The organism is Photobacterium kishitanii, assembly GCF_000613045.3.
Taxonomy (GTDB): domain Bacteria; phylum Pseudomonadota; class Gammaproteobacteria; order Enterobacterales; family Vibrionaceae; genus Photobacterium; species Photobacterium kishitanii.
Window position 1 is genome coordinate 634,386 of sequence record NZ_LN794353.1, and the last position, 115,343, is coordinate 749,728.

General features: G+C 36.5%; 102 protein-coding genes and 1 tRNA gene (2 of these 103 cut by a window edge). 42 read left to right on the forward strand and 61 right to left on the reverse strand.

Annotation, left to right across the window (positions count from 1 at the left end):
- Window positions 1–595, reverse strand: the 5' portion of a protein-coding gene (locus PPBDW_RS18155; RefSeq protein ID WP_036791176.1) for an ABC transporter substrate-binding protein. 404 nt of this gene lie to the left of the window's left edge; the window shows 595 of its 999 coding nt (coding positions 1–595); its start codon is at window positions 593–595; its stop codon lies beyond the left edge, outside the window.
- Window positions 596–843: 248 nt separating this feature from the next.
- Between PPBDW_RS18155 and yidA the strand changes: the two genes are divergently transcribed.
- Window positions 844–1,653, forward strand: coding sequence for a sugar-phosphatase (gene yidA / locus PPBDW_RS18160; protein ID WP_036791178.1), 810 nt, complete (start codon window positions 844–846; stop codon window positions 1,651–1,653).
- Between the two features lie 64 nt (window positions 1,654–1,717).
- On the opposite strand, the gene PPBDW_RS18165 is transcribed toward yidA, so the two are convergent.
- Window positions 1,718–2,128 (reverse strand): YgiW/YdeI family stress tolerance OB fold protein, encoded by a 411-nt coding sequence (locus tag PPBDW_RS18165; protein WP_036791180.1) that lies wholly within the window; start codon window positions 2,126–2,128, stop codon window positions 1,718–1,720.
- A 157-nt stretch (window positions 2,129–2,285) separates the two neighbouring features.
- On the reverse strand, window positions 2,286–2,891 hold the full coding sequence (locus tag PPBDW_RS18170) for a TetR/AcrR family transcriptional regulator (RefSeq protein WP_036791183.1): 606 nt from the start codon (window positions 2,889–2,891) through the stop codon (window positions 2,286–2,288).
- A gap of 176 nt (window positions 2,892–3,067) precedes the next feature.
- On the opposite strand from PPBDW_RS18170, the gene PPBDW_RS18175 reads away from it, so the two are divergent.
- Window positions 3,068–4,213, forward strand: coding sequence for an efflux RND transporter periplasmic adaptor subunit (locus tag PPBDW_RS18175; protein ID WP_373455684.1), 1,146 nt, complete (start codon window positions 3,068–3,070; stop codon window positions 4,211–4,213).
- A 5-nt stretch (window positions 4,214–4,218) separates the two neighbouring features.
- Window positions 4,219–7,269 carry an efflux RND transporter permease subunit gene (locus tag PPBDW_RS18180; protein WP_036791185.1) on the forward strand — a complete coding sequence of 1,017 codons (3,051 nt, stop codon included), beginning with the start codon at window positions 4,219–4,221 and terminating at the stop codon, window positions 7,267–7,269.
- An 84-nt stretch (window positions 7,270–7,353) separates the two neighbouring features.
- On the opposite strand, the gene PPBDW_RS18185 is transcribed toward PPBDW_RS18180, so the two are convergent.
- Window positions 7,354–7,938: a TetR/AcrR family transcriptional regulator gene (locus PPBDW_RS18185; protein WP_036791188.1), complete on the reverse strand. Its 585-nt coding sequence runs from the start codon at window positions 7,936–7,938 to the stop codon at window positions 7,354–7,356.
- Window positions 7,939–8,063: 125 nt separating this feature from the next.
- Between PPBDW_RS18185 and PPBDW_RS18190 the strand changes: the two genes are divergently transcribed.
- The 6 genes from PPBDW_RS18190 to PPBDW_RS18215 all read left to right on the forward strand — a co-directional run bounded on the left by PPBDW_RS18190 (window position 8,064) and on the right by PPBDW_RS18215 (window position 15,292).
- Window positions 8,064–9,107 (forward strand): alkene reductase, encoded by a 1,044-nt coding sequence (locus PPBDW_RS18190; protein ID WP_036791190.1) that lies wholly within the window; start codon window positions 8,064–8,066, stop codon window positions 9,105–9,107.
- Between the two features lie 166 nt (window positions 9,108–9,273).
- Complete coding sequence (locus tag PPBDW_RS18195; protein ID WP_054262171.1) at window positions 9,274–10,152, forward strand: phospholipase A; 879 nt, start codon at window positions 9,274–9,276, stop codon at window positions 10,150–10,152.
- A gap of 301 nt (window positions 10,153–10,453) precedes the next feature.
- A complete protein-coding gene (locus PPBDW_RS18200; protein WP_230850397.1) occupies window positions 10,454–11,170 on the forward strand; it encodes a PAS and helix-turn-helix domain-containing protein in 717 nt (238 codons plus the stop codon).
- A 100-nt stretch (window positions 11,171–11,270) separates the two neighbouring features.
- Window positions 11,271–12,707, forward strand: a complete 1,437-nt coding sequence (locus PPBDW_RS18205; protein WP_036791193.1) for an amidohydrolase — start codon at window positions 11,271–11,273, stop codon at window positions 12,705–12,707.
- Window positions 12,708–12,940: 233 nt separating this feature from the next.
- Window positions 12,941–14,866 carry a RecQ family ATP-dependent DNA helicase gene (locus PPBDW_RS18210; protein WP_036791196.1) on the forward strand — a complete coding sequence of 642 codons (1,926 nt, stop codon included), beginning with the start codon at window positions 12,941–12,943 and terminating at the stop codon, window positions 14,864–14,866.
- A 126-nt stretch (window positions 14,867–14,992) separates the two neighbouring features.
- Complete coding sequence (locus tag PPBDW_RS18215) at window positions 14,993–15,292, forward strand: DUF406 family protein (protein WP_036791199.1); 300 nt, start codon at window positions 14,993–14,995, stop codon at window positions 15,290–15,292.
- Between the two features lie 104 nt (window positions 15,293–15,396).
- Here PPBDW_RS18215 and PPBDW_RS18220 read toward each other — a convergent pair whose 3' ends face one another.
- The 6 genes from PPBDW_RS18220 to PPBDW_RS18245 form a co-directional block, all read right to left on the reverse strand.
- Window positions 15,397–15,702 carry a DUF1496 domain-containing protein gene (locus PPBDW_RS18220; protein ID WP_036791202.1) on the reverse strand — a complete coding sequence of 102 codons (306 nt, stop codon included), beginning with the start codon at window positions 15,700–15,702 and terminating at the stop codon, window positions 15,397–15,399.
- A 52-nt stretch (window positions 15,703–15,754) separates the two neighbouring features.
- Entirely contained in the window at window positions 15,755–16,159 is a 405-nt protein-coding gene (locus PPBDW_RS18225) for a DUF4332 domain-containing protein (protein ID WP_036791205.1), read from the reverse strand.
- A gap of 200 nt (window positions 16,160–16,359) precedes the next feature.
- A complete protein-coding gene (locus PPBDW_RS18230) occupies window positions 16,360–18,135 on the reverse strand; it encodes a class I poly(R)-hydroxyalkanoic acid synthase (protein ID WP_036791208.1) in 1,776 nt (591 codons plus the stop codon).
- Between the two features lie 117 nt (window positions 18,136–18,252).
- Complete coding sequence (locus PPBDW_RS18235; RefSeq protein WP_036791211.1) at window positions 18,253–18,603, reverse strand: phasin family protein; 351 nt, start codon at window positions 18,601–18,603, stop codon at window positions 18,253–18,255.
- 74 nt (window positions 18,604–18,677) lie between these two features.
- Window positions 18,678–19,883: an acetyl-CoA C-acetyltransferase gene (locus tag PPBDW_RS18240; protein ID WP_036791214.1), complete on the reverse strand. Its 1,206-nt coding sequence runs from the start codon at window positions 19,881–19,883 to the stop codon at window positions 18,678–18,680.
- A 58-nt stretch (window positions 19,884–19,941) separates the two neighbouring features.
- A complete protein-coding gene (locus tag PPBDW_RS18245; protein ID WP_036791217.1) occupies window positions 19,942–20,682 on the reverse strand; it encodes an SDR family oxidoreductase in 741 nt (246 codons plus the stop codon).
- A gap of 670 nt (window positions 20,683–21,352) precedes the next feature.
- Between PPBDW_RS18245 and PPBDW_RS18250 the strand changes: the two genes are divergently transcribed.
- From PPBDW_RS18250 to sstT, 7 genes are all read left to right on the forward strand, one after another.
- Window positions 21,353–22,309 (forward strand): AAA family ATPase, encoded by a 957-nt coding sequence (locus PPBDW_RS18250; RefSeq protein WP_036791220.1) that lies wholly within the window; start codon window positions 21,353–21,355, stop codon window positions 22,307–22,309.
- Window positions 22,306–23,256: a DUF58 domain-containing protein gene (locus PPBDW_RS18255; RefSeq protein WP_036791223.1), complete on the forward strand. Its 951-nt coding sequence runs from the start codon at window positions 22,306–22,308 to the stop codon at window positions 23,254–23,256. Before PPBDW_RS18250 ends, PPBDW_RS18255 begins: the two co-directional genes overlap by 4 nt.
- Window positions 23,256–23,780: a DUF4381 domain-containing protein gene (locus tag PPBDW_RS18260; RefSeq protein WP_036791226.1), complete on the forward strand. Its 525-nt coding sequence runs from the start codon at window positions 23,256–23,258 to the stop codon at window positions 23,778–23,780. Before PPBDW_RS18255 ends, PPBDW_RS18260 begins: the two co-directional genes overlap by 1 nt.
- Window positions 23,773–24,738, forward strand: a complete 966-nt coding sequence (locus PPBDW_RS18265) for a vWA domain-containing protein (protein ID WP_036791231.1) — start codon at window positions 23,773–23,775, stop codon at window positions 24,736–24,738. Before PPBDW_RS18260 ends, PPBDW_RS18265 begins: the two co-directional genes overlap by 8 nt.
- Window positions 24,731–26,578: a VWA domain-containing protein gene (locus tag PPBDW_RS18270; protein ID WP_036791234.1), complete on the forward strand. Its 1,848-nt coding sequence runs from the start codon at window positions 24,731–24,733 to the stop codon at window positions 26,576–26,578. The genes PPBDW_RS18265 and PPBDW_RS18270 overlap by 8 nt, the downstream gene beginning before the upstream one ends.
- A gap of 14 nt (window positions 26,579–26,592) precedes the next feature.
- Window positions 26,593–28,272: a BatD family protein gene (locus PPBDW_RS18275; RefSeq protein ID WP_036791237.1), complete on the forward strand. Its 1,680-nt coding sequence runs from the start codon at window positions 26,593–26,595 to the stop codon at window positions 28,270–28,272.
- A gap of 399 nt (window positions 28,273–28,671) precedes the next feature.
- Window positions 28,672–29,913, forward strand: a complete 1,242-nt coding sequence (gene sstT / locus PPBDW_RS18280; protein ID WP_036791240.1) for a serine/threonine transporter SstT — start codon at window positions 28,672–28,674, stop codon at window positions 29,911–29,913.
- A gap of 82 nt (window positions 29,914–29,995) precedes the next feature.
- Here the strand turns inward: sstT and PPBDW_RS18285 are convergent, their stop codons facing one another.
- The gene (locus tag PPBDW_RS18285; protein ID WP_036791244.1) at window positions 29,996–30,301 is read right to left on the reverse strand and encodes a hypothetical protein; all 306 of its coding nucleotides are present in this window, start codon (window positions 30,299–30,301) and stop codon (window positions 29,996–29,998) included.
- Between the two features lie 308 nt (window positions 30,302–30,609).
- On the opposite strand from PPBDW_RS18285, the gene PPBDW_RS18290 reads away from it, so the two are divergent.
- Both PPBDW_RS18290 and PPBDW_RS18295 read left to right on the forward strand, forming a co-directional pair.
- Complete coding sequence (locus tag PPBDW_RS18290) at window positions 30,610–30,933, forward strand: hypothetical protein (protein ID WP_036791247.1); 324 nt, start codon at window positions 30,610–30,612, stop codon at window positions 30,931–30,933.
- A gap of 29 nt (window positions 30,934–30,962) precedes the next feature.
- Window positions 30,963–32,135 carry a cation:proton antiporter gene (locus tag PPBDW_RS18295; RefSeq protein ID WP_036791250.1) on the forward strand — a complete coding sequence of 391 codons (1,173 nt, stop codon included), beginning with the start codon at window positions 30,963–30,965 and terminating at the stop codon, window positions 32,133–32,135.
- A 77-nt stretch (window positions 32,136–32,212) separates the two neighbouring features.
- Here the strand turns inward: PPBDW_RS18295 and PPBDW_RS18300 are convergent, their stop codons facing one another.
- Window positions 32,213–33,436 carry an HlyD family secretion protein gene (locus PPBDW_RS18300; RefSeq protein WP_036791252.1) on the reverse strand — a complete coding sequence of 408 codons (1,224 nt, stop codon included), beginning with the start codon at window positions 33,434–33,436 and terminating at the stop codon, window positions 32,213–32,215.
- A gap of 1 nt (window position 33,437) precedes the next feature.
- Window positions 33,438–33,776, reverse strand: coding sequence for a hypothetical protein (locus PPBDW_RS18305; RefSeq protein WP_036791254.1), 339 nt, complete (start codon window positions 33,774–33,776; stop codon window positions 33,438–33,440).
- Between the two features lie 205 nt (window positions 33,777–33,981).
- Here PPBDW_RS18305 and PPBDW_RS18310 point away from each other — a divergent pair, with 205 nt between their 5' ends.
- A complete protein-coding gene (locus PPBDW_RS18310) occupies window positions 33,982–34,995 on the forward strand; it encodes an AraC family transcriptional regulator (protein ID WP_036791256.1) in 1,014 nt (337 codons plus the stop codon).
- Window positions 34,996–35,076: 81 nt separating this feature from the next.
- Here PPBDW_RS18310 and PPBDW_RS18315 read toward each other — a convergent pair whose 3' ends face one another.
- Entirely contained in the window at window positions 35,077–35,451 is a 375-nt protein-coding gene (locus PPBDW_RS18315) for a hypothetical protein (RefSeq protein ID WP_230850396.1), read from the reverse strand.
- A 394-nt stretch (window positions 35,452–35,845) separates the two neighbouring features.
- Between PPBDW_RS18315 and PPBDW_RS18320 the strand changes: the two genes are divergently transcribed.
- The gene (locus PPBDW_RS18320) at window positions 35,846–36,889 is read left to right on the forward strand and encodes a GMP reductase (protein ID WP_036791258.1); all 1,044 of its coding nucleotides are present in this window, start codon (window positions 35,846–35,848) and stop codon (window positions 36,887–36,889) included.
- Window positions 36,890–37,445: 556 nt separating this feature from the next.
- Here PPBDW_RS18320 and PPBDW_RS18325 read toward each other — a convergent pair.
- The gene (locus tag PPBDW_RS18325) at window positions 37,446–37,730 is read right to left on the reverse strand and encodes a hypothetical protein (protein ID WP_207860813.1); all 285 of its coding nucleotides are present in this window, start codon (window positions 37,728–37,730) and stop codon (window positions 37,446–37,448) included.
- 458 nt (window positions 37,731–38,188) lie between these two features.
- Between PPBDW_RS18325 and PPBDW_RS18330 the strand changes: the two genes are divergently transcribed.
- Window positions 38,189–39,325 (forward strand): PDDEXK-like family protein, encoded by a 1,137-nt coding sequence (locus PPBDW_RS18330; protein ID WP_082386854.1) that lies wholly within the window; start codon window positions 38,189–38,191, stop codon window positions 39,323–39,325.
- A gap of 344 nt (window positions 39,326–39,669) precedes the next feature.
- Here PPBDW_RS18330 and PPBDW_RS18335 read toward each other — a convergent pair whose 3' ends face one another.
- The 7 genes from PPBDW_RS18335 to PPBDW_RS18360 form a co-directional block, all read right to left on the reverse strand.
- The gene (locus PPBDW_RS18335; RefSeq protein WP_036791260.1) at window positions 39,670–40,275 is read right to left on the reverse strand and encodes a deoxynucleoside kinase; all 606 of its coding nucleotides are present in this window, start codon (window positions 40,273–40,275) and stop codon (window positions 39,670–39,672) included.
- A gap of 91 nt (window positions 40,276–40,366) precedes the next feature.
- Window positions 40,367–41,287, reverse strand: coding sequence for a viperin family antiviral radical SAM protein (locus PPBDW_RS18340; RefSeq protein WP_036791263.1), 921 nt, complete (start codon window positions 41,285–41,287; stop codon window positions 40,367–40,369).
- Between the two features lie 8 nt (window positions 41,288–41,295).
- Window positions 41,296–41,643: a ParE family toxin-like protein gene (locus PPBDW_RS22940; RefSeq protein ID WP_036791265.1), complete on the reverse strand. Its 348-nt coding sequence runs from the start codon at window positions 41,641–41,643 to the stop codon at window positions 41,296–41,298.
- A 67-nt stretch (window positions 41,644–41,710) separates the two neighbouring features.
- The gene (locus tag PPBDW_RS18345; RefSeq protein ID WP_036791267.1) at window positions 41,711–42,289 is read right to left on the reverse strand and encodes a hypothetical protein; all 579 of its coding nucleotides are present in this window, start codon (window positions 42,287–42,289) and stop codon (window positions 41,711–41,713) included.
- Complete coding sequence (locus PPBDW_RS18350; RefSeq protein WP_036791270.1) at window positions 42,286–43,209, reverse strand: hypothetical protein; 924 nt, start codon at window positions 43,207–43,209, stop codon at window positions 42,286–42,288. The genes PPBDW_RS18345 and PPBDW_RS18350 overlap by 4 nt, the downstream gene beginning before the upstream one ends.
- On the reverse strand, window positions 43,199–45,919 hold the full coding sequence (locus PPBDW_RS18355; RefSeq protein ID WP_036791273.1) for a CHAT domain-containing protein: 2,721 nt from the start codon (window positions 45,917–45,919) through the stop codon (window positions 43,199–43,201). The genes PPBDW_RS18350 and PPBDW_RS18355 overlap by 11 nt, the downstream gene beginning before the upstream one ends.
- Window positions 45,920–46,437: 518 nt before the next feature.
- Complete coding sequence (locus tag PPBDW_RS18360; RefSeq protein ID WP_036791275.1) at window positions 46,438–46,974, reverse strand: carboxymuconolactone decarboxylase family protein; 537 nt, start codon at window positions 46,972–46,974, stop codon at window positions 46,438–46,440.
- Between the two features lie 334 nt (window positions 46,975–47,308).
- Here PPBDW_RS18360 and PPBDW_RS18365 point away from each other — a divergent pair, with 334 nt between their 5' ends.
- Complete coding sequence (locus PPBDW_RS18365; RefSeq protein WP_036791278.1) at window positions 47,309–47,689, forward strand: hypothetical protein; 381 nt, start codon at window positions 47,309–47,311, stop codon at window positions 47,687–47,689.
- A gap of 344 nt (window positions 47,690–48,033) precedes the next feature.
- Here the strand turns inward: PPBDW_RS18365 and PPBDW_RS18370 are convergent, their stop codons facing one another.
- Window positions 48,034–49,413, reverse strand: coding sequence for a D-alanyl-D-alanine carboxypeptidase family protein (locus PPBDW_RS18370; protein WP_036791280.1), 1,380 nt, complete (start codon window positions 49,411–49,413; stop codon window positions 48,034–48,036).
- Window positions 49,414–50,371: 958 nt separating this feature from the next.
- On the opposite strand from PPBDW_RS18370, the gene PPBDW_RS18375 reads away from it, so the two are divergent.
- The 5 genes from PPBDW_RS18375 to PPBDW_RS18395 all read left to right on the forward strand — a co-directional run bounded on the left by PPBDW_RS18375 (window position 50,372) and on the right by PPBDW_RS18395 (window position 56,331).
- Window positions 50,372–50,710 carry a hypothetical protein gene (locus PPBDW_RS18375; RefSeq protein WP_036792925.1) on the forward strand — a complete coding sequence of 113 codons (339 nt, stop codon included), beginning with the start codon at window positions 50,372–50,374 and terminating at the stop codon, window positions 50,708–50,710.
- Window positions 50,711–51,227: 517 nt separating this feature from the next.
- Window positions 51,228–52,157 (forward strand): DMT family transporter, encoded by a 930-nt coding sequence (locus tag PPBDW_RS18380; RefSeq protein WP_054262173.1) that lies wholly within the window; start codon window positions 51,228–51,230, stop codon window positions 52,155–52,157.
- A 162-nt stretch (window positions 52,158–52,319) separates the two neighbouring features.
- Window positions 52,320–53,042, forward strand: a complete 723-nt coding sequence (locus PPBDW_RS18385; protein WP_036791283.1) for a DUF4956 domain-containing protein — start codon at window positions 52,320–52,322, stop codon at window positions 53,040–53,042.
- A gap of 2 nt (window positions 53,043–53,044) precedes the next feature.
- On the forward strand, window positions 53,045–55,660 hold the full coding sequence (locus tag PPBDW_RS18390; protein ID WP_054262174.1) for a CotH kinase family protein: 2,616 nt from the start codon (window positions 53,045–53,047) through the stop codon (window positions 55,658–55,660).
- Window positions 55,657–56,331, forward strand: a complete 675-nt coding sequence (locus tag PPBDW_RS18395; protein WP_036791285.1) for a polyphosphate polymerase domain-containing protein — start codon at window positions 55,657–55,659, stop codon at window positions 56,329–56,331. Before PPBDW_RS18390 ends, PPBDW_RS18395 begins: the two co-directional genes overlap by 4 nt.
- Window positions 56,332–56,375: 44 nt before the next feature.
- On the opposite strand, the gene PPBDW_RS18400 is transcribed toward PPBDW_RS18395, so the two are convergent.
- From PPBDW_RS18400 to PPBDW_RS18445, 10 genes are all read right to left on the reverse strand, one after another.
- Window positions 56,376–57,974 carry an MOSC domain-containing protein gene (locus PPBDW_RS18400; RefSeq protein WP_036791288.1) on the reverse strand — a complete coding sequence of 533 codons (1,599 nt, stop codon included), beginning with the start codon at window positions 57,972–57,974 and terminating at the stop codon, window positions 56,376–56,378.
- A 105-nt stretch (window positions 57,975–58,079) separates the two neighbouring features.
- Window positions 58,080–58,331 carry a DUF2999 family protein gene (locus tag PPBDW_RS18405; protein ID WP_036791291.1) on the reverse strand — a complete coding sequence of 84 codons (252 nt, stop codon included), beginning with the start codon at window positions 58,329–58,331 and terminating at the stop codon, window positions 58,080–58,082.
- Window positions 58,332–58,473: 142 nt separating this feature from the next.
- Window positions 58,474–61,731: a M66 family metalloprotease gene (locus tag PPBDW_RS18410; protein WP_036791294.1), complete on the reverse strand. Its 3,258-nt coding sequence runs from the start codon at window positions 61,729–61,731 to the stop codon at window positions 58,474–58,476.
- A gap of 236 nt (window positions 61,732–61,967) precedes the next feature.
- Entirely contained in the window at window positions 61,968–62,264 is a 297-nt protein-coding gene (locus PPBDW_RS18415) for a hypothetical protein (RefSeq protein ID WP_036791297.1), read from the reverse strand.
- A 230-nt stretch (window positions 62,265–62,494) separates the two neighbouring features.
- Complete coding sequence (locus PPBDW_RS18420) at window positions 62,495–65,431, reverse strand: phage tail-collar fiber domain-containing protein (protein WP_036791300.1); 2,937 nt, start codon at window positions 65,429–65,431, stop codon at window positions 62,495–62,497.
- Window positions 65,432–65,754: 323 nt separating this feature from the next.
- Complete coding sequence (locus PPBDW_RS18425) at window positions 65,755–68,499, reverse strand: hypothetical protein (protein WP_036791306.1); 2,745 nt, start codon at window positions 68,497–68,499, stop codon at window positions 65,755–65,757.
- Window positions 68,500–68,521: 22 nt separating this feature from the next.
- Window positions 68,522–68,761, reverse strand: coding sequence for an Rz1-like lysis system protein LysC (gene lysC, locus PPBDW_RS18430; protein ID WP_036791308.1), 240 nt, complete (start codon window positions 68,759–68,761; stop codon window positions 68,522–68,524).
- A complete protein-coding gene (locus PPBDW_RS18435) occupies window positions 68,730–69,047 on the reverse strand; it encodes a hypothetical protein (protein ID WP_036791310.1) in 318 nt (105 codons plus the stop codon). The genes lysC and PPBDW_RS18435 overlap by 32 nt, the downstream gene beginning before the upstream one ends.
- 11 nt (window positions 69,048–69,058) lie before the next feature.
- On the reverse strand, window positions 69,059–69,628 hold the full coding sequence (locus PPBDW_RS18440) for a lysozyme (RefSeq protein WP_036791313.1): 570 nt from the start codon (window positions 69,626–69,628) through the stop codon (window positions 69,059–69,061).
- Window positions 69,621–69,824 (reverse strand): hypothetical protein, encoded by a 204-nt coding sequence (locus PPBDW_RS18445; protein ID WP_036791315.1) that lies wholly within the window; start codon window positions 69,822–69,824, stop codon window positions 69,621–69,623. The genes PPBDW_RS18440 and PPBDW_RS18445 overlap by 8 nt, the downstream gene beginning before the upstream one ends.
- A gap of 458 nt (window positions 69,825–70,282) precedes the next feature.
- Here PPBDW_RS18445 and PPBDW_RS18450 point away from each other — a divergent pair, with 458 nt between their 5' ends.
- Complete coding sequence (locus PPBDW_RS18450) at window positions 70,283–70,531, forward strand: Ogr/Delta-like zinc finger protein (protein WP_036792931.1); 249 nt, start codon at window positions 70,283–70,285, stop codon at window positions 70,529–70,531.
- A 409-nt stretch (window positions 70,532–70,940) separates the two neighbouring features.
- Window positions 70,941–71,579 carry a helix-turn-helix domain-containing protein gene (locus tag PPBDW_RS18455; RefSeq protein ID WP_054262175.1) on the forward strand — a complete coding sequence of 213 codons (639 nt, stop codon included), beginning with the start codon at window positions 70,941–70,943 and terminating at the stop codon, window positions 71,577–71,579.
- An 88-nt stretch (window positions 71,580–71,667) separates the two neighbouring features.
- On the opposite strand, the gene PPBDW_RS18460 is transcribed toward PPBDW_RS18455, so the two are convergent.
- Window positions 71,668–73,590: a BCCT family transporter gene (locus PPBDW_RS18460; RefSeq protein ID WP_036791318.1), complete on the reverse strand. Its 1,923-nt coding sequence runs from the start codon at window positions 73,588–73,590 to the stop codon at window positions 71,668–71,670.
- Between the two features lie 603 nt (window positions 73,591–74,193).
- On the opposite strand from PPBDW_RS18460, the gene PPBDW_RS18465 reads away from it, so the two are divergent.
- Window positions 74,194–74,595, forward strand: a complete 402-nt coding sequence (locus tag PPBDW_RS18465; RefSeq protein ID WP_036791321.1) for an H-NS family histone-like protein — start codon at window positions 74,194–74,196, stop codon at window positions 74,593–74,595.
- A 108-nt stretch (window positions 74,596–74,703) separates the two neighbouring features.
- Here PPBDW_RS18465 and PPBDW_RS18470 read toward each other — a convergent pair whose 3' ends face one another.
- From PPBDW_RS18470 to rpoS, 3 genes are all read right to left on the reverse strand, one after another.
- Window positions 74,704–75,273 (reverse strand): hypothetical protein, encoded by a 570-nt coding sequence (locus PPBDW_RS18470; protein WP_036791324.1) that lies wholly within the window; start codon window positions 75,271–75,273, stop codon window positions 74,704–74,706.
- A gap of 370 nt (window positions 75,274–75,643) precedes the next feature.
- Window positions 75,644–76,150: a hypothetical protein gene (locus tag PPBDW_RS18475; RefSeq protein ID WP_036791329.1), complete on the reverse strand. Its 507-nt coding sequence runs from the start codon at window positions 76,148–76,150 to the stop codon at window positions 75,644–75,646.
- A gap of 182 nt (window positions 76,151–76,332) precedes the next feature.
- Window positions 76,333–77,187, reverse strand: coding sequence for an RNA polymerase sigma factor RpoS (gene rpoS / locus PPBDW_RS18480; RefSeq protein WP_054262176.1), 855 nt, complete (start codon window positions 77,185–77,187; stop codon window positions 76,333–76,335).
- Window positions 77,188–77,421: 234 nt separating this feature from the next.
- Between rpoS and PPBDW_RS18485 the strand changes: the two genes are divergently transcribed.
- A complete protein-coding gene (locus tag PPBDW_RS18485) occupies window positions 77,422–77,814 on the forward strand; it encodes a hypothetical protein (protein WP_054262177.1) in 393 nt (130 codons plus the stop codon).
- Entirely contained in the window at window positions 77,814–77,966 is a 153-nt protein-coding gene (locus PPBDW_RS18490; RefSeq protein ID WP_155521668.1) for a hypothetical protein, read from the forward strand. Before PPBDW_RS18485 ends, PPBDW_RS18490 begins: the two co-directional genes overlap by 1 nt.
- A gap of 36 nt (window positions 77,967–78,002) precedes the next feature.
- On the opposite strand, the gene PPBDW_RS18495 is transcribed toward PPBDW_RS18490, so the two are convergent.
- Window positions 78,003–78,914, reverse strand: a complete 912-nt coding sequence (locus PPBDW_RS18495; protein WP_054262178.1) for a LysR family transcriptional regulator — start codon at window positions 78,912–78,914, stop codon at window positions 78,003–78,005.
- A gap of 161 nt (window positions 78,915–79,075) precedes the next feature.
- On the opposite strand from PPBDW_RS18495, the gene PPBDW_RS18500 reads away from it, so the two are divergent.
- A complete protein-coding gene (locus PPBDW_RS18500; RefSeq protein WP_036791330.1) occupies window positions 79,076–79,630 on the forward strand; it encodes a YbhB/YbcL family Raf kinase inhibitor-like protein in 555 nt (184 codons plus the stop codon).
- 368 nt (window positions 79,631–79,998) lie between these two features.
- On the opposite strand, the gene PPBDW_RS18505 is transcribed toward PPBDW_RS18500, so the two are convergent.
- The 7 genes from PPBDW_RS18505 to PPBDW_RS18535 all read right to left on the reverse strand — a co-directional run bounded on the left by PPBDW_RS18505 (window position 79,999) and on the right by PPBDW_RS18535 (window position 89,231).
- Window positions 79,999–80,214: a hypothetical protein gene (locus PPBDW_RS18505; RefSeq protein ID WP_036791335.1), complete on the reverse strand. Its 216-nt coding sequence runs from the start codon at window positions 80,212–80,214 to the stop codon at window positions 79,999–80,001.
- 315 nt (window positions 80,215–80,529) lie between these two features.
- A complete protein-coding gene (gene cspE, locus PPBDW_RS18510) occupies window positions 80,530–80,742 on the reverse strand; it encodes a transcription antiterminator/RNA stability regulator CspE (RefSeq protein ID WP_036791338.1) in 213 nt (70 codons plus the stop codon).
- Window positions 80,743–81,064: 322 nt separating this feature from the next.
- Entirely contained in the window at window positions 81,065–82,468 is a 1,404-nt protein-coding gene (locus tag PPBDW_RS18515) for a radical SAM protein (RefSeq protein WP_054262179.1), read from the reverse strand.
- A gap of 507 nt (window positions 82,469–82,975) precedes the next feature.
- Window positions 82,976–83,066 (reverse strand) — tRNA-Ser (locus PPBDW_RS18520).
- A gap of 229 nt (window positions 83,067–83,295) precedes the next feature.
- Entirely contained in the window at window positions 83,296–84,816 is a 1,521-nt protein-coding gene (locus tag PPBDW_RS18525) for a DHA2 family efflux MFS transporter permease subunit (protein ID WP_054262180.1), read from the reverse strand.
- Window positions 84,816–85,862 carry an HlyD family secretion protein gene (locus PPBDW_RS18530; protein ID WP_054262181.1) on the reverse strand — a complete coding sequence of 349 codons (1,047 nt, stop codon included), beginning with the start codon at window positions 85,860–85,862 and terminating at the stop codon, window positions 84,816–84,818. Before PPBDW_RS18530 ends, PPBDW_RS18525 begins: the two co-directional genes overlap by 1 nt.
- A 531-nt stretch (window positions 85,863–86,393) precedes the next feature.
- The gene (locus PPBDW_RS18535) at window positions 86,394–89,231 is read right to left on the reverse strand and encodes an FAD-binding and (Fe-S)-binding domain-containing protein (protein ID WP_036791341.1); all 2,838 of its coding nucleotides are present in this window, start codon (window positions 89,229–89,231) and stop codon (window positions 86,394–86,396) included.
- A 132-nt stretch (window positions 89,232–89,363) separates the two neighbouring features.
- Here PPBDW_RS18535 and PPBDW_RS18540 point away from each other — a divergent pair, with 132 nt between their 5' ends.
- Window positions 89,364–90,269, forward strand: coding sequence for a LysR family transcriptional regulator (locus PPBDW_RS18540; protein WP_036791344.1), 906 nt, complete (start codon window positions 89,364–89,366; stop codon window positions 90,267–90,269).
- Between the two features lie 12 nt (window positions 90,270–90,281).
- Here PPBDW_RS18540 and PPBDW_RS18545 read toward each other — a convergent pair whose 3' ends face one another.
- Window positions 90,282–90,764: a GreA/GreB family elongation factor gene (locus PPBDW_RS18545; protein WP_036791346.1), complete on the reverse strand. Its 483-nt coding sequence runs from the start codon at window positions 90,762–90,764 to the stop codon at window positions 90,282–90,284.
- A 208-nt stretch (window positions 90,765–90,972) separates the two neighbouring features.
- On the opposite strand from PPBDW_RS18545, the gene PPBDW_RS18550 reads away from it, so the two are divergent.
- The 5 genes from PPBDW_RS18550 to PPBDW_RS18570 all read left to right on the forward strand — a co-directional run bounded on the left by PPBDW_RS18550 (window position 90,973) and on the right by PPBDW_RS18570 (window position 95,201).
- On the forward strand, window positions 90,973–91,470 hold the full coding sequence (locus PPBDW_RS18550) for a hypothetical protein (protein WP_107186953.1): 498 nt from the start codon (window positions 90,973–90,975) through the stop codon (window positions 91,468–91,470).
- 950 nt (window positions 91,471–92,420) lie between these two features.
- Window positions 92,421–92,891, forward strand: coding sequence for an SRPBCC family protein (locus PPBDW_RS18555; protein ID WP_045042962.1), 471 nt, complete (start codon window positions 92,421–92,423; stop codon window positions 92,889–92,891).
- A gap of 157 nt (window positions 92,892–93,048) precedes the next feature.
- Window positions 93,049–93,588, forward strand: a complete 540-nt coding sequence (locus PPBDW_RS18560; RefSeq protein WP_036791352.1) for a GNAT family N-acetyltransferase — start codon at window positions 93,049–93,051, stop codon at window positions 93,586–93,588.
- A gap of 124 nt (window positions 93,589–93,712) precedes the next feature.
- Window positions 93,713–94,018: a DUF1289 domain-containing protein gene (locus PPBDW_RS18565; RefSeq protein WP_045043003.1), complete on the forward strand. Its 306-nt coding sequence runs from the start codon at window positions 93,713–93,715 to the stop codon at window positions 94,016–94,018.
- Window positions 94,019–94,160: 142 nt separating this feature from the next.
- Window positions 94,161–95,201 carry a hypothetical protein gene (locus PPBDW_RS18570; protein WP_036791358.1) on the forward strand — a complete coding sequence of 347 codons (1,041 nt, stop codon included), beginning with the start codon at window positions 94,161–94,163 and terminating at the stop codon, window positions 95,199–95,201.
- Window positions 95,202–95,289: 88 nt separating this feature from the next.
- Here PPBDW_RS18570 and PPBDW_RS18575 read toward each other — a convergent pair whose 3' ends face one another.
- Window positions 95,290–95,625, reverse strand: coding sequence for a hypothetical protein (locus tag PPBDW_RS18575; protein ID WP_036791360.1), 336 nt, complete (start codon window positions 95,623–95,625; stop codon window positions 95,290–95,292).
- A gap of 386 nt (window positions 95,626–96,011) precedes the next feature.
- Here PPBDW_RS18575 and PPBDW_RS18580 point away from each other — a divergent pair, with 386 nt between their 5' ends.
- On the forward strand, window positions 96,012–96,497 hold the full coding sequence (locus PPBDW_RS18580) for a CreA family protein (protein WP_036791363.1): 486 nt from the start codon (window positions 96,012–96,014) through the stop codon (window positions 96,495–96,497).
- A 493-nt stretch (window positions 96,498–96,990) separates the two neighbouring features.
- Window positions 96,991–98,559, forward strand: a complete 1,569-nt coding sequence (locus PPBDW_RS18585; protein ID WP_036791365.1) for a DUF4832 domain-containing protein — start codon at window positions 96,991–96,993, stop codon at window positions 98,557–98,559.
- A 56-nt stretch (window positions 98,560–98,615) separates the two neighbouring features.
- On the opposite strand, the gene PPBDW_RS18590 is transcribed toward PPBDW_RS18585, so the two are convergent.
- Entirely contained in the window at window positions 98,616–99,515 is a 900-nt protein-coding gene (locus tag PPBDW_RS18590; RefSeq protein ID WP_054262182.1) for a glucosamine inositolphosphorylceramide transferase family protein, read from the reverse strand.
- A gap of 283 nt (window positions 99,516–99,798) precedes the next feature.
- Here PPBDW_RS18590 and PPBDW_RS18595 point away from each other — a divergent pair, with 283 nt between their 5' ends.
- Window positions 99,799–101,325, forward strand: a complete 1,527-nt coding sequence (locus PPBDW_RS18595; protein WP_036791368.1) for a DUF4832 domain-containing protein — start codon at window positions 99,799–99,801, stop codon at window positions 101,323–101,325.
- Between the two features lie 271 nt (window positions 101,326–101,596).
- On the opposite strand, the gene PPBDW_RS18600 is transcribed toward PPBDW_RS18595, so the two are convergent.
- The 13 genes from PPBDW_RS18600 to mog form a co-directional block, all read right to left on the reverse strand.
- Window positions 101,597–102,016 (reverse strand): hypothetical protein, encoded by a 420-nt coding sequence (locus tag PPBDW_RS18600; RefSeq protein ID WP_036791370.1) that lies wholly within the window; start codon window positions 102,014–102,016, stop codon window positions 101,597–101,599.
- Window positions 102,017–102,021: 5 nt separating this feature from the next.
- Window positions 102,022–103,134 carry a glycosyltransferase family 4 protein gene (locus tag PPBDW_RS18605; RefSeq protein ID WP_036791372.1) on the reverse strand — a complete coding sequence of 371 codons (1,113 nt, stop codon included), beginning with the start codon at window positions 103,132–103,134 and terminating at the stop codon, window positions 102,022–102,024.
- A 60-nt stretch (window positions 103,135–103,194) separates the two neighbouring features.
- Window positions 103,195–104,400: a glycosyltransferase family 4 protein gene (locus tag PPBDW_RS18610; protein ID WP_036792944.1), complete on the reverse strand. Its 1,206-nt coding sequence runs from the start codon at window positions 104,398–104,400 to the stop codon at window positions 103,195–103,197.
- A 14-nt stretch (window positions 104,401–104,414) separates the two neighbouring features.
- Window positions 104,415–105,638, reverse strand: coding sequence for a glycosyltransferase (locus PPBDW_RS18615; RefSeq protein WP_036791374.1), 1,224 nt, complete (start codon window positions 105,636–105,638; stop codon window positions 104,415–104,417).
- Window positions 105,639–105,641: 3 nt separating this feature from the next.
- On the reverse strand, window positions 105,642–106,142 hold the full coding sequence (locus tag PPBDW_RS18620) for a serine O-acetyltransferase (protein WP_052671708.1): 501 nt from the start codon (window positions 106,140–106,142) through the stop codon (window positions 105,642–105,644).
- Window positions 106,130–107,521: a hypothetical protein gene (locus PPBDW_RS18625; protein WP_036791377.1), complete on the reverse strand. Its 1,392-nt coding sequence runs from the start codon at window positions 107,519–107,521 to the stop codon at window positions 106,130–106,132. The genes PPBDW_RS18620 and PPBDW_RS18625 overlap by 13 nt, the downstream gene beginning before the upstream one ends.
- Window positions 107,522–108,730, reverse strand: coding sequence for a lipopolysaccharide biosynthesis protein (locus PPBDW_RS18630; protein ID WP_036791380.1), 1,209 nt, complete (start codon window positions 108,728–108,730; stop codon window positions 107,522–107,524).
- The gene (locus PPBDW_RS18635) at window positions 108,727–110,823 is read right to left on the reverse strand and encodes a GumC family protein (protein ID WP_036791383.1); all 2,097 of its coding nucleotides are present in this window, start codon (window positions 110,821–110,823) and stop codon (window positions 108,727–108,729) included. The genes PPBDW_RS18630 and PPBDW_RS18635 overlap by 4 nt, the downstream gene beginning before the upstream one ends.
- A gap of 16 nt (window positions 110,824–110,839) precedes the next feature.
- Window positions 110,840–111,379, reverse strand: coding sequence for a polysaccharide biosynthesis/export family protein (locus PPBDW_RS18640; RefSeq protein ID WP_036791386.1), 540 nt, complete (start codon window positions 111,377–111,379; stop codon window positions 110,840–110,842).
- 1 nt (window position 111,380) lies between these two features.
- Entirely contained in the window at window positions 111,381–112,688 is a 1,308-nt protein-coding gene (locus tag PPBDW_RS18645; protein WP_036791389.1) for a hypothetical protein, read from the reverse strand.
- A 3-nt stretch (window positions 112,689–112,691) separates the two neighbouring features.
- On the reverse strand, window positions 112,692–114,104 hold the full coding sequence (locus tag PPBDW_RS18650; RefSeq protein WP_036791392.1) for an undecaprenyl-phosphate glucose phosphotransferase: 1,413 nt from the start codon (window positions 114,102–114,104) through the stop codon (window positions 112,692–112,694).
- A gap of 604 nt (window positions 114,105–114,708) precedes the next feature.
- Window positions 114,709–114,987: a hypothetical protein gene (locus PPBDW_RS18655; protein WP_036791394.1), complete on the reverse strand. Its 279-nt coding sequence runs from the start codon at window positions 114,985–114,987 to the stop codon at window positions 114,709–114,711.
- Window positions 114,988–115,300: 313 nt separating this feature from the next.
- Window positions 115,301–115,343: the 3' portion of a molybdopterin adenylyltransferase gene (gene mog, locus PPBDW_RS18660; RefSeq protein WP_036791397.1), read on the reverse strand. 491 nt of this gene lie beyond the right edge of the window; 43 of the gene's 534 nt are visible here — the last part of the coding sequence; its start codon lies beyond the right edge, outside the window — the gene reads right to left on this strand; its stop codon occupies window positions 115,301–115,303.

Below are 115,343 nucleotides of genomic sequence, written 5' to 3' on the forward strand. Positions count from 1 at the left end.
GTTCATAAGCTTTTGCAATTGAACCCGATAAGCCAGCACCAGAGCCTGGATCAATCAAATCAAATCCAGCTTTAGCTAAATCAAGCGCTTTAAATAAATTGCCAGCCGATATCTGACAATTCCAACCGGCAGGACAACCATAAAATGCAGATTGATCAGGATCCTCAGGGTGGGTAAATAGTTTGGCATTCTTTTTTATGCCTGCAATGGTCGCTAATTCAGGCGTTTTTTCTACCATATATTCTGGCACCCAAAACCCCTCTTCTCCACCATCAGAAAATGTCGGCCCGGCAAATTTTAATCGTCCTTCTTTCACACCACGATCGAGTGCACTCTTTAATGAATTACTCCACATTTCAGGCGCAATATCAGGTTCACCTTTTTCAATCATTGATGTACCTGTCGGCATGGTATCTCCCGGCACTAATTCAGTATCACAACCATAACCATGCTGTAGAATAAAGCTGTCAACATTGGCAATTAAAGTTGCTGAATTCCAATTCATATCTGCAATAGTAACTTTGCCACATTCCTCAGCATTAATTTGTGTTGAAAAACTTGCCATGAATAAAGATGCTAGAGCTAATTTACGCATAAATAACTTCCCTTTATTTATCTACCACTAAACATTGATAATACTTAGTAGTCTAAACAAATAACAGCCACAACACAAAGAATAACAACAAATTAAAAACAATCACGCTACATAAATACATCAATTTGTGTTAATTCAATCCCAAGCAACAGCTCTTTTTCACTAAATATAAATACGACTTTTTATCGTTTTTATTGCTAATTTTGCTTATCATGACGCAAGTATTTTCTTAGTAATGGACAATAACAATGTACAAATTAGTCGCACTCGATATGGATGGCACATTACTGAATTCAGATGGTGCTATCTCAGAGCACAATAAGCAGGCTATTGCAGCGGCGCGAGCTCAAGGAGTATATGTTGTATTAGCATCTGGCCGCCCTATTGAAGGCATGACATGGGCTTTAAAAGAGCTCAATATGAATAGCGATAATGATTTCGTACTGTCATATAACGCTTCTTTGGTACAGCGAGTTGCTAGTCAAGAAGTGGTCAGAAGCCAAACATTAATCGGCAGTGATGCAAAAGCAATTGCAGCAATTGCTCACGATCTTGGCGTTCATGTTCATGCATTCTCTCGCCGCCAAGGACTGATTACTCCACAACATAATTACTATACTGATCACGAAGCTAAAATTAATGGCCTAACTATCACGTTAGCTGACTTTGCAGAGCTTGATGATAACGAAGAAATTATGAAAGTAATGATTATTGATGACGCTGAACGTCTTGAAGCCGCAATAGCACAATTACCACCAGCTCTATATCAACAATATACTATTGTAAGAAGTGCACCATTCTTCCTTGAGTTTATGCACACTAACAGTAACAAAGGTGTTGGTGTTAAGGCGCTAGCTGATTTTTTAAATATTAACCAAGATGAAGTAATAGCGATGGGTGATGCCGGTAATGATCATCATATGATCGAATTTGCAGGTTTAGGTGTTGCGATGGGAAATGCAACGGAAGAAACCAAAGCAATTGCGAACTATATTACTGACACTAATAATAATAGTGGTGTTGCTCAGGTTATTGAAAAATTCATTCTTAATGCTTAACCTCTAAAAATACGCACAAAAAAAGCCAGCAGTGCTGGCTTTTTCTTTTCGGTTATTAATTTAATTATTTAGCAAGAGTAACTGTATCAACATCAATAGTACGTACAGTCCAATCTTTATCTACTTCACCACGAATAATAACTTTAGTGGTTGGTGTTACTGTAATACCATGCCAATCTTTATGATCGATTTCGATTTTAATTTCACCAGTTGCATCTTTAAACATGTAATCTTCTTTACCGATTGAAGATACAATGTGGCCGGTAAGTTCTACTGCGGCATTATCATCAGCATGCGATGCAGCCTTTACTGTATTTAATACAGGAATAGCACTCGGACCATTAAAGCCACCTTGTGCTTGAACAAGTGGGGCAGCTTCAGTTGGACCATTAAAGCCACCTTGTGTTGATTGCGTTGCTGCCATCACTGACATTGATGAAAGCATAATAACTGAAGCTGCAAGTAATTTTTTCATTTGTCTATATTCCACAGGGTTATTTAAATGAGAACATAATCTCTTAGATGCATTAATGATAAATACATGTCTTTTTTGAAGTATAACTCTAAGCGATTAATTACAGCAATAGTATTCTATTCAACAAAGTTAGGATATAAAATCACGATTAAAACACCTAAGGTAATTCTTTAACCTTATACGATGCTAAAAATACCGACACCACCGTTTCTATATGATCTTCAAGTACCTTACCTTCACTATTCGGTAATACATTCATTACTTGCGGCCAAAACAGTAATCCTTGAAATAAACTCATATAAATACTAGTGAGTAACATAAGATTTTTATCAACCAAGCACCCTGCGGCAATAGCTTGCTGAAACCAATCAGTAATAGCTTTAGTACTATATAAATCTTTAATCAGATTCATTGCTAATTCAGGTTGACGTAAAAACTCCACCACAATAGTGCGCGATAGCGGAATACCGTAAGTCGAATACAATATATCTGCTTCACGACGTGTAATTGCAGTTAGCTGTTCAGTCAATGTAACAGTTGGATCAAACTCGTACTTTATATTTTCAGCAACGGATTCCTGAATAATCGTCAATACTGAAACAAATAATACTTCTTTACTTTCAAAGTGACGATATAACGTACGTTTAGAGACCGCAGCTTCGGTTGAAATACGATCCATATTTGCTGCTAAAAATCCGTGCGTTATAAACTCTTCTTTAGCTGCCTCTATGATTGCTAGATGCTTGCGTTCCGTTTGTTTCATCCTTAATCCATTCCTTATCATCACTATCTTTTAGTTAATTTTATGAGCTCAGTCTAACAATCCGCAACAAAAAAGTACACTCAATAGTTTACAATTAGTTTTTTCTCACTAAAATGCAGTCTTAGTTTACTTTAATGGTGACTTAACATGATAAACCATCGTTAATCATCAACCTAATGATAGTGGAGAACACGGTGAAAACTCATTCAGCAATGTCCAATGTGACATCGTTAACAATCAATAAACTGGCTATAGCGGTTAGTTTATCTTTAGCGGTAGTGATGTTGTCAGGATGTGACAGTAAGGAAGAAACAACTGTCACCACGCCTATCATTAGGCCAGCTCTCACTCAAATTGTTATGTCAAAAGCTGACACTAGCTTAAGTTTTAATGGCGTAATTCGCTCAGCAGAACGGGCTGATTTATCATTTCAAGTTAATGGCCGTGTTAGTCATATTTTTGTAAATGAAGGCGACAAAGTACATAAAGGTCAGTTACTCGCGAAATTAGATCCTAAAGATGCCCAAACTGCCTTTACAACAGCACAACTTGAGTTAAATAACACCAAAAAAGACTATTTACGTGGTAAGTCGATTTATGAAAGTTCACAAGCAATTGCTAAGAGTGATCTAGACGAGCTAATGACGCGTTATAACTTAGCGCAAAATCGCCTTGAAAATGCTAAGAATCAACTAGCTTACACTCAATTAATCGCACCATTTGATGGCATCATTGGCCGTAAATTAATTGATAATCACGTTCGAATTCAAGCTAATACGCCAGTCTTAACGTTGCATAATCTTGATGATCTAGAAGTAGTCGTTAACATTCCAGATACCGTGATGCTAACGGGTTTGAAATGTGAAAAAGCTAACGCTGAGATAACCACGATTCCCGGCCATTTATTACCGTTAAGTTTACGTACTTACTCAACTCAGGCCGACCCTATTACACAAACATTCTCGATTGTTTTGGGATTGGATGACTCAAAAGGATTAAATATCCTGCCAGGCATGCCAGTCAGAGTAACCCCGAGTGTTGATGAGTGCCCTGAAGACTATAGAGATAATAAGAACAACCCACTAACTGTACCGTTAACTGCAGTCGTACCTGATAACCAAAACAAACAATTTGTATGGATTGTGAATACCAATAACATCGTCGAAAAACGCTATATCAAAGTTGGCACTATTAATAAAAACTGCATTACGGTTCCCTCAGGTCTAAAAGCTGGCGAACGTGTTGTTATTGCAGGCGTATCAAAACTTAAAACTGGTATGGAAATTCGCCCATATACAGATAACACTCAGGACGGAGCATAAAATTAATGGATATCGCTCGCTATACCATAGCTAAGCGCACCAGTGTGTGGGTGATGATTGCCATCATCCTAATTGGTGGCTATATCAGCTATCTAAAATTAGGCCGTTTTGAAGATCCTGAATTTGTGATCCGCCAAGCGGTGATTATCACGCCTTATGCAGGTGCTACAGCGCAAGAGGTTTCTGACGAAGTCACTGATATTATTGAAGGTGCTGTCCAGTCATTACAGGAACTAAAAGAGGTTAAATCAGTTTCAAAGCAAGGCATGTCTGAAGTAACTGTTGAGATAAAACTTGAGTTCGCAAAAAATCAAGCTGACCTTCAACAAGTATGGGATAAGTTGCGTCGTAAAATTAATGATGCCCAGCGTCAATTACCACCAGGTGCCGGCCCATCGATTGTTAACGATGATTTCTCTGACGTTTATGCGCTATTTTTTGCGGTAACAGGTGACGGATTTAGTGATAAACAATTATCTGACTATGTTGATAGCCTTCGTCGTGAACTTGTACTTGTTCCTGGTGTAGCAAAAACGGCAACACTTGCAGAGCAACAAGAAACTATTTTTGTTGAGTTCACAAGCGAGCGTTTAGCTAAGTTTGGTCTCTCAGTTGATAATGTATTATCAGTATTACAAAAACAAAATATTGTTAATGTTGCTGGCAGCCTAACCTCAAATGGTATGCGTATTCCAGTCATGCCAACACCAAATGTAAATTCATTTGATGACTTAAGAAATCTTCAAGTTGGTATCGGTGATAACCACACCGTATTACGCCTAAAAGATATTGCTAATGTTAAGCGTGGTTACCAAGAGCCAACATCAATGTTGATGCGCTATAACGGTGAGCGTGCGATTGGCTTTGGTATTTCTAATGTTACTGGCGGCAATGTTGTCGACATGGGTGATGCGGTTAAAGCTCGTATTGCTGAATTAGAAAGCCAACGTCCACTGGGTATGGAACTGAATGTTATCTCGATGCAATCAGATTCAGTGCGTGATTCTGTTACTAATTTCATCGATAACCTAATTGCAGCCGTTGTGATTGTATTTATCGTACTGTTGCTATTTATGGGGATTCGTTCAGGGATCATTATCGGTTTTGTATTAATCCTAACCGTAGCAGGTACCTTGTGCATTATGTTGATTGACGATATCGCCATGCAACGTATTTCTTTAGGTGCATTAATCATTGCCCTAGGAATGCTGGTCGATAACGCGATAGTAGTCACTGATGGTATTCTAGTTCGCTTACAAAATAATGAAGATCGTGAAGTTGTTATTCCTGAAGTTGTTAATGCAACTAAATGGCCATTATTAGGTGGTACTGTTGTTGGTATCTGTGCATTTAGTGCTATCGGTCTATCACCTTCCGATATGGGTGAATATGCCGGTTCATTATTCTGGGTAATTCTTTACTCAATGCTATTAAGCTGGTTGTTTGCAGTAACAGTTACCCCGTTATTGTGTCATCAGTTCTTAAAAGTCAAAGTAAAAACGGGTACTGATAAACCAAGCAAAGTCGTTAATGGTTATAAAGGTTTATTAACATGGGTACTTATCCATCGTAAAACGACAGGTTTATTACTGGTTGCGACTCTTTTAGGTGCAGTTTGGGGAGTTAAATTTGTTCCACCAGGGTTTATGCCTGAATCACAGCGCGCTCAATTTGTGGTTGATGTCTACCTACCACAAGGCACTGATATAAAAAATACGGAAACGGTTATTGCTCAAATAGAACAAGACGTTAAACAAAAGTCAGGCATCAGTAATATTTCAAGCTTCATTGGTGGTGGTGGCTTACGCTTTATGCTGACCTATGCACCAGAAGCGCGTAATCCAAGTTATGGTCAATTACTGATCGACATTGATGATTACCGTAACATTGCGCCATTACTGATCGAACTTCAAACTGAGCTTGATCATAAATACCCTGAAGCATCAATCAAAGTATGGAAGTTCATGCTTGGTCGCGGCGGCGGTAAGAAAATTGAAGCTGGCTTTAAAGGCCCTGATAGCAAAGTATTACGTGAACTTGCTGAGCAAGCAAAAGCGATTATGCTAAGCGATCCAAATTTGATAGCGGTACAAGATGACTGGCGTCAACAAGTACCCGTAATCAAGCCAGTATATTCAGCAGAAAAAGCACAGCGTTTTGGTTTAACTAACCAAGAAATAAGCCAAGCGATTGCACAAACATTGAATGGTCGTAACATTGGTGTTTACCGTGAAGGTAATGATTTGATCCCTATCGTCGTACGCGCACCAGATAACGAGCGTACTCATGAGCGTGCGATTGAAAATACTGAAGTTTACAGCCGTATGGTGAATGGTTTAATTCCGGTTAGCCAATTAATAGAATCGGTAAATGTCGCTTGGGAAGACGCAATCTTACGTCGTATTAACCGTATTCCAACGATTCTGGTACAAGCCGATCCAGCGCCTGGTGTGTTCACGGCTGATGCGTTTAATGATCTACGTGGCAAGATTGAAGCAATTGAATTACCGCCAGGTTATGAGTTGACATGGTACGGCGAATATAAAGCCTCAAAAGACGCGAATGTGGGTCTTGCTACCTCTGCCCCTTATGGCTTTGCGGCAATGATTTTAGCAGTGATCTTTATGTTTAACGCTATTCGCCAGCCTTTAGTGATTTGGCTAACAGTGCCATTAGCTTTAGTCGGGGTCACGGTCGGTTTAGTCATTTTCCAAACCCCATTTGAGTTTATGGCGATTCTAGGCTTCTTAAGCTTAATCGGTATGATGGTGAAAAATGCTATCGTATTGGTCGACCAAACTGATGTTGAAATAGCGGAAGGTAAAACACCGTATCAAGCGATTATTGATTCTGCACTTAGTCGTGCTCGACCAGTATTACTTGGTGCCTTCACAACGATTTTAGGTGTTGCACCATTGCTGATAGATCCGTTCTTTAAGAGTATGGCGGTAACGATCATGTTCGGTCTGTTGTTTGCAACAATCTTAACACTCGTCGTAATCCCATTACTCTACGCAGTATTGTTCCGCGTTAAGGTTGAAAAGCCACAGACTTAACCATAACAACTAAAAAAAGAGGGAGTGACATCACTGATGTTCACTCCCTTTTTTATATCTGATGATATTTAACAGCAATAGATATCAGCGCTTTTGCTTAATATATTCAATAAGATCAGCCGCTAAACGTCGCAATACGCCAGGTTCTGGTTGCGTATGAGAAAAAGTACGCAGGCCATAAATTCCCATCACTAAAAATTGTGCTAAGTGCTGGCTATCACACTGGTTACTGATTTCATTCGCCTGTTGTGCAAGTGCAATTTGCTCAGCTAACGTCTGCTGCCATTGTTTCAACATATGACTAATAGTATCAGCCACTTCAATATCTTGTTGCGCAAGCTCACTCAATGCTTTTTGCAATAAACAATCTTTAATCTGCTCACGCTCACACTCATCAACAACTTGCTCAAGATACGTTTCAATCGCAGTTATTACTGAAACCGATTGAGAAAACAAGGCAACAAACTGAGCATAACGTTGATCTCGGTAATGTTCTAACGCAGCTAATAGCAACCCTCGTTTATTGTTAAAAGCACAATAAATTGAACCGGGATGAAGCCCTGTTGCTTGTTTTAAATCTTGCATACTGGTATTGCTATAACCTTTGGCTATAAAAACATCCATTGCCGATAGTAATACTCGATCACGATCAAATTCAGCACTACGCATAATGACTCTCTTCTGCTTTACCTATTGTTAGTTTACTGAATATTGAACAATCATTCAAAAAAACTCTTGAATGATCGTTCAAATAAGTCTAACTTGAACGGGCATTCAAATTAGAGGCAATAATCATGCTCGATACCCTATTTCACCCTTTTGTACTCAACGATACGCTTACGTTAAAAAACCGTATCATTATGGCGCCATTAACACGCTGCATGGCAGATGATGACTTAATCCCTACACAAGCGATGGTTGATTATTATGCACGTCGTGCTGATACAGGGCTTATTATCTCAGAAGCTATTTTAATTCGTGCAGATGGTCAGGGTTATCCACATACTCCTGGCTTATTTACACCAGAGCAAATTAATGGCTGGCGTAATGTTACGGATGCTGTTCATCACAATGGCGGTAAGATTTTTGCACAACTATGGCATACCGGTCGTGTAGCTCACCCATTCTTTTTTGGTGGCGAATATGTTCTCGCACCTTCAGCTATCGCACTTGAAGGCACTTTACCAAGAATGCGCGAGCTAACTTACACAACGCCTAAACCTGCAACTAAAGCTGAGCTTGAACAACTTGTTGCTGATTTTAGTCAAGCAGCAGCGAACGCTATCGATGCTGGTTTTGATGGCGTCGAAATTCATGGCGCAAATGGTTATTTGCTCGATCAATTTCTACACTTCAGCACTAATGTTCGCGATGATGAATTTGGTGGTACGCCAGAGAATATGGCTCGTTTCCCACTGGCAGTGATTGATGCTATTAGTCAACGCATTGGTCGTGATCGCACAGGTTTACGTTTATCTCCTGGCGGTTACTTTAATCTTGAAGGTGACGCACGCGATCGTGCGGTATTTGATTATTTATTACCTGAAGTTGAAAAACGTTGTTTAGCGTATCTGCATGTTGGTATTTTTGATGACAGCATGAACTTTGAATATCTTGATGGTAGCGTATCACATTACATGCGCACCCATTATCAAGGTACTTTAATTGGTGTCGGCTGCTATAGCCCACAAACAGGCAGCGATGCAATTGAAGCTGGCAAATTTGATTTACTCGCGATTGGGCGCCCATTAATCGCCAACCCAGATTATGTTAGCAAAGTACAAGCGAATCAAACATTGGTTCCATACAACGATACTATGCTTGCTCAATTAGTATAATTTATTATATTACGCCTTGATATCGCATTATTAAGGCGTTTATTTCTCTGCATTTAATAATTTAGAGATAAATAACGAAAAATCATTGTTTGCATTTGTATCGATAGACAAAAGCCTAGTTTAGCTTTTATGATAACAATAGCTAAAATAATAATGATAGAAAATAATGACGAATATTCGACAGAAACAATCTAGCCAAAAGATACTATTAGCGAGTTTATTTATCGCAACAAGTGGCTACGCCTCTCACGCATATGCAGATGAATCTACCTCATCTACTATCAACAACTCTCTAAATTACAGCAGTGATAATGCGTTACTTTTAGAGCAGTATAAAGATAACTTTGTTTTACCTTTCTATTACACCCAATCTCCAAATTACAAAGAATATCAATCAGTTATACCAGATGATGGCAAGCTAAGTAAATATAATGTCAATTTTCAAATCAGTTTAAAATACCGCCTTCTTTCAGGTATTTTATATGATAATGACCAACTTTTCTTTGCCTATACCCAGCGCTCAAATTGGCAAGCCTATGCATCATCGGCTTTCTTTAGAGACACAGAGTATGAACCTTCTGTTTTTTGGACCTTCCCCACAGAGACGACATACAGCAACAATTTTCACTACGCGGGGAGTACATTAGGTTTAGTTCATCAGTCTAATGGCCGTGGTGGTGAGCAAGAACGCAGCTGGAACCGAGCTTTTATTGATATGACCTTCAAAAAAGATGCCCTAACATTAAGTATTAAACCTTGGGCACGACTCGATTTTGGAGCCAAAGACTATAACAAAGATATCACTAACTACCTTGGCTATGGCCGTGTCAGTATGAATTGGAATATTGATGGCAAGACAATGATCACCTTCACGGTACGAAATGCACTCGAAAGTGGCTTTTCTCGTGGCTATGAAAAGGTCACTCTGAATTTCCCTATCTATAAACGTCTACGCGGATACCTAATGTTTGAAAGTGGCTATGGCATTTCTATTTCAGACTATAACCATTATGACAATGCCGGTGGTATTGGCTTCTCATTTTAATTAGATGGTTAAACTTATTTTTTATCTCTAGTATATAAGTGCATATAAACAACACACATAATAAACTAGAGATAAAAATAATAACTATTCCTTAATTCGATATTAAAAATACTAAATAGCCTCAAAAAAACACTCGCCTTCTTAGCTTTAATATGAAAGTATTAATATTATATTTTTTCTTTAAATAATTATGTCTTTACTCATAGAATAATATATGTTTTAAATAACCTTACTGTAAAACGGGGGATTTCCCCTACCTATAAACATTACTATTAAAATAAATTATTGATAGAATGAACCTGTGAATATTAATCAATCAACGTACTTATCTGTACTAATTCACATGTTATCTTTATCTCCCTACCCTGCAGGCTTAAAATCGAAAGATGGTATTTTTGAATATGCCAATGATGCTTATCGAGATCTTGTTAATGCCCCGCCAGATATAAAAGGGTTAAAAGATAGTGACTTACCATGTGACACAGCTGCATTTGCCGACGTTTTTGTTGAGCAGGATAAATTATCATTAGCGCAAAATAAAACGATAGTAACCATAGATGTACATAACTACTCTTATGGTATAGATGCATATACGTTTACTAAACAACCCGTTATTATTAATGGTGAACCTTGGGGGATTCAATTTACAGCAAGCAAAGTAAAAGATTGGATAAATATGACCTCTTTTGCAGAGGTACTTGCTGCTGATAAATCAAATTTATCATTTAGTACAACTCGGCCATCAGAACCAAAATTAACACCATCACAAGAAATTGTTTTATTTTGGTTATTACGAGGTCGACAAACGAAACAAATAGCACAGCTAATTCATCGGACACCAAAAGCAGTCGAAAAACAAATCGCAAATTTAGTCACTAAATTTTCTTGCTATGGTATTTCAAGTCGATCAGGACTAATTGAATATGCTCGTGGCAATGGTTGGTTATCATTAATACCAGCCCAACTGTTTAGGACCTCAATGTCTATTATTATTAACAATGATGAACAAATGGATTAAGCTCACAAAAATCACGGTAACTTAGGCAAAGGATTGTTTAGTTACATTACTTTGCCTCTATAATCCCGCCAATTATCTTCCTTCTTATTATTGGCTCACCATGCGCATAAAAATCAGTTTAATAGCAACGTTACTGCTTGCTTCCGGATGCAGTTCATTAGTTATACAAGCTCCTCTTCCTCAAGCTAGTTTAATTATTAAAAATGGTCAAATAATCACCATGAATGGCCAAAAACAGCTAATTGACAATGGTGTAGTTGTTATCAATAACGACACTATTATTGCTGTTGGCGATCAGACGTTATTATCCAAATATCAAGCAACACGCATTATTGATGCCCAAAATGGTATTGTGATGCCAGGGATGATAAATACCCATAACCATTTACCTATGATTGCTTTTCGAGGATTAGGTGAAGAAGGTATTGAAAACCGTTTATTTGCCTATTTCTTTCCTCTTGAAAGCGAAAAACTAAGTCGTGAACTGATTTATCAAGCTACCCGCCTTGGTGCAATTGATTTAGCACAAAGTGGTGTCACTACCTTTGCTGACATGTATTATCACGTAGATGAAATGGCTAAAGCGACCAAAGAAGTCGGTTTGCGTGCCGTCTTAGGCGAAACTGTCATTAAATTCCCAGTTGTTGATGCAAAGCAACCATATGGTGGCCTTGAATACGCCCAGAAATTTATTAGCGACTATAAGAATGATCCTTTAATTACCCCTGCTTTTGCTCCTCATGCCGCCTATACCGTTTCAAAACAAAAACTACAGCAAATCAGTGCACTCTCTCAGCAATTAGACGTCCCTGTATTAATTCATGTCGGCGAATTTGGTAATGAATCAGGACGTATTAATGATAATCCAAAACAGTTAAGCCCTGTTGCTTGGCTTAAAGATATCGGAGTACTTGATAAGCGCATGGTACTTGCACACGCTATTCATGTTGACCAAGCTGACATCGATTTAATCAAGCAATCAGGTGCAGGTGTAGCATATAACCCAATGGCAAACGCTAAGGGCGCTACAGGCATTGCACCTGCATGGGAAATGTATCAACAGCAATTGCCAATGGGTCTAGGTACTGATGGTCCTATGAGTTCCAATCAAGTTGATCTATGGCGTACACTTAGTTATGCAGCCAATATGCAACGCTTAAAGCATAATGATCGAACCATTATGATTCCCGAACAAGTGATTGAACTTGCAACAATCGGTGGTGCTCGTGCATTGCATATGGATGATAAAATTGGCTCACTTGAAATTGGTAAAAAAGCTGATGTCATCATAGTTGAAACCCAATCAGCCAACATGATGCCTAATTACAACCCTTATGCAACCTTGGTATATCAAGCTAATCCAAGTAATGTCAGCACAACCATAGTTAATGGCAATATCGTAATGGAACAACGCCAAATGACACAGGTCAATACTGCTGATGTTACTCATCATATTCGTGCTATCGAAGCTGATATCGCTGAGTTTGCTAAAGAACTGGCGAAAAAAGCTATTACCTCTCCAAGCCTAATGAAATAATCATTAACCCTTTTTAATCGTACTTAGACCCCTTATAAACAGCAGCGATGTATATATAAGGGGTAATCTTATCCCTGTCACTGACTCTGCAATTTTTACTGCAAAAACAAATCAATTTTGTTCAAAATGAGAATAACCGCACCAAAACCAGTTAACTTTGGTTATGGTTTTTATCTTTCCTTAAATCAATACGGTATGATAGCAATCAATCAATGGTTAACGGGTATTAAGACATGTATCATCAAACACTTAAAAAATATTTTGGCTTTGATTCTTTACGCCTCGGGCAAGAAGAAGTGATTACCCGTGTCCTCAATGGTCATTCTGCAGCTGCTATATTCCCAACAGGGTCTGGAAAGTCATTATGTTATCAATTACCCGCGATTGAATTACCTCACCTTACTTTGGTCATTTCACCACTATTAGCATTAATGAAAGATCAATTAGACTTTTTAGCTACTAAAGGTATTCCAGCCGCCTCAATTGATTCCAGCCAAACATGGCAACAGACACAGCAAGTAATGCAGCAAATTCGCCAAGGTGAAATCAAAGTATTAATGATTTCTGTCGAGCGTCTAAAAAACGAACGTTTTCGTCATTTTATTGGTCAAATCCAAATTTCATTATTAGTCGTTGATGAAGCACACTGTATTTCCGAATGGGGGCATAACTTCCGTCCAGATTATCTGAAACTACCACATTACCAACAAGCTTTAAATGTACCACAAGTATTACTGCTCACAGCAACAGCAACCCCTGCGGTTATTCAAGATATGCAGGATAAATTTGCCATCGACAAAGATAATATTATTGTGACTGGCTTTTATCGCAGTAACCTTGATTTAACAGTATTAGCTGCTGATGAAGATGAGAAAATAGACACGCTAAAGCATCAACTCTCACAAGGCAGTAATGAACCCGCGATTGTCTACGTGACCTTGCAGCACACCGCCGAGCAAGTGGCTGATGCCCTCACTCGTAGTCATTTTCCAGCACAAGCCTATCATGCAGGTATGGATGCGGAGCGTCGGCATAGTATTCAACAACAATTTATGAATGGCGACATTAATTGCATCGTCGCTACCATTGCTTTTGGTATGGGGATCGATAAATCCAATATCCGCCAAGTCATTCATTTTGACTTACCTAAATCAATCGAAAATTATAGTCAAGAAATTGGCCGTGCCGGACGAGATGGCGAAGTTTCACAATGTACCGTCATCGCCAATAAGTCTGGACTCAATGTATTAGAGAATTTTGTGTTTGGTGACACTCCAGACCGCAGTGCTATTGCTTATATTTTACGTGAAATACAAGCACAAGAGCAGCAATGGGAAATCATAAGTGGTCGCTTATCTAAAGACAGTAACATTCGGTTATTGCCACTAAAAACATTATTAGTCTATCTTGAAATTCGTCATATTATTGAACCCATGTTTACCTATTTTGCAGATTATCGCTACAAGATGAACATTTCACAGTATGACATTGCGCAACGTTTCCAAGGCGAACGTCGTCAATTTATTGAAACAATTTTTGCTTGCTCACCAAAAGCTCGAGTTTGGCATACTTTGGATATGGATGCGCTATGGCAGGGCTACCAAGTCGATAGAAAACGCGTTGTCGCTGCCATTGATTATTTACACGAACAAGGTTGGATCACCCTTGAAAGTAAACAAATGACTGATGTTTACCGCATTAATCAACATCATTTTGATATTGAAACAGAGACAGAAGCGTTATATCAATTATTTCAACAAAAAGAACATAGCGAAATTAATCGTATCGAAAATATGATCGACTTTTTCGAAAGCGAAAGCTGCCTAAGTCATAAATTAGCAAGTTATTTTGCTGATCATCATGCACCACAACAATGTGGCCACTGTTCAGTCTGTCGTGGTAAAATAATCACCTTACCAGCGTTACCAACACTACCTGAGATTAGTGATCAACAAATTACAATCTGGAGTGATGCCTTTATTCAACGTAACGATACCGCGCCATCAATGGCAGCTATAACTCGATTTCTACATGGCATGAGCACTCCATTAAACAGTAAAATAAAAGCCAAACAACTTGAAGGATTTGGAGTTTTAGAAGCCTATCCTTTCCAACAAACTTTCGCCCATATTTGCCGCTTATACAATAGCAACTGTTGAATAAGTAACCATTAACTACCCTCATTTAACGCTTAAATAGCTAAAAACTGACTTTTCATATTAATCAATAGCGATCTGCCTCACATCGCTTTAAGATGCTTAGACTAACTAATAGGAAGTAAAGTTATGACTACAGAAAGAGAAGAATACCAACCATGTGATGCTTGTGGTGTTTCAGCTGAAATGGGTTTTATGATCAAAGAAAATGATGATATCGCCGATGTACATGTTTTTGCTAATGGTAAAGCAGCGCTAGAATTAGAGCTTGCAAACTACCTAACATTAGCAAAACAAGTTAATGCTAACATTAAAGTAGAAACAACACCTGTTGATGAAACAAGTACAGAATTAACAGCACGTATCCAGTTTGAATGTAGTGCTGAAAAGTTAATTTTCGAACTAAAAAGTCGCTCTCTAGCAAAATAAGTTATCAAAAAACATAAGCTATCACTTTGATAACAAATGAAGCCAGTAGACAGTTTTATTCAATAAATAAGATCTGAGACTGGCTTTATTATTAACTTATAATATTACTTATTTTGAGATAAGGTCGATTTTTGTGTTTGTTGCAGCACGACCCATTTTAAAGCACCATTTAGCTCAATATTCGATATCGGACGACATTCTAATTCAATATTTCTGGTACTGATAATCGCGCCTAACGAATAGGCTTTTCCTGCATATAGGCAATGACGTTGTAGTAAATCACTTAACTGTAATTCTGCAACAGGTTGAATTGTTACCATCTGTTCGGTGCCATATTGCTTAGCATCACTGATAGTCACAAAACCAATAACACCTATCATCACCAGTAATCCATGCTTAAAAAAAAGCATACTCCATCCTTAAACACCACAACGCCATCAATCATTAACACCTATGACAGTATTAATAATCAATTACGCGTGGCAATAATTTTGCTTGTGAAATCCAATCTTCTACTGCTGAAAATGGCGGTAATTGACGAACTAATGCTTTAGCCTCATTAACTTCAACTATTTTAGTATGCAAATTTTCAGCATTACGTTGTGCAAGTTCTGGTACCGTATCAACACCTGCTGATTCTAATAAATCAGCATATTGAGTACTGACCCCTTTAATTCGAGATAAATCTGCACGATTAAGCCATTTTAAAATAAGTTTACCGCTAATTTCTGTTTTTTCAGCCAACATTTTACGGCCACTTGGCTTTGCACCTTGCTCTAATAAATGTGCAACCGTGGTAACACCAATAGCTTCTAGCTTTGACGCGTAAGTTTCACCGATACCTTCAACACTAACGAGTTTTGTCATTACTTTACCCTAGTCTTTTTTAGTTATACCTATTTGAAAAATATAGCCAATAAAAACCAGAACACCGCATGATTTACGAACAAAACACTCAATTAAATTCAAAGATAAACAATAAAATAAAAAAAGTCTTTTAAATCATATTATTAAAAAAAATCAAAAAAAAGCCCAGAATAATCTGGGCTTCAAAAACAGTGACATGATTAAGAAAGAGGCAGTACCTGCTTCACATAATCACCTGGTGCAACATATAGCGGAGCATAAGTTTCGCTACCCATTGCACGTGGCGGCACTTGCTCTGCAGGGCTAAATTCTGTTAGCCATACATTCCAATGTGTCCACCAAGAACCTTCCTGACGTTTTGCACCAGCTAACCAAACTTCAGCATTTTCTTCTTTGCTGTCATTAACCCAGAAGCCATATTTGTTCTTCTGAGGATGGTTTACAATACCTGCAATATGGCCAGACTCGCCTAAGACAAATGTTGATTTCCCACCTAGTTGCTTAGCACCGCGGTAAGTACCTTGCCATAAAGCAATATGATCTTCTTGTGTAGAAATAAAGTATGTTGGTACTTTAATCTTACTCAAATCAATGTACACACCACCAACTTTATAGCCTTTACTGTCAACTAGCTTGTTGTCTAAGTAGAACTGACGCAGCAAGGTGTTATGACATTTAGCCGCAACGTTAGTGCTATCACCATTCCAGTAAAGTAAATCAAAATCAATTGGACTATTACCTTTCAGATAATTATTAACGTAATAGTTCCAGTACAAACTATTTTCACGTAATAAACTGAAAGTCACGCTCAATGAACGTCCATCCATAAAACCATTTTCAATATTTTGAGCTTCAATTGCCGAAATAATTGGATCATTGATGTAAGCACCAATTTCACCAGGCTGAGAGAAGTCTAATAATGTGGTAAAGAATGTCGCTGACTTAATACGATTACGCATACGCTTCGCAGCATAATATGCTAACGTCGTTGCTAACAGCGTACCACCAATACAATAGCCAACTGTATTGATTTGTTTTTGGCCGGTAATATCTTCAACCGCATCAACCGCTTTAACAACACCATCTAAAACATAATTATCAAAATCAATGTCTTTTAATGATGCATCAGGATTACGCCATGACATCATAAATACTGTATGACCTTGCTCAACTAGCCAACGTACCATTGAATTGTGCTCACGCAAATCCAGAATGTAGTATTTATTAATAAATGGAGGCACAATCAAAAGCGGCGTTTTATTAACAGCTTCAGTCAATGGTTTATACTGAATTAGCTCAAATAATTCATTTTTAAAAACCACTTCACCTTCAGTGTTCGCAATGTTAAGACCAAGTTCAAATGCACCACTATTAGTCATTCGAATTTTTAGTACATCAGCACTGCTTTGCAAATCTTCTTGTAGCAACTCCATCCCTTTAATCAAGTTTTCACCGTTAGTTTCAACAGTCAATTTAGCTAACTCGGGGTTAGTTGTTACAAAATTAGTTGGTGACATCGCATTGATAGCTTGACGTGAAAAAAAGCCTAAACGTTCTTTTGCTTTTTCATCCACCCCTTCGATTGAATCAATTGTGTCACGCATTGTGTTACTGAATAGCAAATATGATTGCTTAATATAATTATAAAAAGCTTCATTTTCCCACGCAGGATCACTAAAACGTTTGTCATCTTTTGCTGGCTTAATAAAGGCGCTTTCTGCTGTCGTATTACCGATTGCAACATTCTGCCAAATCTTTACTTGATTTTCCCACCAATCCATTTGGACTTTAGCTAAAGCGCCAGGCTGAGCAGCCGCTTTCTCTAAAAATTCAGTGGCATCTTCCAAGTTAATATCATTAAGCGCTTTAGTTACTGGGGTATTCATGGCTGCCTTGCCGGAGTCTAACTCCTTCCACCATAACTGGTTCATATCTTGGAGCTTGGCAAAGTAGTCCGAAAAGAAGTGATTGTTCATAACAAAAACCCTGTACTTGGACTAAGTAATCAGCCATATAATCATCTTATATGGCTGATTGATATAAGTATTAGATAATCACACCGCACACTAAAATGTAGTGCAATCTACCGTAACTTAAATAGCAGGTGTTGCTTGCTTAACGTTATCAGCAACAAGCTCTTCAACTTCAGTTTTGAAGCTTTGTGCTACAGAAGAAAACTTATTGCTATCTTCTAGAAGCTGTTGAGAAAGCTTAGTTAATGTTTCAAGTTGCTGACTATTAAATGCTGTTAGTGACTGAATGTCTTTCACTTCGCTTACTGCTTTAAGTTGCTTTAAGCCAAGATCACTGTAAGCGCGAACAGCTGACAATTGAAGCTCAGTTAGTTGCTCAACATTTTTAGCGAATACTTTGTTGAATTTTGCGTATGGTGCTAGTGTTTTTTCTGTTTGCTCAGAAAAAGATTTAAACATTTCCGTATACATAGAACATTCCTCATTGATAGTAATAACGTGTAATAACATTGTCCGTATTACACTGATTGTATTAGTTTATTTACTTAAACACGTTTTAAAATAACAGCTGTACCCATACCGCCACCAACACATAATGTTGCCATGCCATATTTGTCATCACGACGGCACATTTCATGCAGCAAGCTAACAAGAATACGGCTACCAGATGCACCTAGAGGGTGACCCAGTGCAATTGCACCACCATTTACGTTCGCACGTTCAACTAAATCTTCCACTTTAGTTCCGGTTGCTTTAGCTACTTCATGGAAGACACCTAATGCTTGACCAGCAAAAGCTTCATTAAATTCAAGAAGATTAATATCTTCAATTGAAAGATTTGCTTTTTCTAATGCTTTAAGTACCGCAGGAACAGGACCTAAACCCATGATCTCTGGGGCAACACCCGCTTGCGCGTAGCTTTCAACTTCTGCTAACGGTGTCAAATTGTATTTAGCAACAGCTGCTTCAGAAGCAACAATAATTGCACTTGCGCCGTCATTAATACCTGAAGCATTACCCGCAGTAACAGAACCGTCACGATTGAAAGCAGGGCGTAACTTAGCAAGCTCTTCAATAGATGCATTTGCTTTCGGGTATTCGTCTGTATCAACAATAACGGTTTCGCGACGACTAACAACTTCTACAGGGCAAATTTCAGCAACGAAGCGTCCTTGTTCAATTGCAGCAACTGCTTTTTGCTGACTAGCAAGTGCAAAATTATCTTGCTGCTCACGTGTCAAACCTACTTTAGCTACCACGTTTTCAGCCGTTACACCCATATGGTAGTTATTGAAAACATCAGTTAAACCGTCAGCAACTAAAAGGTCCGTTAACTCAAGGTTACCCATCTTCTGGCCATCACGGATCTTTGATGATGCACAAAATGGAATTTGTGACATATTTTCAGCACCAGCAGCAACGATAAGATCTGCATCACCCGCTTTAATATGAGCAGCAGCATCCATTAATGCTTTCATGCCACTACCACAAACCATGTTCAGTGAGTAAGCCGGAACCTCATTTGGAAGGCCTGCATAAATAGCAGCTTGACGTCCCGGTCCCATGCCTTGACCAGCACCAACCACATTTCCTAAAATGACTTCATCAATCGCATCAACTGGTACGTTGATTTGCGCTAATGCACCTTTAATTGCAACCGCACCAAGTTGTGCTGCAGAAACTGATTTTAACGCACCATTAAAACTACCGATTGGAGTACGTTTTGCGGCAACAATGTATACCTTAGCCATATTTTGAATCCTTTCTATATGTAATTTATTATTATGTCTTTTGTTATAAGGTGCACAATTAGTGCATGTATAGGCCGCCATTTACTGATAGTGTTTCACCAGTAATATATGCCGCAGCATCACTTGCTAAAAAGACAACTGCTGCCGCAACTTCTTGAGGTTGCGCTAAGCGTTTCATAGGGATTTCTGCTTTAATTGACTCTAATACTTCAGGCTTAATTGCTTCAACCATTGCTGTACCGGTATAACCAGGAGCAATTGCATTCACAGTAACACCTGAACGTGCGCCTTCAGCAGCTAACGCTTTAGTAAAACCAATCATGCCAGCTTTAGCTGCAGAGTAATTCGTTTGTCCAAATTGTCCTTTAAGACCATTAACAGAAGTAATGTTAATAATGCGTGCATTACCACGTTGGCACATTGAATCAAACAAAGGTTGAGTAACATTGAATAGACTGTTGAGATTCGTATTAATCACATCATTCCACTGCTCAGCGGTCATACGTTTGAACGTAGTGTCCTTAGTAATACCAGCGTTATTGACCAAAACATCAATATGACCTTCTTGTTCTAATAATGCTGTCAATGACTCTTTACAAAATGCAGTGTCTACGACATCTAGTGGCAACAATTTCACTGATTCAGCTGAGTAGTTATTTTCCTTAAACCACTCTTGAGCAGCTTGCTCACTATTAGGACTATAAGTGGCTACAACACGAAAGCCAGCGTCAACTAAAGCCTGAGTAATTGAAGAACCGATACCACCTTTAGCGCCAGTCACTAATGCTACTTTTTTCATTTCCAAGGCTCCTTCCTTTTGATCTTGCCGTATTTATTTAAATAAATTATCAATTTAGTATTTTGCTATGCGTTTGTTACATTTAATAAGTAATCACTCAATATAATACCTGTTAGTCACAAACACATTGCATATGCCGAACATAACAACACAGATGCATATTTATGGCAAGCAAAGGAATTAACATTTTTAAAACTATTCATCATCATTATTAATAATAGAATCAATAAAATAGAAATGAGAACAATTAATTAACATAATCTTTTATTGTAATAACCATAAAAAATAACAATAAGACCTTTAATAACAATAAATTACTTGCAATAGATAGCGACTACTCAAATACCAATTGTTATTTATTTGTTGCAAAAACAATGCAGGAGATAACAAGATTAGAAGAAAGTGGTCGGATGACAGCTAAAAATAAAAACTATCATCTCATCTTGAAAATGTTGCAAAAACGTCACTAAATTATAAATTATGGCCAGCAGATTGAATCTCAAAATATCGCCCAAACATTAGTAGTTAGACTATTTCAAATATCGAAACATAAATTTCATACTCACATTTGATCCCTTTGGATAATTAAGTGTGAACTTAATCAAATTTTAGTAGTCCGAAAAAAAACTGTTTCATCTTCAGTATTTTGAATATCAAAGGAAATATCCGTATGTTAGCGAGTACATTTCAACGTCTAAATGATTATCTTCAAAGTCAGGTTATTGGCCAGCCGAATTTAGTAAAACAGCTCTTAATTGCTTTACTTGCTGATGGTCATATTCTTGTTGAGGGTCCACCTGGATTAGCAAAGACTCGTGCTGTAAAAGTGCTGGCTGATTGTATTGAAGGGGATTTTCATCGAATTCAATTTACGCCCGATCTGTTACCGTCAGATTTAACCGGTACTGATATTTTCCGTCCAGAAACAGCTGAATTTACATTTCAACCAGGACCTATCTTCAATTCATTAGTCCTTGCTGATGAAATTAACCGTGCGCCAGCAAAAGTACAGGCCGCAATGTTAGAAGCAATGGCTGAAAAACAAATTACCGCGGGTCGAAACACCTACCCATTGCCTGAATTATTTTTAGTGATGGCAACACAAAACCCAATTGAACAAGAAGGTACTTATCCATTACCTGAAGCTCAGTTAGATCGCTTTTTACTACAACTAAATGTTGATTATCCAAATGCTGAAAGTGAACTTGAAATTCTGCGCCTTAATCGCGGCGAAGCGCTTGGTGTAGAAAAAGCAGAGCAAATTCGTATTAGTCAAAATGATATTTTTGCGGCACGAAAAGAAATATTAAATATTCATATGGCTGATGATGTTGAACATTATATTATCCGTTTAGTGATGGCGACCCGAGAACCACACCGCTTTGGTGAACAGTTGCAATCATGGTTACAAATGGGCGTCAGTCCACGTGCAACCTTAGCGCTTGATCGTTGCGCACGCGCCCATGCATGGCTAAGTGGACGTGATTTTGTAACCCCTGAAGATGTTCAAATTATGGCTTATCCAGTACTACGTCACCGTTTACTATTAAGCTATGAAGCACAAGCTGAAGGGATTGCTGCAGATCGAGTTATTGACACTCTCATTTCACAGGTTGCCAGCTTATGAAGCCAACACACATCAACGTAGCGCTGCCACCCCATAGCGATGGCGTCAATGTGTGTCTAGCAGAGCTACTGCAATATAAAAATCAGGCAGTAAGATGGTTAGCTCCTGCAAAAAGCATCTGGTCACAGCTTAATGGACATCATCAAAGCCGCCATAAAGGTCGTGGCATGAATTTTTCTGAGGTGCGCCCTTATCAAGCAGGGGATGATATTCGCTCCATTGATTGGCGGGTTACTGCACGTACAGGTAAAACACATACCAAGCTGTTCACCGAAGAACGTGAACAACCGATCATGTTATTTATCGATCTCAGCGCCAGCATGCAATTTGGCTCTCAGCTAATGCTTAAATCAGTACAAGCAGCACATTTTGCCAGTTTATTAAGTTGGTTAGCTATCGATGAACAAGATCGTGTTGGTGCAGTTATTTATAACGGCATTAATACTATTGAATGTAAACCCACTGCACGCCAGCGAGGACCGTTGCATATTATTAATGCCTTAATTTCAGCTCAACAAAATGCCTTACAAGCAATAGATAATGTTAATAGTGAAGGCTTCTCAACGGCGCTAAAACGATTACATTACCTATGCCCCAAAGGCAGTGAAATTATTGTTATCAGTGATTTTTATCATTTGAAAACCACAGATAAACGTCGTCTAAGCCAACTTCGTCAACATAATCGAATTCAATTTGTCCAAATTTCTGATCCACTAGAACAAGGACAAACACAATTTCGCGGCTATGAACATGTGACAGATAGCCACCAATCAGCGTGGCTTGATTTTTCGGCAAAGAAAACGCGTGATTCATTAAGCGAACAATATCAAACACATCAGAATTTTATTAGTGAAATGGCAACCTCACTCGCTATACCATTGCATACCCTCTCAGCAGCGCAACCATTGTTGCAGCAGCTTGGAGCGCACTCTCAAGGGATAAGGTAATGACTCAACCTACAGCACCGGCATTACCCCTCGCGGATATTCATCTTCACACAGCACCGAGCTATTGGCCGCTTGCGTGGGGATGGTGGGTGGTGATTATCGTTAGCCTTATTGTCATTTTCATTGCCGGGTATCAACTTCGCCAACGCAATCAGCACTTAGCAGCAAAGCAAGAAGCGATAACGTTATTAAAAACCTTTCAACCAGAAGGAGGGTTAACTGCGATGAATACCTTATTGAAGCAAGCAGCATTGAGCTATTTTCCGCGCTCAACGGTTGCTCCTTTAACTGGTGTGCAATGGCTAACGTTTCTTGATCTGCATTTACCTACTAAACACCGTGGTTTTGTTGATCAACAGCAATTATGGCAACAAGGACTTTTCTCCTCAATGCCATTAACAGCACAGCAATTTAGTGATTGTCAGCAACAAGCATTGTTGTGGCTACAGCATGCTCTACCAGCTAAAGCCAAGAGCAATGAAAGTAATGCTAGTATGATCACCAAGGAGTCATCCAATGTTTGAGTTTGTGTGGCTATGGGCCTGGGCTTTATTGCCATTAGCGTGGCTAGTTTATCGATTCAGTAAGCCTGTCGCGCAACCTGCTGCAATCCATCTGCCGCAATTACCGCAAGGTGTAGGGAAACAACAACCGAGTTCGATTATTCGAAAAGTACTAATGACATTAGTATGGGTAAGCTTGGTATGTGCTGTTGCACGCCCAGTATGGTATGGCGATCCGATTGAAATAAAACCAGAGCACCGTGACATGTTATTAGCCGTTGATCTGTCTGGATCCATGGCGATCCCAGATATGGTTACTAAAGATGGTCAAAGTATTGATCGTCTTACGGCAGTAAAACATGTGTTATCTGATTTTATTGCTAAACGCAAAGGCGATCGATTAGGGCTAGTGGTCTTTGCAGATCATGGTTATTTACAAACACCATTAACCTTTGATCGCAAAACTGTTGAGCAACAACTTAATCGTACTGTACTTGGTTTAATTGGCCAAAGTACTGCTATTGGTGAAGGGCTAGGTGTTGCAACCAAAACCTTTATTGATAGTAAAGCACCACAGCGCGTGATTATTTTACTCAGTGATGGTGGTAATACTTCAGGGGTTATTGGTCCTATTGAAGCGGCAAAACTGGCCGAAGAAAGTGGCGTTAAGATTTATACCGTTGGTATTGGTGCTGATAAAATGATTCAAAAAGGCTTCTTCGGTGATCGAGTGGTTAATCCATCTTCAGATCTTGATGAAAAGACGTTAAGCAAAATAGCATCAATGACAGGTGGTGAATATTTCCGTGCTCGAAATCCACAGCAACTTGCAAAAATTTACGATGTTATTAATAAACTTCAACCAGTGAACAATGCTCAACAAACTTGGCGTCCACGTGATGAGCTATTCCGTTACCCACTAGCATTTGCATTGCTCCTATCTGTTGTTATCGCTTTCATGAGGAAACGTCATGGCTGATTTTACCTTTATGCACCCACTGTGGTTTGCAGCGTTAATTCCCTTGATCATTGTTCTGCCATGGTTAAAAGGCAAAGCACAGCATTCAGGCTTAATTGCGCCTCACCTCGCAGAAAAACTAGGCCTGACTCAACAACAACCCAAAAGATGGCCAATAGGTTTATTAGCATTAGGATGGCTCATTGCCGTTGTTGCAATGGCGGGTCCTAGTTGGCAGAAAGTCAAACTACCAGCCTATAACCTCAGTGGGGCCCGCGTATTAGTCATGAATATGTCGCAATCAATGTACGCGACTGACATAAAACCTAATCGTTTAACTCAAGAAAGATTTAAAGCATTAGATATGTTACCAGGCTGGAAAGAAGGTAGCACTGGACTGGTTGCTTTCGCAGGAGATGGCTACGAAGTAAGCCCATTAACGACAGATAGCAGCACATTACGCAATTTAATTCCAAGTCTGTCACCTGAAGTAATGCCTATTGCGGGTAATAATGCCGCTAAAGGGATCGCAGAAGCGATACGATTACTCAAGCAAGCTGGTCACAATACCGGTGACATTATATTAATGACTGACGGTATGACCAAAACGGTTGCTCAACAAGCATTAGCAGAACTCAAGGGAACACATTATCGAGTCTCTATTCTTGCAATGGGAACCGTTGAGGGCGCACCAATTCAGCTTCCTAGCGGCAATTTATTACTAGAAAATGGCGCACCAGTAATGAGTAAAATTGATATTGGTACTTTAATGTCAATTACTGATAGTACCGGTGGCGTATTACAGATGGCACAAGCGACCGATAATGATGTTAATGCAATTGTAAACTTCACGGCCAAGCCATTAGCGAGTGGTAAAAAAGGCCACGAAAAAGAACTGCAAGAACGTTTAAATGGCGGCTTCTGGTTAATTCTTCCATTGTTATTATTAGCTCTACTCGGCTTTCGTCGTGGCATTGTTTTAGCGGCAATGTTTGTTTTATTGCCTATCGATCATGCACAAGCAAGTCCATGGACCAATACTAACCGTCAAGCCTATGAGATCTTTACTGATGGCAACTATAAACAAGCCGCACAAGATTTCACGTCACCGCAATGGAAAGGCATTGCTGAATATAAAGCTAAGCAATATGACCAGGCGATAGAAACACTTAAACCGTTGCAAGATCCAACCTCACAATACAATTTAGGTAATGCCTACGCACAAAAAGGTGAATATAAACAAGCAGCTGCAACTTATGAGAAAGTTTTACAACAGCAGCCTGATTTTGCTGATGCTAAAAAGAACTTAGCTATTGTTGAGCAAGCTGAAAAGCAACGTCAACAACAAGAAGAACAAAAGAAACAAGCTAATAAAGACCAGCAGCAGCAACAAGGTCAGCAAGGCAATAAAGACCAGCAGCAACAACAAGGTCAGCAAGGCAATAAAGACCAGCAGCAACAACAAGGTCAGCAAGGCAATAAAGACCAGCAGCAACAACAAGGTCAGCAAGGCAATAAAGACCAACAACAACAGACAAATCAGCAGCAACAACAATTAGGAAACGAAAACAAACAACAATCAATGACTGAAGCTGAGAAAAAACAGCAAGCAGAACACAATGCACAGCAAGCATTAAGCCAACCAGGGAAAGAAGTTAAACAAGGCGAGAACCAGCCATCGGCAGTCACGATGCAGCAAGGAAAACCAAGTGCGGATCAGCAACAAGTGCTTTCAGTCAGTAATCCGATTTTGAAAAAACTTGAGCAAGTACCAGACGATACCGCAGGGTTAATTCGAGCCCAATTAATGTTGCAAGCCCAGCAAAGAGCCGAGCAACAACAAAGTAATAAATCATGGTAATAGAGAAAATGAAAATGTCAGTAAATCAAACAAATTGGGCTAAAAAGTGCCTCTCTCCATGGTTATTACTTCTAGCCATGCTCGTTACATTAGTGCCATTACAAGCAATGGCCGCACAAGCAGAAGCGACGGTGTCTAAAAATGTCGTGGCTGTAAATCAAGTGTTTCAGTTATCTGTTTCAGTAGATACTGCAATCAACCCCGACAGCGTTGATTTTAGTGTTTTGAGCCCTGACTTTGCTTATGGTCAACCAAGTGTAAGCAGTTCAACGTCATTAATTAACGGGACGATGTCACGCAGCACGACTTGGACAATTGCTGTTGCTGCTAAAAATGTTGGCACAGCAACAATTCCCGCATTTAAAATTGGCAGCTCGCAAACAACACCAATTACCATTACCGTTCTAAAAAACAATCAAAAAGATAATTCAGCGGATACTGATCAAGCCAATATTCGCATAACTGCCGAAGTTGATAAGAACAGCGTCTATGTGGGTGAGAGCATTAATTATCGAGTTAAGATCTTCATTGGTGAACAACTATCTCAAGCATCGTTGAGTGCACCTTCAGGTGAAGGCTTCGCGGTATCGCAAGTTGGTCAAGATGCTCAAAATAATATCGTTCAAAATGGACGCCGTTATTTAGTCATCACCCGTAACTATCAACTTACTGCAGAAAAAGCCGGTAAGCTAATCATCCACGGCTCAACATTTAATGGTAGTGCTGTGCGTGGTGCCAATGGTTTCAGTTCAGGTATTACTGTACCTGTTAACAAAGATGCTAGAAATATCACTTTGAATATCAAGCCCAAACCTACAGATTACAAAGGGCTATGGCTACCGACACCAGATTTACAGTTACATCAAATATGGCAACCACAAGTTTCTAACCAAAATGATGTCACAACCAAAGTTGGTGAGCCAATAACTCGTACAGTTACATTACGTATTAAAGATATTGCTCAAAGTAATATGCCAAATATCAACCTTACCTACCCCGATACTGTACGAATTTACAATGAAAAACCTGAGTACAGTACCGAAAATGGCTACAGCGTGATGACGTTAAAACAAGTCATTATTCCTCGTCAGGCAGGTAAAGTCGCATTACCACCACTAACGATTAATTGGTGGAATACCACCACAGCTAAGCAGCAACAGAGTAAAATTGACGGCTTAACCTTAAATGTGGTCGCAGATCCAACGGCTAATAGTCAATTTTCTCCACCAGCAGTAACAGCTACGCCATCAACAACGGCAGCAATAAATCCAATAAAAACGGTCACATCTGCAGGTATGTGGCCATGGGCAACACTGGTGTTTGCAATATTATGGTTAATCACTCTAGCGTTATTACTTAAAAAACGTCAGCAAACCATTCCTGCACCAGCAATAATCACAACTGGAAAAGCAGATGTCGTTTCAGCACTTGAGATGGCAATTAATGATAATGACCCAATTAAAGTACAAACCTATTATCAGCAATGGCGTCAACAACAGCATTTGATGCTCAGTACTCAACCACAGTTATTACAGCAACTTGATGATGAAGTAAAAGCAATGATGGCTGCTCATTATTCACCACTGGATAACCCGTGGAATAACCAAACATTGTTAGCATTATTAACCCAAGCTAAACAACTAACGGTAATAAAACATACATCTACAGCCTTATCCAGCCTAGACCCTAAGTAACACTACAAAATCATAAGAGGCTATAACAATAGCCTCCTTAAACGCCTAATATCGGTTACTACTCGGAGTAGTAATCAATTGATATTAGGCGTTTTTCATTTTGTAACCGAATGTAAATAAACATAACATTCATTGCTACCCCTATAAATAATGTAACTAACAAACTTTTAACAGTTAAATATCCAGCATTAATTCATATTTTTTATTTACGTGACATATAGCAATAGAAACACTCATATTGATATTTAAATGTGACCAAAACGTAATAAATTTTGTTAAAAAACAGCAATAACTATGGTTATTAAAAGAAGGCTGGCTATTTGAAACAGATCCTGTTAAAAAATGTTTCTGTTACAAAATATAAAACTCTAACACAACAATAAAAATGCAGGATGAACTATGAGTCAATCACAACCTTTTCTTGCCAGAGTCGCTAATGGCAGTTTAGTAATACAAATATTGGTGGGGATTATTGCCGGCGTGGCATTAGCGGTTATTTCTCCATCATCAGCACTCAGCGTTAGCTTTTTAGGTGGACTATTTGTTGCCGCATTAAAAGCTGTCGCACCGATATTGGTGTTTATATTGGTAGCATCATCGATTGCTAATCAAAAAAAAGGCACCCATACCAATATGAAGCCAATTATTTTCCTGTATTTATTAGGAACATTATTAGCTGCTTTTACCGCCGTAGCAATGAGCTTTCTTTTTCCTACCACTTTAACGCTTGTTACTAACACGACCTCTATTGCACCACCAGAAGGCATTGCGCAGGTAATTAACTCTCTGTTTTTTAAGATAGTTGACAACCCAATCAATGCTTTAATGACCGGTAACTTTATTGGTATTTTAGCTTGGGCGATTGCACTTGGCTTTTCACTCCATCAAGCAAGTGATGCCACTAAGCAAGTTTTCCAAGATATGTCTGACGGCGTAACCTTAATTGTACGTTTTATTATCCGTCTTGCGCCTATTGGTATTTTTGGACTTGTAGCACATACTTTTGCTCAAACAGGTTTTAATGCATTATTAGGCTATGCGCATCTACTCGCTGTATTATTAGGCTCAATGGCAATTATTGCATTAGTCGTTAACCCGATTATCGTATTTGCCAAGATCAAATCTAATCCTTACCCGCTTGTATTTCGTTGCATACGTGAAAGTGGTATTACCGCCTTTTTCACCCGCAGTTCGGCAGCAAATATTCCGGTGAATATGAAACTATGTAAAGATCTTGATTTACATGAAGATACTTATTCTGTTTCGATTCCTTTAGGTGCAACAATAAATATGGGTGGTGCTGCAATTACCATCACAGTCTTAACGTTGGCAGCAGTACATACATTAGGTATTGAAGTTGATCTCGCAACAGCAGTATTACTCAGTGTGGTTGCTGCGGTATCAGCATGTGGAGCATCAGGTGTTGCCGGCGGCTCACTACTTTTAATTCCATTAGCAGCAAGCTTATTCGGTATTCCAAATGAAGTCGCAATGCAAGTTGTTGCGGTAGGCTTTATTATTGGTGTAATTCAAGATTCAGCAGAAACAGCACTAAATAGCTCAACAGACGTAGTATTTACTGCTGCGGCATGTCTTGCTGCCGAACGTAAACAAGCAAAAGTACTCCTACAAAAATCATAAGTACATTGCTAACAATATAACAACACAACATAAAAATGCGGCTATCATATGATAGCCGCATTACTATCTAACACAGTACCCATTAATAACTATTAGTTGCTTTACGAATAGCGTTATTTGAACGATGAATCAGACTATTAACAGCCTTTTTCTTCTTGTTTTTTACTGCTCGCCCAACACTTTTCTCAGCATATGTGCCCTCTTTAATCTCCGTTATGTTTCTTTGGGTATTGTTATATTTTTTCTGAGTACCATTAATAGTATGTTCAATATGAGAAAGCTGTTTATTTACTTTATGAAGTTGCTTGATTGCACCATCTGCATGCACAGCCGTCGAGGTTGCGAATAACACGGCCAAAGGGATAAAACGAAGTTTTTTTTGTAGCATTACTGATGCCTCTCAACTTAATATTCATTCTTATTGTGCAAATCTTACCGACAAAGACACCGATTTCAGACTAAAATGTAATAATAAAAACCCCAAAGGCTATTATTATTACATTTTTATACAGAATCTGGTCGTTATTCGAATAAATGAAGCAAATATCGAAACTTCAATATTGATGAAAAGATCTAATGACGATGATTGAATTATTTAGTTGGTAACCATATGTCTTCGCCCGATAAAATCGTTTGATATAGACAAACGTTACCCCTAACGTCCTATCCTCAACATCGATAAAAGAGGGCTTCGTCATGGCGACCATCACAGCGCATCATACTGGTTATACCATCGCAAAATCAGCCGTAACAAAAGCAAGTAAACAACTTTCAGCCGCTGGCTATTTTACTGATATTTACTGTATGGATCGTCGATTTAGATTAGTGATCACTAACGACAAACAATTACCTTATGAATATGCCATCCATTTTATTCCCAGCGTTGATGGTGATGAAACCCACCTTGAAGTGTTTATCAAAAATGATCAACAACGCTATTTTGTCGATGATTTTTCAGAACCAGAGCTCATCGCTGATATTATCAATCACTACCAACATTACAGCCGCAGCGAGTTTTAATGCCACAATAATAAAACTATAGGGGTCATATGCTTGAACACCTAACCAGCATAATCACTGAACTCTGTAGTATTATTATTGTTACTGCTATTTTTAGCAGCTTATTCCTTTATACTCGCCAACCCATTATTCTTGCTTATATTTTTACTGGTATCGTCATTGGTCCTTACGGGCTCCAGCTTGTCACTAATGCCACCAGCATTAGTCAAATGGGGCATCTTGGCGTCATTCTGTTACTGTTTATTTTAGGGCTAAACCTCCAACCTCAGCGACTACTGCATCTATTTAAACAAAGTGCCGTGATCACTATTGTTAGCTGTTTATTATTTTTTATTTGTGGGTTCTTATTTGCTTTATTAATCAACCTTTCAGTCACTGATGCGTTAATTACTGCTGCGGCTATGATGTTTTCTAGTACTGTCATTGGCCTTAAGTTAATCCCAACCACAACCCTACATCACTTACGTATGGGTGAAGTAATGACGAGCATTTTACTGATGCAAGACATTATCGCGATCAGTGTGTTACTACTGCTTAATATCGATGCTGATCATAATCTCACTCTCAGTCTTAGCTTATTGGTCATTAAAATAGTCGTTATTATTGTTAGTGCTTACTTCGCCGTAAAATACATTATGTTACCGTTACTAAAACGGTTCGATATTATTCAAGAATATAGTTTTATTGCGACATTAGCATGGTGCTTTTTTTGGGCGGTCTTGAGCCATAGTGTCGGCCTATCATATGAAACAGGCGCATTTATCGCTGGTATCTCTCTTGCTGTAAGCCCAGTATCACAAGCCATTGCTGTTCATCTCAAACCACTACGCGAATTTTTCTTGATCTTATTTTTCTTTGCTATTGGTGCGAAAATCAATTTATGGGACAGCGATATTTATACTGCTTTAGGGGTTATTTTTGGCATCTGCCTAATTCGAATAAAAGCATGGGGATTTAAAATTGCTCTAATATTAGCCCATGAAAACCACATCGAAAGTGTCGAGCTACGCGCTCGCTTAAGTCAAGCCAGTGAATTTTCATTATTATTAGTCTACGCGGCAACCGCTCAAGGCTTACTGTCAGATCAAGGAAAAACTTTCATAGAAACAGTGACGATAACGACTTTTGTTATTTCAACCTATTGGATTGTACGCCGTTATCCAACGCCAATTTCAATGGTCAATAATCTTCGTAAAGATTAATTTCAATAAAAAGACCTGCCGCTGAATAAACAACGACAGGTGAACCGAAAACAACCATTATTATTATTTATAGATATCTACATTGACCAAACATAGAAAACTTGTGCCTTCATTCGAATGATAATGCCTCGAATAACATCTAAAAAACCAAGGAAGCTAATCGGTTTTTCAGCACTCACCCACGCTAAGCCTACCGAGCCAACAGGAATATCATAACCTTCAGTCTCATAAAGTTTTAAACGTACAAAATGATGTTTGTTCGCAATATTAGCCCCTGTCATCTGATGAACATTGGTTTCACGACCAATCAAATTACCTTGTGACTCTCCTGTCGCTTCGACAATACCTTCAACTTCAGCCGCAAACACTTTACCTGGATAAACTGCTGACGAAAATTCTGCCATTTGTCCCGATTTTACATTGCGAATCGCTTGGTGGTTAACACGCATCAATACATATTTTTCATCGGTATACATTTGAATACGTGGAATTGAACCGACAAACTGTCCTTCACGCATAATGAAATTCGTCACAAACCCATCTGCGGGTGCGTAAACCTTAGTATTATCTAAATCCCATTGCGCTTTAGCGACATTCTCTTGAGCGGTAACTATATCAACTTCACGACTATTTAAGCTTAATTGTGCTTTTTCTATCCCTAATCGGGCTTTTTTAACCGCTATATGCGCTTTTTCAATTTGCGAGTTCAACATCACTTGTTGTGATTTAGCAACAGCAACTGCTGTACGTTGCTCATCTAACATACTTGCTGTTACCGTGTGCTTAACGACACTATTTTGTTTTACATAACGGGCCAGCATCGTATTTTTTAAACGATAATCAGCATCAGCAACCGACAACTGTTTAGTCGCTATATCAATATCTTTCACCGCCGCTGTTTCTGAAGCTTGTGCCATGGCGATATTTTGTTCAGCCATATCTCGGGCTACTTTAGCTGAATCTAAACTTGCCAGTGCTTTGTTAAGAGCAATAGTGTACGGTTCTGCTTCTAATTCATAGATTAACTGGCCTTGAGTAACCTGACTATTCGGCTCAACATAAATTGCTTTTACTCGGCCATTTATTGTCGTTGATGCTGGTCGTAACTGTACATGTGGTGACTGTACTAATGAACCGCCTGATAAATCCATTGGGGCGTAAGTTATTAGCCCAAACCACACAAACACCAACCAACTGCCCCCACCAATATACGCAAAAGATTGAGTAAATTTATTCCATGGCATACCCACCAAACGCAGCAAATAAATAAACAGAGCCCAAACCGCTAAACCTTCTAACATACTATTTATCCTCTGTATTGACGGATTCTGTTGGCATCGTCGGCATACGATCACCTTGCCAAATATCACGAATACGACGCAGTGCTTGCTCACCATCAACAAACGCAATAATGACCGCAATAACCCATACCCAATGCCATACAAAGCCAATCCAAGTCAGCGCGGTTATTAGCCCTATTTGATGATGTTCTTTTGTTGAAGCTTTATGGATCGGTAATTCATGTATTTTCCAAAAACCAATTCCAACCGCAGCGATAGTGGCAATTAAGACCACCCCAGCAAACACACTTAACGCCGTATCAATATTAGTATCGACAAATGGCATACTCAGTAGACTCATTCATACTCTCCGGTTCAAAATTAGCAATTAAAAAACCATCACTCATGCAGCGATGAATGCAAACCATCATGGACAGTGATCACACTAATTACGCAAAAAGAGTCTATTTAAATCGGAAAAAAGCTATATTTGATACAATCTATCCAATATCAGCAGTGGCTATGATTGATATTCACCAAGGATCAACCAAATTATAGGGATACTAATGATCAATATTGCCTTTATTCGCACAGCTTTCCTAAAACCATTAGAGCTTGGCTTACAGAAAAAATATGGGATCAACTTGGCTGAGTTAGGTATTCCGACACAACTTCTTAAAGAACCAACCTCATTAATTCCTTTTAACGATTACTTGCACTGGCTAGAACGCATTGAAACATTAACCGCAGATCCCGCTTATATGATCAAAATAGCAGCAGATCTTACTTTTGAAAATATTGGTGCAATTGGTAATTGGTACGTCACTTGTCCTGATCTCGCATTAGCTTTTCGGCGCATCAATCACGGAATTTCATGTTTACAGAGCGGAGCGTCTTATCATGGTGAGCAATCGGGAAAAATCGTAAAATGGGTATATAACAACAGCTATGCACATGGTCGTGCAGCGAGCTTTGATAGCTTAAAAGTTGCTATTTTATTTACTCAAGTCACGCGTAATTATATGGGCGATAATTATACGCCTTTAAAAATAGAGTTATCTGGTGTAGAAATTGTCGATCCCGCCATTCAGCAGTTTTTTGGTTGTCCTATCACATGGCAAGCATCAGCGACCAAAGTATGGCTGAACCTATCGATATTAGAGCATGGCAATCAACGCCCATTACCGATAATCAAACCCATTTTAGTTTCAAATTTACAACTTGATGATTTGCTCAACATGCCACAGCCACAAGATATCGCTAAAGTTATGTTTGAGGTTATTAACTATTCACGCTATTACGGCTTTCCAAATCTTAATTTTGTTGCTGAAAAAATAGGATTATCCAAACAGCAATTACAACGGCGACTGCACGATAATGGTTGGACATTTATGGGGACGACTAACTATATTTTATGTAATTTAGCCATAAAATATATGCTTTCAGGCATGAGTATCAACAATATTGCAGCAGCACTTGGCTACAGTAATGTACAAAGTTTTAATAAAGCATTTAAGCGCAATCGCGGTTTAACACCAGCTCAATACCAACAAAAATTATTAGAACGCAGCCTGAGTTAAACACCATATAACAAAAAAACCATAAAAAAACGCTAAATAACATCGGTTATTTAGCGTTAATTTATTGTCACACAACCAAATTTAAGCCATTGCGTGAACCAATTTTTTAGATGTAGGTTGTTCAGAGGCGTGGTCCATTTCAGTATTAGAAAAACGTTCTTTAATTGTCGATACCAGCACAATAGGCCCCATCATCGTCACCTTAAGCGGTGTACTACTTAAACCAAATTGTAGATCTAGCTGGTCTGATGTTGAGTAATTATAGCGACAATCAAATCTATCACTCGCAATATGCAGCAAATCAAAATCTTTACGATGGCATGAAATATACGCACACCAATACATGGCATCGATAATTTCATTTTGGCGCATAGCGCGGATTACAAAACGCCAGCTCCCCTCTTCGCCATAAAAATCAACAGGAAAGTGATTTTTTTTCTTTCGTCTCTTCAGCAAGTCAAACCTTCCACAGCTCATTTAATGCTTTAAGTTATCCCCAAAATTCAATCATAGCCCTTAAAAAAAGAGATACCAACTGCAATTTGAATTATTTCAAACTTATCAATAGCGTAAATTATGCGGGTATTAGGGAAGGTTTAAAATTAAAATATGATAAAAAATAAGGGATTAATAATAAAAAAGTGATAATTATGAATAAAATCATTCTTATTGAGATATATTTATTTACATTTTAGGGGTTGTGTTTAAAAAATCTCTGCCTATAATGCTGAAAACCGGAGCGTCTGCCAACGCTCCGGTTTTTTTGTGCCTGCTCAAAAGGTAAAAAAGTTACCTGCCAGTAACTTTTTTAACTAGAGCTGCATTCGATCTGATTTAAGGAATAAATATCATGCGTATCGAACAAGACTTAAAATTAGGCTTTAAAGATGTATTATTTCGTCCAAAACGCTCAACATTGAAAAGTCGCTCTCAAGTTGATTTAACCCGTGATTTTACATTCAAACATAGTGGTCGTCAATGGTCAGGCGTGCCAATTATTGCTGCTAATATGGATTCCGTTGGTAGCTTTGATATGGCAATCGCATTATCACAACACAAAGTGATGACAGCTATTCACAAGCACTACACTGTTGAGCAGTGGGCTGAGTTCATTAATACTAACGATGCATCAGTATTAAACAACGTGATGGTCTCTACAGGAACGTCTGATGCAGACTTCCAAAAGACCAAAGACATCATGGCGCTGACCAACGATATTATCTTTATCTGTATCGATATCGCTAATGGTTACTCTGAACACCTTGTTGAATACGTTGAGCGTGTACGTGCTGAATTCCCAGACAAAGTAATCAGTGCTGGTAACGTGGTTACTGGTGATATGGTTGAAGAACTTATCCTTGCTGGCGCAGACATTGTTAAAGTTGGTATCGGCCCAGGTTCTGTATGTACTACTCGAGTTAAAACTGGCGTAGGTTACCCTCAGCTTTCAGCTATCATTGAATGTGCTGATGCTGCTCACGGCCTTGGTGGTCGTATCATCGGTGACGGTGGCTGTTCATGTGCTGGCGATGTAGCAAAAGCTTTCGGTGGCGGCGCTGACTTCGTCATGCTTGGCGGTATGCTTGCAGGTCACACTGAAAGCAACGGCGAAGTTATTGAGCAAGATGGCAAGCAGTTCATGAAGTTCTATGGCATGTCTAGCCAAAGCGCAATGGACAAACACTCCGGTGGGGTTGCAACATACCGCGCAGCTGAAGGTAAAACAGTACTACTTCCTTTCCGTGGTTCAGTTGAACACACCATTCAAGATATCATGGGCGGCGTACGTTCTACTTGTACTTATGTTGGCGCAGCACAGCTTAAAGAGCTAACTAAGCGTGCGACATTTATCCGCGTACAAGAGCAAGAAAACAACGTCTACGGTAAAGAATAAACTCGATATAATTGGTCGTTTGTTGTTGATACAACCATAAGTTATATCTATAGCTGTTAGCACTATACTAAAAGCTATCTAAAGCCAGAGAAAGATAATGATCTTGCTCTGGCTTTTTTACATTCTGCTTTTAGCCTAGCTCACATTGGGGTTAGCCACGATTTATTTTTAGTTGAACGATAACTCATCTGTTATCACATAAGTCCTTTCAATCACTAATGAGAAATTATGGGGCTCTATATTTTAGCCATTTAAATATCAGCACGATAATATCAAAACTTTCAGACTAACCGTTGAAATTTAAGCTATATCCTAATTTACCAGCTACTGTAATCATGACTGAAAATCTTTTTGTTAGACCTTGACCATTCAAGTATATCAACCACAACGTTTGAATTGTATAAGCCACCATTTATGAACGATATCACAATGATCGTGATATCGTAACAAACTAGAAATTAGACAGGAGCGTGTTAGAAAATATGTATTATTTATAAGCGATATATTAGAAAAGTATTGCTAATACTTGATGGTCTTGTTCGAGGAAAATTACTGCTTAATACTCTTTTACACACTTAAAACGAATTTCAGTTTTAGGGAAGTTACCAAAAATATATGGTGGCTTTGCATCAATGGTTTCTAAAACTTTAACAATTTTTTGTGTTTTTTGACATTGGCCGTATGCCTCTTTCATAGCTTCAGCTTTAAGCGTACCCATACCAGAAAAACCTGTAGCAGCCTGGCGAGAAACCATATAAGTTTCGCCTCCCATTGGGATTATACCCGAGTTTTGAGCACAACCTGCCATAAGAATAGCCAGAGGAAAAATTGTATACTTCACGATGTGAAAACTCCTTTTACTGTTAACTGGTATATTAATAATCATTCTTATTTAATGTGCTTGCATAACTAAATTTTGGCGCAATCATACTTTAATTAAATATATAGAATCATGACGCGAGTAACAATTTGTTACTATAAAAGAACAATTTCTATAGAAACTATTTGAGTTGATGATTTCTTAATCAATAAGATATAAATCTCTTGAGATCACCAACTAACATATAGACAAAAGTGAGTTTGATTACTTCCCTTAAAATTATCAGTCAGTATTAACTAAATTGTTGTTATGTAATCACTACAACACCACAGATAAGTGTCAGTTTTGATACAAAAACACTTATTCTTATCATTAAGTTACAAGATTTAAGACGTTTTTTATCCATCATGATTTTGTGAGTGATCCAAACCGCTGTTTCTAGTAAGTTAATTCAATTACATATCAATTGATGCCAAATTATGAACGAACAATTCTTTGAGCACTTGAAGTTATTGAGAAATAAATATAGGGAAAAGCCACAATATAACTTATTCAGCGTTTTAAGATCGGATTCAGATGAAGTGCGTTTACACTCTCGTTTTTTAGCCGATCTTCTTAACCCGAAAGGAGCACATAATTACGGAGATACTTTCCTCAATGAATTATTACAGCAACTTTCTATTTCACTAACTAGTGACTTACAAGTAGATTATGAATACAAAAATATTGATATCTTAATTCGCTCACAAGATACAGCAATCATCATTGAGAATAAGATTTATGCCGGTGATCAAGATGAGCAACTACAGCGTTATCATCAAGCAATAGCTGATGAGGGCTATACCAATATTCATCTATTTTATCTCACACTTAATGGCAAAGATGCATCTGAACTCAGTATAGGGAAGCTGCAAAGTGAAGTGACTAATTTAAGCTACGCTGATGATATATGCCCTTGGATACGCCGTTGTACTGAAATAGCCGTTCGTGATGCTCCTCTTCGAGAAGCATTGATACAATACACTATTATTATCAACAACTTGAATCATCGAGTAGACAATATGGAACATATTAATCAACTTAAAAAACTACTATTGGCAGGGGATAATTTATATTCCATTACAGAAATAAACCAAGCTTATGAAGAAATTGTTATTGATTCTCAAGTCGCAATGTGGAAATTACTTGGAAAAAAAATGACTGAGCGATTTGGGGATCTTTCTAATGACTCAATTTCCAAACATCATGATATAAAAAGTCGTGTGAAAAAATATGTACAAGTTAAGCGTAATTCAAAATATATCATTCAGGAAACCCCTCTAAAAAACTATCCTTCTTTTTACCTCTTTGTTGAACAAGATCATCGCCTTTACTTTGGAATTTACTTTAAAGATTCAGCAGATAGCATAAAAGGAAAGGAACTTCCCAAACATGATCATTGTTATACTGACTTTAAAAGAGAAGATAATACATTTTGGACTTATCCTAAAAAAATTATTAACTTCAGAAACCTAACAGCAAATGACGTAAAGTTTTTATCAACACCTTCAGCATTAGAAGATATGGTAGATCAGATTATTGAAGAGATGACGACGATGCTTACTGTATACAATTAACATGTACTAAATTATTACTAATACAATCCATTGTTTTATAGAAACTACCTAAAGCCTGAGCAAGATAATAATCTTGCTCTGGCTTTTTAATTAGATTAATAATATCTCTAATATGTATGCCACCTAGCCCTCTTTTCTATTATATTTTCAACCAATCAATACTAAAGTAATTAAAAGTATTGATACAAATATTAATTAGGGCTCTCAAAATATTGATATATCTCTTAATATTTTTAAATAGATAATGAGTTAGATCAACACTAACTCATTACCGAACAAAAGCTGCTTATAAATCAATAAATTTCACTAATTATTCCTCTATCTATAATATAAATACACTCGCTTTAAATACTTATTCCAGAGAGAATACGATCAATTCGCTCTTTCATTAGCTTATAATTATCTTCCACAGACCGACCATACTTATCTGATGTGTCAATTTCTACAACAGGAATATTAAACCACTGAAAAATCTTTTTATAAGCAGTTTCTACACAATTATTTTGTGTTATTTCATCGCCGTACCACTGAACAATACCACCTCTGCTCTCTATCCTATTATTTATAGTTTCAGCATCAGCCTTTACAAAGACAATTACGTCTGGAAGAAGAATATTTTGAGTGATTTTAAGAGTATCAAATAATTGCTTGACAACATCCTCCCCAAGCATGATTACCTGGTATGCCAACGTTGAAAATATATATCGATCTAATATGACATCTCTTGATTCTAATACCTTTGAAACCTCATGACTTTTCAAAAAATTATTTAATAAAAAAAAGAGCAAAGCACTCTCTTTTGATTGATAGGAATCAATGACCTTTCTCAATTCTAGTGCTTCATTCACTATTGCTGAATGAACAACGGAATTTATTTCTTTCGTATAGAGCGAGCTTAATGTTGTTTTTCCGCAGGCATCTAGCCCTTCAAAAACGATAAATGTATTCATTTTTTATTTCTTCTTGATAAGAACATATAATTTTTTAGTAGTAATGGCATTTCTTGTTACTGCCTTAAAAGTATATTTTATGCTTGTACCCTTATATCGTTACAATATCGATACTCTCTTTTAGATACCTTGAAGCAAAAGTTCTAGGGTTAAACTCTATTTGAGAAAGAGCTTTTTCTACACCACATAAATTAATGTTCTCACTGTACTCATATCCAACTTTATTAGCTTTATTTTGGTAAAAACAGCCTTGTGGATTAATCATCAAATATGATTCAGTCATCGCAGAGTTCGATTCGGTAAAGACAGGCAACCCCAACCCACTATGCCTTTTAACAAAACGGTCAAACTGTTCCTTAGAAACAAGTAGTTCGTCATCACCATATGGCATTACATGTAATACTTTCCATTTATTGGGTTTCAGTTCATCAATTAGTTCAGCGAAATTTTCGTCTACATTGAGATTATTCACTACCGTATTGATCTTTGTTTTGATACCCTTTTGGGACTGAGCCAGCATTACTAACGCTTGTTTTAGATCATCTGAGCCAAATGAATTTCCCTTTCTGTCTGTTCTTCCAATTTGATGCCGAGTTTTTAGGTTTTGACTGTCAAAGCTAATTCCAATCATATCTAAGCTATTTTTAGGTAAAACTAATTTACCACTAATTAAATAATGCCCGTTCGTTATGGTCGAGGTTTTAAAACCTCTTTGTTTTGCCAACATTAGAGCTGTAATAAAGGTATTTCCAAGCATCATTGGCTCACCGCCAGCAAAATTAATGCGAACACTTTCGTATCCAATATCCTTTTTTAAGGTTGGAGTTCCTTTGATGAAATAGTCAGCTAATTTATCTAATAGCTTAATAATATCTTGCTCAGAGCGATGGAGTTCATTTGGTCGTCCCCATTTAGCGAAACAATATTTGCAACTGTAATTACAAACTTCTGTCATATGCCAATTAATAACGAGTTCCTTAACGCACGCATTTTCGGTGTTAATTAATTTCATTACTCCCCCTAACAACCAACAGTTAACGAGCTAAATTTCTGCTTGAAATTTTGCTCATAATTTTGACGGTTGAATAGCTGAAAAACAAAATTTGTAGCGGTGCGCACTAAGATAAGTCGATGATTTCGACCTATGCGAAAACGGACAAGAGAGTTATTACATTTGACTTTTCGACCGCCTAAACACGGAAATGATCTACCAGATCCAATCTTATTTATCAAGTTTATAGTTTGACTCTGTTGATTGATAGATAGATTTTGCCAAACTCGAGAATTAATCCGACACATAAGTGATGGAGTCGCGTTTCCCAATTTTTGCTCATCAATATAGAGAGTAAAATTTATAGCTTTTGACATATTGGAGCACCTTTTTTGTTAGAAGTACCCCTATACGCTGATGAGATTATTTTTTTTCGCTTTTTATTTATGAAGGCAGTAATACAATACTTCCAACAGATTTTGCATTACTTAAAATAGACTCAAAATCATCATCTAACCATTCGCATTCCCCCTCTACAAAAGTGAATAGCACGGCTCCTTCCTCTAGCTGAAAGTCCCAGGAGTCATTTAAACCCATGATCCCATCCCCCCCAATATACGAATAAAGAATACTAATCTCAGTATCGCTTTTAAAGTTAATAGGGGTAGCCTTATCTATATCTACTATTTGTTGCTCTCCCCACATGACATCAATTGATATTCCTTGAACTGAATTAGATATTCCGCTCAATATGGCACTAAATGGTGCATAATTAGGACTAACAATACTAATTAATGGGGCTTTAATGCTTTTTTTCGTAAAAGATCTTACCCTTTTATATTTAAGTACTATAGTTGGCCACTTTGAAGCCAAACGACAAAATGCATTTATATTTTCTCGACGCCTTACAGCATCTGCCCAAATAGTTTCAGCATCTGAATGAAGCAATAGATTCTCCCAGTTTTCATCTGCAGTCTCTATACCTTGTACCATTTCATCAAGCGATAACTTATCAAGCGTCATGATATCTGCTCCAGTAACGTTGATGGTTTAGACTTCAATTTTCTCAGTTTTTGCTCGTAATCCAAACGATATGTATCGTTCTTATTTATCTCATACACATCAAGCACAGCCGTTTTTGCAATGGCTTTAAACAATGCTCGTGTAATCGAATCTTTGTCATCAGTCTCAGCAAATATTTCATATAATCGACTAATTATGTGTTTAATTGTCTGTCTAACTTGATGCTTAGTTTGATGGGTTTCTGAATGCCCAGCGACATATTGAGGACGATTAAGGCCTTTCACAAAATATTTATTTTCATAGAACTCCACAGAATCTAAATGTTTAGCAACATTAAGAAACAGGTATAAATATCTAAAAGAAGCATCGACTTTATAACGGGTTTTTTGAGGAGATGACACCTCATTTTCTATTTCTACTAAGTCGCATTCTAATGAAGATAACTCCCGTAACAGCTTTTTATTAGCTAGCAACCAATAGCTAATCAAATCTGGAGCGACATGTTGATTTAGTTTTTTCAGATTTTTTGCCAATTTTTGCACATTAGTATCGACACTTTCTACTTTAGATTCAGACTGTTCATGAACACTGTTCGATAATGCCTGCTTATGAGAAGAATCCCCAACATAGACATTTCCAGCTGTTTTATAATTAACCCAGAATGGTAGCTGACTAAACAATTTGATATCTTTTGGGATACCGTTAGGCAACTCATCAACACTAAAATAGCTTAACAAAAATAAGTCTATGATCTTGGAAACTGCATATGCTTGACTCTGAAATGCCAAAGATATGGTTTTTTCATCAAAATTTTCTAGTGCCTGTTCAATAACCAGCTCTATAATTTGTCGATTTTTATCAACATACTTTTGACGTCCCACATGAGACCAATCGGTAATAGGTAAATCATTATCTTCCATTTTTCACAAACCCTAAGTGCAAATTCATTTTTAAAATCAAAGTATTCAACTTCTGTTTTTGAGAGAATGACAATTCTACTTTAGGGATATAAATATTTTCCTTTTCACTAATACCGCAAAAACGCATACCTGACCAGGCTGAAGGATGCTTGAATGAATCCTCCAGAACACTCATATCGTTCTTAGATGTATTAACATTATTCGCAAGTACAGGCCCCATGAGCGCTTCCAATGCTTGTCCTTTGGTATAATTACAACCAAGTGTTCTTAGATACTCTTTTTCACCAATATCAGTGATTTTACGTAACTCGTCATCTGCACCACTTTCAACCCACCAACGTTGAGCTTTAAGTAGGGCTTCAGATGGACCTAAACCATTTGCAATAAGCTTATCGTATTTAGCTTTAATGTGTGCCGTAACTAACTCTGGAACAGCCCATAATGTACCAATTGCAGTTTTAGCACCAAATTCAAGCATCCTCATATCCATACCAAAAGCTTCATTAACTTGACTAGGTAAAAAATGTAGAGGGATACTTGAGCCACTCTGACATGCCCATAACTCGATGCGCTCAGCTCCTCTTACGCCAAGACGCATATCAATATCTCGAATAATAAAATCTCTGAATAATAAGGAAGGCCTATCAGGATGTTTATGTTCACAATGACCATAGAAGCTAAAAACGCAAGAATGGTTTAATTGATTAACAACATTATCCATTGATTGGGTAAAATCAACTTTAAGGTTTTCGTGTACTGCTAGTTTTTCAAATAAAGTGTCACCGCCACATATACTAGTACACAGCTTTTTTTCATCTGAATATTTAACTTGTTCATATAAATACATTAGTGAAGGCAACCAATTTATCTCACTAACCAATTGATACAATTTTTCACCAACTTTACCGGTTGCGACCCAAGGTATATGCGAAGCAAAAAATGAAGGTAGTAGTGAAACTTTACTTAAATGACTCGGTAGTATATTTTTCCAATCAATAAAATCTAAATCCCATTCGGTAACGGCTTCTTTATCGTTAGCCACAAACGATGCAACATTATTAATAATATTTTGAGGTAGGTTAAATGAATAACCGTTAACAATAATTTCGCCATTTTGTAGATAGGCTACTATAATCAGAGCATCACCATAAAGATCTTCAATGTCTATCTTAACTAACACTTGCTCAGATTGAGTATGGATGGCTTCTTTTAAGTCATCTGCGGTAATTTGGTGAGTGCGCAGCCTCGCTCTACAGTAGTCAGGATCCAATTTGTCTATATATTCCCCCAACGTTTTAAAATCACTTGATAATAAATTAGCTTGTGCTTTTAAATAATTAATAGGATCTTTGTCTTTACTCGCGAGTTCGACAGTTTTGGCATATTGCGAGTATTCAAAAACATCTTGCTCTTCTGCACTAAATTTTTTTGTATTTTTAGAATTTATGGTTACAAATAAATCAGATAGCCATTTGTTTAAGTGTTTTTTCTCCACCTTACTGCTTATAAGCGCAAGTTCATTCAAAGCATAATAGCTACTGCCTAACTTTTTCTGCATACCCAATAACACTTGAGAGGTAGAATTTTGAGGATGAAGCCAGCAGGAACTTGCACTTTCACAAAAACGCATTCCACTTGTATTTTCTATGATTAAAAATGCCGATAAATAGTTTTCTTTTTTTACTAATATACGAGCTAAACCAGAACTGGCTTGCTGGATCAGCACGCCGACTCTATCTGATTCTTGATCCGTCTCAGTTGATTGCCTATTTACCATTAAAGAGTCAATTTTTGCTGATAGTTTTTTAATATTGACGATAGTTCTATTTTTATCTGTCTCTTTTACAAGTTGCTGAATTTCAACGATTGGATTTGATAGATCTTTAAATGGATTCAGCCTCAAAGCATCTAAAGGATCAATACCAAACTTTGGTGCAATTTCCAAAATTGAGTTACAAAGTTCTTTATGTTCTTTGCTTTTGGAAAAGTGATTTAACCGAGCAAAAGTAAGAGGTAATATTTGATGAGATTTCAAAGACATTGTGCCCTCTAAACCTAAATGTGGGACATTTGACTGAGCCCACTCAATAGCCTCTATGAAGCAATGAAAAGCTTTAGCTTGAGCATCGCAAGCTTCATAATGTTTGCCTAGATCTAATAAAGTAGCGGATAAATTATAATAAACAACAGATAGCTCATTAAAACGAAGGAAAATCGGTATATTCTTTTCTAGAATTTTTAACGCAGCTTCGTGAAACTGCTGAGATTTTTTAAGGCTTTCCTGTTTACTAAGGTGCCATAAATGCTCATTGGCCGCTCTTCGATATGTAGCCCCTAACTGCGACAAACTCGATGCATGTTTATCTGGAAATTGTTGCCGAGATTTACTTTCGATCGCACGAGAATAGAATGAAACAGCTTTATTCAGATTCGAGTGAGGAGCACCAGGTAGGTGCGAAAAATGAGTAAAATAAAATGTACCTAGCTCATGGCATGCAGAAGCCTTCATATATTCATTTTTAGACGTTAAAGCTAAACCTTTTTCAAAGCAACGTAACGCTTTTTGTAACGCTTCCTTATCATGAGTAGAATACGTCAGTCTTATACCTTCAGAATTATATTTTCGGTAATTTGGTTTTAGTTTTTTACTCATCACATCATTTTGCAATCTCATATAATTAGCAAAACACTTTTGACCTTTAATATCCATCCAATATACACCTTATTTGAAGTTGGTTAGCTGCTTCTATGGACTAAATTGCATGGTATAACAGCGCTTGTTCAACATAGTGAGTCAACAAACCATTGTCAATTACATGCTGTTTTAGCAAGGAAAAAACCTTCTACCAATAGAAGAGCCATTCCTAAGAAATATTGAGCAATTAATATTCTCAAATTGTATGCGTAAAGCACACTTGGGTGTTAACAATCTCCGATAAGTAAGAAACTTCATAAAAAAAGTTCAGTGATAGCAGTTCACTACATGTTTGATAGTAATTCCAATCATTACAAGAATACTTATTAATTGAAGTTAAATATTAACGCTATATAAATAGTTTCGGCTTCAATACAAAGAAATTAATTAAACGCGGGAATATAGATTTAAAATAGGTAAAGATACTATTTGAATGCGTAATTAATGCTATCCCATTTCAAGCGAATAATAATCAGTATCTTGACCTATCTTATTTAGGTATTTATACAAAAATATATCAATGGTGATTTCTATTATTTTTTTTCAACTTTATTATCGTTTATTTTGTCTAATTCACATTCTGTCTCTAATTTCTGAGCATCTTTTTCATCAGAATTATCTTTATCTTCACCGTCATCTGAGTCATATTTTGATTCTTCATCATCAGACTCATTCTCTGATTGATACTTTAACTCTGTTTCATACTCGTCATCTTTATCTGATTTATCTTTAGACTTCTTTTTTAGTAGTCCGCGATCCTCAAATACTGACTTTGCCTCAAAAATAGCGTCTATTGAACGTGACAACCCACAACTGAAAGAAATCTGAAGCATCGTTTCTAAAATTTCATCACAACTACAATCTGCATCAATTGCTTCATTAATGCTTCGTTTAAGTACTTTATGGCATGAGCCTAGTGTAGTTAAACTCGCAATATTGATTAAACACGTTGTTTTTTTATCTAGAATTTCTCGTCGCTTAATACTGTGTGTAGATGTATCTATACAGGTTGCAATATCAGGTGATATCTTCGCAATTTTAGCAATGATCTTATCGAAGCTGTTAGACATGATGTTTACTCGTTGATTTGAAAGTTTATACCAACAAAATAGACTTAATTGGTAGTATAACAATCTCCATTCGCTCAATATAAAAATGACAAAAGTAGAAACTACTCAAACAAATTATTATCAATAACAGCTAAATTTATAAGATAAATTGATTTTTACTCAATCTAACTAAATGCTCACCATACCATCATAAACAATGACGCTAATTTCAAAACAAACCACAGCGCCTAAATGATAATTTGACTAATTAAGTGAACAAGAAATAGGATGTAAAGACACATGACAATAATGTTCAGTTATATACTGTATACCTTAATGAGTAAGAGTAATCCTAATGTCTAATGTCGTTCAATTCTCTATGTTCAGTGGTAATAAGAAGCCTAATACTACTCCACCCAGCCCTAAAGCTTTAAGGGAACAGGCAGCATTGAAACAAGAGAATCACTGCTACTTTTGCGGCACACGTAAAGACGCCAAAGAACTGAACTGGCTTAATAAAGTTGGTTTTAAACAAAAGACTTATGTTGTCTGCGGCAGTTGTAGTTCTGAAGCTAAGTCACGTTCAATGGATGAACTACGAATAATCCTTGCGCTGAAGGCTATGGATTTCAGGACCATTAAGATTCAGCAGTACCTTGAGCTAAGAGAAAAAGGCGTTCAGATAGACGGAGTACGTGCATACAAATTCCACTTTGAAACTATTGAGCGATTATGAGCTAAATACTTTTTTCGTAAGACCTTTGGATAAATGTCGCTGCTAAGGTTTCATACTGCACTGTGCAATGATAGATTTTATGCTCGTAATTGTTAAATAGTTTACATGGCTGATCGAGCGTGAAAGATGATTTTAGTAATGTTTTGAACATCGTTATATCCAAATAAAAGCCAATACCTTATTCACTTTCGACTAAAAGTATTGGCTTTATTCGTATGATGGCTGTTGCGATTGGAGCGTGCTATCCGTTAGGGACAAATAAAAAGACAACTATCACGACGTTGTTTTTATTTACTTCGCGGTGTTTGTTGTATAGCCCAAAAGCACAACCTCATTTTTAAAGTTTACAGACTGTAAGATGCTAACAAGTTATGAAAATACAGTGAGATACTTGCCCAGGTTCGAGTGAGCCAGCCACCTTGTTGAACACTGTTGAGCGCGACAAGTGGCTCAGATTGAATAACTTTGTCTTTATAAGTGACGGTAATTTCGCCTAATTTCTCGCCCTTATCAACCGGTGCTTTGATATCACGGTCAATTTGAAGCTTAGTTAGCAGATCTTTCTCATCAACACTGGAAGGAAGAACCAAGGTTAGTGGCTTCTCAAGGCCTAAAGAGACATTATCTTGCTGCCCTCCCCAAACGTTTTGTTCAGAAAGTTTGCTGTTTGCTGAATATAAGGTGTCTTGCTTGAAGAAATGAAAGCCGTAATTGAATAGTGCCTTACTTTGAGCGGCAACCTCATTCAGTGATTTTGTGCCTAGAACAACTCCAACCAACTTCATTGGATTATTTGGTATCTCAGCAGAGCTTACCAATGAGTATCCCGCAGCTTCTGTACTACCTGTTTTCATGCCTGTCGCATATTGGTAAGTGAACAATAAGCGATTGAAATTTGGTTGGCGGATATGATTGTATTCAAAATACTTTTGACTGAAAAAATGAAAATATTGAGGGTAGTCGTTCATGATATGCTGTCCGAGCAGCCCAAGATCATAAGCGGTTGAGAAATGTGCTGGCGCTGGCAAGCCCATGACAGTTGTGAAGTGGGTATTGTGCATACCGAGCTTAACGGCGGTCGCGTTCATCATCGAAACGAATGAAGATTGAGAACCAGCTATGTAATTTGCCAGAGTGACAGCGGCATCGTTCCCCGATTCAACAATCATACCTGAGATAAGATCTTTCACTGAAACATAAGAGCCTGGCTTTAAGAACATTCTTGAACCACCTGTTCGCCATGCGACTTCTGGCACTTGTACTTTTGAGTCTAGTGAAATTACACCGTCGGCCAGTTTTTGCTCAACAATGTACATTAGCATTAACTTGGTGGTGCTGGCTGGTGCCATACGCATGTTGGCATCGTTAGCGGCAATAATCTGTCCTGTATTGGCATCCATTAAAATGAAAGCGCGTGCTTCAACTTGAGGTGAGAATATTCCTGCCTGAGTCCATTTTTGCACCAGTGTTTCTGGAATCCCATTATAGCCACCAGCTGCTACTGGTGCAGAAGGCACTTGTATATTTTCTGGAATATTGGTTTTTACGTCGATAGCACCGAAGCTATTGAGTGGAGCTTGAGCTTCTTTGTATTGCGTTGCTGCGAAGTAATCACTATCAGGCATAGTGTTCGTTGCATCGTTACTAAGTGTGGCAAATACTGTACTAGAGGTAAATAATGCAGCGATAGTTGCTGCTAAAGAAAGCTGTTTGATTATTGTCATAAGAGTATTTAATTTACAGTTACTTACTAAAAGTGCGATATAAAAAAGCAACTAGATAGGATACTGACTTCGCTGAGTAATTAATGCCCTGCCGAGTCTATCCATCACTACCACAAAAATGGTGAGTGCTTTTCCGTTCTTGTTCAGCGTTACAATGACTTGGGTTACAGGTCGTATTTCTATAATGACGTCCCGATCATTACGCGCATGTGACCTGAATCCCGTTGATAGCTATAACCAAATGATGGTGCTTAAGTCCTACTTTCTCAGCGGGTCATTAGAACCTCATATTGGTTATAGCCTCTCATATATTGTCTGTTTCCATCTTACCAGCAGATCCATTATGGAAACCTGAACAATAATGATGTTTATACTGCAAAAAATTTGGCAAGTAATTCTTTTTGACGATCGCTTAAGTTTTGTGGGAAATGACATAGTGATATAGGACACCCATAACTTTCCCTTTATAAAACATATAATTATTGCGATATTTTTCATTATACCTACAGTGAATACCCACGAAGGCGATAGCGAGCGGTAGCAAACAGAACATTAGACAGCAAAATATTTGATAACTAAAAGCGCCCTCTGAAAAATAAATCATTCCACTAACAACAGGCTATTTAGTATAAAAATTGCCGCTTATTGTTTTACATTATTACTTAAATCGGTGCCGTTACTCTATTTCAGGATCGACAAAACCCACCCCCTAGTGCTTATTCGGTATTGTTAATTTATATAATTAATAGCTAATTGGGATGTACAAGGATATGGCTGTCCTATGTTTTTTAACTACATCATTATTGATCTAACAAGTTTTGGAGCAAAAACGTATTTCACATTGGCCCAATGAATGTCCGCAAATGGCACAGAATTCCCGCCTTTAGCAGCTAAATCTCTACTACATTCAGCCCCTGATAGTGATAGAATCTGTGCATTAAAATTACCGAGAAACTTTATGTTTATCCATCACGTTAACGGCATCGACTGGCTGGTGATCACCGCTTTTGAAGAACTAAAAACTCTATTTGTCGAAGATGCTGGTGCAATCCCCATTTGCTTCTCTACTGCCAGCGAATTGAGCCTGATAGATCAAGCTAAACGCACTTATGGATATTTGCCAACACTTAGCGGCGTAATCACCGATACAGGCATATTTCAAAGTCAGAATAACGAAGAAGATTTGAGCCCACAGCTTGCTTGCGTAGTTGAAGGGCGTGGTCGAGTGTTTATCTATCACGGCGGCTTTGTGGCTTTTGTGGATGATGAGCAAACTTTTATTACTCGAATGGACTGAAAATTATTCAGTAAGTTAAAATCGGCGAACGGTATCCCTCGCAAGGAATGAAACATAAAAGAGTTAACCAAGTCGCTAACTCTCTTATAGGCAGCAACGCAATACGGGCGGTTCCCTATCGTTTCTAAAATGTATGGGAATATTTTGTGCCATATCGATTGGTTTTTAAGTTATAAATTTGCACACAGATAAATCATAAAACAGCAGTTAAAATCGAGATATTTTTATTGTCATGTTGAGAAAGTAGGACTATTGTAACCACATCGAATAACATTACGTTCTACTCTTTTAAGGTTGTAGAATCTGATTTATAGATTAATGACCGCGCGCTTAATAGCAGCACCGTCAGAGATCTTATTCGATATTAACGAAGGTCGCTCTAAGCGGCCTTTGTTACATCTGTATTATGCTAGTCTCCAAATAACACATCAGAAAAAACAGGTATGGAATACGTTTATTTACATCTCTATTCATAGTCGTTTTGGAAGCTCCATGAATAAAAATTTGGGTCCTATAAATGCCATATATATTACTTATTGCCGCGACTATTTTTTGGGGTGGCAATTATGTTGCCGGAAAATTATTAGTACACTCTATAAATCCTATCTTTCTAACTGAACTTAGGTGGTCATTAACAGCTATCTTGCTCTTTTTCTTATATCATAAAAGAATTAAATCCAACTTTTTGTTAATAAAAGAAAATATAAAAATAATAACAATTTTATCAGTGCTAGGTCAGGTGCTGTTTCCTGTTACACTCTATATTGGATTACAATATACTTCATCACTAAATGCGGCGATATATATGGCAGCAACGCCAGCTATTATTATTTTAATAAATGCATCAGTATTTAAAGAAAAAATAAATACCGAAAAAATTATCGGCATTATATTAAGTACTATTGGTGTTCTATTTATAATCACCAAAGGCGAATTTAATTTAATAAAAGCATTTCATAACATGAATCATGGTGATTTATGGGCTATAGGCTCAGCGCTTAGTTGGGCTTGTTATTGTGTACTCTTACGATTTAAATCTAAAAAATTAGATGCTCAGGCTTTTGTGACTACTTCAGCCGTTATCAGCGCTGTAATTATACTTCCGATACTTTATCTTACTCATGGCTTCCCGAGTTATGAAAACTTTAGTGATCTTAGCAAGACTCTTAATTTCAATCTCATTGCAGGTGTTACCTATTTAGTCATATTTCCATCTTGGCTTGCTTTTGTTTTTTGGAATAAAGGCACCAATGAGTTAGGATCTTCCCGATCAGGTATATTCACTCATTTAATACCTTTCTTTGGTGGAGTGTTAGCTATTATTTTCCTCAATACAGAAATCCATAATTACCAGCTAATAAGTGCTGTACTTATTTCTATTGGTGTTTTCATCTGTTCAAAAGAAAAAAAGCTCAAGATTAAAAAGACTCATTTATCTAAAATTTAAATACTTAACTTAATGATATTTACCACCATAAATAACAATACTTCGAGGCTGCCAACTGACAGCCTTTTTTCATCTCTAAATAACAATTTACATTAACAAATAGACGTCATATCAATCACAGCTGTTCTACACTGAAGGTAAAGGGAATAAAAAGGATAGGTTATGGACGCCATAGATCCGGTATTACTTACTTTGCTACCTCAGGATATTAAAAATCTCTTTTTCCCTTATGCGAGCGTACAACTATGGGCATTATTGCTCAATTTGTTATTAGGATTTGTACTGGCATCGATTATTGGTATGCACTTTCGCCATTATTCTTCTGCGTTTTGTAACCGCCAAGATTTTTCACGTTTATTTCCACTGTTAATGCTAACCGTTATTTTAATTATAACGGTTGTTAAAGCCTCGCTTGCATTAGCGTTAGGGCTAGTCGGCGCCCTGTCTATTGTGCGTTTTAGAACACCAATTAAAGAACCAGAAGAATTAATTTATCTCTTTCTAAATATTGGTATCGCTGTCGCTTTAGGTGCAGGACAAACATTAGCGGCGGTATTAGCCTGCGCAGTAACTTTAGTATTAGTCACTTGGACCAAACGTCATAATGTCGCTATCTATCAAGAACAGGGACTATTTTTATCCATTAATCATCACAGCGAGCATGAAATTACAATCTCGGTTAATGAACTAAAAAACTTACTTGCCAAGCATAGTGAACGCTTAGAATTACGGCGTTTTGATTGCGATAAACATAATTTTAGCGCCACTTTTTTTATTACTGCGATAGAAGCTGAACAATTAGACAACACCCTTGAATTATTAAAAAACCGCTTTCCAATGATTAAGATCTCATTACTTGAACAACATAATATTGCTGGAGTATAACGTTGAGACTCACTCCGAATAAACGTGGTTTAACCTCAACCGAGCGCATCACTATTGCCGCTGTTAGCCTAATGATCCTCATTCTGGTATTCCCTTCTGTTAGCTACCTTAAAAATCAATTAATCCATTCTGGCTATGTGGCATTAACCACCACCACCACAACTAAAATCCACCAGCTGACAATGGATCTATTACATGCTCCTGTTCGCTGGCTTTATGCTAATCACCAATTACCCGTTATTGTGGTTGATATTGATTATCCTAATTGGAAAAAATTAGCCGATAATCGCCAACAAGCGATTAAACAAGGTATGATCCCTGCGATAAGAGCAACTGTTCCCGCCAAGCTATCGTTTAACAACCAAACCTTTAACGCCGATATTCGGCTACAGGGTGATCTCCTTGATCATGTCAGCAGTCATCAGCGTTGGTCGTTAAAAATCGATCTCAAAAAACAACATTCCTTGCTTAACTCACAGCGCTTTGCCCTTATTAGTCCTCATGTCAGGATCCATCATGGACCAGTACTTTTTGCACAAACCCTACAACTAGCTAAATTTGCTATTATTTCTCCCCACTACACACCCGTAAAGGTGATCGTCAATGGTGATAACTGGGGAGTGATGTATCATGAGCAAGGATTTGGCCAAGATTTACTCGCAATACATAATCGCACCGAAGGCATGATCCTACGGCTCGATCTCAATCAACAACAGATCGACAATAAGGAAGTTAAACGTCAATTAACCCCACGAGTCATACAACAAAAACGCATTAGCCGTAAATTTGAGCTCAATTATCAACGCCAATTAGCATTGGCACTACTGAGTGATTTTATTAATGGTAACCGCACAGCGAGTGATGTATTTGACAGCCAACTCCTCGGTCAATATCTGGCAACGGTTGATGTTTGGGGAGCGTGGCATGCACTCTCATGGAATAACTGGCGCTGGTATTATAATCCGCATACCGCAAAATTAGAGCCCATTCAAAGTGATGTTGCTATCTCGCCGAGTCGCCATCAGATGTTAATGCGTCCACCTAGCGAACAGCTACTAATAAGCAAAAAAATGCTCGAAGATGAAGAAGTAAAACACCACTATCAACTCGCACTCAACCAATTAGCGACCTTAATAGAATCTGGGCAACTGCAACAACACCTCAATACCGTTCAACAGACACAACGGGAAATGCTTGATGGTAGTGCACCGCTAACGCCATGGTTTGATACCTCACTGTTAACCACTCAACTTACATGCTTACAGCAGCAATATCGCAGTCGTGAATGTCATGCTATTGGACGATTAGATACCGCACTCCATCTTAATATGACCACCATGCAGGCGACGCCATTATGGGAATTATCAAGCTTTTATGGCGAACAACATCAGTTAACAATTACTAACCCCACCCAAACACCGCTGTATATTCAAAATCTTGCTGGCTTTAGTGCTAAAAATCACCCCGTTGCTATAGAAGAAGCGAATGACCAACTCCCCCTTGAACTACAACCAGGAGAAAAACTGACCTTGTATCTTGCTGACGATGTTGACTCCGTTGAGGTTAGCGCAACCACTCCAGCAACCGCCTTACCCAAGGTTAGATTCATTCATGATCAAACGGCTACCCACTTTTTACCGCGGCCTTTAAAGCAGCCCAACCTTTCAGGCTACCCGTTTATTGAAATAGGTGATCACTACTGGAAAATCCCTGCGGGTCGCTGGCAGATCAATGACCGCTTACATACTCCCGCCAATTGGCACCTCATCATCGATAAAGGTACGCAGTTAGTTTTTGGTCCTCAAGCTGGAATAATGGTCTTTGGTAAATTAACAATTAACGGTACCCCTCAAGCCCCCGTGGAACTAACAGCCCAAAAGCACCATCAACCATGGGCTGGTTTAGTGGTCTTTGCTTCCACTCCGACAACCCCCATCAGCTTAAATCATGTCAATATTGCCTATACGGGTAGTCCCAAACAAGGGTTGTGGCGCCCACGAGGAGCGATTAGTTTCATTAACGCCACTGTCTATCTCAGCCATGTTGAAATACAGCATAACAAGACTGAAGATGCGTTAAATATTATTAATAGTGATATTGAAATTAATGACTTAGCACTACACCATAGTTTATCAGATGGGTTTGATTGCGATTTCTGTAAAGGGATCATTAACAACAGCCGCTTTGATCATATTGGCGCTCGCTCGGGCGGTGATGGCATTGATGTCAGTGGCTCCCAATTAGCCCTCTCCAAACTTACGTTTAGCCATATTCGTGATAAAGCCATTTCTGTCGGCGAACGGAGTCAGATCACAGCCTTTGATATTGAGTTTAATGAGGTTAATGTCGGATTAGCAGGTAAAGATGGTTCACAGATCAACGCAACTGATATTCGCGCTCGTAACGTCGCCCACTATGGCTTAATGAGTTATCGCAAAAAAAATCTGTTTGGCGGTGCCACAGTCAAGGTCAACCACTGGCTGTGTGTTGATTGCCAACACAAAATAATTGCCGCAAAAGGTAATCAGTTAATTATCGATGGTCAGCTCGTTCCCCCACAAAAACTCAACGTCAATCAGCTTTACAACACAATCATGAAACCGGATAAACCCCAATGAATTCACGCTTTGAAGTTAAAATACCGATTCCATTAAGTCGATTACAACATATCGAGAATTGGTTAACGTTACATCCATCGCTGTTTCGACGCCAGTATGATACACGTTATATCAATAGCTTATATCTCGATAGTCCATATTTGGATCGCTATCAAGAGAACCTAAGTGGTATCAGTTGCCGTAAAAAAACCCGTATTCGCTGGTATCATCAGCTTGCCACTCCTACCCATGCGGTACTTGAGCACAAATACCGCCGTGGTGGTAAAGGCTGGAAAAAGCAATATCCATTAACCCTTAATTGGCAAACTAATAACCATTGCTGGTCAGCGATACTACGTGAATACTTTACAACTTTACCTTCAGAGGCTCAAGCGACAATAGGGAATGAGCAAAGTCCGATAGTGATCATTCGCTATCAGCGCGATTATTTTATCTCTAGTGATGGCAAATTACGGATCACTTTTGATCGCCAGATGGAGTGTTATGACCAACGTTATTTTGATGTCGCTAATTTTAATCATGGCGTCAGTTTAGGTGAATATGTTTTACTCGAAATCAAAACCGATGCTGACAATGAAAGTGCGTTATCAAGCTTAGTCGGATCTTGTCCACTGCGCCCCTCACGCCATTCAAAATACGTTAATGGTATTCGCCAATTAATATGGTCATAACCGATAAATATTGGCTTTGATAATAACCTTAATCATCACCATCTTTAATCTAATTGAATATTCAACACACCACTTTTACAGCGTGATACACAAGGAGTCATATAGGTTTTTCGCTCTCGCGCTGATAAGATCGTATCTCGATGGTCAACATCACCGCTATATTGTACTTTGCAACGACCACAAGTGCCGGTTTCACAGGCAGAATCAAGCGTTAAGCCCTGCTTTCTTATCGCATCTAGCACTGATTGTTTGGCGGTAACATTAATCTCAACCTTAGCGCCAGAAAGAGTAATAATGGCACTAAAAGCGCTATCATCTACATGTTCAACTGGGCTAAAGTTTTCAAAGTGAACATTATTTAAACTCCAATGGCTGGCATTATCCCGAACCAGTTGCACGAACGCAGGACTACCACAGCTATAAACATGTGAACCGCGCTGATGGATATTTAACAGTTGTGCCAAATCAAGTCGCTGTGTGGGAGTATAAAGGTGAATATTAGCCGCATACGCCGATAACTCATTCTTAAACGGGTAATCATCGATATTATCAACACAATAATGCAACTCAAACTGTTCTTGATGAGCAATCGCTTCATGGATCATAGGTATAAACGGCGTGATCCCTATCCCTGCGGCAACAAACAGTTGGTGTTTATCACGTGCCATTTCAAAAAAATTCGCAGGCTCATAAACCGACAATACATCACCAACATTTACCTGTTGATGCATATATTGCGATCCACCTTGGCTATCTCGCGCTTGCTGCACCGCTATCTGATAGACCCCCTCGACAGCCGAATCACACAGAGAATAAGACCGCTTTAAGCCATTAGGTAATTTAAGCGTTATATGTGCGCCGGCACTAAACGAAGGTAAAGCGCCAAGATCGGTTCGACTTAAATAAAAGCGTTTAATGGTGGCAGACTCAGCCACGATTTTAACCACCCGCATTTCCAATTTAATTAGACTTTCAAGCCGAGAATTCCAGTCTTCAACGTCATTACTTTCTAAGCGATGCTGAAAAACACCTCTAACTTCTGCGCCCAATTCAGGTAATTGAGCTAATGCGGTTGTAGCCGCTAAATTATCGGTTTCGATATAGAGATAATGCTGTACGGTAGCAATCGTCCATTGAGGATAAGGACGTTCAATGACCCGTATTTCATCATTAACGTTAATGTCACCTTCTTGCAGCACATGGTAAAACCAGCCCGTTTTACTGTTATCTTGTGAATAACGTGAGATTGTTGGTTCTTTAAAACGGTGATTCAACTTAAAACAAGGCTGCCTTGGTTGCGCGACTTCTAACACGACTGAGCCGACAGCGATCTTATCTCCGATGCAGATATTATGCTCATTCATACCAGCAACAACTAAATTTTCACCATAACCACCGCAGACAAACAAAGACGCTGATTTAGGAAAGAGCTGTTGTAGCTGCGCATAATAATGACAATCAAACTGCAATACTGCTCGCTCTACACCGCCATGGAATGTTTCGGCTTGCTCATCGCCAACAAATCCTAATGCCGTTACGCTAACCTTATTCGTAGGCTTTTTTTCAATTCCCGTACGGAAAAAGTAATCTTGGTTAGTAACATAACCATAACGTAATTGTTCAACTGTTGAATAAGGGAGCATTGTGGCTTTCCTGATAAATACGATTATAGCGCTTATAAAAAAGGCCGCTAAAACCACTTAACATACGGGTTTTATACGACCTTATATATACAGCTATCAACAAACTTATTTTTGAAGTTGCTCTTTAGCCGCTTCTACCTTTGAAAAATCTAACCCTAGTTCTTCAACGGCTTCTTTAATTAATGCAGGATTTTGCATTACTTGTGCCATTAGCATTTGTAATTTATCTTGCGGTAAACCTAGTTGGCTAATGGTTGCCATTGCTGCAAGAGGATTTTGAGTCAACGTTTGAAAAATACTGTTGATCTGCTCATCGCTAATATTATTCTCTTTCAACAACGCAATAATCGGATTCATCACACTACCTTTTTGTAATCACTAAATGGAATAAGCACCAGTTTAGCATTTGAGCCTACCTTGTTGCACGATCAATAAAAAAGCCGTAAATAACAACGTTAAATACGGCTTTAAAACTGTCACTAATCAGGACTAATTACGGTTAATAATGACCAAGATATTGCCAGTTACCATTACTTGGATCTTGTTCTGATGGCCAAGGGAAGTAACCATAGCCAGTTGTCTTTAAACGATAATAATGCGTTTTACCATCATGGAAATAATAGTCATAAATCTCACCGACATTGCCCCTTTGACCATTGTCGCCCCAGTTGCCGAAATTATCTTGTTTATACCAATCAAGTACTAATTGCTCAAATACCGCTTGGTCAGTGCCCATTTCAAGTACTAATTGATTAACTGAGTTGTCATCAGCTAAGTAAATCCAATCTCGATTTGAAGCTTTATTGGTTGGGAACTCGCCACCTTGAGCAGGGATTCGTTGAATAAAGTATTCATTCATTCCCTCAGCTGTTGGGTTGATAAACACCGCACTGCTTGATGTATCCCAGGTGGTGGTAGTGCGTTGATCCCACGTCAATAACGCTGGCTGCTCAAAATAATTTTTTAGGCGTTCAACATTCGATAAATTTTGACGATTCAATTTAAGTGGATTGAAATCAAAATTGACATAAGATTCAGCCGAACCTAAATATTTCCAATCATTATTACTACGGTGATCGGTTGGAAATGCAGCTGCAGTTACCGTTTTCATTAAGAAGTAATCACGGGTGTTTAGTTCAGTATTTGAATGAACATAGACAACACCCGCACGTTTACGTTTATGGGTTACACCATTATTCAGCTCACCCTTGCCATAACGATCTGCAACCCACTGATCAAACTGATTAATGGTTTCAAAATCGAGCTGGGATAAATCACTTTGCTCAGTAAATAAAGGTTGTGATTCAATCGCTAAATCGTACCCTTGACCTTTACCGATTGTCACCGCTTTAGCCGGGTATTCCGTATTAATAGCAAAAGTACGACTATCAACAACTACTCGACCTAATTCTTCAAAATTGACCGTTGGTTGCTTCTCTGCAATCATTTGATCAAGATAGCCAACAAATGCCCACTGATGGTTAGAATTTCCTGACTCAGGGAAATACCAATAATTTGGGCTTTTTAAAGCAAACAGCTCCACACGCCCATTACGATGGTATTCAAATACATCCCCTACCTCACCCCAACGGTTATTTTCACCCCACGCATAAAAACGATCTTGGCCATAGTGTGCTAATAATTCATTACGGACAATCGTTTCTAAGCTTGTTTGAGGACATTCAACCGTCACTGCCTGCGGGTTACGCTCGCGTGCTAAGTTAAAATGGAGTTTGTTACTTAGACTACCATTTTTACGAGCACCTTCCAGACCAATAAGCTGTTGAGAATTATCACCATAGGTGACCGTCGCCCAGCACTGACCAGCAACGGGTTGTGGTAAATCATAAACATTACCTGAACTACCATATAGAGCGGGATAAATATAACTGGTATTGGTTAGCTGTGGATCATAAAAGCCCACCACAGTCATAACATCAATCCCTTGCTGAACTGGCTTTAACTTGGTTGTGGTTACAACAGCTTCAAATTGCTGAGTAACCGCATTCCAATGGCTATAACCGCTTACTGATGTCGCATCAAGATAATCTTTACTCTCTAAATAGTGTTGAATTCGCTTTGATGAATAACCAGTGAATAATGGATAACTTGACGTTGAAGAATCAAAGCCACCGCCGCCCATTGGATCGGTGCCATAGCCATAGTGGGTTTTATAAGGCGTAACCATGATATCGCCATAGCCATATTCGCCATCAACATTTGACCACCAATTAAGGTTGTCAGCCATGTAACCGCGATACGCATCATAACCCCAACCAGTGGTTGCCCCGTGAGTTGCATTCGCATAGCCACCAGGATAATGACCCATACTCAGCGCATGACCAATTTCATGAGTTACTTCATTACCTGTCGTATCTGCAAGTAATACCATGCCATTACCGCCCGACAAGCCGTGAGTATAATTACCAACCTCACCTTTATCATTTTTATAGCGACCAATAGAATGACCAATAACAATCGCGGGATAATGGTCAGCTTGCCATTGACTTGCACCTGAACTAGCAACGCCATAATTGGCATTCGAAATACCTAGCTGAATCAGTGACTTGGTAATATCTTCTCGCATATCACCACTGTGAATACCTGGTGACGCATAATCACTATATTCTGTTTTTATATCACCATTAGACATTACAACTTTATCTAATTTAATGGGTAAATAATTACTGATCGTCATCGATGCGAGTGGAAAACGTTGAAATAACTCAGAGCCATAATGCGCAGTTTTTAGTTCAAGCGCTTTTGCTGCTGGCGGCTCAGTTAACATTCCAATTCGAATCATAGGTAAATCAAGATGAGCAGGCGCTGCAAAATCAATACGATCAGCCGTTAATTCACCACTTAAACCACTATAAGTTGCAAACTCTAAGCTCAAGCCTTGCTCAACCCAATTCCACGGTAATACTGTAGTAAATGAGCGTTTTGAATAGACAACATCTTTACGATCATCTTGCTTAGCACGATCCGATTCTAAAATTTGGAGAGGATTCGTCATCTGACGAGTTTCAAGTAATACCCCATCTTTATAAATCTTTAACTCAATACTTTTTGGTTCATCGTTAAGCATTGGTGTTAAAACTAATAATGCTTCACGTTGAGAGACAATTCGTTGTTGTTGTTTTTCGTCATTACCAAAAGGCTCTGCCGTTTGATTTTGAATAAAACGTATTTGTGCAGCAAAATCACCACTGAGATGATTAACAATAGGTTGTTCATCAATAAAGCCATATGCTTCAATTAAGTCGGCGTTATAAGGCAAACAATCTTTTGTGGCGGTACTGACTAAATCCTTATCACCAACAAGATATTGCACATTACACTGCTTATCTTTATCCCATTGCTCTAAATAAGTGTAACCAAATTGGTCGTTATAAATATAAACACCATCCATCTGGTTAACTAATTTCCATGGTGCCTGAATAAAATCAAACATTGCTTCTGCTGAACGATCTGCATAATCAAAACCATCAACAAAAGGCATAAAAGAAGGTAAATTGCTGGCTGTTAATGCATATAAATAACCGTTATATTTAAGGAAACGTTGTCCATTACGAATCTCAATATTAGTAGGATCTTCAATAAGTTCTTTAGTTTCAACGATACGTTGTAATACTTTTGCTTTCATTTGCTCAAGTTGCTGCACACTTTCAGTTTGTGTACTCGAAGCAGCAAAACTTGCCGTAGAATAACCGCATAACAATGCACTCACAGCGACAGCAATACGTTTAATATTCATATATAAGCCTTAATTATGGTAACCATAAGAAATATACATATGAAAGCAATTTAATGCCACATCACATTGTTACTTTTTTATAACAATTACCCATGTAACAAATTTATTGTGAGCAATATCACACTAAAATATTCGTTATAAACAAATAATTCACTCTTCCTATATTTCACATCAATAACTGCTGAATCTTGATTAAACTAACTAGCCATTGCGAAAATTAACAATAGGCTAAAAGCTTAGCACCTAGCATTAAATCGCTTAGCATTAAATCGCTTAGCATCTCGTGCAACAGAAAAAGGAATAAAAGCGCAACGAAGGTAACCAGCAATTACATTATCTTTATAAAGTGTTTTAATTTGATATCGAATAGAAACAATATTTGCCAGCATTAACCAACTACAAATTAGAGCTAACATGCTGCCATATAAAATAAAAAGGCTAAAATCGGAGATCAAGAAAATAAGATTAATTATCAAAAGTGTTTTAGAAAGGTTAGATAATTTAGCCATTACGTGAGGTGATACTTTTTTCATAAAATAGAATTTATCATTATCGGATGGCCGCTAATAATAATCCTATTCGCAAAAGGCATAACAAGTATTTAGGAAAAACATTTTTACTAAAAAAGTATTATTTATGATGCATATCTCTTACAAGAGTCCGCTTTGTTATTACCAACAAGTAAATTTATAAAAAACACCATCACAGCAGTAACAATTATAAAAAAGCCGCTATAAAAAGCGGCTAATATAAGGTGATCGTATTATTTTTTCACGGGTTCTAGTTTAAGCTCACCATTGGCAATAGCGATACGATACAGTTGACCATTAACTTCATCACGAATAACAACCCCTGCCCCCGCTTTATTGATTTTGATGTCATCTTGCATCCAACATGCACCATCTGCGGTCATCAATCCTTGTGACGCATTCCGATTATAAGTTTGACCATACACCGCACTGATATTTAATTTACCGACTTGTTCAAAACCGCTATAGGTTATCACTATGGTTTTAATATTAGCAGCATTAATAAACCCAGTAACATTAGCCGTTTTCAATATTTGACGTGATGAATAAACTGATTTTTTATGTCGATCATGTAAATCAATATCAATCTTCCCTGCCGATAATTTATTATAGCCAAGCGTACTGCCTACCATATTAAAATGATTAATCGAGCCATCTAACGATATAACAACTTGATATTCATCACCTTTATCTACAGTAAGGCGAACTGAAGATTCAGGATTAAAGTCAAACATCGGCGCAAGATCAACCTTTGACTGTAAATGACCATTTTTAAGCAGTTTTACATGGCAACCTGGACGATCATTAATGAAAGCCAAAAAGTTATCTAGCTTAGGAATATAGCTATTAGTTAATGCTGAGCCAACAGTTGGAGGTGACGATTCAGGCATAATATTCCGTGCTAAAGAACCTTCAGCGATAAAAGTATTTAGCCCAGGATTAGTTTCATATACTAAGGGGGATAAATCACTCCCATTGAGATAACGTAAAGTCGCCCCATATAATTCAACAATATTACCTGACGCTTCAGCGTAACCAGCTGGGAATGTATTGCCACGTAAAAATCTAATCGTCTTGGTTGCCGTTTTAGGTGCATCCCAACCCATTAATTCAAATTTATTATTGCGGCCTTCGCAGCTAAGAAAACACTGGGCATTCTCTTTTGACCATTGGAAATCAAGACTTGCACAAGTATTACCCGCAACTTCACCACCAATTTTACCATTAGGGCGTAATAATGGTGATTTAACAACGAACCCTTGCTTGAACCGACGCGCGCACAAATTATGTAATTTATTACCATTAACCCAAGTGATCCAACGATTAGGATTAATATCATCAATCACGGCTTCTAATACATAAGGCTGTTCAAAACCATCAACATATACATCTGAAACAAAGTTTCGCCACACATACTCATGTGAACGCTGGGTTGATAAACCGACGGTCCAACTTCCTGCTAATAAGGCTAACCCACGACCCGTTAGTTTTGTCTTATCCGGTACTATACCGTCTGAATGATTGTGATACTCGATCCAACCATTGATAATTTTTAACTGGGTGATTTTATTTTCAACACAACCCTTGGTCCTCCATTTACCATTAATTTTTTCTTTTGATGAGGTTAACATCACCATTGTTTGATCAAAATGATCAAGCGAACGTGAACGAAGAATAAAAGGATTACCAAATAAATTAACGTTATATTTTAAAACAACACCAATAACATTACTACAAAGCTCTAAAGTGCCGTCCCATTGAACGTTAATATCTTTAAATTCAATCGTCTTATTAAAACGATAAACTTTATTTGGGATCAATAAAATAAGCCCGCCTTTACGACAAATTTCTGCGGCATAATTAATTTTATCGCCCCAATCAGATAAAGGTGCATAATGCTCAAGGTTATCGATAGAATAAAAACTTTGGCCTTCAATACAAGGTTGTAGAAAATATTTATTTTTATTAACAATGACGAAAGTCGCATTAGTATCGATTTCATCGACGACGCCATTGCAGGTTACGCGATAAATTTTATCATCAATACGTAGGCCGTTGTATCCCTCAGGAATAGTATCACCTACCACTAAGTTACGGCTAATTGGGTATATTTTAAGACCTGAAACACTTTCAATTGCTTGATGATCTTGAGCTTCTGCCCAACCTTTATCAACAACCGTATTTTGAGGTCTTAAGTCACTGACAGATCCATCTGTCATTACCTGACAAAGTTTACAATAATAATGATGAACACCATCAGTATTAACATAGTTTTTTAAATCTTTATTTGAAATAATAATATTAAATTTTGTTTCTAATCCATCAATGTCATTATTATTTTTATAAGCATCAACATATATATAAAAAGGTTTATTAGATGCATCAATAATACGATTATTTTCTAATTCAATACGATGTCCAGAAATATAAGCCACACCAGCCATGACTTTATATACCCCTTCCATAGGTAATACCATAAAACCATTTTTAATAAACCAATCTTTACCTTGCTGATCAATAATGGCTTGTAATGCTAAATTTTCAACATTATCTAATCGTTGATGAGCCATAAAACTAGGGCCGGCAGCCATAATGGCACTATTAGTAATTTCAGCAATGTTACTATAATTTAAAATAAAAGATCGGATTAACGTATTGCCTTTAACGCCTGGGCCATCGACGGTTTTAGTTGTTAACTTAGGATAAGTAATCGCAATAATGGTGTCATATTCACTACAATATAAGCAACTCCAATTAAATTTAAATGGCCCAACATCACTGTCTAATGTTGTCGAAAGCGCTATTGCATCTTCAGATAAGCGAATTTGTTGTTGAATTTTAGCATTATGAACAATTTCATTAGGTTGTAATAGTTCATTTTCTGTTGGCGCTTTACCACGATTAAGTTTATAAGCAAAAATCATTGAGTCAATTAGCAATATTTTTTTTTGAGCTTGCATTTTAGCAATTAATGCTCGACCTTTAGCTGTAATAATCACTTCTGGCTGATTTGAGTGTTTCATCAAGTCAAGTGCATTAACTTTATCAATAGCACCAGGAATAAACATACCCGCTGTAGCACCACCCGCTATCATTGTTGTACTTCTTAAAAAAGAACGGCGAGAAATACCTTTGTTATCATCGTTACTGATTGAATCTATTTTACTCATTCACTTACCTATTATTATGTATAAATAGCCCCTGAATTCATATTATATATATATAAATCAAGCTCTATACCATCACTAAAATGTATAACTAAAAGTAATTAAACACCGCTATAAGTATTTATGGGTTATTTATTACGATGAAGTATTTTTAATATATCGAATGTGATTATCAAATACTACTGCATGGCTTTAATATTAACAATAATTGACAAATGTCAATTATCATCGTCAATTAAATATTATTGATATAATAAGACAAACTTAAAGTAGGAAATAAAAAGAGGCGTATTATAAATACGCCTCCTGATAATATTTATTTTAATTTAATATTGATTGATATTTAATTCCATATCTAATACTGATGAATAATCACTATCACCATAATTCGGATATAAAAGTAATGTTAATGCACTTGCACGGCGACCAATACGGGCTCTCAGTGGCGAACTTTCACTGCCATTACTAAAACGATCTTTGCTATTGAGCAAAATTTCAAAACTGCTATCACTCTTGGTTGCATCCCACTGTGTTTGAGTCCACTTTTTAGTTGATGGGTGGAAATAACCAAGGGTACAAGTTTCTTTTTCAATATTAACATTACTAATTTCAATACGAACATAGAAATCAAAACAGCCAGCTTTCGTTGTCATGGTACCGTTATAGTCATGAGTTTTATTCTCTAAACAACCATTACTTGGACGCGTTGCATTCATGACTATGATACCTGGTGTGGAGCCCGCAACCTCAGCGTACGATATGCGGAACTTACCTGTTGTCATATCAGCACCAAACACATTTTGTTGAATACGCCCTAATAAGGCATTTTTAGCGCTTGAACTGTAATTCCCCCCCATATCTAATCGTATAACTTTAGGTACTTTATTTCCTGCAACAAAGACATCATGCCGTGGCTTAACATCATTTTGGGTTGAATCAACAATATGAACACGATTATTCAAAGTAATCTGATTAACAATACAGTCTTCAGGTTTAAAATCAGTTCCCGCACTACAGGATAGCTGTAATTCTTTAAGACAATTTGCTGTAATGTCATTGTTACTAATATCAATGATATAACCACCATTACGATGTTGACGCGTATCCCGAATATTAATATAAGCTAACTTACCTGCGGTATTATTTGGCGTATAAACACGGTTGCCCTTAAATATAGCCCGACGATTAACCATCTGGTTATCAGTTAAGTATTTACTGTTATCCCACCAATTCACCGTCAGGAACGTAAATGCTCCAGAAGTTTGACCATTGCTGTTATAACCGTTATCTGGTGATTCAAAATCACAGCCGGTTATTTCATAACTTCCCACAATCTGAGTTGATATATCAGCAGTACGCGATAATTTAGGTAGCCAACACTTCACATTACGAATAATGATAGATTCAGCAGGCTCACTTCCATAACTAACACTGTCGTCCCACGGTGCACCCGGTTCTGGTGAGTATGAAAGAAACGTACCTTGAGTATTATCAGCCGTGACCTCGAATTTGTTTTCTATATAACTAAAGAAATTTTCTTCAAAACGATGCTCTATATTATAAATCAAAGCATTACGTACTTTTTTCAAGAATATACAAGTATTTGTACTACCATCAGGTTTAAAGTTATACATGTTCACTGTTTCACAATCATGCATTTCAACACGAATACCTGCAAGATACACAGGCGATAGTGCTCGAGCACCGTTATTATCAGGATGTGGACGAACTTTAACACCACGGATACGCACATTACTGAAAATTAAGCGATTACCTTCCCACAATATCGATGTGATATATGCACCAGTGTTATTATCTTCACCCGCCCAAAAATCAGTACTATTCTCCCAATCCAGACCTTCAACAATCATATTACGCATTGCTTTTTGTACATCTAGATACCATGGATGAGTATTAGTAATACCACCAGAGTAAAGACCTCGACTACAATTTCGCATCACGACATTTCGAAATACAATACGCTCATAAGGGAATTGATTTGCTCCAAAAAATGCCAGGTGTCGCGAATTAGTTAGCGTTAAGTTATCAAAAATAACCTCACCAAAACCAGCATAAGCACCTTTAAAGGTATACTTTGATGAATTGGGATTACCTTGTGTTGGGTGTTGTTCTTTACCGATAAACTTATAACGGAAACTACCATCATAATTACAATCACGTGAAATAATGCCACGGTAACCACCCCAGCCATCACCTGCAATAAAATTAAGTTTACCCGTTGTCACATGATGACAATTAGTTTCACAATAATAAGGCATTTCCGCTACATTAGGCATACTCATGGCATTTAAACAATCGTCACCATCGATATTGATTGGCGAACCTGTCCAATGAATTTTCTTACCTAAACAACCATGAATCTCTAGACCATAACGAATAACTATTTCACTAGCGGTAGTATCAAAATAGACATTATCAGTAAACGCTAGCCTTACTACTTGTTTAGCTGTTAAATTTTTAAGTAATAATGCATTCGCTGCTGCTTTATTAGGATCATTATAAATAAGACCAATCGTACTTGCTTCAAGCCACAATGGTTTATTTAGATCATCACTAAGGCTTGGCGTTAATGTAGCTTCCGTCCAATGACCATTTTCACGTACATATTGTTTATTATCATGCGGAGCATCACTAATAGCTTCAGTCCATGTTCCATCAGCACGCATATTATAAACCAAGCCTGGTTGGCCATTCGTTAATGCAATTGCAGCCCCAACTTGCTCTACTGTTGGAATATTATTTTCATGAAAAAATTTCACAAAATCACGACTAGGAAGTGTTTTCTTGCTACCACTTCTAAAGCCAATATCCTCATTATCATAACCACTTAAGATTTGAATTGCAGTATCTGATCCTGGTGATACTAGCGATAACATATTTCCGTAAGTTGCCCATGATGGAATATTTGGTTGCGTCGAACCACCAAGTCGCATTGTAGTACTATCAACTGGGAAACTATTAATATCAATATCTCTATCAACAATAGCAGTAATATATTTTTCAGTATTTAATATGGTATTTTTTACATTTTCATTAATTTCATTTTTCATTTTTTATTTCTCTAAATTTATATTAATTATTTTTTGTTTTTAATTTTTGTTTTTCATACCATTGAAGATAATCATCAACTTGTTTTGCACAATTAGATAATGCATTTTTTAGTCGAGGGAGATCTTCAGCAATTGTCTGTGCCGGGGTTCTTCCTATTATTTTGGGTTTATTACATGCAGTGATCAGCCATGGCTCAGGCAACATTGTAATGATTTCTACACGTGCTGGCTCAATATGGTTGCTGCAGCCAATCAATAACATCATCAGGCCAATGATTATGATATTTTTCTTCTTTATACAATAGGTTATGTAACGATTCTGTAGTAACAATAAGTTCTCCTTGTTGCTTTACTCTTCGTTGCTCCCGTTGCAGTAATAAATCATTATTCTCGTTTTTCTGCTCTACTAATTGCTTTAAACTTGCTGTATTTGATTTATTAATCATCAGAATATTATCTCTATCTATAATTAGAGAGCTTAACTCACGATCCATATACTCAGATTTCACTAATAAAACAAAAATAATTGATAATAATAATAACCTCATGAGTACATATCCTATTCAATGCACCGTAAATATTCTGACATCCGCCTTTTTACCAAACCTTTTAATTTTTTTCCTCCGCCATACACCCAGCGAGATAATTGCAGACAAGCTTGCGGTAGTTTCCCAGATTTTACATATGTAGATATTTTAGTTTCTGTAAGATCTTTATTTTTTAGAAAACGTTTGCAACCAGTATTAAAGATAAATGATGTTAAAGCATCATATTGTCCTTGAGTAATATCATTATTACCAATAACATTATTTAAACAAGATTCAGCTTGTTTAATATTTAACACCCAATCTCTTGCAACTTGTTCATTATCTATAATATCTGTGGTTATATTATGAATATTACCAATACCATTTGTTTTATAGCCAGCAGGGCAACGATAAGTATCTAACCGACACCCTTCATAGTCTCCTATTAGTTTTAATCCTTTATAGGTTAATTTTAATTTTCCTTGGTTTTCTCCAGCAATAACAACATTCCCTATTGGTAATGTACTATTCCCTACTCCACCATCACCAAGAAGTGCTATCACTGCAGTAATTGAGCATAAAATTGGTCTTACTTTACTCATGAATAAATATCCCTCTCTCTCGCGCTATTTGCTGCATAACTTTCTTATGCCAATAACTAAGCGATAAAGCCAAGATCCCAATACCGAGTGAAATAATTAAAGACCAAGCTTCTATTGTCATGAATTGAAAATGGCCGATAATAACAAAAACCACGAACACCACTTTATTTACTAACCAATCCAATAACTCATACATCTTGTTATTCCTTGTTTATCTGAAGTAAATAGGGATTTTCCTCCAATATCTATCTTCAATGATGTAAGTCTCAATATTGATATTTCCGATTACTCCAGTGCTTTACTTGATGCAGTGATTATTATTCATTTGAATCCTTAATGCATCAATTGTCGTTATGAAATCATCGGGAAAGAGTCAAAAACCGAATGAATCCGAATTTCAGTTTACCGTTTGATATTTTGGATGTGTTTTTATGACAAAATCGAGCAATTAACTGACATCTCATTCACTAAAATGCAGCAGATCGAGGTTAATAGCGGTAGGTAACCCTATCATTTCCCATAAAAGCAAAAATCTAAGCTTATTCATATCGGGCTAAAAGCTCACAATATTTAGCTCTTTGTGGGTAATGACATTATTTATATCAATGGTTCTTAAATTTTTGCCTTCAATATAAAAAGGTAATTCATATGGCAATGCGCATTCATTGTACTCAGTGTGGCGAAAAAGCACGTATCAATAAAACAAACTGGTTTTCAAATGCAGCAGCTGATTTATATTGTTCATGTTCAGATCCTGAATGCGGACATACTTTTGTGATGTCTTTAGGTTTTAGCCATACCATTAGTCCATCTGCAAAAAATGTAAATGAACTGGTCATTGCTTTAGTTAAAACAATGCCACCAGAAAAAGTGAAAGAACTTCATCAAATGCTAACAATATAAACTTATGCGGAACGTTATTCGTTCCGCTTTAAAAAGACAAATAACATCAATTGCACGTTATAAGAGGATGAATTGTAAACGGAGGAGGTGAAATATTACTTTTAGGATGTATAAGATTAACTATTACATTAAAAAAAAACAATAATTTCTAACAAGTAAATTCAGTAAACCGATATTTTTTATGTAAACGAGTCAAATATGACAAAATGCAATGATATAATATGCTATAAGTTTCATCACTAACCCAGTATGAGTAAATTTACATACCAATATATAAAGTAAATGTATAATTACAACAAAACACATACCGATCACATTATGAAATATATTCATCACTCATGTGTTAGTAACTATATTACATACTTAATCTGTTGTTATTCCATTTCCTTGATAGGGTTGATAGTCCCAAATGAAACCTAATTCGACACATAAATCTCATGTTACGACTCTTTCTCCTTACCAATATCTCGGTGGTAAAGCCGTCACATCAAAATTATGTTCAGTATTAGACATTGATGAATATCAAGATCTTGCTGATATTTTTAATATTCCACGTGGCACTGTATCAACATGGCACTCTCGAGAAACGACACCATTTGAAATAGCTATCCGTTCCCACCTTGCAACAGGGGTATCACTGCGTTGGCTACTGCTAAATGAAGGTGAGGCATTTCCGCACATGGTTACCTCAGATACAGAGGTAACATCAAGCGTATTAACATTGCCTTATTACCAATTAAAGTCAGGCCGACTTACCACTCTTCCTGCTTTATCTTTTGACCCAATATTACTAAAACAAGCGGCTATTGATCCCCTCCTTCTGATGGCATTACAAACATCCACTACAACTTTAATCATTGATAAAAGTGATAATTTACCGATTAGCGGCAGTTATCTTATTAGCATTGATAATTTAATGTCGATTAATGATATTCAACGATTACCCGCTAATCAGCTCGTATTGCACTATGGTCAATCTTCAATAGCTATTGCGCAAGACGACATTAAAATAATAGGTAAAATCATTCTCTCGATTGATCACGTATAAATAGTCATTATTACTTTATTAATAAAAGACCAATAAAAAGGCGATCCGAAGATCGCCTTTTTAAACATTTTATATCAACCTATTACTATTATGCTTTTTGTTCTTCAAGCTCTAGCATTTCTTCTTTCTGCTTCATTATATCATTAAACACTATTCGTGCTTCCTGAGCTAATGCAGATGCTTCAAGTTTAGCTTCTTTCGCTGTCATCGCTTCTGTTGTTAAACGGTGTAATTCTTCTGCTAATTCTTGAGGAACATCACCACTATCAACACCACTATCACCACTTGCTAATGCTTCTGCTCGAATTTTCTTCTTAATCTTCCAGATTGCATTTAGCGCATCACGCTCAGTATCAGCAGCCTCAATCGCAATATCTTTTAATTGCTCAAACTTCGCTAGTGCCATACCTTCTTTTGACCATGGATCAACATCTGGTAGTTCTTCAATATTAATTACTGGATCTTCGTAACCATTTTGGTGACTTAAATCTAGTGATGCTGCTTTTACAGCTGAAATCATTAACATTACAGTGATGAATAACAACGGTAAACCACCAACGATTGCTGCCGTTTGTAGTGTTGCTAGGCCTCCCATAAACATCAATACTGATGGCATGAACGACATTGCAAATGCCCAGAACAAACGGTTCCAACGCATTGGCTCTTCTGTAACGTCATTCTGAACGACAGAAGCAAGAATATATGAAATTGAGTCGAACGTTGTTGCTGTAAAAATCAGACACAATAATGTGAATACTGCAATAACCACGGTACTGAACGGTAATTGCTCAAGAATAGAGAAGATAGCTTTCGTCGCGCCTTCTGCATTCAAAATACCCACAACATCAAGTGCACCTGATAATTGTAGCGATAGTCCGTAGTTACCTAATACCATAAAGAATAGGAAACAACCCATCGAACCAAAGAAGATCGAGCCAGTAACCATTTGCTTAATTGTACGACCACGAGAAATACGTGCGATAAATAAGCCCATGCTTGGAGCAAACACTAACCACCATGCCCAATAAAAAATAGTCCAGTCTTGTGGGAAATGTGTATCTTCAAATGTACCATAGCCACCAAAAGGTTCAGCCCATGTTGCCATGATGAAGAAGTTAGAAAGCATACGTCCTAGAGAATCCAGACCTGTTTCTAGCATGAAAATAGTCGGACCTACTGCAAGAATGAACGCAAGTAAACCCAATGCACCCCAGAAGTTAATGTTACTCAGTACCTTAATACCTTTTTCCATACCTGCATAAGCAGAGTAACCAAAGATACAAGTACATAAAAGTAGCACTATAATTTGTGTTTCTGTATTTTTAGGAGTTCCAAATAAATAGTGTGCACCTTCAGTAATTAACGGGGCAGCTAGACCTAATGTTGTTGCACCACCACCAAGCAAGCCAAAAATGAACAACACATCAATAACTTTACCCACCCAACCATGACTACGTGCTTCACCAATTACTGGCATTAATGCAGCAGATACTTTCAATACAGGCTGTTTACGTACGTAAAAGAAATAAGCAATTGGCACCGCTGGAACAAGGTAAATACACCATGCAATAGGACCCCAGTGGAATACACCATAAGTTGCAGCCCAACGTACAGCCTCTTCACTACCTGGCTCTAATTGAAATGGCGGACTTTGATAATAATAAGCCCACTCGATAGCACCCCAGTACAAAATACTCGCACCGATACCACCACAGAAAAGCATTGCAGCCCATGATGCAGTTTTAAATTCAGGCTCTTCATCTGCATCGCCCAATTTAATTTGACCAATATCAGAGAAAACAATATAGATCATAAAAAAGAAAGCAGCCATACCAAGCGCTAAATATAAAAAGCCTAGTTTGTCTGTCATAAAGGTTTTAGCGACGGCAATCCATTCTGCACCTTCTTTAGGGAACAAAATAAGTGGAACAACCACCGAAATCAACATTGCTAATGCCCCAAAGAATGTAGGCTTATCAATTAATTCGAAATTTTTACGTAATGTACTCAAACGATATCCTTACTGCTATATATCATCCATGAAAAAGTTACATATATGATGTTCTTTTAACACTAAAGACACAAATAATATCAGTTATGGTAACGATGAATTATTTTCATAACGTACTAAATAATCAATGATTTAATAAAATATCGACTATCTGATCTATTAATAATCAGATAGCTGGTGTTTTTGTTACAAATAGAAACAAATAAGATTAATCGACAAGTACCATACTTATAAAATTATATGCTAGCTATAAACTCACCTTTAAGTAATAAGTATTAAACATGTACCATATCGGCAGTTAAATATATGGATTTTTAGTGATCTGTGACTAATAAATACTTATTTATTTTCCTAATATGATTAACAGTATTATCGTTCAAATTTGATAATAATAATTCAAACTCACCAATATCATTCTTCACCAGTGTTAATTAACGAATGATAATACGAGTATTACTCTCCTTTTATTTAGCATTTAAATAAAAAACAGTAGTAATATGACAATTAAAAAGAAAAAATGAGATTTAGTTACAACTATCGTAACTATTTTTAGTGTCTTATTATAAAAGTTAAGTACAATAGACTAAATTACTTTTATTTAGAATTAATAACATGATTGAAACTCTTTTAAATCTACGCTCTTTAAGAGCTCAAGCGCGTGAAATGTCTATTGAAGATCTACAAGAAGGTCTACAGAAGTTCACTCAAGTCGTTGAAGAACGTCGCGTGGAAGAAGAAGCAGCTAAAGCAGAAAATAAAGAACAAGAAGCAAAACTGCAGAAGTACCGCGATATGCTTGCAGCTGAAGGTATTACACCTGAAGAATTAATCGCATTAATTGGCGATAGCCCAAAAACAAAGAAAAAGCGTGCAGCTCGCCCAGCTAAATACAAATTTGTTGATGAAAATGGCGATGAAAAAACGTGGACAGGCCAAGGCCGTACACCTAAAGCACTGCAACAATTACTAGATAATGGCGACGCACTCGCTAGCTTCGAAATCTAATTTACATATTATTTATGTAATTGAGCAGATAAAAAACGCTCATTGTATTAATCAATGAGCGTTTTTATATTAATAATAAATTAAAATGATACTAAATATTTTATAAATTTACTTATTTTCAGCGGCTAATTGTTCTGCTGTATCATTACGAGTTGTAAATAGTTTATAGCTCATAATTATAATGACTAATGCTTTAATAATCATCATCTGTGGATTACCATAATAACCAGCCATCCCCACAAAGCCTGAAAGCAGCATCAATATGCGATATTTTTTCAATTCGGTCATATACAATGCGATCACGATCACGCCTAAATCAACAAACTGTAATCCAACAGCTAATGTTGGCTCTGCGATAAAAGCATGAATTGCAACATAAATTATATATGATATGCCTATAATCATCACAGCTGCCAACAATTGAATCACTATCTTTGCTGTTTGAGTAAAGTCTTTAAAATATCGGTATAAATTAATTGCTGTAACCGATAAATTAAGAATAACTTTCGGCCACCACCCCATCAATATTGACCATATTGTATCATTTGTGGCAGAAGCAAAAGCCGCGTAACGGGTAACTTTCATCGTGTTAAATATAGTAATTAAGATATAAAACACCACAGATGTCCATCCTAATATATCTTTTAATAGATCAATCACAGCAACATCTCTCAACATACCATTAACTATTAATGGTGATAATAATAAATTTTGATGTTAATATTTAACGTATATCCATATATAAAGTGGAATAACACTAAAAACAAAGTGGATAATACCATATGAATTTATATTATCACATCAAGGTATAATGCTGATTTAATTATTCTTCGGGCGATTAAATACTGATACTATTACATAGCAATATTTAACCGTACTATTTCGTCTTATAGAGAGGTGAGTACGTGGTTAAAAATACCAATATTGAAAACAGGTATGCGTTTATAGTCGCTCAGGAGGATCAAATCCTTCACTTTCACCTCATAAAAAACCGCTAATATTTAGCGGTTTTTTGCTATCTGAAACCATCATTTATATCTAAACTAAATTAACTAAAGCATTCATTATTAAAACTTGATTGGCACATAGTTAACACTGAAGCTGTCAGTCTTAATGCCATATTAATTGAATCATCAGACTCATCGCAAGACCGTAATAAAGTAATATGATTATTTAAACAACTATAACCTTTATTAACTAAACAAGCAGCGATACAAGCATAGTAATAACTCGTTTTATCTTCAACATCTAACTCTTTTAATGGTGCTAGCTGCATGGCATTAGTAACATTACAATTCAAATCAACACTATGCATTGCCATATAGTAAGCATTCGTCGCAGCCATTCTTACTACTGCATGATGGATATCTTGGCGCTGATTGATAGTTACATCACCAACAAGGTGCTGAATCATTTGCAACACATTCTTATTCTGACAAGCTAAGGCAGCTGCATAAACAATATATTGCATTCGATTAGTAGATAATAATGATTGTCGAGAGATTAATGCATTAAGTAATTCTGAATGTTCACATGCTTCATCGGTAATTGGCATAACAATACTCCTAAAATTATGAATAATAATTTCATCACTATGTTCATAACTTTATAGTATGCTTCTTAACTCAAACTGCAATCTGCAGATATGGAGCATTACTGTGTATTTATGATCAATACACATATAACAAATATAAAAAAAGGATGATAGTCATCATCCCTTTTCTAATATAAATAATTTTATGCTGATGCTGAAAACAACATTTCCATATCATAGTTATCATTGGCTAAAGAACGTTTTAGTCGAGTGAGGTTTTTTATTTGTAATTGACGAATTCGTTCACGTGTCAATCCAACAGCATCTGCAACCTCTTGTAATGTCTGAGGTTCATAGCCTTGTAGTCCAAAACGGCGACAAATAATTTCTCGATCACGCTCTGTTAATTTAGACAACACTTTTTTCGTGATAGTTTGCATGTCATTATCTTCTAATGCTTTATCTAAATTAGAATTTTCATCTGCAACAAAATACGACAATGAATTATTTTCGTCTTCACTTAATGTTTGATCAAATGACAATACATGCATATTATTTGTCATTAAAAATGAAACTTCACTAACATCACGCTTTAAGTAGTCAGCAATCTCTTCTTGCGATGGCTCATTATTATTTTTAGTCATTAAATCACGATGAGCACGCAAAATAGTATTTACTTCTTTTGACACATGTACTGGTAATCGAATAGTACGACTTTGATTATGGATCGCTCGCTCTATAGTTTGCTTAATCCACCATGATGCATAAGTAGAAAAGCGAAAACCTTTTTCAGGATCGAATTTTTCTACTGCGGTAATTAAACCAATATTTCCTTCATCGATTAAATCACTCAATGATAGAGCAGACGCTCGATATTTTTTTGCTAAGCTAACAACAAGACGTAAGTTAGATTCAATAAGAACACGTTTAGCTCTTTCATCACCTAATAATGATTTACGGCTATAAAGAATCTCATCTGTTTTTGTTAGTAGAGGCTTAAACGATATATCATTTAAATAAAGACGAACCACATCATTTTCAAATGTTATTTCCTTCATACATCATCCTTGAGTACTTATTGTTCTAATTGTTATTTATTAGTTATAATAATAAAGATATTTTATCTTTTACACAACAAATGATCACATAAATTAAACAGCATATCATCCTAACTGAAAACCATCACTGGCAATACTGTAAATACTCTTTATCATTATTTTCCATGCTCGTTTAATATGCTTAGGGTATACTATTTGATAATTGAGAATTAAAAAATAACAGAGTAAATTTATATGCTTCCTTTTTTAAAAAAAACACTTTTAGTGACTGTTAGTATTGGCGCGTTATTTTCAACAGCCGCAAATGCAACAAACTCAACTGTTGCGCAATCATGTATCACAAATCAAAATTATGATGAGCAAGGGCTTATTAATTGTTTACAACAGGCAGCAAAAAATGCCAAGGAACAAGTCTACAATTTGACTAATCAGGGTGATATTTACGACAAAACAATTAACACCCAGTGTAACAATAAAAAAGCAGCCTTTGATAAAGGGCCTGTCATTAGCAGTGATAATGAAAAATTAGCGCTATGCTATGCAAACGCTTGGTCAGCAGCACGCGATAGTTTACTGGGTGAAAAATACAGCACTAAATTGACAACTGATGTTTATAAGGATAAATAATGAGATATTTATCTGATTACCAACAGCAAATTCAGGCCTTAGTTTGTAACAATGAATACTCACTAGAACAAGCGATCTTAATACTAAGATCACTGCTTGAAGATATTGAAAATGATGATGCTATAACAGATATAGCAATGCATGCTGAATAGTTCATATTAAATCAACATCTTGCCTATTGAAACATATCAAAAAGTGGTTATTGCTATATCATCACTAATATACGACTCAATTTCTTGATAAAGAAGTTGAGTTGATGGATTTTGCATTTTTTCATAATTACTTACTAAATAATAACCAGGGATTTTATCTTGCATCTCCCCCATATCAATAGCCTCTACAAGTACACCTTGTTGGATATATGATTCAACAAAAATACGATTAACGAAGGCAATGCCAATCCCCTGTATAGCAGCCTCAATCGCATGCAATGAATTTTGAAAATAGACCTTGCTCTGATTTGGATGAGGTTTTACATTATTATTAGCTAAAATTAGATCCCATTGAATCAATCTATTTGTCGTTTCAATCAATGTACTGGTTGCTAATAATTCACCTGGGAATTTAATTAAAGACTTATTAATATAATTAGGGGCACAAACCGCTATCATTTGTTCTGGAAATAATAACCTACAATATTTTTCGCTCGGCTTCTCAATACAGTAACGTATTGAAATATCAATATTTTCTTTATTTAAATCCAATATTTCAATGGTATCTATAAAAACAACAGAAATACTATTTTCACTTAAATATTGGTAATTAATTCTTGGTAATAACCACTTATTTAATAACGTAGGTGGAATTGATACCATCATTTTCTGTGTTTTTGTAACAAAGCCGATATCCGTCGTCGCTTGCTCTAAATCCTTTAAAATCAAACCAATACGATTAAAATAACGTATTCCAGCATTAGTTAATTTAATTCCTCGGTGTTGACGGATAAACAATTTTTGACCAATAAATCCCTCAAGAGTCTGGATCTGATGACTTACAGCCCCTGGAGTTACAAATAATTCTTCAGCTGCTAATTTAAAACTTTGTAACCTTGCACAAGCTTCAAAATAAATAATACCTTTTAATGGGGGCAATGATCTCACATTTTGTCCTTAAGTTATTTTTTCTCAACTATTCTTGTATTTCTATTGGTTTGAACTATTGTAACTAATGCTACATTATAAGCATAAGAGATTTCATCTTAATGCTTAATAATTATAGATCGTTTAAATAATGAAGATCTTATTCTTCCATAGGTGCAATAATGAAAATTAAAACAATTGCTGTGGCGATGCTTTTTGCTTTACCCACTTTTATGTCACAAGCTGCTATGACATTAACTAGTCAAAATATTACGAATGAGCAAACATTAAATAACCAACAGCTATTTAACCAATGGGGATGTACCGGTAAGAATGAATCACCACAACTAAGCTGGACTGATGTTCCTGCTGGAACTAAAAGTTTCGCAGTAACAATGTACGATCCTGATGCGCCAACAGGCAGCGGTTGGTGGCATTGGAGTGTGATTAATATTCCAGCCAATGTACACTCATTAGCAGAAGGCGCAGGTGCTGTTGGTGGTAAAGCATTACCTAAAGGTGCAAGCATGGTAACCAATGATTTTGGCTTTAAAGGTTTTGGCGGAGCATGCCCACCACCAAATGCAAAACCACATAATTATCAAATTACTGTTTATGCACTAAACACAGCAAATATAAAATTACCTGAAAATGCATCACCAGCATTAGCTGGTTATAACATCCTAGCTCATGTAATTGGAAAAGCACGCCTTGTAGCACCAACAAATGCTCGATAAAGCTTTTTATTAATAGAAGCCACTTCTCTAGTGGCTTTTACTCTAAAATATATTATTTATAACGACTCACTGATTAGCTAATTATAATATATAACTAATGTATATATGTGGAATGGTATCTACAACCAATACATATAGATTTAAAAGAGTATCTATAACTATTCATCACGGTTTTGAATGCTTAAAAAGATATCACTAGTACAATTTATTCTTACAGTAACTATAGCGTCATGAAAATAGACTAAATATACATCCATCAAATGTTAGTTAAATATTAATAAAAAAGCAATATCATAATACTGCTCAATCTATTTAACTAATAGACTGATATTTAATTAAAATATGTAATTTAATTAAACACCCTCCTTTTATTTATTGGTTATTAATTGAAAACAGCCAATGCTTTCATTGTCATTATTTTTGATCATACCTTTTTCTAGATCTTCACAATATGAAAAACTAATATTTATATCATCGACATCACCTTGAATAAGTATATGTCGTAATAACACATCACTATTCAACTGATGTAATGTCGCATGCCACTGCAGATTATTTTTAAATAAATTAAAACTTACTAACATTAAATTACCTCTTATAAATCAGCTCTAATTACATTAACATGAATTTAACAAAATGCAATTGCTTAATTTCAATAAAAATAGCAAATAAGATTGCTACTTCAATTCTAATTTGAATCTACAATTCAAAAATAATAACGATAATACGTAAAAAGAAACTTAGAGGAAGATAATAGTTTGGAGTTTGGAGTTTGGAGTTTGGAGTTTGGAGTTTGGAGTTTGGAGTTTGGAGTTTGGAGTTTGGAGGAGTAGAAACTATAAAGGCGCAAATAACAATGTTATTTACGCCAATATTAACTTTATAGATTAACTATAAAATTATAGAGCTACAACGTTTGCAGCTTGAAGACCTTTTTGGCCTTGCTCTACTTCAAAAGACACTTTCTGGCCTTCAGCAAGAGTTTTGAAGCCTTCAGAAGCGATTGCACGGAAGTGAACGAATACGTCAGCACCGCCGTTGTCTTGAGTAATAAAACCAAAACCTTTCTCTTCGTTAAACCACTTTACTAGACCAGTTGATTTGTTAGACATTTTGTGTCCCTTATATAAATTCTTTAAAATTATCGCAAATGCGATGAACTGAAGCCTGAATTATTAATAATGATGATGCAAAGCGAAGGGAAACACTAGTGTACACAACAATAACGAAGATGTTTCTAAGGGTTTTTCTTTAACTTATTACTCAATTAATAACTCTAAACTACAGAGTGTCTAAATTTTTACATAAAACGAATTACCTGTAAAGTTTTTTATTAAAAATAATTCTATCCACATGAAAAAATTATAAAAAATTAAATATGATTTGATATCATCGTGTAGCAATAACACCAAATTATTATTTATTATGAATCAATCACTTACCGCCACAGGTGTAACATTTATGCTCAGCAGTATATTGATCACCGTATCCTTCTTCATCCCAAATCTTAATCGCATATTTTTCCCATTCTTTAGCAAGACTATCAAGTTGATCGCCAAACTTCAGATACCCATCCGCACCTTCATATTGAGGTACAGCCCCAACATCTTGAATATGCTTACGGAATTCTTCTGGATTATCGATAATAGGACAAGGTTGCATTAAGTTATCATTGAAAGGTATATCTTTCTTGTATCCTTCAAAGAATTTAGAACGAAGAATATCAATGATTGGTTTATCGCGTACATTATCAGCCGCATACGGTTGAAACACGCAAGGTTCTGCGCCACCTTTAGCATTAATATGCAGATAATTAGAACCGCCAGACATACAACCGTTAACAAGGAAACCGTGGTTCCAGAAGTCAGCTAAGAAAGCAAATGTGCCTCCTTTACGCATTACCTCAAGTTTATGGAAACGCTCATATCGCTGTTTAGGTGTAGGAACCAAATCAAAGTTAGCATCAGCTCCCGTCGGCATATATTGGAATGTCCAAACATACTCTACATTTTCATCAACCAAGAAATTCCAGAACTCATCACTCATAATCTCAGCATGATTTTCAGATGTAGCCATCAATGAAGCACCAGTAAGAACACCATACTGTTTCAGTAATTTTCGCGTCTCACAGGTTTTTTGGAAGACGCCTTCTCCGCGGCGCCAATCGGTATATTCTTCACCACCTTCAATTGAGATAGTAATTGCAACATTACCCAACTCAGCGAGCTTTTTAACTTTATTTTCTTTTAATAACGTACCATTGGTATAAATCATGAAATAACAATCATTGAAGTCCTCAAAGATCTCATACATGTATTTATATACAAAAGGTTCACCGCCAGTAAAAGTAAAAAATCTAATCCCTAAATTATAAAATTGGGTAAGGATGTTATACATCTCATCTTTAGTAAAATGATACTCATTACCATAAAGCATGGAATAACAACCAACGCATTCAAGATTACATTGATAAGTTGGAGACAACAGCACTAAGAAAGGAATATTTGTTCCATATTTTTCTTTATTTTGCTCTCTTTCTTTTGCACCTAGTACGCCATGATTAATAATTAAATTTTGAATCAATTTCTTACGGCAATTTGGTGATAGTTTTTTTAATGCACGTAACCAACCTAATACTTGAGGATCTTCCTCTGAACACATCTGTGCTGCTTCTAATAAACCAGGCTTATTTTCTTCATCAGCAAATCTAGAGGCTGTTTTAAATAATGTACCAAAAGCTTTCGAACTAAGATTATTTACTAGAGATGAAATAAGCGGAGATAATAAAGCATTCACTGTGTGACTAATTGTATATTTATTTTTGATTACGGGTTCCATTTTATTATCCTCATTAATTATTTACCCGTAATATAATCGTCTACCACCTTGCTTTATATAGAACTTCAACCAAAAAATACTCAAATTAAGACACAAAAGGAAAACTAATATCTAGATCAATTTTTCCTTATTTAATGTAAAAAAAACATCATAACCAACTGTTAAATAAATAATATTTCAATTTAACAATTCAGTGTATTTTATTACGTACCACAAATAGCAACGATTACTGACTATCATCAAAATAACTGCTTAATTTGGCAGTGTTTATAATATGCTCGATTAAATATCGATAAAAATACATTGCTTATTTTTACTCTCACTAGCAATAAATTTTGAATCGAAAAAATACCTTCTAGATAATTGTTATTCATTTAATTTACAATAATGACACAACATCTACAAAATATTCAAAATAGATAATAATGATAAAAATAATTTAACGATAGGGATGAAATAAATAGAGCTTACAAAAAAGCCCCGTCATATAAGACGAGGCTTCAAAAGTGGCGGAGAGATAGGGATTTGAACCCTAGATACGCTATAAACGTATGCCGGTTTTCAAGACCGGTGCTTTCAACCACTCAGCCATCTCTCCATGGCAAATATAATAACCAGTACTCATAACCCTGTAAACATAAAATAGAATATAACATCACTAACAGGTATATTTTTAATCAAAAAGAAAACATAACAACAATAACGTATAGTTAGTAATCAAGTTAATGCTAATAAAGTAACCAACAACACAGCACTAATAGATGAATAATAACAAAGGTAGAATACTCTACCTTTTATTTATTTCTGATCAGCAATACTAACCATCTTTAATGAAAGCCTACCGTAGCAGCTGGCGCTTTCTTCTTAAACTTATACAAAGCTAATAAAGGCAATAAGGCAACATAAGAAAACATTAAAAAGCCAAAAGTATACACAAACGCTAATAACGTCGATTGCTGATGCAATAATGCACTCACTTGAGCGATAAAATGAGGATCAGTAACCGTGGTATGATGCTGCATTGCCTGCTGCTGCAATATTGGATTAGTCGCAGTTATATCAGCCCCTAACGCATGCCATTCACGCTGCTGGGTACGACTGAAGTAAGTATTTACAATTGAGATACCAAATGAACTACCAATGGTTCGACAAAGGTTATACATCACCGCACCACCAACCGCATATTTGGCCTCTAGAGTGCGATATGCCATTTGACTTAACGGCGCAAAAACTAATCCCATCCCCATTCCTTGAATGATTGACGGTATTAGTACCCAATATAAATTAATCTCCATTGAATAAAGCATCATTAGATAGGTACCAAAGATACTAAATCCAAGTCCAACCGCCACCAGCATTCTTGGATCTAATCGATCCATATATTGTGCCATCACTAGCAACACAATCGCTGATGTTAATCCTCGCGGCGCCATTACAAATCCTGTCGTTTCTACTGGATAATGTAATAATTGCTCCAACATCATCGGCTGTAGCTGTGTAATACCAAACAGCCCCATCGAAAAGCCGGCCATGATCAAACATGACACAGCAAGATTTCGATCTTTTAGTAGCCACATTGGTGCGATATCCCCTTTCGTTCGCCATGAACGCACAATAAAGAATACCCAGGCAATAGCACTGATGATCAATGAAAATAGAATAAAGTTAGACTCAAACCATCCTTCTTCATTACCTCTATCAAGCACCATTTGTAATAGGCCAATACCTACTGTCATACCGATAACTAACGGCCAATCTAATTTTGATTCACCTTTGCCATCGATCTTAACAAACAGATAAACCAAAGTAAGACACAAAGCCCCTACCGGTACATTGACATAAAAAATCCAACGCCAATCCATATTCTCAGTGATAATACCACCGACCGTTGGACCTAAAATCGGTCCAAGTAGAATACCGACACTGAATAATGCCATTGCTTTACCGCGCTCATTAGCAGGGTAAATCTGTACCATCGTTGACTGTGCCAGCGGAATAACTGACGCACCAAAAGCACCTTGCATGATTCGAAAAGTAACCATTTCAGCAAGACTATCAGCCTGACCACACAAGGCAGAAGTGATGATAAAGCCGACCACAGATACGATTAATAACCGTCGCACACCAAATTTAAGCGCAAAATAACTCGCAAGTGGTATACAGATAGCTTCAGCCATCGAATAAGAAGTAAGTACCCATGTCACCTGCTCAGATGTAACCCCTAGTGCTCCCATCATATGCGGTAGTGCAACGTTGGCAATAGTCATATCCAGCAATACCATGATTGCTGATAACATAACGGCTAAGGTGATCCATGTGCGGTTAGCTGGAGTTACTGACTGACTCATTAGTTAGTCTCTGATTGTGTATCAATAGTAACGTCAGCACTCGCACCAACACGAAGTAATGGCTTACCTTTCAAATCTGTAAATTTAACACGCACAGGGAAACGTTGAGGTACTTTTACCCAGTTACCTGTTGCATTTTCTGGTGGTAATAATGAGAAAGACGAACCACTTGCAGGAGAAAGGGCTTCAACTTGAGCTTGATAAGTCACATCAGGATACATATCTAAGACGACCTTAGCTGTCATACCTACTTTCAATAAGCCGATATCTTTCTCTTTATAGTTTGCTTGTAACCATGCGGTGTTATCTTCAATTAATGGCATCATCGCCAAACCTGGAGATACAACACTACCAGGACGAACGCTGACTTTGCCTAGTTCACCATCATATGGAGCGTAAATATTCGTATACGATAGATTTAATGTTGCTTGGCTTAATGCCGCGGCCGCTTGCTTAACCTGAGGAGCCTCGTCGCCTTTAGCACCTTGTTGATTAATCAATTGCGACATTTTTGCACGTGCCGCTTCAAGGGTAGTTTGAGCGCTTGCTAACTTAGCTTTTACATCATCACCTTGTTGTAAAGGCAATAATTTACGATTTACTAAATCCATTACTCGATGATATGTTTTTTGAACATCAACAAGATTAGCGTCAGCAGCACGCACATTGGCGCTCGCCGCTAGAATAGCATCATCGGTTGCTTTATTTTGCTGACTTGCAACTTCATAAGCCGCTTTAGCTTGTTCTAACTGAATTTCATAAGGTGCAGGATCAATCTTAACGAGTAAATCCCCTTCAGCGACATGTTGATAATTTTCAACATTAACACTGAGTACCTTGCCACTAATTTGTGGTGCAACATACAGAATGTTGGCATGAATATAAGCATCATCGGTACTTGGGTATAATTTTTGATGGCGAGTATAAAAATATCCTGCGGTACCTAAACCAGCAGCAATAACAGCAAAAATGATGAAATTACGAAAATGATTTGATTTTTTTTCTGGATTTGACGGTTCTATTTGAGCCGTATCTGTCGTTGCCATGAATTTATCCTATTTAGCTAATAGTTAGCTAAATTTGAGTCTAGGTGATAGGGATTATTTTGGCTAAAAAGTGTTTGCCTTCTCATAATTAATACGTATACACATTAATAACAGTGCAACTGTATTGTTATAAACATAAGTACAACAACTAAAGCTTGGAAATAATAATCCTGCAACCCAAGGCTTTCAAGTTCATAAATTTGTGACTCGCTGCACAAACATGCCAAATGATCACTTATTTTGAAGTCTTAACTATACGAATTAGAGTAAAAGCATTAATTTAGCAATTTTACCTCACTAATATAGCCATGATTAGATAAGTTTAGTTCTTTTTATTCTTTTACTTTAAATATAAAAACTTAATAATCACTTTTAGATTTGACTTGAATATTAAAAATCTGTTAGTGGTCTTATTTATAAATATAATTTTTATATATAACGACACTATCTAAGCAGATATAAACACCAAAGCCCCTTTATATATGGGGCTTTGCGAAGATAACAAATACTTATTTTTGGGTAAATAAACCATTAACCATTATGTCGGTGGCTCACCTTATCTACTAAATATAATATTGAACGATATTCAATGCCACTATGCTCTGATAGACCAATCTCACAAGTGCGGCTATTAGAATAACCTTCACTACAATTTTCAGGTACTTGGGATTTTAACGGTGCTAACGCACTCGCGTTAAGTTCAGGTTTAGTAAATCCTTTATCACCAGCAAACCCACAACAGGTAATGTCATCAGGAATAATCACATGCTGTGCACAAGATTTTGTTACTCTCTCGATAACTGATGCCAAACCTTGGCGGCGTGATGTACAGGTAATATGCAACATCACAGGCGCTTGCTGAGGTGTGATTTCTAATCTTGGCAATACAAAATCAGCAACAAATTTGAATGGTTCATAAATAGTAAGATCTTTGCGTAAATGCTGTTTACTCGTGCTTGAACATGGACTGGTATCCATCAATATTGGATAGTGTCCTTGGTGAGAAGATAACCATAATTCTTGCTCAAGCTGCTTTGCTTTTGCTTGAGCCGTTTCAGGAAATCCTTTACTGGTATAAGGCATACCACAACAAAGATTATTTAAGCCTGCAGGTAATACCACCTCGTACCCTGCTTTCTCAAGTAACGAAATCGTCACTTCAGCCAATGGACGATTATCTTGTGCCTGTGCTTCAACCCCCATATTTCGAGCAGAACAACTCGGAAAATACACCACTCGCTCTTTTGTTATACCACTAATAACTGGCGTAATTATTTTAGCGGCAGGTAAAGGCATATGTGGTGTCCATTGCGGTATTTTATGCCCTGAAAGTTGGTAAGCTTTTTGCGTTAGCTTACGCATTCGATTAGTGCCCAAGACTTTATGCATTTTACTCGCTACAGTTAACCCCGCTTTTGCAGAAGCTGTAACCGTTGCAAAATGCTCTCCTGTCCATGAGGCAATTTTCTTAGCTTTTTCCGTATGATTTTGACGTAACTTACGCACTAAATCACCAGTATTGATACCAACAGGACAACGTTCAGCACAAAGACCTGTCGCAGCACAAGTATCTAATCCATAGTAACGGTAGGTTTTTTCCATCGAAGCGAGACGAGTAGGATCTTCATTACTACGGCGCAAGCGAGATATTTCACGGAAGACAGTGTTACGTTGACGTGGGGTTAACGATAAATTACGCGATGGACACACTGGCTCACAAAAACCACATTCGACACATTTATCAATAAGCTCATCGGCCACTGGCATTGCTTTCAAGTTTTTAATATGAGCGTGTTTATCTGCATTGATAATGACACCTGGGTTTAATATACCTCGAGTATCAAAAATACCTTTAATCGCAAGCATAAGCAGATAACCGTCATGACCCCACTCAAGTTCAATAAATGGTGCCATATTGCGACCAGTACCATGCTCTGCTTTTAACGAACCTTGGTAATCAACTGCCACAAGCTGCGCAACCGCATCCATAAATGCACTATAACGCTCTATTTCAAGCTGAGTATCAAATGCTTGAGTAAAGACAAAATGCAAATTACCCGCTAAAGCATGACCAAAAATAATCGCTTCAGTATAGTTAAATTGAATAAATAATGTTTGTAGATCGCGTACTGCTGGCGCTAATTGCTCAATCGGAAATGCAACATCTTCAATAATAACGGTAGTACCACTTTCACGTACTGCACCCACCGCAGGGAAGAGCTCTTTTCGTATTCCCCACAATTGATCGCAAACGGTAGCATCTCGACTAAAGTTCACTTGCTCAATCGGTGCAAACACATTAATAATTTGTTGTAACCCTTCTGCTTGACGCCCTAAATCGTGTTCGTCTTCAGCATGAATTTCAATTAATAACGCCGCTGCTTCCGTATTGCCAGCAGCTCCTAATTGCGCAATAAAAGCAGGCATGCCTGGTTTTTCCGCAACGGATGCTAACGAGCGGCTATCCATTAATTCCACCGCAGCGACACGGGTTTTACTTAATTGGCTTACAGCTAAACATGTTTGTTCTATATCAGCAAAAACAAACAGTCCAGATGCTTTAAAGGCATGATTAATTACAGTGTTATAAGTTACATCGGCAATAAAGCCTAATGTCCCTTCAGATCCAATGAATAAGTGTTGTAGAACATCGATAGGATCATCAAAATCCACCAATGAATTTAAACTGTAACCCGTGGTATTCTTTAAACGATATTTATGGCGGATCTTATCTGCTAATGCACGGCTCCCTTGGCACTCACTCACCAACAGCATCAACTCTGAAATCATCTTCGCATGCGTTTTTTTAAATGCAGCAACACTGTCAATATCGAGTGTGTTAAGCAAAGTACCATCAGCTAACACCACTGTCATACCTGCAATAGTTCGATAGCTATTCTGAGAAGTACCGCAACACATACCTGACGCATTATTAGCGACAATACCACCAATTTTACAACTATTGATAGAACCAGGATCGGGACCAATTTTACGTCCGAATGGCGCTAGAATCGTGTTTGCTTCCGCTCCAATAATGCCGGGTTGTAACCAAATTTGAGCACCATCATTAAGCACCTTATAATCACGCCAACGCCGCGTTAATGTAATTAAGACAGAATCGGATTGTGCTTGGCCAGAAAGGCTCGTACCAGCTGCACGAAAAGTCACTGGAATTTGACGTTCATAACAGGTTTTAATTGCAAAAATAACTTCGTCAAGTGTATCCAGCTGTAGAACTAATTGCGGTAACAAACGGTAAAAACTCGCATCAGTACCGTAAGCCAAGGTTAAAGTCGGATCGGTAATAATTCTTTTTTCATCAATTTGCTGACGTAATTGCTCTATCAAATCCATATAAGCAGGCTCCATCATTGCTCCATGTAATCTTTTTAAGCATAGGCATTATGCTTAACATTTTAATAAAGGATGAATAATTTTACTGCTATAGGTATAGTTGATATATATTGATTAATTCACATCTGTGTTGCAAAAACTATACTAATGCAAACCACTAAAAATTTATTACTGTTCTATCATCTGATCGAAACAGGATCATTCTGTAAAGCGGCAGAGCATATCGGCCTAACTAAATCCGTCGTCAGTAAACGCATAACCGGCTTAGAAAAAGCATTAGGAGTACAACTCATTTATCGAACCACTCGCAAATTAACGCTTACAGAAGCTGGCGAAGTGTTTTATCACCATGCAAGAGAAGTGTATAACGCGGTTCAAAATGCCAATGACGCGATGAGTGGTTTAGGTGAAAGTTTAACGGGTAGTATTCGCCTAACAGTTCCCACTATCTCTGGTGCACTTATTCTGCCAGAGGCGATTGCCGCTTTTAGTGAGAAATATCCCGATATTCACATTGAAATGGATCTAGATAATCGGTTTGTTGATTTAGTTCAAGAGGGATTTGATTTAGCTATTCGTACTGGTGCTATGCCTGACTCGAGCTTTATTGCGCGGCAATTAGTTGAAGCTCGTTGGGTTATATGTGGTGCACCAAGCTATCTCGCCAAACATGGTACACCTCTTGATACGGAACAATTAAGTAGCCATAACTGCCTTGGCTATAGCTATCAAGAAACAGGGGCTAATGCTTGGCTCGTCAACGATAAATTTGGCACACATACCATTCATGTTCATGGCAATTTTACAACCAACAACGCCTCAGCACTGCGGGGGGCAGCATTACATGGCCAAGGCTTAGTTTACGTCCCTAAAATATTAGTTTCCCAAGATTTAGCTCAAGGTGCGTTAATCGAAGTACTACCCACTTATGTCGCTAAATCATTAGGTATTTATGCGGTATATCCTTATACCAAACAACAACCCACCAAGGTGAAATTATTTATTGAGCACTTGTATTATTATTATCAGCGCCACCAAGATCAATTTAAGTAAGCTCTTATTTCACTATTCAATACTGACCACATCAAACCATACGACATTATCACCAATATGAACATCGACTTCTTCATCAATTTCACGCCCTAGCAATGCTTCACCAAATGGCGAGGTCGGCGTAACAATAATGACATCGAGTCCATCAACAGTAAACTTTAATCCGCCAGCAGCCGGACCTAAAAAGACCAGCTTCAAGTTGCCATTATGATCTTCTAAAGACACTAAATGACCAACAACAACAGTATCTTGCTGAATGGGCATGGCTGCTAATAAATGTTGATAAGCACTAATATCAGCTTTACATTCTGCAACTCGCTGAGCTTGACCATGGGCAAGATAAGACGCTTCTAAAGCAAAGGTATCATACTTATTTTCAGCTACGTTCTCATCATCAGTAGCGGTATTATAAGCTCGCATTGCAGCTTCAGTTGCTATTTGTAATGTCTGCTCTAACTGTGCCTGAATACGCTCAAGTAATACTTGTTTGTTCATTAACGATCAACCTATAGCCAAATGGGCGCTGATTATACATTGAATAGAAACATAAAAAAAACAACAAACAATTACGCAACAACCGTCAATCGAAAACTAAAGGAATTTCCATATCATCCGATATAGAGCTTAATTCATTATTAAAGTGGCTATATCTATCAATATGAACATTCTTAAACAAAGATTATGTTTAATCTGCTTATTAATTATGACCCGACCCGCTTTAGCGTTGACTCCTACCCATTTACTTAATTATCAAGATAGTTATGGCAACATTTCATTGAAATATAGTGGCAATATTCGCTTACCCGATCCCCTTGTGGTTGATGGCAATCTTAATCTTGAAAATAGCCGTATCAATATGTTGCCGCTAAGTCTAACGGTTAAAGGCAATCTTAATTTAGCCTATAGTGACATTGAATATTTACCATTAGCGCTAAAGGTTGATGGTTATATCAATCTGGCTTACTCTAAAATCAAACAACTTAATTTTGGTTTACAAGTACATGGCGATCTCAGTGTTGCTCATACTAAACTCAAAAAACTACCCGATAACTTATATGTAAAAGGAGATTTATTACTCCAAAATAGTCAGATTCGTACCCTACCCAATAAACTTGTTGTTGATGGGAATATTTATATTGGCAATATGGCTCTTACTACAATTCCTAACGACATTACTATTGGTGGATCTTTATATAGATAATGAAAAATAGTGAATAATCATTATTAATAACAAGAAACTCAACACTAAGGTAAACGATTGCTTTTTTAACCAAGAGAATTAAAAATAAGAAATAAAGCGAAAAGGAGTTATAAGTTAGCCAGAAATTTTACAATAATAGGAATATATTTCTGGCCACTTTGGCGGTTGATTTTTGCTATAAAACAATCTTCAACAAACACCTAATTAGAGGATAATTAAGTGTATTCATTTCTTTATCACCTACAAAGAAATGTTTTTCTAAAACAACTTAAGCTTTAACTACTTTAGTTGTTTGATTTTTATGGTAAAACCACTGTCTGCGACTACGTGTTTTCATTATAAACCTCTCATTTATTTCCCAATGAGCAAGGTTGATATCACTATATATTAATACCGTTCTTACTCGACTATTCGTGTTCTACTTAACCAATAATATATGACATTAAGATGACATCTTAATTGAATTATTATGAACAACATCTTTTTATATATCTATTTAAGACAACGGCTTCTGTAAACTAGTTCCGTTGTAGATAAATATAACTTTGATAAGGTTTCGTGGCGGGGTAATTTAGGAAAGAATATAAGCTAATACTTTCTAATTTTTTTAATACTTTTCACCTAACGATCTATATCAACGCAATCAATATAAATATGTTTTTGCTTTTTGACAACTACTCTTAGTGTTTTTTTTGTGAAATATATCTTTATTTTAGTAATTATTTAGCAATACAATAGCTAACGCATTGCTAAATAAGAAAAAAAGGATTTGTTTTTATTTTATTATTCTCTGATTTTTCTTTCTAAAATACAGCTAATTTTAACGTCTTTACTAAAAATAACCCTACTACACCTTTTTTAGTATTGTTTTATAGTCATTATAATCATGCAAATATCTCTTTAGCATCTATGCTTAACAGTGCGAAAAGTTTTAGATTTAGGACAAAACTATGACGATACACAGTATCACCATCGAACTTACAGCTAATGCACCCAAAAAGGTATTGTTTGCATTACTTTCAGATCATGAACAACTACATCGATTCTTTAATGCTCGCTATATCTTGTTACGTACAGGTAAACCACATAGCAATGGTATAGGCGCGATACGTGAAGTAAATAATGGTTTTTTTGTTTATCAGGAGCAAATTATTGATTTCAAGGAAAATGAACATCTTCATTATAAAATAATTACGGGTGCTCCAGTAGAAGAACACGGTAGTTGGATAAAATTTATTAGCATTAATGCTGATCAAACGAAGATCCTCTACCACATGACCTTCTCGCCCAAATTTATTGGTACAGGGTGGTTGATCAAACAACATATCTATCGCTTTATTAAGCTTGCATTGATTAAATTAATTCATTTTAGCGAGACAAATCCCCACTACCTCAATCAAGTAGCGCCTCAAGATCCTTAGGTTAAGACAATGATCCATACAGTACTGATAATTAAGCGCTACTCCACAAATTTCACTATTTAATAGTATTACTTATCCAATAATTGATCGTAGCACTATAAATTAACACGAATTTATTGATTAATAGTCACATCTAGCTATGTTGTGAGTACATTAAATGAATACAATTCAACCTCTGTTAACAACAGAGCGCTTAATTCTCCGTCCTTTAGAATTATCTGATGCGACTAAAATACAACAATTGGCAGGTAATGCTGATATTGCGAACGGCACTATAAGTGTTCCACATCCATATTCTGATGGGATGGCTGGGAAATGGATAGGTAAGCACTTAGCTGGTTGGTACAGCCATCAATCTGCTATCTTCGCAATTACTCTAAAAAGTAACCATCAACTTGTCGGTTGTGCTGGATTAGAAAATATTAATCAAAATAGTGCTCAACTGGGATACTGGATTGGCGTACCATTTTGGGGTAACGGTTATTGTACTGAAGCAGTCGAACGCATTAAAGAATTCGGCTTTAATAAGCTCCATTTACAGCATCTTTACGGTCGACATTTAAAAACAGTATCCGGCCCTGAAAATGTCATGCTTAAAATTGGCATGAAGAATGTCACGACTTTAGCAGTTCCAAGCCATTACTTATCACAAGACAATATTGTGATTTATGAATTACTCAACAAAGCAGCTTCATAAGCTTTAGCTGCGGTATAATAATCAAGCGTAATCTTATGCATAACAGCAATAGCAAAAGTAGCATTTATCACTATTAATCGTTAGCATGTTTGCTACTTTACTAAACTTGCTAATAGGTATTAATGTGAAATCACCGTGTGTCGCTAAATGTAAAAATAACGCAGGAATTTGCAGTGGCTGCTGGCGTACAATGACAGAAATCAGCCACTGGATAGCCTATCCAGAACAACAACAACTGGCGATAATGGCTGACATTAAAGCGATTAATGCAACCCACCAATGTCCGCAATGCCAGCAGCCTGCACAATGTGATATTAGCGAGGGAAAATCTACATGCTGGTGTTTTGATATTGAGCCACGCCAAACATTAGCAGGATCATCGAGTGCCTGTCTGTGTCGACAATGTTTATCATCAATGCCGACAATATAATGTTTTATCTTTAGCATTATTCCACAAATAACTTTTACGCTACCAATATCATACCAATCAGTTACAATTACCACTTCGACTATTTGACCCTACAATAAGATAATACAAAGCACGTATGCGCTCGATGTTATCTGGAACACACATGGATATAAAAGTTAATAAACGTCAGGGGCAGCTTCTTAACGATACTATTGCTCAATGGCAACAACAGCAGCTAATTGATAATCAACAAGCACAGCAATTACGTCAAAGCTACCAGATCATCAGTTTTGACTGGAAACTACTCGCAGTCTATTCATTCTGGATCGCCATTGCTTGTTTTATTCTGTCGGTGATCTTATTAGTCGCTGATGATTATTTAATCGCACTGATCTCACGCCTTATTAATACGCCAGCGAGTGTGCTAACAATCACTAGCACAATAATTGCCGGACTATTATTTGTCTTAGGCGTCAAACGTCGACAACATTACCCAGAAAAAACGGTTAGTAATGAGGCAATGTTCTTTTTCGGGGTACTGATAACGGCAGTTGCTAGTGGTTTTTTAAGCCATACCACACTAGCACTTCATTGGCGTGAAAGCGTTTTTATACTTATTCCTACCGCTATTTATCTCGTTATAGGTATTCAATTACGTTCTGTCTTAGTGTGGCTATTTGCTTTGCTCGGTGTGGGCTTGTGGGTGTTAACTGAAACTTCTTACCTTGCTCAGGATCACTATCTTTTCTGGGGTATGAATATTCCATTACGATTTGCAATTGTTGGCGCCCTTATTATTGGCCTCAGTGCCAGCTTAAAATACAATTCACGGCTATTATTTCTTCACGAAGCAACGCTCTTTATCGGATTAATGTATTTCTTTAACGCATTATGGATGCTGACTATTTTTGGTAATTATGACAGTTTAAGTGCATGGTCACACATCAAACAAATTGAGTTATGGGGCTGGAGTGTTGCAATGATGTTAGTCACTTTAAGCGCTATTTTCTATGGTATTAAAAATAATAATCCTCTAATAAGAGCGTTTGGAATCATCTTTTTATTATTATGTTTATATAGCCGTTATTTTGAATTTTTTTGGGGAACACTCCATAAAGCACTCTTTTTCGCAATATTGGCCTTAAGCTTTTGGGGAATAGGCAGTCGCGCAGAAAAAATTTGGCAATTAGGAAATAAGAACTAATAAAAAGCCGCTGTAATGATAAACATTAAACAGCGGCATTTTCATAACTTACACAGGTTACTATAAGACCATAAAATAAAAACATATATTATTTAACTGCATGCCTTTCTAAATTATATAATCGAATTTCATGCAACACACGCTCAGTTAGCATTTCATTCATTGTCTCGCGCATTGACGCTTGCATATCAGAAATAACAGGAAATACACTTTGATTCATTTCATCTAAACAGTTTTTAGACACTTTCATTTTCAAATCAAACTCAAACGAAGCCAACGCTAAAAACTTTTCCATTCGTTCAATAACAACATCAATCATGTAGCTATCAGCACCTAAATCCAACAATTCTTGTTCAACAATTAATTCTAACGGCGTACGCTCTCGAAGCTGTTCTTTTACTGGAAACGCAAGAATATTTGACATCATATCCTCCTCATAATCAGTAATAATCATCCGTTGATAATTATTATAATAACATTGCTGTTACATTTATCCTATGCGTTATTCTGGCTCTTGAAAAGCACATTTTTAATAAAAATTATTATTACATAGATGTTTGACGTCTAAAAAAATGAGATCGAAAACATATAAACCATTTATTTTCAATAACTTACAATTAAATTTATTCTTTTAAAATTATTCGATATTTATTTAAAAAAAACGGTTCTTGTCCATCAATCTTTACTGATAAACATCATACTTGAAAGAGTATGATGAAAAATATCCCAGTTTCGCGTATAACTTAGCGTAATAATAACAAACAATAATTTTTAATTTTAAGTGATATTGTCATTTAACAGGGAGTTTGTATGAAGAAAAATTTATTAATTGCCAGTTCCATCGCTATTGCATTAACACTGAGTGGCTGTTCAGATAATGAAGTTGGAGATGTTTCTTTAGGTATGTTTACAACTAAAGATATTAAACTAAATACATTAGTCGATCCTTTAGTACCTGGCGTTACTTGTCATATAGCAAGCATTGAAGCTGACTTAAGTCTGGCGGATCCTTCTGACTCCTCAATATCATGTCGTCAAACTGGTGAAATAACTCCAGAAATGATTGCTCAAATTGATAAATCAAAATCAGGCGAAGTGGTATTTAAGAAATCTAAAAGTATATTCTTTAAGACAATGAAAATACGCCGAATTTATGACCCAAAATCAGAAACATTAATGTACCTCTCATATTCAACGAAAACAACAACTGGCAGTTATAAACACAGTCTATCGACCGTTCCGTTATGGGGAACGAAAGCATACGTCGCACCTGCTACACATATTGAAACTCAATAATCAATAATAAAAAAGCCTCTTTACTGTCATTAAAGCAAAGAGGCTTAAACCTACTAAATGCAGCAATTTTCTACTCGATTTATTTTAAATACTAATAAGCAATAATAACTAACCGATTAAAAACGTCACCAAAACTAATGCATTCATGAAAGAAATACCGTAGGCTTTAGTAGAAGAAATAAATTTATTAATATATATTCCTATATAAAAATTAAATTTCTAAAAATCACAAATGTCCTTTCGCTTAAATATAAATAAACATATTTCATAAAACAAGCGCAAATAAACAACATCAATAGAGCTAATAATTATTATTTACAATCCCAATTAACATAAACAACATCACCACTCAATTTATAACAGAAATACGACCTTATTATGTGAGCCTAATCCAACAAATACATATAGGCGTTATAGTTTTTTTTTGTCATAGTGCATCAATAAATACACACTAATTATAGTTAAGATTTTAATATTCCACGGATGAATAGCTATGCTAAAAAGCACTAAAAAAGCGATTACCTCACATATACCCTCTTTCCTAATTACATTGCTTGCAAAAACTTGCCTATTTAGTTTTACTGCTTTACCTCTGACTAATATTGCTGTTGCGCAACCAATCACTCAAATAACAACACCCACAATTATTGATGATGTATTAATTAACCCTGATATAGGTATTACTGATCACCAATCATTCAATATTCATGGTGATCCATGGTGGAATAAGCCTAGTCATCCTGAAACATCCGTTGTTTATTTTCGATGGTATTGGGAAGAACTCGAACCCCAACCAGGGCACTACAATTTTCAACTGATTGACGACACCATCAATCAAGCTGCTGCATTAGGTAAAAAAACTGTAATTCGATTTATGACAATGGCCGGGAAAGATGAAGTCTATTACAATCCATCACCAAATGCTGGCAAGAAAATACTGGGTGTACCTTGTTGGATCAAAAAACAAATTGATGACAATACTATCGGTGAAACCTGTGCCGATGATAATCACTTTGTCGTAGATTATAAAAATCCCATCTTAAAAAAGAAACTGAGTCGCTTTATCAAAGCCATGGGGAAACGGTATAACAACAACGCTAATATCTTACGCTTAGATGTTGGTTTAATTGGTACTTGGGGAGAATGGAATCTTGCTTCACAAATGGGTTACCAACAACCATCACTAGGTCACCATGGCTATAACGTAAAAGACTTAGCTCCTTATATACAGTTAATGCGTAATGCGTTTCCTGACAAGCAGCTGTCGATTGATTTAACTTCGCCTGATGATGAAATTACAGGTTATGCCATCGCTCGTGGATTAGGTTGGCGTGCGGATTGTATTGGTGATTGGCAAGCGGGCTGGAACCATATGGAAAATGGCTATCCTGATACTATTAACCATATATTAGGTAATGGATATAATCAAAATAACTATGCTGACACCTCCTTCCTTAATCGCTGGAAACAAGCTCCTGTTGATTTTGAAGTGTGTCAAGATCTCGATTATTGGTCTCAAAATGACAATGTTTACACCATTGAAAAAGTTAAACAAACTTTTGATTTTGCATTAGATTCACATGCTTCTTTATTTAATATGAAATCAGGAAACGTGCCTCTCATCTACAAAGATCTTGTAAATGATTTAATTAAGAAACTGGGCTACCGCTTTGAAATATCATCAGTTGAAATCAGTAGTAGATTTCAACCAGCATCAGCGATAACAATCGCTTCAATATGGAAAAATACAGGTGTTGCACCTAGTTACAATAACTATCCTGTCATGTGGCGTTTACGTAATAACGATAATCATATCGTTACCTACTTCGAAACCAATAATGATATTCGCACATGGTTACCAGCAGATGATCGTGACAGTAATGCGCCAAAACACAAGCAAATAAACACCTTTAATTTACCATACGATATTAAGCCGGGTAATTATAAACTTGAAGTAGCTCTCGTAGAACCATCGACAACTACCGCAAAAATCAAACTGGGTATAGATGGAATAACTCATGATAATTGGCATTATATTGATACTATAAATATAAACCACTAACTACAACAAAGCGCCAATTCACTCGAATATGGCGCTTTTTAAGCTCTTTATACGATTTATTTATCAAAATAAGGAATTTCTTTACCTAGCTTAACCATTGCTAAGTAATTAATTTTTCTGTATATATTCCCATATTTAGATAAAATATTTTTTGAATCAATAACAGTCATATTGTCCCAGTATGACAACGTATGAATACCGTCAGAAAAAGGAGCGATAGGCATTACATCTTTGAAAAATACTTCCTTATAAACTGTTTTAGAAAGCTCAGTAATATGCATAACTTTTAAGCTGCCACCGTAAGTTATGGCACAATTTTGACAAACACGATAATAATTATTATCACGATCAACAATTGGTCCACCATTACGTCCAAAAGCCTTATCATTTGCAATAGGAGAACAAGGATGAGTTTGATAATCACCTAGCAATGAATTGGCAAAAAATAGCTGTTGTTTAAAGGGTTGATCAGATGTGGAGGTGAATAAGTAAAATATTCCATCAACCTTCTTAATACAGGTATCAATATATTTCTCGCCACTAAGTAGTGTCTTCACCTTTTCAAATTTAACACCTGTAAACTTATACAGCGCCAATTCATTCAAATCAGAGGTTTCAACAATAGAATATAACTCATTTTCTTCTTCAAACGTAAAAGGAAATGATTTATGCCCTACAATTTTATTTACATCGTCAAAGAAACTATAACGCTTACCATCGAAATCAACACATTCAATTTTTCCATTACCATGAGAGTAGTCAAAGATTTCGTAAGCTATGTAATCTTTATTGTTTAATGTAAACACAAAAGGATCCGCTTCAAAGTCTTTATCCGTAAAATTAAACCAATGAATATCATAAGCATTTAAGCCATTAATAATCACGTCTAATGGATGCTCTCTGATTAGACCAATACGCCAAAAATCTTGATCAGTAAATTTATTCAATAACTTCATTCGATTTAATACCTTCAATGCTTCCACACAATGTGAATTATAATAGTGATAAATATAGAGAAATGTTTATTTTTATATTAATGAATATCTATCAATATACATTATTTATGCATAAATCCTGTAATAAATATAACACAATAAAGATAAATAAAATATATACTCATAAAAATGTCACAAATAAATAAAAATCGACATTTATTTATTTGACTAAACATCTAAAAAAACAATACTTATAAAGTTTAATTTATAAAACGCAAAAACAACTTAACTAAGGTTACTCACAATGGTTATTTTAAATAAAACTTGTACTATTTTGTGCTTTTTCAGCTTATTTTTATCTACATTAGTACAAGCAATGACAATTGAATATCAGCCAACAGTGAGTCAAAAAATATTAATTAACCCTGATATTGGTATTACCGATCACCAAACTATTGATATTCATAATAATCCAAATTGGAATATACCAAGCTACCCAAAAACGTCGGTGGTTTACTTCCGTTGGTATTGGGAACAATTAGAACCTAAAAAAGGTGTTTATAACTATAAACTCATCGATGATACAATTTTAGCAGCTAAAAGAGCCAACAAAAAAATCGTAATTAGGTTTATGACATTAGCTGGCTTAAATGAGACTTACTACTCACCTAACCCGCAAAAAGCCAAAAAAATACTTGGCATTCCTTGCTGGTTAAAAAAACAATTAGACCCTCATACACACGACATATGCACGAATGATAACAGTTTTGTCGTTAATTATAACAATCCAAAATTTAAGGAAAATTTACAGCAATTTATTGCTGCCATGGGTAAACGCTATAATCATAACCCTGACATCTTACGGCTTGATGTTGGCCTTGTCGGTACATGGGGAGAATGGCATTTAGCAACCCATTATAATGGCACTAGACCTACATTAGGTCATATTGGTTATACAACAGCCGAACTAATACCGTATATCAATATGATGCGTAAAGCTTTTTCTAATAAAATGCTTTCTATAGATCTTGGTTCACCCGATGATAATTTTGCCAGCTATGCTACCAAACATGGATTAGGTTGGCGAGCAGATTGCCTTGGCGACTGGGCCAAAGGTTGGAATCATATGCAACAAGGATACCCTCAAACACTACGTCATATCGAAGGAAAAAAAGTGACTGGTGCCAAGAATAACATCGCAGATAAATTTACAGATCCATTATTCTTATCTCGTTGGGAAAAGGCTCCAGTTGATTTTGAAATTTGCAATACAATGGATCAGTGGGCTCAGCAGCCTACTATTTATACGCAACAAAAAGTTGAACAAACCTTCGCTACAGCACTTAAGTTGCATGCTTCATTATTAAATTTAAAATCAAGCCCTATTCCAGAAAAATACCAACCATTATTAAATAATTTTTTAAAAAAAATTGGTTACCGTTTTATTCTGAATAAAGTGAAACTTAATAGTAAATTTCGTCAAAATAGTTTAATTACGATAACATCAACCTGGATAAATAATGGAGTAGCGCCAAGTTATAACAACTATCCAATTGTATGGCGGATTGTGAATAATAAAAATAACGTCGTTGCATACTTTAATACGAAAAATAATATTACTCATTGGCTACCCGCACAAAACTCAAATGACAAAGCACCTATTTACACTCAAAAGAATAGTTTTATATTACCAAAAGAAATAGAACCTGGAGAATATAATCTTGAAGTTGGATTAGTAACACCTCACACACATAATGCTGTAATTTCTATTGCTATCAACAATAAAAATTATAACAAATGGTACTCGTTAATACGCTTCACTATAAAATAATAAACCCGAAAAATATTAACCATAATAAGAATTAATACTATTCCTCTTAAAACATTTTATTTGTGAGGAAAACCATGTCACTAAGCACATTTTTATTATCAATGGCTATGCATCAGAAACATAATTTATATACACAAATACCAACAATGCTGTCGTAAAGTTAGGGATTGAAGGCAAACTCAAAGATAACGGGTACGGTATTGCTGGGATTACCATTCTAAAAAAGCAATAATTAGCAACGAGGCATATTAACAATATGCCTCGTTTTCGACTAATTTAGAAAATGCGCTTTAAAATAGTCCCAAATACCAAATGAAAAGTGTTTAAAAATATCAATACCCAATGCTGACTTTATCAGATATAAAGTCAAGACTGCTGATATAAACATAAAACATAAACCAAATGTGACTAATAACACTTTAATAATTGTGGTAATACTTGATTGGTGACGTGAAGCTTTCCGGCGATCTTTACCTAGCAAAAAAACAACATAATAACGCCAACGCCCAATGCCAATAGTTGGTCTAAAATCAACACAATGATTATTATTATAACTATTAATAACAATCGATTCTTCTATCGCTATACGCTGCTCACTATTAAATGAATCAACTATCTCGGCTGGTATCGAATTTATAACTCGCTCAATCACGACTTGTTGAGCTTGAGTATATTTACTATTTGAAGACACGCAACTCACCCATTATTATTTTCAGCAGCTAAGAACACATCATAAGTTTGCTGAGCAATTAAATTCCAATCATATTTTTTCAAATATTCAGCATAACAAACTAACGGTTGATTCACAGCTGTTGTTAATAATGTGGCCAATGCTTGACTATCTCCGCATGCAAAATAACATTTATCCGCTAAATGGACAGCTTTATTCGCTGGAATATCACTCACAACAACAGGCAAAGAAAACGACATTGCCTCTAATAAAGCGATTGGTAAACCTTCACTAAATGATGGTAAAACAAAAGTATCTGCCTGTGAAAAAATACTATTAAGTGCTTCGCCAGATAAGAAACCCGTTAATACAACACCTGATGTAGCAAGTGCAGTTGCCTTTAACTTATCGCTATAGGCTGTTGGCTGATCACTATCGCCAACAAGGACTAATTTCTTCTTAATACCACTACGCTTATAGGCTTCTAATAATACATCTAAGCCTTTCTCTTGTGAAAAGCGACCAACAGCGACGACATAATCGCGAGGGGCTAAATCATAGCGATCCAAGTATTGTTTAATAATTTGTTGATCAGGCAATTGTGGCTTATTGACACCATTAAAAATAAGATGAGTATCATCGCGCCCATACTTCTCACTCATCAACTTTTGCATAAAGTCTGAAATAACAATGACCTCAGAGGCATATTTCATCGCACATTTCTCACCCAAGCGCAGAATAAACTTAGCTAATTTACCCCACTTTTGATGATCATAATTTTGGCTGTGATGAGTAAAAACCACTTTCTTACCAAATAAGCGTAATAGTGGCGTAACTAACCCAGGTCCTATCGCATGGATATGGACAATATCTGCTCCAGTTTTTATCGCATAAAAAGCAGCAAGCAATGAGTGTAATGGCGCCTCTAACGCTTTATTTTTCACCGCGGGTAAGGCAACCAGCTTAACCCCTTCATATACACTCTTTGTATAAGGAACATAAGGTTTACGGGCTGTGACAGTAATATCCAAGTTATATTTTTCAACTAACAATGGATATAAAGCTTGGCAATGTGATTCAACACCGCCAGCAACATTAGGAATGCCACGCGTACCCAAAACTAAAATAGATTTATTCACAATACCGTCTCTTCAAATGTAAAATGCCAGCTGCTAACTGACATTTTATTTTTAGGGAAATTAGTTAGCTAAAAGTGATTGATACAATTTAATCAAATCTCTTTTATGTGCATCTAATGAATATTTCTCTAATAATCGAGCGCGCCCTTTTTGTCCCATGGCTGTTACTAATGCTTCATCATCAGCCAATAATTGCATTTTAGCTGCCAGATCATCAGCATCACCAGAGTTAAATAAATACCCAGTTTCGCCATCCAACACTTGCTCTGGAATACCGCCAATATTAGCTCCGATAACCGGCTTACCGTAGCTCATCGCTTCTAACACTGACATAGAGCAGTTTTCATTCCACTCCGATGGCACAATAACTGCTTTAGCATTTTTAATAATTTCTGTTAGTGCATCACCAGTTTGAAAACCTAATAATTCAACATTATCAAAATGTTGTTTAATATGATCTAGCATAGGTCCGGTACCTAATACTTTAAGAGGTGTATTCCCTATTAGTTGACTATGCGCTTGCGCTAACGTAACAATGCCTTTCTCTTTAGTTAATCGACCACAAAATAAAAAGTAACCACCATCGTTACCAATATCTGTTGTTGATGCGTCAATACCATTAACGATTACATCAACATTTGCTGATGGAATTTGACGTAAGATCATTGATTTCATAAATTCACAAGGAGCAATAAAAGCATCTAATGCTTCATAGCTCTTCATCGTACGATGATATAATGCCTCTAGTGACAATAATACACTGCGCGGCCATGAGCCATCCTGCCACTGGTATTTAAATAAATTAATATTACTACCTGTGATCCAGTCTAATTCAATATTCTCACCAGCAGCAAGCATACTGTAATTAGGACAAACCGATTTATAATCATGTGCTGTTAGTACCGTTTTGCAACCTAACTTTTGTGCAATCTTTATCACCGATGGTGTTATTTGGTGATAAATATTATGAAAATGAACAATATCAGGTCGCTCTGCTTTAATTAGCTTTTCAAATTGATCACATGCATATTGATTATGTACAAAATTAACCGCAACTTTAATATTATCAAAAATAGAATGTTTACCATGGTAATCAACATTATCAACAAAAAAATCAGCATAATCTGACGGGATGTTCTTTTCATGCTTCATTGAAAAATCAATAACTTGATACCCTGCTTCTTGAACCATATCGCGCTCTTGAAAGAAAACAGTTTCAGCACCGCCATGTGGGAAAAAGAATTTATTAACAAATAGAACTTTCATTGAATCACCAGCCATTATGAATTTTTTTGATTAACAACATTCTTAATATCAGCAGCAACTTGCTCACCAATAAACGCATAAGAACGGTTATTTTTAATATAATTGTATCCAGCATCTAACTCTGTTTGTGTCATTGGCTGTTGTGCCAATTCAACCATCGCCGCAGCATATGATTGGCTCGTTCCATCAGTAACTCGCCCACAACCAGATTGTTCAATCACAAATTGCTGATCAGGTGAATCATTACAAATCATGGCTTTTTTAAGTGCCATATATTCCATTGCTTTAGTTGGTGTTGAAACGTCTAACAACAAACCACGGTTCATAAATCCTATGACCATATCTACGCCTTTGAGATACGCCCAAGCTTGCTCTGTTTGTACCCAGCCAGTGATATGAAAATCATCACTCAAGCCCATATCATCAGCTGTTTGTTGCAAAAACTCGCGATCTTTCATCACTTCAGAATCACCAACAAAGAGCAGTTTTAAGGTTGGTACAGAAACTTTAGCTTCTTTAAATGCTTCAATAATAATGTCAAGTTTACGTAATCTATCAAGACTGCCTAAATAACCAATAACGGGCGCATCACCCCATTTTTCAATTTTTATTGCATCAGTATTGGCAAAGTTATCGATCTTCTCAAAATCGACCCCCATTGGCACAACCATCATGTTATGTTGTTCAATGCCTTTACCTTTAATGTAATTAAGCATGAAATCACTTTGTACATACACGCGATCTGAATGAGGTAAAATAATGCGATAAAGGATAAACTCCTCAAGCAAACCACGCGCTAAAATGATTGGACGCTTCCAGCTGGAAATATTTTCAGTTTGATCTTTTGCTCGTATTGTTCGACTTTCAGCATACAAAAATGATACCCAGTAGGTATAAGGTAGCTTAATCAATTTAGCTATCACCAAACAGATCAACCCCACCCACACCATGTCACGTACTTGAATTAATTGAAAACCGTCTTTTTTTGCACTCAAGGCTAACTTCGCTGCATTAAAAAAATAAACGATTGAATCTAAGTGACGATTAGTTGTTTTCTTACTGGTTTTTAAGGTACTGCCATCCGTTTCAATATGCACAGTTTCAGTCTTTGGCATACCAACAATAGTGGTATTTACACCTTCTTTTGGTAACTCTTTAGAGTATAAAACATCAACATCGGGACGATAGGATGGTAACTCTTCAGGTACAAAATTAATGACATTAATTTTCGTGTTCATTCACTAATTCTCACTTATTTCTTTAATAACGATTGCTGGGTTACCCACTGCAATTGAGTTTTTAGGTATACTTTTCACAACAATTGCTCCAGCACCAATAATTGAATTATCACCAATACTAACGTTACCCAACACAACCACACCGGGACTTAATTCAACATTATTACCAATAATAGGTGATACATGACGGCCAGTAGCAGCATCAACTTTATTACCAATAGTCACATTATGTTTAAGCATCACATTGTCACCTAATACACTATCGGCATTAATAACAATATTCTGTGGATGAAACAAAATAAAACCAGAACCAATCTTTGTTTTTGGCGATATATCAAGTCCACAAATAAATTTAAGTAATTTAAGAATAATAACGTTAATAATGAATATTTTTTTTATTAGACCAGAGGTATAAAATAAAGAAGCTAACCGAAAATTAACAATAAAAAACTTAGATGTTAATCCAGGGTTTAATGCTAACTCTTTTTTAATTAATTCAAACATACCATCTCTCTTGCTTTTATTGAGGTTGCTTTACGAATAATCATCATTGCACCTAGCACAAAATAGAACTGGAACTGAAATACCGGAATCAAGGCAAGTAACGGTGAATAAGGTAACGTAATCAAACCTGCGATAATAAATCCAATAAAAGCAGGCTGATAGGATAACAAATTAATATCAGCTATTGATAAGTCCTTGGTTGAAAATAATGGTTTTGGCTTTGAACCTTTCAAAATAATGAACACAATCGCTAATAGCAAACCCGTACCTACAAGACCAATCTCCCATAAGAAAATCGCTAACGCTGTTGAGCCTAAACTTAATTCAAACAGCATTGCAATATAACCAGGATCGGCACCACCGGCATTTGAACTATTCAGACCATATCCAAATAACTGATTCACAAGGCCGTGAATATCAGAGTGGTGTGACCAAAACGCTAATGCCGTTACACGTCCTAATTCATCTAAGTTGCCATCAAGACCAGCTACGATAATTGTCGGATCAAAAATATAACCAATATTTTGTAGGAAAATATCAAAAATACTCATCGAATGTGATTGGTATTTACTGGTATACCCTAATGATAAAATTGTAATTATTATCGACAATAATATAAAAATACCGACAATCGATAATAAAATCGTTTTAAAGTCGATAACTCTGACTTCTTTGACATAGCTTGGCTTTATATATACATAAAGTAAGAAAAATGGCGCTAATAATGTTACAAACTTAACTTCTGCAACAACACAAATAATAAAGCCAATTGCCAAATGTAGTGCTAACGACCACAATTTTGCCACCCCATGCTTATATTCAGACAATTTCATCATCATAATAAGCAAGGTAAATAGACCCATCGATGCACCATTACCACCGGCGATCATACTACCGCCAAAAGTACCAACAACCGAGTCCCATGAGTCCATCTTGCCCTCAAAAGCAACCCTTGCTGGAACAACAATTAAAGCTTGATAAACAACAAAGGGAATTTGAGCATAAAATACCCAATATAATTTTTGGCAAATACGGTATAACTGTGATTCACGACAAAAACCTAATATTAAACAAGGTAATAGTAATGATATACCTAAGCCATTTTTAATACCTGCAATCGTGGTCTTTAGCCCTTCTTGCATCAGAGTACTGGTTATTGCTAACACAAAAAAACCAGCAAAAAGTACTAAAACTGTCGTTTCAAGCTGATCTAGTTGCTTATAATTATAACGAGTCTGTAATGGCACTAAGGCAACCATCACCATTGTCATAATAAAGGGCAACCATAGAAAGGCATCAATATCAGTAAAATATTGTGCCGTTCCACTAAAAATTAGTGTGATAAATACGTAAGCTTGAAAAAAAACGCCGGTATTCATTTACACTACGCCTTTATCACGCAAAACAATCGCATGTTTATTGATTTTAATATAAATCATTAAATACCGCCCAGCTGTTAGCACTGTAAAGGCCAATAATGAAACAACATAACTCTTATAAATAAATGGAATAATTACAAGTGCCAATATCACTATCGCTAATTGCTCACATTGAATACGTAAGAAATAATTAGGCGCACCAAAAATTAATTCGATCACTGTCATTGGAACAAACGCAAGCATCGCAAATACATAAGGTAACATTAAACGTGAAGTTTCAACCGACTGTACCCATTGCTCACCTAATACATGTTGTGTTAACCATGGATAAACAAAATAAATACCAGCAACTGTTACCGATGCAATTACCACTAAAAATAACCGAACTTGTTTAAATTCAGAGTAATTAAACACTTTGTTACGAAAATCTTCGGACCATTTTGAGAACGTATAATTACGCACAGACTGACCAAGAATGAGTACTGGCGATAAACAAAAACGGTTAACAACAGCAAAATAACCCGCAACTAATGGGCTGAACCAATAGTTAATGAGTACCGTGGGTAACTGTAAACTCGCATTAGCGACAACTTCTGCAGTACCGACTCGTGATAAATGATTCCAATGTTTAATGCAAAACCGAACTTGGGTTGTTGGTAAAAAGTCAGATTTAGAAAAAATACTAAAATCTAAACATTTATATAACCAATAGCCAATCAAACATAAATGTGCACCAGCCCATATATAGTAAAAATACTCAATTTTCCATGACACTAATAATGCCAAAAAGACAATTGAGGTTACCGAAATTCGCTGAATAGCCAGCTTACTGAATATCTTATTTCGTAAGAAAACATACTCAGAAATAATCATCATTGAATAACTAGCAGTTAACACATAAATCGCAACAAATGGTAATTCGAAAAAATGACTTACAATATAAATATAAATTGCACTTATTCCCCAAGATTGCAGCATACAGAAAACCACCGCTTTGCCTATATCTTGTTGATTAACTTTTGGCAGCAAAAAATGCGAACCATAAAGTGCAATTTGAGCACCAATCATTATTATACTAAATGTAAGTGCATAATTACCTACATCTGACATACCAAAACGGTATGACATAAATAAAATAGTAAATGCACCAATTAGTTGCGAGATAACTGAAGCGCCTCCTATTGTAGAGGCACCTTTAATTAAACTCATAAAATAACACCCTTTGATGGTGGTGTTAGGTTCTCATTTGACTCTAACAACTTACTATTAACTTTATTCAACACACAACCAAGCACATTTGCTTGATATTGTTTCAGTTGATTCAAGGCCGATAGAGAAACATTCGAACTGTTATTATTAGAAGCCGCCACAAATAATACAGCATCTGTAAGTTGACTGATTAAAATCGCATCCTTAGCATCAGTAACCGCAGGCGTATCAATAATAATATAGTCATAATTCTGTCGTAATTCAGCACACAATTCAGCTAACTTCTGATGAGTTAACACGATCAATGGCGAGCGTGTTGTATCACTACCAATAGGTAAAACATCCACTCCATGATGATTAACAATAGCGTCATTCAGTGCCACATTGTTGTAGAGAATGTCTGTTAAACCTTTCTCATTAGTACAACCCAAAGATTGAGTAATACTTGAATGGCGTAAATCCATATCGACCAATAATACTTTTGTATCAATAGCCATCGCTTTCGCAACTAATGTTGAGACTAGTGACTTACCTTCTTGTGCTGTTGCCGATGTTACTGCTAACATTTTCGCTTCAGTATTAAGTAATAATAACTGACTACGAATACCAAGTGATGCTTCATCTAATGTTGCAAATTGTGCGCTGTTACCAAGCACTAAGCTAGGCGTAATATATTGAGAATACGATTTAATTTCCCCAAGAGTATCAAGTCCTAAACGTCGTTTGATTTCATTAATAGACATGACTTTATTATTTAATGCTGCCATCACTATCACGAACAGAATAGCAATGAGTAATGACATAATAGCAACAACAACAATCAACAATTTCTTATTAGGTTTTGTCGGCTTTAATGGCACGATAGCGCTATCAATCGCTTTCGCTGTTGGTTCAGAGAACTGACCACTCAATTGCGTTTCATTCTGACGTTGCAGCAATTGATTATATAACGTACGTGTCTGACTAATATCATCCATCATATTGTTATATTTTGTCTTTTTCTCGCCCAATAGCTGGAATGCGCCAGTGCGTTTATCAACTGCAGCTTGTAATTGATTTTGCTTAACAACTGATGCTTGATATTGCTCTTTGATACCTTCAGCTATTTGATTAATCAAATTATTTGCTTGGCGTTGAAGAACAACAAGTTGTGAACGAGCTTGAATCACTTTCTCATATTTAGGACCATAACGATTTTCAAGATCAGCAAGTTGTGTTTTCTGCTCAATAATCATCTGCCGTAGATTTTCCATCTGCGGATGGCGAGAAACATCAGGAATAGCAGCTAATGCATTAAATCCTTGTTTTTTATAAGCCGCAACTGTTTTATAAAGTGCTTCTAAATTAACACGTTGAGCAGTAGCCGTTGCTAAATTATCAGTTAATAATGAAAGCTGCTCAGTCTGAAAACCATCAACACCACGAAAAGTAATCAAGCCCTCTTTTTTCAAAAAGGCATTAAGCTTTGCTTCTTTCGCTTTCAATTGATGATTCAAATCATCGACTTCAGTTTCAAGTAACGAAGAAACATTTAAGCTCGCATCACGATTATCTTCAACGGAATAGTTAACAAACACTTTCACAATATCATTAGCAACAGCTGCTGCATCTTTTGCTGTTGTTGATTCGAACCCCACTTCAACCAATTGTGTTTTTCGAACTGGAGATATTGTCATATGTTTAAGTACATATTGAATACTGCGTTCTTTTTGTTTTGCTAAGGTGTCATCTTTTACTGGTTTTTTACCAATAAACTCTTGATCTTGATAAAGCTTTAAATCATCAACCACCTGTAAAATTACACGACGAGATTTCAGTAGTTGATACTGAGTCTCATAATATTCTTTACGTGTGGAATCAAAATTAACAACTTTCTCAAATGTCGTTGGATTAGTTAATTCAGCTTTAAGCAATACCGTTGCATAAGCTTCATATTTTGGTGTCAATTTTAAAATAAATGGAACCGCTGTTCCTGTTACCACAACAGCAAAAGCTAAGATTTTCCACCAATTTTTTTTTGTTGATTTTAGTAAGCGTGAAAAGTCAATGGTACTTTCCAACTTGCTCCCCTCTTCAACGAATAATGAACTCATTTATAACTACCCTAATCTAGAAAAAGCTTTGATCTATAATAACTGTATCACCAGGATAGACAGCTTGAGTTGCCGTAACATCTTTCAATAGTTGACCATTTGCACGGCGAATATCAATGTCGCTACGATCTGCGCGATCAGTAAAGCCACCAGCAACTGCAATGGCTTTCTCTAACGTTAGTCCTGGCTGATATTCATAACTACCCGGTGTTTTAACTTCACCAGAAACATACATCGGACGGAATTCAAGCATAGAAACAGTAACCATAGGATTATTGATATAACCATTTTTCAATCGTTCACGAATATCAATAGCGACTTGATCCGGTGTTTTCCCCGCGAGTTGTAATTTACCAATTAAGGGGTAAATAATATTACCACTTTCATCTATTTTTAATTTCATAGATAAATCAGCTTCGTTATAAACTAAAATCTGAATTTGATCGCCAGCACCTAGTAAATAATTTTCGCTCGTTATTTTTGATGCTGCTGACGCAGCAGTACTCATAAATAAACTCACGGTTAAGATCCAAATAAAAGCTACTATTTTTTTCATTTTAAATCGCCACTTTGACTGATAAACCAAATTGATTTTGCTCATAACCTAATTGTCTCCCATAAGAATTACCATCAATAAATACCGGATCCGTACTATTATCTGTATGAAATAATGTATATTGATAATCAAATACAAACTCTATTTTAGGTCTGAATAAGTAGTGTAAACTTAATGCTAAGTCATCATACCGATCAGTCCGCTTTCGAATATGATACTTATTCGAGGTATGCTTATAAGACAACAAACTCGTTATATGCCCTAAAAATTGATGCTTCCAAGTAATGCCATTTTGAAAAGATTGGACAAAATCGCCCGTATTATCTGACTCTTTTGCTTCACTTGAAGTTTTTAATATTATTTTCGAGTAATCAACAGGTTGCCATTTATAAGAAACATCCCAATTCACACCCGAAAAATGTGTGCTTTGCATTTTCTTTTGTACTTTAGACACGGTAGCTTCTAGTTTAGACTTCCCCGTTACTTGGCTGAATACAGAAAAAGCACCAATCAGCTCGTTATTATCACGTTCACTATTAATATAATTAAAGTCTTTATACATCAAAGTATAATCAAAACGTGTTCTGTCTGTATATTGGTGTCTAAAAACTATCCTTGCATCATTCTCTGTAACATTCTCATTTTCTAAATAATTTTTAAATGCCGATTGATAACTATTAAGAATGTCATAATTAGTACGCGCTTGTGATAAATCAACAATAATATTACCTTTGGCTCCTTTCGCACCATAGGTATATTTAGCATCAACTTTTTTATCTGTTCGACCAATGTCATGGCTAATATTAAATGCATTAAAAGTAGCGATATTCTTCAGCGAGGTATCACTATCAAAGAAAAAGCCTTGAGTAACACCCGTACCTAACGCTTCATGATTTTTACTATAGCTACCCGTCAATTCTAAATGATGACGAATACCTAATTCCCAGTTGAAAACGCCATTGAGCTGATGGTCATCATAACTATCACTTTTAACAACATTATTATTATAATGTTGATAATTACCTAAATAATAAAGCCCAAAGTTTTTAGTATTACGCTGACCAAAAACACTAAAAGTTGGTTTTAACGTATAATAATCAGAACTAATAATATGACTATTACGCTGATGAAGGACATTATCATCAAAACCATAACCGCTACTGACGGATGAAGAAAATTCTAAACCTAAAAAAGGATCTATATGTTTAGAGTCTTGAAAAGTACTATCAGCATTTGCTGCAAAACTGGAGGTTGCACAGATACAACCTACTAGCAATAACTGAACTTTCTTCGCCTTAAATAAATACATAATCTAGTACGCTGTCTCGCTGACAAAACCTTTAAATATAGTAAGAAAAATAATCTTCAAGTCTTTTGAAAGACTCCAGTTCTGAATATATTGTAGGTCGTACTTTATACGCATTTCCATTTTATCTAGTGTGTCAGTCTCACCACGGAAACCCTTAATCTGTGCCAAACCGGTAATACCAGGCTTAACCTTATGGCGTAACATGTATTTATTAACGAGAACTCGATATTCTTCATTATGAGCGACAGCATGTGGCCGAGGGCCAACAATTGACATACTCCCCTGTAGCACATTAAAAAACTGTGGTAATTCATCTAATGATGTACGGCGAATAAATCCACCAAATTTAGTTACTCGCGGATCATTCTTGGTTGCCTGAGTAACCACAGAATCGTTTTCCATCACGCCCATAGAGCGAAATTTCCATACTCGAATTTTTTTACCGCCTAAACCATAGCGATCTTGTTTAAATAGTACCGGACCAGGAGAGCTGCGTTTAACACCAATAGCAACAGCAACCAATACAGGTGAAATCAATAGAATAATAACGCTACTAATAATAATGTCTTCGATGCGCTTTAATACCGCGCCCATTCCTTCAAACGGAGAGCCAAAAACACTAAATGTTTGAACATTACCAATAGTACGAATCTGGCTTACATTTAGATCATAAGTATATAAATCAGGAACAATGTAAGTTTCAACAATCGTATCTGATAACAATCTCAAAAATTTCTGAATACGATCTTTAGCGGCCATAGGCAAAGCGATATAAACTTCATCAATTTCACCATTTTTAGCTAACTGCACTAATTGAGCGATATTCCCATGAAGCTGTGATTTTGATAAATAGCCAAATCGACTTTCATCACGATCATCAAAATAAGATATTTCAAATTTCTGATAACGAATATCTTTTCTTAATGCATGTTCAATTGCAATACCACCTTTAGTCATTCCTAATATAGCTATTCGTCTAATATTAGAATTTCGCTTCAAAAACTCGCGAATAGCAAAAATAACTAAAAATTTAACAATAACCACGCAACTAATGGAAAATAGAATCCATTGCCAAACAACAACATGATTTAAATGAGTATCATTAACACCTTCAAATGAGTTCAATTGCTGACATAAAATATTCCACACTATAAATGATAAAAAGAAAGTTAATAATGTTTTTATTATTGTGTGATAATAATCTTTACGGACATATTGCTTATACAATCCACAATATTCTCCAATAAGTAAGAAAATAACAGCAAAGAGAAAACTAGCTGCTAAACCAACAGCTGTTTCACTTACACCACGTAAAGAAATAAGAAAGGTTAATGTCAAATTGATCAGCAAAAAATCACTGGCTTTGATTAATACAGCATAACCATCATCTGCTATTTTTATAGCTTGTATCTTCATCGCTTAAACTAGCCCCTAGCACTACTAATATATAATGAGCAATGTCATTTTCACTGCTTTCTAATAATTCCACGTTATAGATCGACATAGTCCATAGTAATAACTACTTATAAAAACATATACTCACTCTATAATTATACTGTAAAAAATCAGCAGACCGTCAACTATTTGTCGCTTTTATTATGAAATAATACCTATCAGAAATATTTAATCGCTGAAAATTTGACACCATGAATAAGTAAAACAAAAAAGACCTTAAAAACAATAGGTTAAGAGTTTAGTTTTAAAATCAAATATAAAATACTATACAATTGCAATAGTGATTAAATAAAATTAAAACAAAAATATCATTATAAAATTTAGATTTTTTTATGAAGAAAGAAAGAAATGACGAGAGAACAGTAATAATAGCACTCTAAAAAATAACATTGTCATTTATCCAGAGTGGCCAAACTTAATCAATATTACATAGGCAGCCTATTACTGCACGATAACAAACACGAAAAGTATTTATACTGTGAACACATTCAAAGAATGAAGTGACATTAACTATTTAAGAGTATCAGCCATACTTATTAATTAATAAACATGGCTGAAATACTTCTTACAACTTGAACAAGCGCATTTTCATTAATAACGAACCAATAGTTGCCATTACAATACCAGCTAATAACACAACAAAATTTTTATGACGTTCAGCTGCCAAGATATTTTCAGCATAAGTGCTATTATACAAATCAGATCCTGTCATGGTTAGAAATGATCCCATTTCAGTAAATACATGCTCTTGACCAACCATTCCACTCAATGAAATAACGCCCCATAAAAGAGACACAACCCCTAGAGAGATAGAAATAAAACCCCAACTTTGCTTAACATCCATATTCAAACCCACGCAATAACACTTATCTGCAGCTAACAGTAAAACTTTGCATGAGAATATTATAAATAACGAATAAAAACAATTCACAATATGGATATAATAAGTAAGAAAAATAATCTTAAATGATTTAAAATATCAGAAAGTTCTCATTAACCAATTGAAAAATAACAAAATATAAAATCACATTAGAAAATAAAATATTGAACCGTGTATTATTAATATATCAGTGATATTTATATTTTAATTTTGTGATCTTGGTTCTATTTATATTTAGATAACAAAGCGACACCTTGTGCCGCTATGTACTATTCGCTTATTTCTGTTTTGGACGAAAAGGTTTAATCACACTTTCATCA

Bases quoted from the DNA above. Each gene is read 5' to 3' on its own strand.
- yidA (WP_036791178.1), top strand. From the start codon at position 844: ATGTACAAATTAGTCGCACTCGATATGGATGGCACATTACTGAATTCA.
- PPBDW_RS18165 (WP_036791180.1), bottom strand. From the start codon at position 2,128: ATGAAAAAATTACTTGCAGCTTCAGTTATTATGCTTTCATCAATGTCA.
- PPBDW_RS18170 (WP_036791183.1), bottom strand. From the start codon at position 2,891: ATGAAACAAACGGAACGCAAGCATCTAGCAATCATAGAGGCAGCTAAA.
- PPBDW_RS18175 (WP_373455684.1), top strand. From the start codon at position 3,068: ATGATAGTGGAGAACACGGTGAAAACTCATTCAGCAATGTCCAATGTG.
- PPBDW_RS18180 (WP_036791185.1), top strand. From the start codon at position 4,219: ATGGATATCGCTCGCTATACCATAGCTAAGCGCACCAGTGTGTGGGTG.
- PPBDW_RS18185 (WP_036791188.1), bottom strand. From the start codon at position 7,938: ATGCGTAGTGCTGAATTTGATCGTGATCGAGTATTACTATCGGCAATG.
- PPBDW_RS18190 (WP_036791190.1), top strand. From the start codon at position 8,064: ATGCTCGATACCCTATTTCACCCTTTTGTACTCAACGATACGCTTACG.
- PPBDW_RS18195 (WP_054262171.1), top strand. From the start codon at position 9,274: ATGACGAATATTCGACAGAAACAATCTAGCCAAAAGATACTATTAGCG.
- PPBDW_RS18205 (WP_036791193.1), top strand. From the start codon at position 11,271: ATGCGCATAAAAATCAGTTTAATAGCAACGTTACTGCTTGCTTCCGGA.
- PPBDW_RS18210 (WP_036791196.1), top strand. From the start codon at position 12,941: ATGTATCATCAAACACTTAAAAAATATTTTGGCTTTGATTCTTTACGC.
- PPBDW_RS18215 (WP_036791199.1), top strand. From the start codon at position 14,993: ATGACTACAGAAAGAGAAGAATACCAACCATGTGATGCTTGTGGTGTT.
- PPBDW_RS18220 (WP_036791202.1), bottom strand. From the start codon at position 15,702: ATGCTTTTTTTTAAGCATGGATTACTGGTGATGATAGGTGTTATTGGT.
- PPBDW_RS18225 (WP_036791205.1), bottom strand. From the start codon at position 16,159: ATGACAAAACTCGTTAGTGTTGAAGGTATCGGTGAAACTTACGCGTCA.
- PPBDW_RS18230 (WP_036791208.1), bottom strand. From the start codon at position 18,135: ATGAACAATCACTTCTTTTCGGACTACTTTGCCAAGCTCCAAGATATG.
- PPBDW_RS18235 (WP_036791211.1), bottom strand. From the start codon at position 18,603: ATGTATACGGAAATGTTTAAATCTTTTTCTGAGCAAACAGAAAAAACA.
- PPBDW_RS18240 (WP_036791214.1), bottom strand. From the start codon at position 19,883: ATGGCTAAGGTATACATTGTTGCCGCAAAACGTACTCCAATCGGTAGT.
- PPBDW_RS18245 (WP_036791217.1), bottom strand. From the start codon at position 20,682: ATGAAAAAAGTAGCATTAGTGACTGGCGCTAAAGGTGGTATCGGTTCT.
- PPBDW_RS18250 (WP_036791220.1), top strand. From the start codon at position 21,353: ATGTTAGCGAGTACATTTCAACGTCTAAATGATTATCTTCAAAGTCAG.
- PPBDW_RS18255 (WP_036791223.1), top strand. From the start codon at position 22,306: ATGAAGCCAACACACATCAACGTAGCGCTGCCACCCCATAGCGATGGC.
- PPBDW_RS18260 (WP_036791226.1), top strand. From the start codon at position 23,256: ATGACTCAACCTACAGCACCGGCATTACCCCTCGCGGATATTCATCTT.
- PPBDW_RS18265 (WP_036791231.1), top strand. From the start codon at position 23,773: ATGTTTGAGTTTGTGTGGCTATGGGCCTGGGCTTTATTGCCATTAGCG.
- PPBDW_RS18270 (WP_036791234.1), top strand. From the start codon at position 24,731: ATGGCTGATTTTACCTTTATGCACCCACTGTGGTTTGCAGCGTTAATT.
- PPBDW_RS18275 (WP_036791237.1), top strand. From the start codon at position 26,593: ATGTCAGTAAATCAAACAAATTGGGCTAAAAAGTGCCTCTCTCCATGG.
- sstT (WP_036791240.1), top strand. From the start codon at position 28,672: ATGAGTCAATCACAACCTTTTCTTGCCAGAGTCGCTAATGGCAGTTTA.
- PPBDW_RS18285 (WP_036791244.1), bottom strand. From the start codon at position 30,301: ATGCTACAAAAAAAACTTCGTTTTATCCCTTTGGCCGTGTTATTCGCA.
- PPBDW_RS18290 (WP_036791247.1), top strand. From the start codon at position 30,610: ATGGCGACCATCACAGCGCATCATACTGGTTATACCATCGCAAAATCA.
- PPBDW_RS18295 (WP_036791250.1), top strand. From the start codon at position 30,963: ATGCTTGAACACCTAACCAGCATAATCACTGAACTCTGTAGTATTATT.
- PPBDW_RS18300 (WP_036791252.1), bottom strand. From the start codon at position 33,436: ATGTTAGAAGGTTTAGCGGTTTGGGCTCTGTTTATTTATTTGCTGCGT.
- PPBDW_RS18305 (WP_036791254.1), bottom strand. From the start codon at position 33,776: ATGAGTCTACTGAGTATGCCATTTGTCGATACTAATATTGATACGGCG.
- PPBDW_RS18310 (WP_036791256.1), top strand. From the start codon at position 33,982: ATGATCAATATTGCCTTTATTCGCACAGCTTTCCTAAAACCATTAGAG.
- PPBDW_RS18320 (WP_036791258.1), top strand. From the start codon at position 35,846: ATGCGTATCGAACAAGACTTAAAATTAGGCTTTAAAGATGTATTATTT.
- PPBDW_RS18330 (WP_082386854.1), top strand. From the start codon at position 38,189: ATGAACGAACAATTCTTTGAGCACTTGAAGTTATTGAGAAATAAATAT.
- PPBDW_RS18335 (WP_036791260.1), bottom strand. From the start codon at position 40,275: ATGAATACATTTATCGTTTTTGAAGGGCTAGATGCCTGCGGAAAAACA.
- PPBDW_RS18340 (WP_036791263.1), bottom strand. From the start codon at position 41,287: ATGAAATTAATTAACACCGAAAATGCGTGCGTTAAGGAACTCGTTATT.
- PPBDW_RS22940 (WP_036791265.1), bottom strand. From the start codon at position 41,643: ATGTCAAAAGCTATAAATTTTACTCTCTATATTGATGAGCAAAAATTG.
- PPBDW_RS18345 (WP_036791267.1), bottom strand. From the start codon at position 42,289: ATGACGCTTGATAAGTTATCGCTTGATGAAATGGTACAAGGTATAGAG.
- PPBDW_RS18350 (WP_036791270.1), bottom strand. From the start codon at position 43,209: ATGGAAGATAATGATTTACCTATTACCGATTGGTCTCATGTGGGACGT.
- PPBDW_RS18355 (WP_036791273.1), bottom strand. From the start codon at position 45,919: ATGGATATTAAAGGTCAAAAGTGTTTTGCTAATTATATGAGATTGCAA.
- PPBDW_RS18360 (WP_036791275.1), bottom strand. From the start codon at position 46,974: ATGTCTAACAGCTTCGATAAGATCATTGCTAAAATTGCGAAGATATCA.
- PPBDW_RS18365 (WP_036791278.1), top strand. From the start codon at position 47,309: ATGTCTAATGTCGTTCAATTCTCTATGTTCAGTGGTAATAAGAAGCCT.
- PPBDW_RS18370 (WP_036791280.1), bottom strand. From the start codon at position 49,413: ATGACAATAATCAAACAGCTTTCTTTAGCAGCAACTATCGCTGCATTA.
- PPBDW_RS18375 (WP_036792925.1), top strand. From the start codon at position 50,372: ATGTTTATCCATCACGTTAACGGCATCGACTGGCTGGTGATCACCGCT.
- PPBDW_RS18380 (WP_054262173.1), top strand. From the start codon at position 51,228: ATGCCATATATATTACTTATTGCCGCGACTATTTTTTGGGGTGGCAAT.
- PPBDW_RS18385 (WP_036791283.1), top strand. From the start codon at position 52,320: ATGGACGCCATAGATCCGGTATTACTTACTTTGCTACCTCAGGATATT.
- PPBDW_RS18395 (WP_036791285.1), top strand. From the start codon at position 55,657: ATGAATTCACGCTTTGAAGTTAAAATACCGATTCCATTAAGTCGATTA.
- PPBDW_RS18400 (WP_036791288.1), bottom strand. From the start codon at position 57,974: ATGCTCCCTTATTCAACAGTTGAACAATTACGTTATGGTTATGTTACT.
- PPBDW_RS18405 (WP_036791291.1), bottom strand. From the start codon at position 58,331: ATGAATCCGATTATTGCGTTGTTGAAAGAGAATAATATTAGCGATGAG.
- PPBDW_RS18410 (WP_036791294.1), bottom strand. From the start codon at position 61,731: ATGAATATTAAACGTATTGCTGTCGCTGTGAGTGCATTGTTATGCGGT.
- PPBDW_RS18415 (WP_036791297.1), bottom strand. From the start codon at position 62,264: ATGAAAAAAGTATCACCTCACGTAATGGCTAAATTATCTAACCTTTCT.
- PPBDW_RS18420 (WP_036791300.1), bottom strand. From the start codon at position 65,431: ATGAGTAAAATAGATTCAATCAGTAACGATGATAACAAAGGTATTTCT.
- PPBDW_RS18425 (WP_036791306.1), bottom strand. From the start codon at position 68,499: ATGAAAAATGAAATTAATGAAAATGTAAAAAATACCATATTAAATACT.
- lysC (WP_036791308.1), bottom strand. From the start codon at position 68,761: ATGTTATTGATTGGCTGCAGCAACCATATTGAGCCAGCACGTGTAGAA.
- PPBDW_RS18435 (WP_036791310.1), bottom strand. From the start codon at position 69,047: ATGAGGTTATTATTATTATCAATTATTTTTGTTTTATTAGTGAAATCT.
- PPBDW_RS18440 (WP_036791313.1), bottom strand. From the start codon at position 69,628: ATGAGTAAAGTAAGACCAATTTTATGCTCAATTACTGCAGTGATAGCA.
- PPBDW_RS18445 (WP_036791315.1), bottom strand. From the start codon at position 69,824: ATGTATGAGTTATTGGATTGGTTAGTAAATAAAGTGGTGTTCGTGGTT.
- PPBDW_RS18450 (WP_036792931.1), top strand. From the start codon at position 70,283: ATGCGCATTCATTGTACTCAGTGTGGCGAAAAAGCACGTATCAATAAA.
- PPBDW_RS18455 (WP_054262175.1), top strand. From the start codon at position 70,941: ATGAAACCTAATTCGACACATAAATCTCATGTTACGACTCTTTCTCCT.
- PPBDW_RS18470 (WP_036791324.1), bottom strand. From the start codon at position 75,273: ATGTTGAGAGATGTTGCTGTGATTGATCTATTAAAAGATATATTAGGA.
- PPBDW_RS18475 (WP_036791329.1), bottom strand. From the start codon at position 76,150: ATGCCAATTACCGATGAAGCATGTGAACATTCAGAATTACTTAATGCA.
- rpoS (WP_054262176.1), bottom strand. From the start codon at position 77,187: ATGAAGGAAATAACATTTGAAAATGATGTGGTTCGTCTTTATTTAAAT.
- PPBDW_RS18485 (WP_054262177.1), top strand. From the start codon at position 77,422: ATGCTTCCTTTTTTAAAAAAAACACTTTTAGTGACTGTTAGTATTGGC.
- PPBDW_RS18490 (WP_155521668.1), top strand. From the start codon at position 77,814: ATGAGATATTTATCTGATTACCAACAGCAAATTCAGGCCTTAGTTTGT.
- PPBDW_RS18500 (WP_036791330.1), top strand. From the start codon at position 79,076: ATGAAAATTAAAACAATTGCTGTGGCGATGCTTTTTGCTTTACCCACT.
- PPBDW_RS18505 (WP_036791335.1), bottom strand. From the start codon at position 80,214: ATGTTAGTAAGTTTTAATTTATTTAAAAATAATCTGCAGTGGCATGCG.
- cspE (WP_036791338.1), bottom strand. From the start codon at position 80,742: ATGTCTAACAAATCAACTGGTCTAGTAAAGTGGTTTAACGAAGAGAAA.
- PPBDW_RS18515 (WP_054262179.1), bottom strand. From the start codon at position 82,468: ATGGAACCCGTAATCAAAAATAAATATACAATTAGTCACACAGTGAAT.
- PPBDW_RS18525 (WP_054262180.1), bottom strand. From the start codon at position 84,816: ATGAGTCAGTCAGTAACTCCAGCTAACCGCACATGGATCACCTTAGCC.
- PPBDW_RS18530 (WP_054262181.1), bottom strand. From the start codon at position 85,862: ATGGCAACGACAGATACGGCTCAAATAGAACCGTCAAATCCAGAAAAA.
- PPBDW_RS18535 (WP_036791341.1), bottom strand. From the start codon at position 89,231: ATGGAGCCTGCTTATATGGATTTGATAGAGCAATTACGTCAGCAAATT.
- PPBDW_RS18540 (WP_036791344.1), top strand. From the start codon at position 89,364: ATGCAAACCACTAAAAATTTATTACTGTTCTATCATCTGATCGAAACA.
- PPBDW_RS18545 (WP_036791346.1), bottom strand. From the start codon at position 90,764: ATGAACAAACAAGTATTACTTGAGCGTATTCAGGCACAGTTAGAGCAG.
- PPBDW_RS18550 (WP_107186953.1), top strand. From the start codon at position 90,973: ATGACCCGACCCGCTTTAGCGTTGACTCCTACCCATTTACTTAATTAT.
- PPBDW_RS18555 (WP_045042962.1), top strand. From the start codon at position 92,421: ATGACGATACACAGTATCACCATCGAACTTACAGCTAATGCACCCAAA.
- PPBDW_RS18560 (WP_036791352.1), top strand. From the start codon at position 93,049: ATGAATACAATTCAACCTCTGTTAACAACAGAGCGCTTAATTCTCCGT.
- PPBDW_RS18570 (WP_036791358.1), top strand. From the start codon at position 94,161: ATGGATATAAAAGTTAATAAACGTCAGGGGCAGCTTCTTAACGATACT.
- PPBDW_RS18575 (WP_036791360.1), bottom strand. From the start codon at position 95,625: ATGTCAAATATTCTTGCGTTTCCAGTAAAAGAACAGCTTCGAGAGCGT.
- PPBDW_RS18580 (WP_036791363.1), top strand. From the start codon at position 96,012: ATGAAGAAAAATTTATTAATTGCCAGTTCCATCGCTATTGCATTAACA.
- PPBDW_RS18585 (WP_036791365.1), top strand. From the start codon at position 96,991: ATGCTAAAAAGCACTAAAAAAGCGATTACCTCACATATACCCTCTTTC.
- PPBDW_RS18590 (WP_054262182.1), bottom strand. From the start codon at position 99,515: ATGAAGTTATTGAATAAATTTACTGATCAAGATTTTTGGCGTATTGGT.
- PPBDW_RS18595 (WP_036791368.1), top strand. From the start codon at position 99,799: ATGGTTATTTTAAATAAAACTTGTACTATTTTGTGCTTTTTCAGCTTA.
- PPBDW_RS18610 (WP_036792944.1), bottom strand. From the start codon at position 104,400: ATGAAAGTTCTATTTGTTAATAAATTCTTTTTCCCACATGGCGGTGCT.
- PPBDW_RS18615 (WP_036791374.1), bottom strand. From the start codon at position 105,638: ATGAACACGAAAATTAATGTCATTAATTTTGTACCTGAAGAGTTACCA.
- PPBDW_RS18620 (WP_052671708.1), bottom strand. From the start codon at position 106,142: ATGTTTGAATTAATTAAAAAAGAGTTAGCATTAAACCCTGGATTAACA.
- PPBDW_RS18625 (WP_036791377.1), bottom strand. From the start codon at position 107,521: ATGAATACCGGCGTTTTTTTTCAAGCTTACGTATTTATCACACTAATT.
- PPBDW_RS18630 (WP_036791380.1), bottom strand. From the start codon at position 108,730: ATGAGTTTAATTAAAGGTGCCTCTACAATAGGAGGCGCTTCAGTTATC.
- PPBDW_RS18635 (WP_036791383.1), bottom strand. From the start codon at position 110,823: ATGAGTTCATTATTCGTTGAAGAGGGGAGCAAGTTGGAAAGTACCATT.
- PPBDW_RS18640 (WP_036791386.1), bottom strand. From the start codon at position 111,379: ATGAAAAAAATAGTAGCTTTTATTTGGATCTTAACCGTGAGTTTATTT.
- PPBDW_RS18645 (WP_036791389.1), bottom strand. From the start codon at position 112,688: ATGTATTTATTTAAGGCGAAGAAAGTTCAGTTATTGCTAGTAGGTTGT.
- PPBDW_RS18650 (WP_036791392.1), bottom strand. From the start codon at position 114,104: ATGAAGATACAAGCTATAAAAATAGCAGATGATGGTTATGCTGTATTA.
- PPBDW_RS18655 (WP_036791394.1), bottom strand. From the start codon at position 114,987: ATGGATGTTAAGCAAAGTTGGGGTTTTATTTCTATCTCTCTAGGGGTT.